At 66.2% G+C, this 112868-nt stretch carries 104 protein-coding genes and 3 pseudogenes; 58 read left to right on the top strand and 49 right to left on the bottom strand.

Features of this window, described 5'->3' with window-relative positions; genetic code table 11:
- The 4 genes and pseudogenes from QTI24_RS25455 to QTI24_RS25470 all read left to right on the top strand — a co-directional run.
- Positions 1 to 1438, top strand: a pseudogene (locus QTI24_RS25455) (YadA-like family protein); the annotation flags it as partial.
- Between the two features lie 88 nt (positions 1439 to 1526).
- Positions 1527 to 2360 carry an OmpA family protein gene (locus tag QTI24_RS25460; protein WP_286604179.1) on the top strand — a complete coding sequence of 278 codons (834 nt, stop codon included), beginning with the start codon at positions 1527 to 1529 and terminating at the stop codon, positions 2358 to 2360.
- 811 nt (positions 2361 to 3171) lie between these two features.
- Positions 3172 to 5499 carry a galactose oxidase-like domain-containing protein gene (locus QTI24_RS25465; RefSeq protein WP_286604181.1) on the top strand — a complete coding sequence of 776 codons (2328 nt, stop codon included), beginning with the start codon at positions 3172 to 3174 and terminating at the stop codon, positions 5497 to 5499.
- 265 nt (positions 5500 to 5764) lie between these two features.
- A complete protein-coding gene (locus QTI24_RS25470) occupies positions 5765 to 6394 on the top strand; it encodes a response regulator transcription factor (RefSeq protein ID WP_286604182.1) in 630 nt (209 codons plus the stop codon).
- Here QTI24_RS25470 and QTI24_RS25475 read toward each other — a convergent pair.
- Positions 6387 to 6809 (bottom strand): cyclophilin-like fold protein, encoded by a 423-nt coding sequence (locus QTI24_RS25475; RefSeq protein WP_286604183.1) that lies wholly within the window; start codon positions 6807 to 6809, stop codon positions 6387 to 6389. The genes QTI24_RS25470 and QTI24_RS25475 overlap by 8 nt on opposite strands.
- Before the next feature lie 487 nt (positions 6810 to 7296).
- Between QTI24_RS25475 and QTI24_RS25480 the strand changes: the two genes are divergently transcribed.
- A complete protein-coding gene (locus QTI24_RS25480; protein WP_286604184.1) occupies positions 7297 to 7560 on the top strand; it encodes a hypothetical protein in 264 nt (87 codons plus the stop codon).
- 56 nt (positions 7561 to 7616) lie between these two features.
- On the opposite strand, the gene aqpZ is transcribed toward QTI24_RS25480, so the two are convergent.
- Positions 7617 to 8363 carry an aquaporin Z gene (aqpZ, locus tag QTI24_RS25485; protein ID WP_286604187.1) on the bottom strand — a complete coding sequence of 249 codons (747 nt, stop codon included), beginning with the start codon at positions 8361 to 8363 and terminating at the stop codon, positions 7617 to 7619.
- 677 nt (positions 8364 to 9040) lie between these two features.
- Here aqpZ and QTI24_RS25490 point away from each other — a divergent pair.
- Positions 9041 to 9538, top strand: a complete 498-nt coding sequence (locus QTI24_RS25490) for a flavodoxin family protein (RefSeq protein ID WP_286604188.1) — start codon at positions 9041 to 9043, stop codon at positions 9536 to 9538.
- Between the two features lie 218 nt (positions 9539 to 9756).
- On the top strand, positions 9757 to 11361 hold the full coding sequence (locus QTI24_RS25495) for a mechanosensitive ion channel family protein (RefSeq protein WP_286604190.1): 1605 nt from the start codon (positions 9757 to 9759) through the stop codon (positions 11359 to 11361).
- Between the two features lie 26 nt (positions 11362 to 11387).
- On the opposite strand, the gene QTI24_RS25500 is transcribed toward QTI24_RS25495, so the two are convergent.
- Positions 11388 to 13001, bottom strand: a complete 1614-nt coding sequence (locus QTI24_RS25500) for a GMC family oxidoreductase (RefSeq protein ID WP_286604191.1) — start codon at positions 12999 to 13001, stop codon at positions 11388 to 11390.
- Positions 12998 to 14500, bottom strand: a complete 1503-nt coding sequence (locus tag QTI24_RS25505; RefSeq protein ID WP_286604192.1) for a coniferyl aldehyde dehydrogenase — start codon at positions 14498 to 14500, stop codon at positions 12998 to 13000. The genes QTI24_RS25500 and QTI24_RS25505 overlap by 4 nt, the downstream gene beginning before the upstream one ends.
- A gap of 152 nt (positions 14501 to 14652) precedes the next feature.
- Between QTI24_RS25505 and QTI24_RS25510 the strand changes: the two genes are divergently transcribed.
- Positions 14653 to 15723, top strand: coding sequence for an AraC family transcriptional regulator (locus QTI24_RS25510; protein WP_286604193.1), 1071 nt, complete (start codon positions 14653 to 14655; stop codon positions 15721 to 15723).
- 24 nt (positions 15724 to 15747) lie between these two features.
- On the opposite strand, the gene QTI24_RS25515 is transcribed toward QTI24_RS25510, so the two are convergent.
- Positions 15748 to 16560: a class I SAM-dependent methyltransferase gene (locus tag QTI24_RS25515; RefSeq protein ID WP_286604194.1), complete on the bottom strand. Its 813-nt coding sequence runs from the start codon at positions 16558 to 16560 to the stop codon at positions 15748 to 15750.
- A 207-nt stretch (positions 16561 to 16767) separates the two neighbouring features.
- Here QTI24_RS25515 and QTI24_RS25520 point away from each other — a divergent pair, with 207 nt between their 5' ends.
- Together QTI24_RS25520 and QTI24_RS25525 are read left to right on the top strand one after the other, a co-directional pair.
- Entirely contained in the window at positions 16768 to 17301 is a 534-nt protein-coding gene (locus QTI24_RS25520; protein ID WP_286604195.1) for an OsmC family protein, read from the top strand.
- A 10-nt stretch (positions 17302 to 17311) separates the two neighbouring features.
- Positions 17312 to 18280, top strand: coding sequence for an AraC family transcriptional regulator (locus QTI24_RS25525; protein WP_286604196.1), 969 nt, complete (start codon positions 17312 to 17314; stop codon positions 18278 to 18280).
- Positions 18281 to 18288: 8 nt separating this feature from the next.
- Here QTI24_RS25525 and QTI24_RS25530 read toward each other — a convergent pair whose 3' ends face one another.
- The gene (locus QTI24_RS25530) at positions 18289 to 18720 is read right to left on the bottom strand and encodes a hypothetical protein (RefSeq protein WP_286604197.1); all 432 of its coding nucleotides are present in this window, start codon (positions 18718 to 18720) and stop codon (positions 18289 to 18291) included.
- A gap of 111 nt (positions 18721 to 18831) precedes the next feature.
- Here QTI24_RS25530 and QTI24_RS25535 point away from each other — a divergent pair, with 111 nt between their 5' ends.
- Positions 18832 to 19281 (top strand): cysteine hydrolase family protein, encoded by a 450-nt coding sequence (locus tag QTI24_RS25535; protein WP_353506114.1) that lies wholly within the window; start codon positions 18832 to 18834, stop codon positions 19279 to 19281.
- Positions 19282 to 19395: 114 nt separating this feature from the next.
- Positions 19396 to 19923, top strand: a complete 528-nt coding sequence (locus QTI24_RS25540; RefSeq protein ID WP_286604198.1) for a GNAT family N-acetyltransferase — start codon at positions 19396 to 19398, stop codon at positions 19921 to 19923.
- Positions 19924 to 19944: 21 nt separating this feature from the next.
- Here the strand turns inward: QTI24_RS25540 and trxC are convergent, their stop codons facing one another.
- From trxC to QTI24_RS25600, 12 genes and pseudogenes are all read right to left on the bottom strand, one after another.
- Positions 19945 to 20388, bottom strand: a complete 444-nt coding sequence (gene trxC / locus QTI24_RS25545) for a thioredoxin TrxC (protein ID WP_286604199.1) — start codon at positions 20386 to 20388, stop codon at positions 19945 to 19947.
- 74 nt (positions 20389 to 20462) lie between these two features.
- Positions 20463 to 21299 (bottom strand): alpha/beta hydrolase, encoded by an 837-nt coding sequence (locus QTI24_RS25550; protein ID WP_286604200.1) that lies wholly within the window; start codon positions 21297 to 21299, stop codon positions 20463 to 20465.
- A gap of 86 nt (positions 21300 to 21385) precedes the next feature.
- Positions 21386 to 22396, bottom strand: coding sequence for a Bug family tripartite tricarboxylate transporter substrate binding protein (locus QTI24_RS25555; RefSeq protein WP_503011310.1), 1011 nt, complete (start codon positions 22394 to 22396; stop codon positions 21386 to 21388).
- Positions 22397 to 22423: 27 nt separating this feature from the next.
- A complete protein-coding gene (locus QTI24_RS25560) occupies positions 22424 to 23413 on the bottom strand; it encodes a hydroxymethylglutaryl-CoA lyase (protein ID WP_286604201.1) in 990 nt (329 codons plus the stop codon).
- On the bottom strand, positions 23410 to 24630 hold the full coding sequence (locus QTI24_RS25565) for a CaiB/BaiF CoA transferase family protein (protein ID WP_286604202.1): 1221 nt from the start codon (positions 24628 to 24630) through the stop codon (positions 23410 to 23412). The genes QTI24_RS25560 and QTI24_RS25565 overlap by 4 nt, the downstream gene beginning before the upstream one ends.
- Before the next feature lie 130 nt (positions 24631 to 24760).
- On the bottom strand, positions 24761 to 25663 hold the full coding sequence (locus QTI24_RS25570) for a LysR family transcriptional regulator (RefSeq protein WP_286604203.1): 903 nt from the start codon (positions 25661 to 25663) through the stop codon (positions 24761 to 24763).
- Positions 25660 to 26067, bottom strand: coding sequence for an SRPBCC family protein (locus QTI24_RS25575; protein WP_286604204.1), 408 nt, complete (start codon positions 26065 to 26067; stop codon positions 25660 to 25662). The genes QTI24_RS25570 and QTI24_RS25575 overlap by 4 nt, the downstream gene beginning before the upstream one ends.
- A 391-nt stretch (positions 26068 to 26458) precedes the next feature.
- Entirely contained in the window at positions 26459 to 26836 is a 378-nt protein-coding gene (locus QTI24_RS25580) for a hypothetical protein (protein ID WP_286604205.1), read from the bottom strand.
- Between the two features lie 277 nt (positions 26837 to 27113).
- Positions 27114 to 27455 (bottom strand): annotated as a pseudogene (locus QTI24_RS25585) (YciI family protein); the annotation flags it as partial.
- 11 nt (positions 27456 to 27466) lie between these two features.
- Positions 27467 to 28588 carry an adenylate/guanylate cyclase domain-containing protein gene (locus tag QTI24_RS25590; RefSeq protein ID WP_286604207.1) on the bottom strand — a complete coding sequence of 374 codons (1122 nt, stop codon included), beginning with the start codon at positions 28586 to 28588 and terminating at the stop codon, positions 27467 to 27469.
- A complete protein-coding gene (locus QTI24_RS25595; RefSeq protein ID WP_286604208.1) occupies positions 28585 to 28962 on the bottom strand; it encodes a response regulator in 378 nt (125 codons plus the stop codon). The genes QTI24_RS25590 and QTI24_RS25595 overlap by 4 nt, the downstream gene beginning before the upstream one ends.
- Positions 28963 to 29023: 61 nt before the next feature.
- On the bottom strand, positions 29024 to 31486 hold the full coding sequence (locus tag QTI24_RS25600; RefSeq protein ID WP_286604209.1) for a sensor histidine kinase: 2463 nt from the start codon (positions 31484 to 31486) through the stop codon (positions 29024 to 29026).
- 150 nt (positions 31487 to 31636) lie between these two features.
- On the opposite strand from QTI24_RS25600, the gene QTI24_RS25605 reads away from it, so the two are divergent.
- The 7 genes from QTI24_RS25605 (at position 31637) to QTI24_RS25635 (ending at position 39037) form a co-directional block, all read left to right on the top strand.
- Positions 31637 to 32617 carry an ABC transporter substrate-binding protein gene (locus QTI24_RS25605; RefSeq protein WP_286604210.1) on the top strand — a complete coding sequence of 327 codons (981 nt, stop codon included), beginning with the start codon at positions 31637 to 31639 and terminating at the stop codon, positions 32615 to 32617.
- 31 nt (positions 32618 to 32648) lie between these two features.
- A complete protein-coding gene (locus QTI24_RS25610; RefSeq protein ID WP_286604211.1) occupies positions 32649 to 33023 on the top strand; it encodes a hypothetical protein in 375 nt (124 codons plus the stop codon).
- A gap of 121 nt (positions 33024 to 33144) precedes the next feature.
- Entirely contained in the window at positions 33145 to 33480 is a 336-nt protein-coding gene (locus tag QTI24_RS25615; protein WP_286604212.1) for a hypothetical protein, read from the top strand.
- Positions 33477 to 34841 (top strand): TolC family protein, encoded by a 1365-nt coding sequence (locus QTI24_RS25620; RefSeq protein WP_286604213.1) that lies wholly within the window; start codon positions 33477 to 33479, stop codon positions 34839 to 34841. The genes QTI24_RS25615 and QTI24_RS25620 overlap by 4 nt, the downstream gene beginning before the upstream one ends.
- Before the next feature lie 4 nt (positions 34842 to 34845).
- Entirely contained in the window at positions 34846 to 36258 is a 1413-nt protein-coding gene (locus QTI24_RS25625; RefSeq protein WP_286604214.1) for a multicopper oxidase family protein, read from the top strand.
- 23 nt (positions 36259 to 36281) lie between these two features.
- Entirely contained in the window at positions 36282 to 36581 is a 300-nt protein-coding gene (locus QTI24_RS25630) for a copper-binding protein (RefSeq protein WP_286604216.1), read from the top strand.
- 74 nt (positions 36582 to 36655) lie between these two features.
- Positions 36656 to 39037 (top strand): fatty acid cis/trans isomerase, encoded by a 2382-nt coding sequence (locus QTI24_RS25635; RefSeq protein ID WP_286604218.1) that lies wholly within the window; start codon positions 36656 to 36658, stop codon positions 39035 to 39037.
- Between the two features lie 12 nt (positions 39038 to 39049).
- Here the strand turns inward: QTI24_RS25635 and cueR are convergent, their stop codons facing one another.
- Both cueR and QTI24_RS25645 read right to left on the bottom strand, forming a co-directional pair.
- Positions 39050 to 39445: a Cu(I)-responsive transcriptional regulator gene (gene cueR, locus QTI24_RS25640; RefSeq protein WP_286604219.1), complete on the bottom strand. Its 396-nt coding sequence runs from the start codon at positions 39443 to 39445 to the stop codon at positions 39050 to 39052.
- 17 nt (positions 39446 to 39462) lie between these two features.
- Entirely contained in the window at positions 39463 to 41700 is a 2238-nt protein-coding gene (locus QTI24_RS25645) for a heavy metal translocating P-type ATPase (protein WP_286604220.1), read from the bottom strand.
- A 208-nt stretch (positions 41701 to 41908) separates the two neighbouring features.
- On the opposite strand from QTI24_RS25645, the gene QTI24_RS25650 reads away from it, so the two are divergent.
- Positions 41909 to 42856: a JmjC domain-containing protein gene (locus QTI24_RS25650; protein ID WP_286604221.1), complete on the top strand. Its 948-nt coding sequence runs from the start codon at positions 41909 to 41911 to the stop codon at positions 42854 to 42856.
- Between the two features lie 8 nt (positions 42857 to 42864).
- Here the strand turns inward: QTI24_RS25650 and QTI24_RS25655 are convergent, their stop codons facing one another.
- Positions 42865 to 44139, bottom strand: a complete 1275-nt coding sequence (locus QTI24_RS25655; protein ID WP_286604223.1) for a c-type cytochrome — start codon at positions 44137 to 44139, stop codon at positions 42865 to 42867.
- 7 nt (positions 44140 to 44146) lie between these two features.
- Positions 44147 to 44884: a c-type cytochrome gene (locus tag QTI24_RS25660; protein WP_286604224.1), complete on the bottom strand. Its 738-nt coding sequence runs from the start codon at positions 44882 to 44884 to the stop codon at positions 44147 to 44149.
- A gap of 110 nt (positions 44885 to 44994) precedes the next feature.
- Between QTI24_RS25660 and QTI24_RS25665 the strand changes: the two genes are divergently transcribed.
- Positions 44995 to 45726, top strand: a complete 732-nt coding sequence (locus QTI24_RS25665) for a DUF1345 domain-containing protein (protein ID WP_286604225.1) — start codon at positions 44995 to 44997, stop codon at positions 45724 to 45726.
- On the opposite strand, the gene QTI24_RS25670 is transcribed toward QTI24_RS25665, so the two are convergent.
- From QTI24_RS25670 to QTI24_RS25680, 3 genes are read right to left on the bottom strand one after another with little or no spacing between them, the layout of a single operon-like run.
- Positions 45685 to 46602, bottom strand: coding sequence for a DMT family transporter (locus QTI24_RS25670; protein WP_286604326.1), 918 nt, complete (start codon positions 46600 to 46602; stop codon positions 45685 to 45687). The two genes, QTI24_RS25665 and QTI24_RS25670, sit on opposite strands and share 42 nt — an antisense overlap.
- Positions 46603 to 46652: 50 nt before the next feature.
- Positions 46653 to 47150, bottom strand: coding sequence for a methylated-DNA--[protein]-cysteine S-methyltransferase (locus QTI24_RS25675; RefSeq protein WP_286604226.1), 498 nt, complete (start codon positions 47148 to 47150; stop codon positions 46653 to 46655).
- Between the two features lie 5 nt (positions 47151 to 47155).
- Positions 47156 to 48724 carry a DNA-3-methyladenine glycosylase 2 family protein gene (locus tag QTI24_RS25680; protein WP_286604227.1) on the bottom strand — a complete coding sequence of 523 codons (1569 nt, stop codon included), beginning with the start codon at positions 48722 to 48724 and terminating at the stop codon, positions 47156 to 47158.
- A 112-nt stretch (positions 48725 to 48836) separates the two neighbouring features.
- On the opposite strand from QTI24_RS25680, the gene QTI24_RS25685 reads away from it, so the two are divergent.
- Both QTI24_RS25685 and QTI24_RS25690 read left to right on the top strand, forming a co-directional pair.
- Positions 48837 to 50219: a phosphomannomutase/phosphoglucomutase gene (locus QTI24_RS25685; RefSeq protein ID WP_286604228.1), complete on the top strand. Its 1383-nt coding sequence runs from the start codon at positions 48837 to 48839 to the stop codon at positions 50217 to 50219.
- A gap of 10 nt (positions 50220 to 50229) precedes the next feature.
- Positions 50230 to 51585, top strand: coding sequence for a 3-deoxy-D-manno-octulosonic acid transferase (locus QTI24_RS25690; protein WP_286604229.1), 1356 nt, complete (start codon positions 50230 to 50232; stop codon positions 51583 to 51585).
- A gap of 138 nt (positions 51586 to 51723) precedes the next feature.
- Here QTI24_RS25690 and QTI24_RS25695 read toward each other — a convergent pair whose 3' ends face one another.
- From QTI24_RS25695 to QTI24_RS25705, 3 genes are all read right to left on the bottom strand, one after another.
- Positions 51724 to 52740 carry an autotransporter outer membrane beta-barrel domain-containing protein gene (locus tag QTI24_RS25695; RefSeq protein ID WP_286604230.1) on the bottom strand — a complete coding sequence of 339 codons (1017 nt, stop codon included), beginning with the start codon at positions 52738 to 52740 and terminating at the stop codon, positions 51724 to 51726.
- A gap of 219 nt (positions 52741 to 52959) precedes the next feature.
- On the bottom strand, positions 52960 to 54828 hold the full coding sequence (locus tag QTI24_RS25700) for an alkyl/aryl-sulfatase (protein ID WP_286604231.1): 1869 nt from the start codon (positions 54826 to 54828) through the stop codon (positions 52960 to 52962).
- 3 nt (positions 54829 to 54831) lie between these two features.
- Positions 54832 to 55815, bottom strand: coding sequence for a Bug family tripartite tricarboxylate transporter substrate binding protein (locus QTI24_RS25705; RefSeq protein WP_286604233.1), 984 nt, complete (start codon positions 55813 to 55815; stop codon positions 54832 to 54834).
- Positions 55816 to 55947: 132 nt separating this feature from the next.
- On the opposite strand from QTI24_RS25705, the pseudogene QTI24_RS25710 reads away from it, so the two are divergent.
- Positions 55948 to 56040, top strand: a pseudogene (locus tag QTI24_RS25710) (helix-turn-helix domain-containing protein); the annotation flags it as partial.
- Between the two features lie 105 nt (positions 56041 to 56145).
- Entirely contained in the window at positions 56146 to 56874 is a 729-nt protein-coding gene (locus QTI24_RS25715) for a substrate-binding domain-containing protein (RefSeq protein WP_286604234.1), read from the top strand.
- On the opposite strand, the gene QTI24_RS25720 is transcribed toward QTI24_RS25715, so the two are convergent.
- The 6 genes from QTI24_RS25720 to QTI24_RS25745 form a co-directional block, all read right to left on the bottom strand.
- Positions 56804 to 58336: a TolC family outer membrane protein gene (locus QTI24_RS25720; RefSeq protein WP_286604235.1), complete on the bottom strand. Its 1533-nt coding sequence runs from the start codon at positions 58334 to 58336 to the stop codon at positions 56804 to 56806. The genes QTI24_RS25715 and QTI24_RS25720 overlap by 71 nt on opposite strands.
- A 157-nt stretch (positions 58337 to 58493) precedes the next feature.
- The gene (locus QTI24_RS25725; RefSeq protein ID WP_286604236.1) at positions 58494 to 58832 is read right to left on the bottom strand and encodes a rhodanese-like domain-containing protein; all 339 of its coding nucleotides are present in this window, start codon (positions 58830 to 58832) and stop codon (positions 58494 to 58496) included.
- 13 nt (positions 58833 to 58845) lie between these two features.
- Positions 58846 to 59532: a protein-L-isoaspartate O-methyltransferase family protein gene (locus tag QTI24_RS25730; protein WP_286604237.1), complete on the bottom strand. Its 687-nt coding sequence runs from the start codon at positions 59530 to 59532 to the stop codon at positions 58846 to 58848.
- Positions 59533 to 59552: 20 nt separating this feature from the next.
- Complete coding sequence (locus QTI24_RS25735; RefSeq protein ID WP_286604238.1) at positions 59553 to 62783, bottom strand: efflux RND transporter permease subunit; 3231 nt, start codon at positions 62781 to 62783, stop codon at positions 59553 to 59555.
- Positions 62784 to 62796: 13 nt separating this feature from the next.
- The gene (locus QTI24_RS25740) at positions 62797 to 63969 is read right to left on the bottom strand and encodes an efflux RND transporter periplasmic adaptor subunit (RefSeq protein ID WP_286604239.1); all 1173 of its coding nucleotides are present in this window, start codon (positions 63967 to 63969) and stop codon (positions 62797 to 62799) included.
- Complete coding sequence (locus tag QTI24_RS25745; protein ID WP_286604240.1) at positions 63966 to 64643, bottom strand: TetR/AcrR family transcriptional regulator; 678 nt, start codon at positions 64641 to 64643, stop codon at positions 63966 to 63968. Before QTI24_RS25745 ends, QTI24_RS25740 begins: the two co-directional genes overlap by 4 nt.
- Positions 64644 to 64741: 98 nt before the next feature.
- Here QTI24_RS25745 and msrA point away from each other — a divergent pair, with 98 nt between their 5' ends.
- The 5 genes from msrA (at position 64742) to QTI24_RS25770 (ending at position 69329) form a co-directional block, all read left to right on the top strand.
- Positions 64742 to 65293, top strand: a complete 552-nt coding sequence (gene msrA, locus QTI24_RS25750) for a peptide-methionine (S)-S-oxide reductase MsrA (protein WP_286604241.1) — start codon at positions 64742 to 64744, stop codon at positions 65291 to 65293.
- Positions 65294 to 65323: 30 nt separating this feature from the next.
- Positions 65324 to 65716, top strand: a complete 393-nt coding sequence (locus QTI24_RS25755) for a hypothetical protein (RefSeq protein ID WP_286604242.1) — start codon at positions 65324 to 65326, stop codon at positions 65714 to 65716.
- A 78-nt stretch (positions 65717 to 65794) separates the two neighbouring features.
- Entirely contained in the window at positions 65795 to 67897 is a 2103-nt protein-coding gene (locus tag QTI24_RS25760) for a TonB-dependent receptor (RefSeq protein WP_286604244.1), read from the top strand.
- A 125-nt stretch (positions 67898 to 68022) separates the two neighbouring features.
- Positions 68023 to 68331 (top strand): acylphosphatase, encoded by a 309-nt coding sequence (locus tag QTI24_RS25765; RefSeq protein WP_286604245.1) that lies wholly within the window; start codon positions 68023 to 68025, stop codon positions 68329 to 68331.
- A 47-nt stretch (positions 68332 to 68378) separates the two neighbouring features.
- Positions 68379 to 69329 carry an AEC family transporter gene (locus tag QTI24_RS25770; protein WP_286604246.1) on the top strand — a complete coding sequence of 317 codons (951 nt, stop codon included), beginning with the start codon at positions 68379 to 68381 and terminating at the stop codon, positions 69327 to 69329.
- A gap of 10 nt (positions 69330 to 69339) precedes the next feature.
- Here QTI24_RS25770 and pdxH read toward each other — a convergent pair whose 3' ends face one another.
- On the bottom strand, positions 69340 to 70008 hold the full coding sequence (gene pdxH / locus QTI24_RS25775; RefSeq protein ID WP_286604247.1) for a pyridoxamine 5'-phosphate oxidase: 669 nt from the start codon (positions 70006 to 70008) through the stop codon (positions 69340 to 69342).
- A gap of 23 nt (positions 70009 to 70031) precedes the next feature.
- Here pdxH and QTI24_RS25780 point away from each other — a divergent pair, with 23 nt between their 5' ends.
- A complete protein-coding gene (locus QTI24_RS25780; protein WP_286604248.1) occupies positions 70032 to 70607 on the top strand; it encodes a nucleotidyltransferase family protein in 576 nt (191 codons plus the stop codon).
- On the opposite strand, the gene QTI24_RS25785 is transcribed toward QTI24_RS25780, so the two are convergent.
- Positions 70594 to 71130, bottom strand: a complete 537-nt coding sequence (locus QTI24_RS25785) for a superoxide dismutase family protein (RefSeq protein ID WP_286604250.1) — start codon at positions 71128 to 71130, stop codon at positions 70594 to 70596. The genes QTI24_RS25780 and QTI24_RS25785 overlap by 14 nt on opposite strands.
- Before the next feature lie 2 nt (positions 71131 to 71132).
- Entirely contained in the window at positions 71133 to 71771 is a 639-nt protein-coding gene (locus QTI24_RS25790; protein ID WP_286604251.1) for a gamma-glutamylcyclotransferase, read from the bottom strand.
- A 147-nt stretch (positions 71772 to 71918) separates the two neighbouring features.
- Between QTI24_RS25790 and QTI24_RS25795 the strand changes: the two genes are divergently transcribed.
- The 4 genes from QTI24_RS25795 to QTI24_RS25810 all read left to right on the top strand — a co-directional run bounded on the left by QTI24_RS25795 (position 71919) and on the right by QTI24_RS25810 (position 75873).
- The gene (locus QTI24_RS25795) at positions 71919 to 72461 is read left to right on the top strand and encodes an OmpA family protein (protein WP_286604252.1); all 543 of its coding nucleotides are present in this window, start codon (positions 71919 to 71921) and stop codon (positions 72459 to 72461) included.
- Positions 72462 to 72680: 219 nt separating this feature from the next.
- Complete coding sequence (gene edd, locus QTI24_RS25800) at positions 72681 to 74519, top strand: phosphogluconate dehydratase (RefSeq protein WP_286604253.1); 1839 nt, start codon at positions 72681 to 72683, stop codon at positions 74517 to 74519.
- Positions 74510 to 75151, top strand: coding sequence for a bifunctional 4-hydroxy-2-oxoglutarate aldolase/2-dehydro-3-deoxy-phosphogluconate aldolase (gene eda / locus QTI24_RS25805; protein WP_286604254.1), 642 nt, complete (start codon positions 74510 to 74512; stop codon positions 75149 to 75151). The genes edd and eda overlap by 10 nt, the downstream gene beginning before the upstream one ends.
- Positions 75148 to 75873 carry a haloacid dehalogenase type II gene (locus QTI24_RS25810; RefSeq protein WP_286604255.1) on the top strand — a complete coding sequence of 242 codons (726 nt, stop codon included), beginning with the start codon at positions 75148 to 75150 and terminating at the stop codon, positions 75871 to 75873. The genes eda and QTI24_RS25810 overlap by 4 nt, the downstream gene beginning before the upstream one ends.
- 12 nt (positions 75874 to 75885) lie before the next feature.
- Here the strand turns inward: QTI24_RS25810 and gloA are convergent, their stop codons facing one another.
- From gloA to QTI24_RS25835, 5 genes are all read right to left on the bottom strand, one after another.
- A complete protein-coding gene (gloA, locus tag QTI24_RS25815) occupies positions 75886 to 76296 on the bottom strand; it encodes a lactoylglutathione lyase (RefSeq protein ID WP_286604256.1) in 411 nt (136 codons plus the stop codon).
- Between the two features lie 25 nt (positions 76297 to 76321).
- On the bottom strand, positions 76322 to 77023 hold the full coding sequence (locus QTI24_RS25820; RefSeq protein WP_286604258.1) for an ABC transporter ATP-binding protein: 702 nt from the start codon (positions 77021 to 77023) through the stop codon (positions 76322 to 76324).
- A complete protein-coding gene (locus QTI24_RS25825; protein ID WP_503011311.1) occupies positions 77020 to 78666 on the bottom strand; it encodes an ABC transporter permease in 1647 nt (548 codons plus the stop codon). Before QTI24_RS25825 ends, QTI24_RS25820 begins: the two co-directional genes overlap by 4 nt.
- Positions 78663 to 79718, bottom strand: coding sequence for a Fe(3+) ABC transporter substrate-binding protein (locus QTI24_RS25830; RefSeq protein WP_286604259.1), 1056 nt, complete (start codon positions 79716 to 79718; stop codon positions 78663 to 78665). Before QTI24_RS25830 ends, QTI24_RS25825 begins: the two co-directional genes overlap by 4 nt.
- A gap of 134 nt (positions 79719 to 79852) precedes the next feature.
- Positions 79853 to 80395, bottom strand: a complete 543-nt coding sequence (locus QTI24_RS25835) for a PaaI family thioesterase (RefSeq protein ID WP_286604260.1) — start codon at positions 80393 to 80395, stop codon at positions 79853 to 79855.
- Between the two features lie 52 nt (positions 80396 to 80447).
- Between QTI24_RS25835 and QTI24_RS25840 the strand changes: the two genes are divergently transcribed.
- The 5 genes from QTI24_RS25840 (at position 80448) to QTI24_RS25860 (ending at position 85519) form a co-directional block, all read left to right on the top strand.
- The gene (locus tag QTI24_RS25840) at positions 80448 to 80915 is read left to right on the top strand and encodes a MarR family winged helix-turn-helix transcriptional regulator (protein ID WP_286604262.1); all 468 of its coding nucleotides are present in this window, start codon (positions 80448 to 80450) and stop codon (positions 80913 to 80915) included.
- The gene (locus tag QTI24_RS25845) at positions 80908 to 82161 is read left to right on the top strand and encodes an MFS transporter (protein WP_286604263.1); all 1254 of its coding nucleotides are present in this window, start codon (positions 80908 to 80910) and stop codon (positions 82159 to 82161) included. The genes QTI24_RS25840 and QTI24_RS25845 overlap by 8 nt, the downstream gene beginning before the upstream one ends.
- On the top strand, positions 82158 to 83564 hold the full coding sequence (locus QTI24_RS25850) for an MATE family efflux transporter (protein WP_286604264.1): 1407 nt from the start codon (positions 82158 to 82160) through the stop codon (positions 83562 to 83564). Before QTI24_RS25845 ends, QTI24_RS25850 begins: the two co-directional genes overlap by 4 nt.
- Positions 83565 to 83590: 26 nt before the next feature.
- Complete coding sequence (locus QTI24_RS25855; RefSeq protein WP_286604265.1) at positions 83591 to 84292, top strand: SDR family oxidoreductase; 702 nt, start codon at positions 83591 to 83593, stop codon at positions 84290 to 84292.
- Positions 84293 to 84409: 117 nt separating this feature from the next.
- Positions 84410 to 85519 carry an ABC transporter substrate-binding protein gene (locus tag QTI24_RS25860; RefSeq protein ID WP_286604266.1) on the top strand — a complete coding sequence of 370 codons (1110 nt, stop codon included), beginning with the start codon at positions 84410 to 84412 and terminating at the stop codon, positions 85517 to 85519.
- A gap of 29 nt (positions 85520 to 85548) precedes the next feature.
- Here the strand turns inward: QTI24_RS25860 and QTI24_RS25865 are convergent, their stop codons facing one another.
- The 4 genes from QTI24_RS25865 to QTI24_RS25880 are packed head-to-tail and all read right to left on the bottom strand — an operon-like array spanning position 85549 to position 88261.
- Positions 85549 to 86289, bottom strand: a complete 741-nt coding sequence (locus tag QTI24_RS25865; RefSeq protein ID WP_286604267.1) for an aldolase — start codon at positions 86287 to 86289, stop codon at positions 85549 to 85551.
- 40 nt (positions 86290 to 86329) lie between these two features.
- On the bottom strand, positions 86330 to 86971 hold the full coding sequence (locus QTI24_RS25870) for a 2-dehydro-3-deoxy-6-phosphogalactonate aldolase (RefSeq protein ID WP_286604269.1): 642 nt from the start codon (positions 86969 to 86971) through the stop codon (positions 86330 to 86332).
- On the bottom strand, positions 86968 to 87864 hold the full coding sequence (locus tag QTI24_RS25875; RefSeq protein ID WP_286604270.1) for a 2-dehydro-3-deoxygalactonokinase: 897 nt from the start codon (positions 87862 to 87864) through the stop codon (positions 86968 to 86970). Before QTI24_RS25875 ends, QTI24_RS25870 begins: the two co-directional genes overlap by 4 nt.
- A gap of 1 nt (position 87865) precedes the next feature.
- Positions 87866 to 88261 (bottom strand): RidA family protein, encoded by a 396-nt coding sequence (locus QTI24_RS25880; RefSeq protein ID WP_286604271.1) that lies wholly within the window; start codon positions 88259 to 88261, stop codon positions 87866 to 87868.
- A gap of 112 nt (positions 88262 to 88373) precedes the next feature.
- On the opposite strand from QTI24_RS25880, the gene QTI24_RS25885 reads away from it, so the two are divergent.
- The 15 genes from QTI24_RS25885 to QTI24_RS25955 all read left to right on the top strand — a co-directional run bounded on the left by QTI24_RS25885 (position 88374) and on the right by QTI24_RS25955 (position 104701).
- Complete coding sequence (locus QTI24_RS25885; RefSeq protein WP_286604272.1) at positions 88374 to 89978, top strand: ABC transporter substrate-binding protein; 1605 nt, start codon at positions 88374 to 88376, stop codon at positions 89976 to 89978.
- An 18-nt stretch (positions 89979 to 89996) separates the two neighbouring features.
- Positions 89997 to 90947, top strand: a complete 951-nt coding sequence (locus tag QTI24_RS25890) for an ABC transporter permease (RefSeq protein ID WP_286604273.1) — start codon at positions 89997 to 89999, stop codon at positions 90945 to 90947.
- Positions 90944 to 91810, top strand: coding sequence for an ABC transporter permease (locus QTI24_RS25895; protein ID WP_286604274.1), 867 nt, complete (start codon positions 90944 to 90946; stop codon positions 91808 to 91810). Before QTI24_RS25890 ends, QTI24_RS25895 begins: the two co-directional genes overlap by 4 nt.
- Positions 91807 to 92850: an ABC transporter ATP-binding protein gene (locus QTI24_RS25900; RefSeq protein ID WP_286604275.1), complete on the top strand. Its 1044-nt coding sequence runs from the start codon at positions 91807 to 91809 to the stop codon at positions 92848 to 92850. Before QTI24_RS25895 ends, QTI24_RS25900 begins: the two co-directional genes overlap by 4 nt.
- Positions 92847 to 93836 carry an ABC transporter ATP-binding protein gene (locus QTI24_RS25905; RefSeq protein WP_286604276.1) on the top strand — a complete coding sequence of 330 codons (990 nt, stop codon included), beginning with the start codon at positions 92847 to 92849 and terminating at the stop codon, positions 93834 to 93836. The genes QTI24_RS25900 and QTI24_RS25905 overlap by 4 nt, the downstream gene beginning before the upstream one ends.
- A gap of 51 nt (positions 93837 to 93887) precedes the next feature.
- Entirely contained in the window at positions 93888 to 95159 is a 1272-nt protein-coding gene (locus QTI24_RS25910) for an amino acid deaminase (protein WP_286604277.1), read from the top strand.
- A gap of 8 nt (positions 95160 to 95167) precedes the next feature.
- Positions 95168 to 96070: a MurR/RpiR family transcriptional regulator gene (locus tag QTI24_RS25915; protein WP_286604278.1), complete on the top strand. Its 903-nt coding sequence runs from the start codon at positions 95168 to 95170 to the stop codon at positions 96068 to 96070.
- A complete protein-coding gene (locus QTI24_RS25920) occupies positions 96067 to 97563 on the top strand; it encodes an N-acyl-D-amino-acid deacylase family protein (protein WP_503011312.1) in 1497 nt (498 codons plus the stop codon). Before QTI24_RS25915 ends, QTI24_RS25920 begins: the two co-directional genes overlap by 4 nt.
- A gap of 165 nt (positions 97564 to 97728) precedes the next feature.
- Positions 97729 to 98706, top strand: coding sequence for a Bug family tripartite tricarboxylate transporter substrate binding protein (locus QTI24_RS25925; RefSeq protein WP_503011313.1), 978 nt, complete (start codon positions 97729 to 97731; stop codon positions 98704 to 98706).
- Entirely contained in the window at positions 98703 to 99662 is a 960-nt protein-coding gene (locus QTI24_RS25930) for a 2-hydroxyacid dehydrogenase (protein ID WP_286604279.1), read from the top strand. The genes QTI24_RS25925 and QTI24_RS25930 overlap by 4 nt, the downstream gene beginning before the upstream one ends.
- A gap of 9 nt (positions 99663 to 99671) precedes the next feature.
- Complete coding sequence (locus QTI24_RS25935) at positions 99672 to 100418, top strand: FadR/GntR family transcriptional regulator (RefSeq protein ID WP_286604280.1); 747 nt, start codon at positions 99672 to 99674, stop codon at positions 100416 to 100418.
- A 77-nt stretch (positions 100419 to 100495) separates the two neighbouring features.
- On the top strand, positions 100496 to 101872 hold the full coding sequence (locus QTI24_RS25940) for an ABC transporter substrate-binding protein (RefSeq protein ID WP_286604281.1): 1377 nt from the start codon (positions 100496 to 100498) through the stop codon (positions 101870 to 101872).
- A gap of 19 nt (positions 101873 to 101891) precedes the next feature.
- A complete protein-coding gene (locus tag QTI24_RS25945) occupies positions 101892 to 102767 on the top strand; it encodes a carbohydrate ABC transporter permease (protein WP_286604282.1) in 876 nt (291 codons plus the stop codon).
- A complete protein-coding gene (locus tag QTI24_RS25950; protein WP_286604283.1) occupies positions 102764 to 103615 on the top strand; it encodes a carbohydrate ABC transporter permease in 852 nt (283 codons plus the stop codon). Before QTI24_RS25945 ends, QTI24_RS25950 begins: the two co-directional genes overlap by 4 nt.
- 15 nt (positions 103616 to 103630) lie before the next feature.
- Positions 103631 to 104701, top strand: coding sequence for an ABC transporter ATP-binding protein (locus QTI24_RS25955; protein WP_286604284.1), 1071 nt, complete (start codon positions 103631 to 103633; stop codon positions 104699 to 104701).
- Positions 104702 to 104756: 55 nt separating this feature from the next.
- Here QTI24_RS25955 and QTI24_RS25960 read toward each other — a convergent pair whose 3' ends face one another.
- Positions 104757 to 106583: a DEAD/DEAH box helicase gene (locus QTI24_RS25960; protein WP_286604285.1), complete on the bottom strand. Its 1827-nt coding sequence runs from the start codon at positions 106581 to 106583 to the stop codon at positions 104757 to 104759.
- 282 nt (positions 106584 to 106865) lie between these two features.
- On the opposite strand from QTI24_RS25960, the gene ettA reads away from it, so the two are divergent.
- Both ettA and QTI24_RS25970 read left to right on the top strand, forming a co-directional pair.
- Complete coding sequence (ettA, locus tag QTI24_RS25965) at positions 106866 to 108527, top strand: energy-dependent translational throttle protein EttA (protein ID WP_286604286.1); 1662 nt, start codon at positions 106866 to 106868, stop codon at positions 108525 to 108527.
- Between the two features lie 90 nt (positions 108528 to 108617).
- A complete protein-coding gene (locus tag QTI24_RS25970; protein ID WP_286604288.1) occupies positions 108618 to 109919 on the top strand; it encodes a PQQ-dependent sugar dehydrogenase in 1302 nt (433 codons plus the stop codon).
- Positions 109920 to 109938: 19 nt separating this feature from the next.
- Here QTI24_RS25970 and QTI24_RS25975 read toward each other — a convergent pair whose 3' ends face one another.
- Positions 109939 to 111315: a TAXI family TRAP transporter solute-binding subunit gene (locus QTI24_RS25975; RefSeq protein WP_286604289.1), complete on the bottom strand. Its 1377-nt coding sequence runs from the start codon at positions 111313 to 111315 to the stop codon at positions 109939 to 109941.
- 291 nt (positions 111316 to 111606) lie between these two features.
- On the opposite strand from QTI24_RS25975, the gene QTI24_RS25980 reads away from it, so the two are divergent.
- Complete coding sequence (locus QTI24_RS25980) at positions 111607 to 111822, top strand: hypothetical protein (protein ID WP_286604291.1); 216 nt, start codon at positions 111607 to 111609, stop codon at positions 111820 to 111822.
- Here QTI24_RS25980 and QTI24_RS25985 read toward each other — a convergent pair.
- On the bottom strand, positions 111777 to 112817 hold the full coding sequence (locus tag QTI24_RS25985) for a P1 family peptidase (RefSeq protein ID WP_286604293.1): 1041 nt from the start codon (positions 112815 to 112817) through the stop codon (positions 111777 to 111779). The genes QTI24_RS25980 and QTI24_RS25985 overlap by 46 nt on opposite strands.
- Positions 112818 to 112868: the final 51 nt, after the last annotated feature.

Here is a 112868-nt window from a genome sequence, read left to right on the forward strand (position 1 = left end):
GGTCAACAACGAGGCGCACTACGACGGTCCGATCACGCAAGACACCCACATCGTCAACAAGCAGTACGTCGACCAGTCGGTCACCGAGGTCAGCACGATTGCCAACAAGGGCTGGAACATCAGCGCGCAGGGCGCCAACAGCACCAACGTGGCCCCGGGCGAGACGGTCGATCTGAAGAACACCGACGGCAACGTCGTGGTAAGCAAGAAGGCTGACAGCGACGACGTCACCTTCGACCTGGCCAAGGACATCAACGTCAACAGCGTGACGATGGGCAACACGGTGCTGAACCAGAACGGCCTGACGATCTTCAATGGCCCCAGCATTACGATCAACGGCATCAATGCTGGCGGCAGCAAGATCACAAACGTGGGAACGGGCACGGACCCGACCGATGCGGTGAACGTGGGCCAGCTCAAGGACACCGTGAAAGAGAGCACCCAGGACGCCGTGATGTACGACAACAGCACGCACACCTCGGTCACGCTGAACAAGGGCGGTTCTCCGACCACCATCACGAACGTCGCAAACGGTGTGAACGACTCAGATGCTGTGAACATGTCGCAGCTCAATGCGCTCGACAACCGCGTGACGAACGTCGAGGGAGATGTGAAGAACCTGGGCGACCAGATCAACAACATCAGCAACGGTGGTGGCATCAAGTACTTCCACGCCAACTCGACTGGCAACGACTCGTCCGCGACGGGTCAGGACGCGGTGGCCGTCGGCGTGGAGGCAGTGGCCAGCGGAGACAAGAGCATGGCCATGGGCGCCGGCTCGAGCGCCTCGGTGGCCAACTCGGTGGCGCTGGGCGCCGGTTCGGTGGCCAACAAGGCCGCCACTCCGGTGAACAACGCCCAGGTCGGCAACATGAACTACGGCGGCTTCGCCGGCAGCAAGCCGACGGGTGTGGTGAGCGTGGGTTCGGAGGGCGCCGAGCGCCAGATCACCAACGTGGCTGCAGGCCGGATCACGGCCGACAGCACCGATGCGGTGAACGGCAGCCAGCTGTACAGCGTGGCGGATGGTCTGAACAAGAAGATCGATAACTCGATCCAGTACGACACAAAGACGAATCCCGATGGCACCCAGAAGCCGGGGGACGGCAGCGACATCACGCTGAAGGGTGATGACGGCACGCAGATCCACAACGTGGCCGATGGCACCGCACCGAACGACGCTGCGACCGTGGGTCAGTTGGACAACGCTGTGGCTGGCATCAACAAGCAGATGCAGGGTCTGAGCGAGCGCGTCGAGACCGTCAACAAGGATGCCAATGCGGGAACCGCGGGTGCGATGGCGATGGCGGGCATGCCGCAAGCGACCATTCCGGGCAAGAGCATGGCGGCGGCCGGCGTTGCTGCCTACCAGGGCGAGGCCGCACTCGCGGTCGGGGTCTCCAAGCTGTCTGACAACGGCCGCTGGATCGTGAAGCTCAGCGGCACGGCCAACACCCGCGGCAAGGTCGGTGTGGCAGGCGGCGTCGGCTTCCACTGGTAAATCGAAAAGAAACTAAGGATTCGTCATGAAACTGCAATCGAAACTGATGGCCGTTGCGACCGCCGTGGTGCTCCTCGCGGGGCACGCCTACGGCGCGGAGCCGGCAAACGACAGCGTCACCTTCCCCGCGGTGACCAGCGCGTGGCTGGAGGGCGGCACGTTCGTCAACGTCGACAACCTGCGCCAGGTCGCGCCGGGTGTCAGCAAGGACCAGCTGTACAACCTGTTGGGGCGGCCTCATTTCTCGGAAGGCATGTTTGCCGTCAAGGAGTGGGACTATCTCTTCAACTTCCGCACGGGCAAGGGCAATGAGTTCGTCTCTTGCCAGTACAAGGTGCTCTTCGACGACAACTACAACGTCAAGAGCTCCCACTGGAAGGACCCGGCCTGCGCGGCCTACCTGGTGCCGCCGGCGCCGCCCAAGCCGGTCGTCGCGGTGGCTCCGGCCCCGGCGCCGGCTGCGGCGCCGCAACCCGCAAGGCGGATTGCACTGGGAGCCGACGGCCTGTTCCGCTTCGGCGGCGGCTCGCTGGCGGACTTGCAGCCCGAAGGCCGACGCAAGGTCCAGGCGCTCGCGACGGACATTCAGCGCGAAGTGAAGTCGATCAAGTCGATCGTGGTCACGGGCCACGCCGACCGCCTGGGCTCGCCGGCTCGCAACGAGGCCTTGTCTCAGCAACGCGCCGAGACGATTCGCCAACTGTTGGTGCAAGGCGGCATCGAGGGCGGCGTGATCCGCGCCGTGGGGGCTGGCCAGAGCCAGCCGCTCGTCGACTGCGCGGGTGCTCGCCAGTCGCCCGCGTTGGTGAGTTGCCTGCAGCCCAACCGCCGTGTCGAGGTCGATGTGATCGGAGAGTAAGCAACGCGCCTTGCGCGATCCTTCAAGGCGAAACGCCGTGCGATGGGGATTTCATCGCACGGCGTTTTTCATTCGGCTTTGTCGCCTGGCGCAGGTCGGCGTTGAGACCGACCTTCACTTCATAGCGGTCGTCGAATAGAGGTCGCTCACGGTCACGTTTTGAGAACTTTCACATTGGGTTGTCTGACGGTCCCGACAGACGCGTAGTGCACCGCGCGTCAAACTTTCGAGCTTCTCCAGGGCTTGATGCCTTTGACGGCAGCACTGCGCTCTCTTTCCGAATCCAGCACTTCTTCACCTAGGGTTGTTCGCCCCCCGGACGCCGGGTGCATCTCGCGCTCGAGGTCGTTTCGGGTCTGTACGCGCTGCCGGTCCCTCGCTATTTCCGCAAATACAACGACTCATGCCAAGATTTCCGCGCCACGTTTGCGCCATCGCCTCAGCCACTTTGCTCGCTTCGCTTCTGTCCGCCTGCGGTGGCGGTGATGCTCCTAGTGCCATTCCCGCCTCCACTCCTGGAGCCGGTTCCAGTCCCTCCACCGCCGAGAGCGATTCAAAAGCGGCTGAGACGACAACTGACGTATCGGACGGCGTGACAACCAACGTGGCGCCACCGGAGTCGACTGCGGCGTCTGAGCTTTACGACAAAGTCTCAGCCTGGGTTTCTCAAACCTTGTCGGCCGCGCCAGTTGAACCGGCAGTGGCGCCGAGTGCTCGCCAAATACAGGGGCGATCATCGATGGTCGACGCCCCCATTTTCAGCCCGGAAGCAAACACGATCGGAGCTTGGTCGGCCCCACAGAAATGGCCTTTGATTGCCATACACGCAGCGCTGCTGCCTGACGGCCGTGTCGCAACCTACGGCACCAACGCCGATGGTCAGCAGACCGGCAGGTTCATCTATGACATCTGGGACTCGGATGCGGCAAGCCTCGACAGCGGGCACATGACGCTCCCCAACACCACGAGCACCGACCTCTTCTGCAATGCCCAGACCCTGCTGCCGGGCATAGGTGAACTCTTTCTTGCCGGCGGCGACAACTTCGTCAACGGCAGGACGACCAATACGGGCAACAACAACTCGGTCATCCTGTCCGGCCGCACGAACTCGCTGCGCCAGGGCCCCAACATGAACCGCGCCCGCTGGTATGGCTCGGTGACGATCATGGCCGACTCGCGCACGTTCATCATGGGCGGCAGCGGCGGCACGGACCGGCCCGAGGTTCGCGAGAAGGAGGGCACCTTCACCCTCCTGAACTCCGCGGAAACCAATCAGTTCAGCTACTGGTACCCACGCAATTTCGTCGCACCGGACAACCGCATCTTCGGCTTTGACGTCAGCGGCCGCATCTATTTGATCGATCCGCGCGACGGCGGGTACATGCAGCGCCTCACGAACTTCTCGTCGGACTACATGGGCACGGGCTCCAGCGCCGTCATGTACGCGCCGGGCCAGATTCTCCAGGTCGGCGGAAATACCAATCGCGTGGCGAAGATCTCGATCAACCAGGCTGCTCCTCAGTTCGCCGAGACTGCCCGGACCTCGACCAACCGCTTCTGGGGGACTTCCACGGTTCTTCCGAATGGGCAGGTCTTGATGACGGGCGGCAGCGCCACCGACAACCAGCTCGTCGGCGTCAACAACACCGCCGAACTCTGGAATCCCTCCACGGGCCAGTGGACGCAGGGTGCCAGCGGAACGCACGCGCGCCTCTACCATTCCACCGCCCTGCTTCTGCCTGATGCATCGGTCCTGGTCGCCGGAGGCGGCGCACCTGGCCCGCTGATCAACACCAATGCCGAGCGCTACATGCCGCCCTACCTGTTCACCAGCAGCGGACAGCCGGCGCCACGGCCGCAGATCACCGCCGCGCCCGAGAACGGCACGCCGGGCGAAACGATGTCGATCGGCGTCTCGAGCCCAAGCACGATTTCCCAGGTGGTCCTGATCCGGACCGGTTCGGTGACGCACTCGTTGAACTTCGATCAGCGGCGCATGGTGCTGGCGCATCAGCAGACCGGCAACACCATCACGGCGCAGTTGCCGGCCAATGGCGCCACCCTGCCGCCCGGCTACTACATGCTGTTCGTGCTCGACGCCAACCGCGTACCTTCCATCGCCAAGATCGTCCAGATCGCCGAAGGGAAACCCGAGGCCATCGGCGTGGACTGGACCGGCACCATCGGCGGCGGTGGCGGTGGCACATTCAAGCTCGAATGCGGCACTGACGAGGCGCTTGTCGGCGTCTACGGCGGCGCCGGATCCGCGGTCGATCGGATTGGCGCTCAATGCGTGCGCGTCGACGCCGCCGGTCGCTGGATCGGTGAGCCATCGAATGGAAGTACCACCGGCGGCACGGGCGGAACCGACTACGCCAGGACATGTCCTCGCAACTATGGCGTCGTCGGCATGTCCGGGCGTTCGGGTAGCTATGTCGACAACCTGCAGCTGTCTTGCGGTCCGCTCGCGAGCATTCAGCGCACTTCCGGCGCACCGACCCAGTTGGCTGCGGTCGGCGGAACCGGCGGAGGCGCTCGCGCGCCGCGCATGTGCAGCTTCAACGGCGTGGCCCGAGCGCTCTATGGCAACTCCGGCCGCTATATCGACGCGGTCGGCCTGCTGTGCCGCAGCGACGACAAAGCGAACGCCTATCCATTCTTCAAGACGTCGAACACGATCGCCCAGGGAGGAAGCGGCGGCGCCGCCTTCGACCTCTCCTGCCAGAGCGATGAAGTCCTGGTCGGCATCAGCGGCCGCTCGGGAAGCTACATCAATCGGGTGAGCCCGCTTTGCGTCAAGGCCGACGCGGAAGGAAAGTGGATCTCTGATGTCGTCGCTCGCGGAGCCGTTGGCGGCACCGGTGGAGACGCCATGACGCAGCTCTGCCCCACGGGAGAAGCCGTCAGCGGGTTTGCAAGTCGAAGCGGGCTCTATATGGACAGGGTCGCACCGCTGTGCCAACCGCTGTCCAGTGCTGGCCAAGTGGCCGGCAACGTGACGACGCTGGCATCCGCGGGCGGTAACGGCGGCGGAGCCAATGCCAACGTCGTTTGCGCGTCGGGCCGTCCCGGCTATGGCATCTTTGGCCGCTCAGGTTCGTACGTGAATGCATTCGGCCTGACTTGCCGAGGCAATTGAAGTAGAAATTGGGCGGCGACAGAGATGTCCTCGGCCTCCTTGGGGCAATGCCGATGCAGGAAGTCGGACCACCTTGAGATCGAGAGCGAAGCCTGAGACCACGATGTTCCGGCAGCCCGAACGCCTGTTGGGAATCGCCTCTAGTGATCGACCTTTCGATGGCACCGGAAAGCACCCTAGAATGAATCAAGACTGATCGGTCCCAAGCGCTCATCGGCGCGCAAGGCCGATCTTTCAGTCCGGTGCTTTTGCCAGGAGGGAATCCATGCATTCAGTCGTCATCGTCGACGATCACCCCGCCATTCGACTGGCGGTGCGTGCGGCACTGGAGTCCAGCGGACGCTTCGAGGTGGTCGGCGAGGCAGACAGCGGTCCTGCCGCCTTGGAAATGATTCGCGAGCACGTGCCCGCCCTCGTGATTCTCGATCTGGATCTTCCTCAAATGAGCGGCCTGGAATTGGTCGATCGGCTCAAGGCCAGTGGTCTGGGCACCAAGTTGCTGGTGTTGTCGGGTCAGCAGGAGGCGATTTTTGCGACGCGTGCCATGCAGTCCGGCGCCAACGGCTTCCTGAGCAAGTCCGCGGACATGCACAAGTTGGTGGAGGCGGCGCAGTCCGTGATCGCGGGCTACAGCGTGTTTCCCAGTTCGGCGCTGGTCTCGTTGACCGGTCCGACGAGCATGGGTGCCGATGCAATGATCAAGAGCCTGTCGGACCGGGAACTGGCAGTGCTGCAGGACCTGGCGCGAGGCATGAGCAACAAGGAAATCGCCGACAAGCTGCTGATCAGCAACAAGACGGTGAGCACTTACAAGGTGCGGATCTTCGAGAAGCTCGGCATCTCCACCCTGGTGGAGTTGGTGGATTTTGCGCGGACTCAGGGTCTCGTCAGCTGATCCGGCCTCCCGCCGCATGCGTGCCGAGGTTAGTGGGACTCAGGGCATCAACCCACGCAGTAGTTGCCGTCGCTTCGATGGTCACCTCCAGCGGGCCGGGCACATCGAATTCCTCTGATCCGAAATCGAGCTTTCCAATCACGTGCATCGCCCCGCGGATCGTCTGCCCGTCTTGACGATAGAAGATCGCCACGTCGGGGCCGGGAGTCCAGCAGATGATGTCGCCAACCTCGTAGGCGTGCGTGCGCGTGCCCCTGCCCGAGATGGCTCGGGGGAGGGGGCCGAACTTCTCTCTCTTGAAAAGATCGTGCATCGTTATCGTCAGCGGCAGAATGGCAGCGAATTCCTGCGCCGCCTTGTTGGCCGCCAAGGTGGCCGAGATCACCTTGCCATTGAGTTTCAGATGGATCTTCATGACCGACATCTCAGGTGGAGCTCGGCGACGGGACTCGTGTCCAGAGTCGCTCGCCGAAGAAAAATCACCTCGAAAACGAGGAGGTTAGATCTGCAGGCGCTGGCCAGAAAGGCTCAATGCAGGCGCCAGCAGCAGAAGGCTTCGGATTCCAAAGCCGCCAAGAATCGCAGTATCGTCGCGGCCGTTACTGTGCTCCATCGGATCCTTCTGGGAAATTGATTGAATCTTCCGCGCCGTCGAAGCACGCTGATGTCTGGCGGCTCAGTAGGCAGGTTGGGACAAATCGACCTTCAGCTGCGGATTTCTCTTATAGACGCGCCGCCTCCGCCCTTGGGAGACTCGTCCCACAAAGCAGGCGGGCCAACAGGTCCGACGTGCTGTTGAAGGCGCCCGGAATCAGGGTTGCGCGAGGGTGAACTCAGCAAGGTCATCGACTGACACCGATGGGTTCGTTCTCAAGCCGTTTTCGTCAATTGAGATTGGGCCTATGAACCAGTACGCAGATGAGTCCCGAAAGATCAATGCCTCAGCAGAGATCAAGGTCCACCTTTCCTTCGCTTCGATCGAAATCAAGAGTTTCGCATCGGCTCAGTTCATCGCTGAATGCCTCATGGACAGTCATTGCCGGTTTGAGTTCACGCCGCTTGCCGGCGACATTTACGAATTCGAAGTCGACGCGAGCACGGCTGAATTCCTTGGAAGTCTGACTGAACATTTTCGAGACGAAGAGGAAGATGTTGCAGTCAGGTAAATCCGTGAGGCGACACGTCCGGCGTCAGCGTCATCCGGGCACGTCGGCTCTGGTGTTCAGCGTGCCGAGTCGAACGCCGGCGAGGCGACGCTTGCCTCGGCGGCAGGTGGCGGCGCCAGCAGCAGCTTGTAGATCAGCGCGCCAATGATTGCGCCCGCAATTGGCGCCACCCAGAACAGCCACAGCTGGTCCATCGCGATGGAGGGACCGAAGAGCGCTGGTCCGGTGCTGCGCGCCGGGTTGACCGAAGTGTTGGTCACGGGAATTGAGATCAGGTGGATCAACGTCAAGCAGAGGCCGATCGCGAGGCCGCCGAAGCCGGCGGCGCTGCCGCTGGAGGTGGCTCCCAGAATGACGATCAGGAAGACCGCTGTCAGCACGACCTCGATCAGCAACGCAGTCATCAGGCTGTAGCCGCCGGGCGAGTGCTGGCCGTATCCGTTGGTCGCGAATCCGCCGATTTCGGCGCCAGCCTTGCCGGTGGCGATCACGTAGAGCAGGAAGGCGGCAGCGATGGCGCCGAGCACCTGGGCGATGACATAGGCAGGCAGTTCGGCGGCACGGAAGCGCCCGCCCACCACGAGACCGATCGACACCGCAGGATTGAAGTGGCCGCCCGAGATCGGGCCGAGCGCGTAGGCGCCGGTGAGCACCGTGAGGCCAAAGGCCAGCGAGACGCCGACGAATCCGATGCCCAGGCCAGGGAAGGCGGCTGCCAGCACGGCACTGCCGCAACCGCCGAAAACGAGCCAGAACGTGCCGATGAATTCAGCCGATAGCTTCTTGAAAGTACTGTGTTCCATGGTTTCTTGAATATTCATGTGTGACGAGTAGGCTCGTCGACTGCGGCTGAGGGCCGGCCTTGGTCTTACCCAGTGAGCAAACGTGGCAACGATGCTTGCTTGGCATCGGCGAGTTTTGAGTTGCGACTGATGAGAGGGGCCGAGTCATCACCTTGCGGCGAGTTCCGGAAAATCCTCCATCGCGCGGACATAGTGGTCCAAGGCGGCCTCGCGCCGTCGGCGCCGGCGCAGCTCACGATGCAGGATCCTGGAGACCGAGCTGCTGGTGAACACGGCGCAGATGCAATCGAGAAGAACGAGAAAAAATGGCGTCTGAGCGCCCACCCACCTCAATAAGGGAGGAGACATGGAAGTAAAACCGATAAATGGTTGATGCGGCCGGAACCCGTTCAGGTTTCCTTGGGCCATTGGCGGAAAAGTTAAGTCCTGCAGGCCGTAGCGGCGATTGCCTTACGGGGGAGCTGAACGGCGATCACGGATAGTGAGCAGTCTCTGCTCCTATTGACGATCCATATTGGGCCATCGCAAGAGTCGATGGACCATCAGACGAGTCCGAATCTCGTGGAGATATTTCAGTTGGGCGCTGTCACTCACTCGAGCGCTGAGTCGAACTGCGGCCGGGCTCCTGCGGAGCCTGAACTCGCCGCAGACCCGGCAAGGCCGCTATGCTGGGCGGCATGACTCCCAAGACGCTGCTCGTGGTCTATCACACGATGACCGGCGGCACTGAGCAGATGGCACAGGCCGCCGTCGAAGGCGCGCGCGACGAACCCGGCGTGCGCGTGCGTCTGCTGCGCGCGCCGGAGACACAGCCCGACGATGTGTTGGGTGCCGACGGCTACATGTTCGCCACGCCCGAAAACCTCGCCGCGATGTCCGGACTGATGAAGGACTTCTTCGACCGCTGCTACTACGCTGCACTCGACCGCGTGAACGGCCGGCCCTACGCCACGCTGGTCTGCGCCGGCAGTGACGGCCAGAACGCCGTGCGGCAGATCGACCGCATCGCCACCGGCTGGCGACTGCGCAGCATCGCGCCGGCATTGATCGTGTGTACCCATGCGCAGACGCCCGAGGCCATCGCCCAGCCCAAGAAGATTGGAGCCGAAGACCTCGCGCAGTGCCGGGAGCTGGGCGCTGCGCTGGCGGCGGGGCTGGCGCTTGGCGTGTACTGACGCCTCCTGACGGGCGAGCGAAGGATGCTCGTGGCCGGCCGCTGCGGCTAGACGGTTCGCATGCCGCCTTGGCACGACACTCTCGGTCGTCATCAACTAGCGGCTGCGGATCCGGCCGGAAGCCGCGTCCTCTTCAGGAGGGGCTTCACCATCACCAAAGTGCACTTGCGCGGCCGTGGCGGATGTGCATCATCGGGCGTTTCACGAAAGCAACACACGTGAGCGTTCCTCGACTGGCCGAAAGCCTGGGGCGGTTCCTCGTTCTGTGGACCGTTGCAGTCGTGCTGATGCTGATCGGCGATGCCGCGCATTCCCAGGAAGACCATGCGCCCGGCGCACCGCTGGCCGTGGCGAATCGCCCCGTGTTCGTGTTCCGCGCGCCGGCGTTCGGGTTGACGCCGCAGCAGCGGGCGGCCCGCGCGGCGGAACGAATCGGCGATCTGCCGGCAGCCCGGCTCAGGTCACCGGTGGACGTCTCGAGTTTCACCCACGAAGGCGCGCAGGGCTATGCAGTGATGCTCGAAGGCGAAGCCCTGTTCTCTTTGTTCCCCGGTGACCTGGAGCCCGGCGACCCGCCCCTCCAACAGGTCACGGCGAACGCGGCTCGGCGGCTGCACGAGGCGCTCCTGGCACGTTGGGAGCAGGGGAGCGCACGGCAGTTCGGCGTCTCCGTCGCGTGGACGGCCCTCGCGACCTTCATCCTCGTGCTGGTGATCGTCGCGCTACAGCGCCTTGCGCACGCGGTCGCCGCGCGGACGCTGGAGTTCCGCGAGCGTGTAGCGCATCGCCCCTTGCTCGACTGGCGGCGGATTCTCGTGTCGATGCTCGTCCACGTGATCCACTGGATCAAGGTCGCGTTCGCGCTGGTGGCGGTCTACATCTGGCTTGCCTTTGCGCTGGCCCGCTTCCCCTACACCCAGCCCTGGGGCGAGACGCTGGGCAGTTCCATGGTCCGGCTGGTGGGCCGGATGCTGGTCAACGTGCTGCATGCGCTTCCCGATCTCGCGACGGTCGGCCTCATCTTCCTGCTCGCTCACTGGAGCGTGCGAGGCCTGCATGCGATGTTCGAGGCGGCGAGGGTGCGGGGTGTCACGTCGGCTGCACTGCAGGCCGACACCATCGGCGCTACGCGCCGGGTGAGCGCGGTGTTCGTATGGGTCTTCGCGTTGGTGGTCGCGTACCCGTTCGTTCCCGGGTCTCATTCGGACGCGTTCAAGGGCATCAGTGTCTTCTTCGGCGTGCTGGTGACCTTGGGTTCCTCGGGCCTGGTTTCCCAGATCATGGCGGGCTTCGTGCTGATTTACTCGCGTGCCCTGCGCGCGGGCGACTGGGTGCAGATCGGCGATGCGGAGGGCTACGTCGTGGACCTGGGCGCGCTCTCGACCAAGCTCCGGACTCGTCTGGACCAGGAAATCACCCTGCCCAATTCGGTGGTCATCGCCACGCGCATCGTCAACCAGAGCGACACGCGGAAGGCGCCCGGCGTGTCGCTGTCCAGTTCGGTGACGATCGGCTACGACGCGCCATGGCGCCAGGTCCACGCCATGCTCGAGATGGCCGCGAAGCGCACGCCGGACCTGCTCGAAACGCCCGAGCCGACCGTGCGGCAGATACGGCTGCTCGACTTCTACGTGGAGTACGAGCTCAACGTCTTCATGCGCGTCGGGGCGTTCAAGTTCGACGTGCTCTCGGCCCTGCACGCCAACATCCAGGACGTCTTCAATGAATACGGCGTGCAGATCATGTCGCCCAACTTCGTGACGCAGCCCGACGAGCCGGTCCTGGTGCCGAAAGACCGGTGGTACACGCCCCCCGCCGACTGATGGCCCGAAGGTCTCGGGGGGTGCGATCAGGCCCGCATGTCGGCGCGAATCATGTCCGCCGCCTTCTCGCCGATCATGATGGTCGGCGCGTTGGTGTTGCCGCCGCACAAGGTCGGCATGATGGATGCGTCGACCACGCGCAGACCCTCGACGCCGTGCACGCGAAGCCGCTCATCGACCACCGCGGCCGGATCGCTGGCCACGCCCATCTTGCAGGTGCCGACAGGGTGGTATTGCGTGTCGGCGCGATTGCGGATGTCCTCGGCAATGGCTGCGGAGTCGTTGCGATCGACCGGGTAGAGCATCTTGCCCCGGTAGGGATCGAAGGGGCTCGCCTCCAGAATGTCCATCTGAAGCTGCACGCCCTTCACCAGCAGGTCGAGGTCGCGCTGGTCGTCGAGGAACTTCGGGTCGATGAGCGGCGCCGCGCGCGGATCGCGGCTGGCCAGTCTCACGTTGCCGCGGCTGTGGGGGCGCAGCACCTCGATGTGGCAGGAGTAGCCGTGGCCGAGATGCACCTTGCGGCTGTGGTCGTCGACCAACGCCACCACGAAGACCATTTGCAGGTCCGGCACGCTCACGCTCGGTGACGAGCGCACGAACGCACCCGATTCGGCGTAATTGGTCGTGACGAGGCCCGTTCGATGCTTCTTCCACTCCGGGATGGCGCGCGCCACCTTCAGGCCGCCGCGCAGGGACAGCCCGACGGTCGGTGAATCGCTGCGCGCGCGATAGCTCTGCACGTGGTCGATGTGATCCTGCAGGTTCTCGCCGACGCCTTGCAGGTCGCCGATCACCGGAATGCCCATCCGCTGAAGCGCCGCGCCGGGGCCGATGCCCGACAGCATCAGGAGCTGGGGCGAGCCGAAGGCGCCGGAGGAGAGGATCACTTCGCGACGCGCGCGAACCTGCTTCTCGGCCCCGGCAGCCGTGTAGGTGACGCCGCACGCGCGGCGTCCTTCGAAATCGATGCGCGAGCTCAGCGCATTGGTTTTCACGCACAGGTTCGGGCGCGCGAGATGGGGCGTGATGTAACCCTTGGCAGCGCTGCAGCGCTCGCCGTTTTTCTGCGTCACCTGGTACATGAAGGAGCCGAACTGCTCGGCGCCGTTGTAGTCGGCCACGTTGGGCACGCCCTTCATCGCCGCTGCTCCCAGAAAGGCCTTGTTCAGCGCGCTGGGGCTGCGAAGCTCCGCGACGTTGAGCGGACCGCTGCTGCCGTGGTAGCTGCAGTTTCCGTGGGTCTCGTTGGCCTCTGCGCGCTTGAAGTAGGGCAGGACGTCTTCATACGACCAGCCCCGATTGCCGAGCGAGGCCCAGTGGTCGTAGTCCCAGCGGTTTCCACGGACGTACAGCATCGCGTTGGTCGAACTCGATCCGCCCAGCACCTTGCCGCGCGGCTGGTAGCCCCGGCGGCCGTTGAGCCCTTTCTGCGGCACGGTCTTGAACGCCCAGTTCTTGTACGGAATCGGCAGCATGGCCACGACGCCGGCCGGTGCGTGGATGAAGACGCTGCTGTCCGCGCTGCCGGCTTCCAGCAGGCAGACCGTCACCCGGGGGTCCTCGCTCAGGCGTGACGCCACGACGCAGCCGGCCGAGCCGCCACCCACGACGACGTAGTCGAATTCCTCGATGCTCATGCTGTCTCTTTGGAGTTGGATGGGGTGGCGTGTGGTGCCGCAAGCTGGGGGTCGCCATGGCGGAGGAAGAACTTCAGTGCAAGTCGCTGGACGAACGTTCCGTAGGGCGGGTAGAAGAGGTCGATGGGGAAGAAGCGCTGGCGCTGGAACACAGTCTTCGCATGCGAGAGTTCACGGAAGCCTTCCTCGCCGTGATAGGTGCCCATGCCCGAGTTGCCGATGCCGCCGAAGGGCGCATCGTGGTTCACCACCTGCCAGCCCCAGTCGTTGACTGCGACGCCGCCCGAGTGCGTGCGGCGCAGCAAGTGGTCGCGCTCGCCGCCATCGTGGCTGAAACAGTACAGGGCCAGCGGGCGAGGGCGCTCGTTGATGAAGGCAATGGCTTCGTCCATGGTGTCGTACGGCACGATGGGCAGGATGGGGCCGAAGAGTTCCTCCTGCATCACGCGCATGTCGGGCGTCATGCCCGTCACGATGTGCAGGGGCATCTGACGTCCTTTGCCGGCCGGCAGGGGGGCGCAGGGCTCGACCCTGGCGCCCTTGGCGCGTGCGTCGTCCAGCAGCGACTTCACGCGCTGGAATTGCCGGTCGTTGACGACGGCGGTGTAGTTCGCATTGCCGTCCGTGCGGTTGCCGTAGAAGCGATCAAAGGTGCGCCGCACGCCCGCGATGAAATCGTCGACGCGCTCGCGCGGCACCAGCGCGTAGTCGGGCGACACGCAGATCTGCCCGCAGTTGGCCGACTTGCCGTGCGTGATCCGCGTGGCCGCATCGCCGACGGGGTAGTTGCGCGTGACCACCGCCGGGGACTTGCCACCGAGTTCGAGCGTGACCGGCGTCAGGTTGTCCGCAGCGGTGCGCATCACGATGCGCCCCACGGCCGGCGAACCGGTGAACACGATGTGATTGAAGGGCAGCGAGGTGAAGACGTTGGGGTCGGTGAGTTCTTCGCCCACGACGGCCACCAGGTCCTCGGGGAAGACTTCCGCCAGCAGGGTCTTGAGCGCCGCGTTCGTCGCCGGCGTGACCTCGGGCATCTTGATCATCACGCGGTTGCCTGCGGTGATCGCCGCCGTGAGTGGCCCCAGGGCCAGGTAGATCGGGAAGTTCCACGGCACGATGACGCCGACCACGCCCTTGGGTTGGTAGCGCACCTCGACGCGGTTGCTGAGGAACAGCAGTTCGGTCGAGCGGCGGCTTCGCTTCATCCAGCGACGCACGTGCGAGATGGCGTGGTTGAGTTCCAGCATCGAACCCAGCATGTCGAGCATCTTCGACTCGGCTTCCGAGCGGTATCCGAAGTCGCTGCTCATGGCCTCGGCCAGCACGTCCTGGTGGCGCTGGACCTGGCGCTTCAACGCCTTGAGGCGCGCTTGCCGCTCATCGACGCTGGGGTAGGGCTGCTCGCTGAAAGCCGCTTGCTGCGCGGCAAAGATGCGCAGCACGCGTTCGTTCGCGGCGGCCGCGGCTGCATGCCGCATGTCTGTGGTGTCGTTCAAAACGTGTCTCCTTGTTTTTCGCGGAACGCCGAGGGGAGTGCCGCGCCTAGCCTTCGAATTTAGGGCTTCCCCTGAGCAACGCCTAGGTTCAAGTTCGACACATTGGGGTGAAAATCTGCCAAAACATCCGTCACTGACGGTTCCTCATCACCGTGTCCAAAGAAGCTCTCGCCAGCAAACCGGCTGCGCCGCGCATCGTGAGTCGCTACGGAAGCGACCTGGATGCGCCGACGCACAGCATGCTGGGGCTGGCGGCGCTGGTCGATGCGCTGGCGGCCCTCGGCGTCGGTGTGGACGCAATCTTCGAGGGAACTGGCATCGCCTCGGGCGCCATCGCCGATCCGGAGGCGCGCATCTCCCATCGGCAGAAGATCGCGCTGTTCGACAACGTGATGCGCCTGAGCCCGGAACCGGCGATCGGCCTGATCGCCGGGCGGCGCCAGCGCATCTCGGATTTCGGCGTCTTCGGCTATGCGGTCCTGACCAGCGCGACGCTGGCCGATGCCGTCACCTTCGGAATCCAGCACGTGCGGCTGGTCGGCCCCGTGCTCGAAAAGAGCTTTCGGGTCGAGGGCGAGGTGGCCATCTTCGAAGGGCACGACGTCATGGCGCTGGGCCCGCTGCTGCCCCTCGCATCGGAGTTCTGGTTCAGTTCGATCCACGCCTTGTTCTGCCGCGTTCTCGAGCGCCCCTACGAGAGTCGACGGCTCTTGCTGCCCTATCCGGCGCCGTCATACGCACGGCTTTACGAAGAGGTGTTGCTCTGCCCCGTGGAGTTCGACGCGGGCGTCATGCAATGGGAGTTCGACGCTGAGCTGCTGAACCTGCCGCTGCCCAATGCCAATCCCATCACGGCCGACGTGTGCGCGAGTTTCTGCGCCCGCATGCTGGAAGACATCGGCCAGGAGCATGCGCTGGTCAAGACCATCAAGGAGGCTTGCCTCAACCGGATGGACGACCTGCCGCGCGCAGAGCAGATGGCCGGGCAACTGCATCTGTCGACGCGCACGCTGCACCGCCGCCTCGTCGACGCCGGCACCAGCTACCAGGCCATCATCGATGGCATCCGCGAGCGGCTTGCCATCGAATTCCTCGAACGAACGGACCTGTCGGTTGACGAGATCGCCGAGCGCAGCGGGTTTTCCGACGTGTCGAATTTCCGCAAGGCGTTCAAGAAGTGGACCGGCCAGACGCCGGCCTACTTCCGCGATCGCGGACGTTGACGATTCCGACTCGCACCGGCTGGCTCAGCGCCGCGTGACCACCACTTCGAGATAGTCGCTGGGCACCACCAGCGATTCGGCGCCAGCGCGGTTCATGCGGTTCAGCAGGTCGGTCAGATCCTTCTCCAGCGCAGCTGCGCCGTCGGCGGGCAGCGCCGCGAAGGCCTTGTGGACCGGCCCGTACCAGTCGCGGAACACTTCGATGAAATGCGCCGCCGAGCGGTAGCGGAAGTTGAACTGGCGCGGTGTCACCGCGATGGCGGACGCATCGTCGCCGAAGAGTGAACGCAGGTGCGATTCCACGCCCCACAGCGAAGGCGGCTGAACCCCCGCCGGCGGCGGCAGGTGGCGCCCCAGGGTCTTGAACATCTGACCGACAAAGCCCTCGGGCGTCCAGTTCGCCAGGCCGATCCGGCCGCCGGAGCGGCACACCCGCGCCATTTCGGCGGCGGCCTTGGCCTGATCCGGCGAAAACATCACGCCGAATGTCGACAGCACGATGTCGAAGCTCGCCTTCTCGAAGGGCAGGGCTTCCGCATCGGCTTCCAGGAATGTCACCAGCAGGTGTTCCGCCTTCGCGCGCTCGGCGCCGCGTTCGAGCAGGCTGCCGACGTAGTCCGTCGAGGTCACGCGGGCGCCCCGGCGTGCCGCTGCCAGTGTGGCATTGCCGTTCCCGGCGGCGACATCGAGCACGCGCTCATCCCAGCGGATGTCGCAGGCTTCCGCCAACTGCTCGCCGACGAGTTGCAGCGTGGTGCCGATCACGGCGTAGTCTCCGCTGGCCCAGGCCGCCATCTGGCGGGTCTTCACGGCGCTGAAATCAATGGGTGCGTTCATCTCTCAAGGCTCCTTGTGGAATGAGGTTGCACTGTCGCGCGCAAGACGGCTCGGTGTCCTGACTGTGCGTCGGCTTTGCCTGTCCCATCGTCCGCGGGTGCTGCGCGAGCGTCTGCCCAGCCAACCGGCATAGGTCGTATCGCACGTTGGCGCGGAGGCCCGACGAGCCCAGAATGGCAGGCATCCACCCGGTATGGAGAGCAACCCATGGCAGCAGCAGACATCGCGGCGGCATGGCAGCGCGTGGAATCGGTGCTGCAGCGGCGTCCCGAAACCGGCCTTCACGACGACGCGCCGGCCACGGCGCGCTGGAGTGACGGCCTGCGGGTCGTCTCCAGCCATGCGAACGGCACGCAGGTCGAGACCGACATGCCCGCGGAACTCGGCGGCAGCGGCGACCGCGTCTCGCCGGGCTGGATGCTGCGCGCGGGCTGGGCGTCCTGCACGGCCACGTGCATCGCGATGGCCGCCGCAGCCCAAGAGATCGAGCTCACGTCGCTCGAGGTTCGCGCCAGCAGCCGCTCGGACCTGCGCGGCCTGCTCGGCATGGCCGGCCCCGATGACGCGCCGGTGTACGCCGGACCCTGCGACATGCAGATGCACGTACGGATCTCGGCCCGCGGCGTTTCGGCCGACCGGCTGCGAGCGCTGGTCGAGGAAAGCTACCGCAGCTCGCCGATGGCCTGCGCCGTGCAGGATGCCCTGCCGGTGGCCCTGCACATCGACGTCGACGCCGACTGAGGGCCGTGCCATGGATGCCTTGTCGGAAACCCTGCGCGTCGTGCGCCTGGTGGGCGCCATCTTCATCAACGCCCGGTTCACCGCGCCATGGTGCTACCAGTCCCCGCGTGCCGATACGGTCGCACCCGTGCTGGAACCCGGCGCCGAAAGGGTGGTGATCTTTCACCTGATCACCGAGGGAGAGTGCTACGTCGAGATGGCCAACGAGCCGCCTGTGCGCCTCGTGGCGGGCGATGCCATCGTCTTTCCGCAGGGCGACGCGCATCGCATGACTTCGCAGCCGGGCCTTCCGCCCGCGACGGGCGGACGGCTGGACCGGGTGCTCGCTCGCCGCCCGCGCCAGTTGGACTACGGTGGCGGCGGCCCCGCCACGCGGCTGGTGTGCGGTTACCTGGCTTGCGATGCCCGGCTGGCGGGGATGCTGCTGACTGGGCTTCCTTCACTCGTCAGGGTCAACGTGCGCGGATCTAATGCGGGTGCCTGGCTCGAAGCCTCGGTTCGCTACGCGTTGGCCGAAGCGCGCTCACCCCGGCCGGGCGGCGCTGGCGTGCTGTCCAAGCTGGCCGAAGTGCTCTTCATCGAAGTCCTGCGCCTCTACATGAACGAGCAGAGCGAAGGCCGAACCGGCTGGCTCGCAGGCGTGGGCGATCGCGTCGTCGGCGCCGCCTTGAAAGCGATGCACAAGGATCCCGCGCACGCCTGGACGCTGGACGAACTCGCGCGCACGGCGAGCAGCTCGCGGTCGGTGCTTGCCGAACGGTTCCAGCAGCTGGTTGGCAGCTCGCCGATGCAGTACCTGACGCAATGGCGCATGCTGCTGGCCGCCAATCTCCTGAGCCGCAGCAACGCGCCGCTGGCGAGCATCGCAGAAGACGTCGGCTACCAGACCGACACGGCTTTCAGCCGGGCCTTCCGCCGTGAGTACGGGGCGCCGCCGGCCGCGTGGCGCAGGAGCCAGTCGATGCGCGTGCAGGCCTGAGGCGGAGGCTAGCGCAGGAGGATCAAGCGCTTGCCCTCGGCGGCCGTCGTCTTCAATTTGCCGGTGGAAACCATCGCGCAGGTGTTTCCGGGCTCCACGGACGCGAACCGGTCGACGATCATGTGCTCCCGGGCCGGACCTTCCATCGGCTCCCGGACTTCGAGCCGGCCATCGAAGTTCACGAGCAGGGGTGCGGTCGGTGCGCTGTGCCAGTGCAGGTAGGCCCGTTCGAGTGCGAGGTAGTCGCCTGTCATCGCCACGGGCCACCGCTTGCCGCTGGCGCAATCGGTGAAGTGCGCGGAATCGGCGAAGTAGACGAACTCGCCGCGCCAGTGCACGGGTTGCGCGTGAAGGATCGCCGTCAGAGCCGCCAGGAACACGCCGGCCATCCATTTCGCGGTCGGGGTGGGTCTACGGCTGCGGTGCGCGGTGATGTGCATTCATCGATCCTTCCGTGCGACGATGTTCATCGCCTGAGCGCGTCATCATGGCAGATGGTCTTGGGTTCAGCCAACGAATCGCGCTGGAGCATCTCGGTCAGAATCCGGGCCATGAAGAAGACAGCATTGCTCGTGATCGATGTCCAACAGGGCCTGTGCGAAGGCGAGCATGACGCCTTCGAGTCACAGCAGGTCATCGGCCGGATTAATCGCGTGTCCGACAAGGCGCGTGCGGCAGGTGCGCTGGTGGTGTTCATCCAGCACGAGTCGAAGTCGGGCTACCTCGAGTTCGAAACGGACGCGTGGCAGCTTGCCCGTGGTCTCCATGTCGAGCCGACGGACCTGCGCATCCGCAAGACGACGCCGGACTCGTTTCATCGCACGGAGCTGGAGCGCTTGCTCAACCACCACGCGATCACGGATCTCGTCATTTGCGGGATGCACACGGAATTCTGTGTGGACACCACCACGCGCAGGGCGCTGGCGCTGGGCTTCCCGGTCGTCCTCGCGAGGACGCGCACACCACCGAAGGCAACCGGCACCTGTCTCCCATCCAGGTGATCCGGCATCACAACGAGACGCTCACGAACATCAGCAGCTTCGGCCCGAGGGTGCGCGCAATCCCGACCGATGATCTGCGATTCGGGGTCTGGCAACACTCATCCGGAGGCGACCATGCAGGTACGTGACGCGGAAGCGGGCGACATCGATGGCATCGTCGCCATCTACAACGACGCGGTGCTCCACACCACCGCGATCTGGAACGAAAAGACTGTCGACGCGGCCAACCGCGCGGCCTGGCTGGCGGACCGGCAGCGGGCGGGCTACCCGGTGCTCGTGGCGATCGACGACCGTGGCGCCGTCGCCGGCTATGCGTCATTCGGAGACTGGCGCGCTTTCGATGGCTACCGCCACACGGTGGAGCATTCCGTGTATGTCCGCCAGGACGTCCGCGGGGCGGGCATCGGCAAGACGCTGATGGTCGCCCTGATCGATCGCGCCCGCCGCATCGGCAAGCATGTGCTGGTCGCGGGCATCGACGCGAAGAATGCCGGCTCCATCGAGATGCACAAGAAGCTCGGCTTCGAAGAGGTCGGTCTTCTGAAGGAGGTCGGCACCAAGTTCGGCGCCTGGCTCGATCTGGCTTTTCTTCAGCTCAAGATCGACTCGCGCGCCGATCCTGACGCGCTGCCCACCCCGTAGTCGAACGCCCGGGCCGTCGATCTATCGCGAGTGCGCCTGGACCCATCGGACGATGTCCGCGGCGCCCATCGCGCCGGCCTGACGCGCCACTTCCCGACCGCCCTTGAAAAGCGCCAGTGTCGGGATGCTCCGGATATTGAAGCGCGCGCCGAGGGCCGGGACCGCCTCGGTGTCGACCTTCGCGAGCCGCACATGGGGCTCCAGTTGCGCCGCCGCCTGCTCGAAGCCCGGCGCCATCTGACGGCACGGTCCGCACCAGGGCGCCCAGAAATCGACCAGCACCGGAAGCTCGTTGCGTGTGACGTGACGATCGAAGGAGGCTTCGTCCAGCGCGGTCGAACGACCGGTGAACAGAGGCTGATGACAGTTGCCGCAATCCGGCGCGCTACTGAGCTGCGCCTTGCGCACGCGGTTGGTGGTATGGCAGTGCGGGCACACGATGTGCAGCGATTCGGTCTCGGTCATGGGTACTCCGTCGGTGTTGCTCGCCAAGGACGGAATCTACGGGCGCATGCGGAAAATTCAAGGTGATCGGGCGGTCATGCGGCCTTCGGCTCAGGCAGGACCGATGTCAACGCGAAGTCGACGAGATGAAGCCAGGTCGGCTCGAGACCCATGATGCTGTGGTGGTCGGAGCCAGGGATCGTCTGCACGGCGATGGGCGTGGGCCACGCTGCAATGAGCTTCTCCGATCGCTCCGGCAGCACGACGTCGTCCGACTCGGCCAACAGGACCTGGGTCTTCGCGGCGACTTCCCGGCTATGAGCGAGGGAATTGAATTGGTGCCGCAGCAGGAGGGAGAGCGGAACCAGCGGAAAGCGCCTCTTCGCCACTTCCAGCATCGAGTCGTACGGCGTGACCAGCTGGAGGCTCGAGAACTCCTGCCGCGCGACGAGCTGGATGGCCACGCCAGTTCCCAGGCTACGACCGACGACGTGCAGGCGCGCGTTGGGCAAGGCCTGGCGCAGGTGATTGGCAAACTGGCTGGCGTCCTTGACGGAGGCGATCTCGGAAGGGTGACCTTGGGAGTCGGCGACACCTCTGTAGTTGATCGCGGCGAATCCGAAGCCTTCCGGAAGCCAGTGCAGCGCCTGGGCCGTGGCGCGGACGTCCTCGCCCCGGCCCGCGAAATAGATGAACAGGTCCCGTAGCGCCTCCTCGCCGTGCGGGTGATAGACATACCCGCGGACCATCCCGCCCGGCACGGTGTGGGAGTAGGTGGAAAAGTCGTCGGACAGGTGAACGACGGGGTGCCGCTTGCGGGCGTCGAAGAGGATGTGTCCCTGGCGTAGGGCAAGCAGAGCCCAGTAGGTTGCGATGCTGCCAAGCGCGGCTGCTGAGGCCGACAGTGCGATGCGGGCGGCTTTGGATGACAAGGCTCGGCTCCTGGGAACTGGAAAGAAACACGGTGAAGAGTTTCGCCGTTTCCTTCCCATCGCGCCTGCGCTCCCTCAGGCCGCGCTCATTCCGCCTGGATTCGCGCCGCCTTGACCACATCCCCCCAGCGCGCCAATTCGGCCTTGCTGTAGTCGCCGAGCTTCTTCGGGTCCATGTAGTCGGCCGAGGCGCCCTGTTCAGCCGCCTTCTGCTGGAACGCCGGCGTCGCCGTGATCTTGGCGATCTCGCTGCTCAGGCGATCGACCACGGCCTGCGGCGTCTTGGCCGGCGCGAACACGGCGAACCATGAGGTGGCGTCGAGCTTGGGCATGCCGGCCTCGGCGGCGGTCGGCACGTTGGACAGCGAAGTGAGACGCGTCTTGCCGGTGACCGCCAACGCACGGAGCTTGCCTGCCTGGATGTGCTGCATGAAGGGCGGCGGCGTGCCGAAGGTCATGTCGACCTGGCCGCCGAGCAGGTCTTGCAGCGCCGGACCCGTGCCCTTGTACGGCACGTGCGTGAGTTGGATGCCGGCCTGCTGTTCGAGCATGGCACCCGTCACATGCTGGAGCGAGCCATTGCCCGACGACGCATAGGTCAACTTGCCCGGGTTGGCCTTGGCGTAGGCGATCAACTCGGCGAGGTTCTTCACGGGCACGCCCTCGCGCACCACGATGACTTGCGGCGCGCTCAGCACGTTGGCGACGGGACGAAAGTCTTCCGCTGACCATTGCGGCTTCTGCTGGCTCACGTGCGGCGTGATCACGTGGTAGCCCGAGTACTGCATCAGGAGCGTGTAGCCGCCCGGGTCGGCACGCTTCACCGCGATCGCGGCAATCGCACCGTTGCCGCCGCCCTTGTTGTCGACGATCACCGACTGGCCAAGCGCCTTGCCCAGCGGATCGGCAAGCATGCGCGCCGAGATGTCCGTCGTGCCGCCGGGCGCGGTGGGGACGATCATCGTGATCGGGCGGCTTGGATACGGCCCGTCCTGGGCGATGGCCAGCCCGGCGCCGACCATGCCGGACGCCGCGATCAAGACGGCCAGTGTGCGGCGTGTGAATGGCGTTGCGGATGGGGATTGGTGAAATGTCATGGTTGTCTCTCTCGGTTGTTGGAAATCTCAGATGGCGCGCGCCATCGCACGTTCACGGATGGCGGCGAAGTCGGCAGGCACCGGGTGCAGGTCGAGCCGGCGTCCTGCCTTGACGATCTGGCTCGGAATGTCGTGGCCGATCAGCGGCGGCAGGCGCCGTGAAGCTTCGACCAGCAACGCGAGATCGACGCCGGTGCGATAGCCCATCAATTCGAGCGCATGAACGATCTCCTCGCTGCAGACGTTGCCGGTCGCGCCGGGGGCGTAAGGGCAGCCGCCGATGCCGCCGAGCGATGCGTCGAAGCGGTCGGCACCGGCATCGATGGCCGCCAGGACGTTCGCCAGGCCCATGCCACGCGTGTTGTGGAAGTGCAGCGTGAGCTCCGTGCCCGGCCAGCGATCGCGGAAGGCCGCCGTGAGCGCGGCGACCTGCCCCGGATAGGCCATCCCCGTCGTGTCGCAGAGTGTGACGCCGCGCGCGCCCAGGCCTTCGATGAAGCGTGCGCACCAGTCGAGCACGGTGGCCACGGGCACATCTCCCTCCATCGGGCAACCGAACGAGCACGAGAGCGAAACGTTGACCGGCACCTTGACCTGCCGAGCCAGCGCGTTGACTTCCGACAGCGCTGCGAAGGACTGCTGGCGCGTCATGCGCAGGTTGGCGAGGTTGTGGGTTTCGCTGGCCGACATCACGAGGTTGAGCTCATCGGCGTTCGCGTCGATGGCGCGCTCGGCGCCGCGCACGTTGGGCACCAGCGCGCTATAGACCACGTCGGGCCGGCGCTCGATTTCGCGCAGCACGATCTCGGCATCGCGCAAGGCCGGGATGGCCTTGGGCGACACGAAGGCAGTCACCTCGATCTTCGCCATGCCGGCACGCGACAGGGTATTGACCAGTGCGATCTTGTCCTCGGTCGGAACAAAGGCCTCTTCGACCTGCAGGCCGTCGCGCGTGCCGACCTCCTGCATGTGAATGCGCCGCCCGGCGCCGTTCCAGAGCGTGTCATTGCGATTCATGCGACCACCTTCCTGCCGCGCAGGGCGGCGATGTCTTGAGTTGAAAAGCCGATTTCATCGAGCACCGCGTCGGTGTCGTCGCCCAGGCGCGGCGCCGAAGAGCGCACCGTGCCCGGCGTGCCGAGCAGCTTGGGCACCACGCCAGGCACGTCGACCACGTGGCCGTCACGCGTGGTTTGCTGGAGGATCATGTCGCGCGCCCGGTAGTGCGGGTCTTCGTCGATGTCCTTGGCGGTGTAGACCTTGCCGGCCGGCACCCGGGCCTCGCCAAGCACGGCGAGCACCGCGGCGACCGGGCGTGTCTGCGTCCACGCCTCGATCGCCTCGTCGAGTTCTGCGACGCGGGCCACCCGGCCGGCGTTGTTGGCGAGTTCGGTGTCGGCGCCCAGGTCGTCGCGGCCGATCACCTGCATCAGTCGCTTGAAGATGCTGTCGCCGTTGCCCGCGATGAGCACGTAGCCGTCGCTGCACCGGTAGGCGTTGGAGGGCGCGATGCCCGGCAGCGCACTGCCGGCCGCCTCGCGCACAGCACCGAAAGCGCTGTACTCGGGCAGCAGGCTCTCCATGACGTTGAACACCGCCTCGTGCAGCGCCACGTCGATCACCTGACCCTGGCCGCCGTTGACCTTGCGGTGATACAGCGCGGTGAGGATGCCGATGGTGCCGTGCAGCGCGGCCAGCGTGTCGCCGATCGAGATGCCGCAGCGCACCGGCACGCGGCCCGGTTCGCCGGTCAAGTGGCGCAGGCCGCCCATCGCCTCGCCGATGGCGCCGAAGCCCGGCAGGTCGCGGTAGGGGCCGGTCTGGCCGTAGCCCGAGATGCGCAGCATCACCAGGCCGGGGTTCTGCTTGGAGAGCACGTCGTAGCCCATGCCCCAGCCTTCCAGCGTGCCCGGGCGGAAGTTCTCGATCAGCACATCGGCCTCGGCGATCAGCTTGCGGGCGATCTCCTGTCCTTCGGCGCTGCGCAGGTCCAGCGCGATCGAGCGCTTGTTGCGCGACTGCACCTGCCACCACACCGATGTGCCTTCCTTGATGAGGCGCCAGTTGCGCAGCGGATCGCCCGTGCCCGGCGCCTCGATCTTGATCACGTCGGCGCCGAATTCGCCGAGCGTCTTGCCGGCGAAGGGGCCGGCGATCAGTTGGCCCATCTCGATGACGCGCAAGCCCTTCAGGGCGGCGGGCGTCAGGGGGCTGGATGCGGTTTCATCGTTCATGCTTGTCTCCAAGGGGTGCATGAATTCTGGAATCGCAGCCTCGCCAGGGGAACGACAAAGGCACTGAGCCAGCTTTCGTGGATCGCGAAAGCTGGCACGGGTTTCCCCGAAGGAATGTCCCGTGGCGCGGCTAGTGCCCCGCGGGATCGCAGAGGTGGTCGATCAGCAGGCGCACGTGCCGGGGCACTGCGCTCGCGTCCCGCAGGCCGATCAGGAGTCGGCGCGCCGCCCACGAATCCTGCAACGCGATCTGCTTCAGGTTCATCGAGCGCAGGTGAGGCCGGACTGCATCTCGCGGCAGCACTGCAACGCCCAGGCCGGCTGCCACCATCTGGCACATCGCGTCGAAGCTGCGGACCTGCAGGCGCATCTTCAGGCTGCGGCCGAGCGCCTTGGTCTCGGCCTGCAGGCGCTTGGCCAGCGAGGTGCTCTTGGGCAGGCTGACGAAGTCGTAGTCGATGGCCTCCTCGAAGCGTACTGTGCGGCGGCGCGCCAGTGGATGGCCCTGCGGCACCACGAGGACCAGGCGGTCTTCGCGGTAGTTCATCTGGTGCAGGCCCAGCGCGGGCGTGCGGTCGGCGAAGATGCCGATGTCGGCTCGGCCATCGAGCACTGCCAACACCACTTCGCCGCTGTCCTCTTCCTCGAGTTCGATGCGTATGCCAGCATTCGCACGGACGAAGGACGAAATGTCCGCCGGCAGGAACTGCGTCACCGCCGACGTATTGGCCCACAGCCGCACGACACCCACCAGGCCGGTCGCATGGTCCGACAGGTCCGCGGCCAGTTGATCGACGTCACTGAGGATGCGTTGCGCATGCACCTGCAGCGCCTGGCCGGCCACGGTCAGGGTGATCCCGCGCGAATGGCGTTCCAGCAATGTGGCGCCCACGGCCGCCTCGAGATCGGTGATGCGCTTGCTGGCGGCGCCGACGGCCAGGTGCGCCAGTTCGGCGCCCTTGCTGATGCTGCCGCTGCGCGCGACCTGGCTGAACAGCGACAGCGAAAACAGATCGAGCCGATGAAGGTTCACGGCAATTCGAGCAGGCGCTTCAACGCCGCGAGGTCGCGGCGCACATGCGCCACGTCAGCGTCGAAGCTCTCCTGGCTCACGCCCGCCGATCGAAGCACGACGAAGGTCAGCAGGCTTCCGTCGCCACAGGGCGTGACCCGGAACGCGTTGTGGGCGCGGACTCCGTCCGGGAGCGTGACGTCGTGATCGAGAACGCCGAACGGATTGACAGGCGCCATCTCCACCTTGACCTGGCCCATCGGCGAGTCGGCGAACCATGCCCCGTCCCGCTGCTGGATGCCCGCGGCGAGACCGGACGCCCACAGCGGCAGGTTCTCCATTTGCCGGCTGAAGTCATAGACGACCTTCGCCGGTACGCCGACTGTCTCGCTGACGACCAATGCCTCTTGAATTGCTGCGGTCACGCCTTGCCTTTCGCGTCTTGAATGGGCCGCATGCTGCCACAGCCCAGGGGCGGGAGTGCCCCTTGGTGCAATAGCCCCGCTCGAAGGCTGCGCAGCGGTCGGATTCGTTGGTGCGGGACGCGCCTGGGGCAAGAGCACGAGCTTCAGCGAGGGGAGAACGTCATCAGCCGCGGAGTGGGCTTTCGCTACCAGATCGCGCGGCGCCTCGGCATGTGGGTCGGGCTCGACTATGCGAAGGGCCGGAGGGCGGAACCTGATACATCCAGGTGGGCAGCGCCTGGCGCTAGCTGAAATCGTCGATCTCGAACAACGGCCGAAGCTCGATCTCGAAGTGTCGGCCATTTCATCTGTCTCAAACTGACCACTGGGGGACCTTCCGGTGCCCGCCCCTCTACCGGCAGACGAACTGTTCCGAACTGACCTCACCGGACGTCATCGAGCCTGTAGCAAACGCCCGAAGAGAAGCGCCGTCGCGGCGCACAAACAGTTCCCCGCCCAGCACGGCGTCAAGCCCACTGGGCGGGCCAGCAGACTTGACCATGCGAACCGCACGAAACGCCCCGAGTGCCTTGCTCTCAGCAAGAACTCGATACGCCCACTCATCGTTCGACGCATTGGAGGCGCGAACCGTGATGCCGTCGCCGCTGCGCACAATTTCAATCTGCCGGGAGCCGAACAGCTTGCCGACCTCGCTGTTGCAAACGAGCGTTTGCGCAGAAGCCGAAGCGACCAGAGTGACGGCCAGAGAGGCGATGATCGGTTTCTTCATGTCGTCATTCTCGCCCGCGCAGCTAGACAACGACCACTGGCAGAATCCGCGCCAGTCGGCCACCTGAGGCCGACACATCGAGGGTCATATGACGGATGCAGTTTGGGGGGTCATCGGCGCTCTGCTGGGATCAATTCCCTCCGTAGGGATCAAGGTGCCGGGCGCACTTCTGACCAAGGGTCGGCCTGAGTTCGATTCAGGGCCGACCGCGAGTTCGACGGATGTTTGGTGGAAGTGTGGAACGGTCCCCACCGCATCAGCCCTCTCTCCCTGTGTAGTCCAGTAGTTGCCGAATCTCGATCTCGGAGTCGCCGTGCATGGGATTGGGACATCGCCTGACCCATTCGACGGCCTCATCCATGGACTTGACTTGCCACAGCCAGAACCCGGCGATGAGTTCCTTGGTCTCCGCGAAGGGGCCGTCGATCACGGCCCGCTCGTTGCCCGAGAAGCGCACCCGTTTGCCTCGCGCGCTCGGGTGCAGGCCTTCGCCAGCCAGCAGCACGCCCGCCCTGACGAGTTCCTCGTTGAACTTGCCCATGGCCGCCAGCAGGTCCGTGCCGGGCATTTCGCCGGCTTCCGATTCCCTGGTCGCCTTGACCATCACCATCACACGCATGGCATTTCTCCTCAGGACACGCAAACCACTCGCCAAGCCGGCACCTTGCGCTGGAACCCCTTGAGTTCCAGTTCACCGGCCTCCTGGATCGACCACGCGGCATCCGGCGTTCCATCCTGCAGTGCACCATGAACGCGCTGGGAGATCAGGATCTCGCCACCCGCCGCCTCCCCGCAAAGCCGGGCAGCCAGGTTGGTGACCGTGCCGATGGCGCCGTAGTCGATGCGCGCGTCGAAGCCGATGCCGCCTAGCGTCGCGAAGCCTTGCGCAATGCCGATGCCCATGTGCAGGTCGTAGCCGCGGCGGCGCCATTGCCCGCTGAGGGCGGCCATCTCCCCCTGCATCTGGACGGCCATGCGCAAGGCACGCGCCGGTGCGTCGGCCACGGGTTGCGGATCGTTGAAGAAGATCATCATGCCGTCGCCAGAGAAGCGCTCCAGCGTGCCCTCGTGGGCCAGCACCAGCCGCCCCATCGCAGCGTGGTATTGCGCCAGCACGGCCATCACTTCTTCAGGCTCCGCGGTCTCGGTGAAGGCGGTGAAGCCGCGCAGGTCGAGAAAGACGACGGTGATCTCGCGCCGATGGCTTCGCAGCGGATCGTCGGCGCCACCCGCAAGAATGGCCTCGGCCAGTTGGGGGGAGAAGAAGCGCTTGAGCTGGCCGATGCGTTCGAGCTGCTGCACGCTCTCCTGCACGCGTCGCTCCAGCGTGGCGTTCCACGCCTGCAGTTCGGCGCGCTGGCGCTGCACTTCGTCGTACAGCGTCTTCACCCGCAGCAATGAACGCACGCGCGCCATCAACTCGGCCTGGTTGATGGGCTTGCTCAGGAAGTCGTCGGCGCCTGCGTTCAGCCCCTTCACGCGCTCCTGCTCGGGGTCGAGCGCGGTCACCAGCACCACCGGAAGCACGGCGCAGGCCGGGTCGGCGCGGATGGCGCGGCACACGTCGTAGCCGTTCATGCCCGGCATCATCACGTCGAGCAGCACCAGGTCGGGCGGGTCGGCGGCGATGCTCGCCAGGGCCTCTTCGCCGGACGCGGCGGTGCTCGTCCGATAGCCGCGCGCACTCAGCAGGTCCGACAGCAGCCGGAGGTTTTGCGCGACGTCGTCGACGACCAGGATGTGCTCGCTCATTTCGAACGTCCCTCGCTCAGCAGGCGATCCACGACTTCGAGAAAGGGCTTGAGCGACACGGGCTTGGTCAGGAAGGCGTCGAAGCCGGAGTTGACGATGTTGTGCTGGGCGTCCGGCATGACCGAAGCCGAGATCGCGATGACCGGCGTGGCGTCCAGCTCGGGCTGCTCGCGAATCTGGCGCAGGGCGGCGATGCCGTCGATGCCGGGCAGCAGGATGTCCATCAGGATCAGGTCCGGCTGATGCAGCATCGCGAGGCGCACGCCCTGTTCCCCGGTCTTGGCCTCCAGCGTGACGTGGCCCTTGTGCTGGAGGATGTCGCGGGCGAGCTTCATGTTCTTCTCGTTGTCCTCGACGATCAGGATGGTGCTCATTGGGTAACCTCCGTGCTTCGCACCGCGGTGCGAGCTTGCTTGGAGCGGTCCGGCGCTGCGCTCATGCAAGGGCCTCCAGAGTCAGCAGCGGCAGAAGAAAAGTGAAGGTCGCGCCTTCGCCGAGGCGGCTTTCGACGCCCAGCGTTCCGCCATGCAACTCGACGAAGCGCTTGGCCAGTGACAGGCCGAGTCCGGTGCCCTCGGCCTTGCGCAGGTAGTCGCCGCCCGCCTGCCGGAATTCGTCGAACACCAGTGCCTGGTCTTCGGGCGCGATGCCCACGCCGGTGTCGGCCACGCTCACCTCGGCCATCGGCTTGCCGGCCTTCTCGACGCGCCGCGCGCTCAGTCGCACGCGGCCCCCGGCCGGCGTGAACTTCACCGCGTTGGACAGCAGGTTCACCACCACCTGCTTGACCTTGCGGGCATCCGCCACCCACTCGTTCAACCCTTCGCCCACCTCCAGCGACATCGACAAGCCGTTGCGCTGCGCCCGCTCGCGCACGAGGGTGAGCGCGTTGTCCAGCAACAGGCCGAGGTCGAAGCAACTCGAGTCCAGCTCCATCCGGCCCGCCTCGATCTTCGACAGGTCCAGCACGTCATTGATGAGCGTCAGCAGATGCTGGCCGGAGGAGTGGATGTCTTGCAGGTATTCCATCTGCTTGTCGTTGACCTCGCCGAACATCCGCTCAGTCAGCACCTCGGAGAAACCGATGATGGCGTTCAGCGGTGTGCGCAACTCGTGCGACATGTTCGCCAGGAACTCCGACTTGTGGTGGTTGGCGACTTCGAGCTGCCGGCTCTTGTCCTCGATCTCCTGGAAGAGCCGCGCGTTCTGGATCGCGATCACGGCCTGGTCCGCAAAGGTCTCGACGAGGCGGACTTCGGCGTTCGAGAAGGGGTGCACCTCCTTGCGAAGCACGGCGATGATGCCGACCGACGCGCCCTCGCGGACCATGGGCACGGCCAGCACGGTCCGGAATCCGAGGCGCGTCTGCGCCTCGCGCGAATCCGGGTACTTCGAATCGATCAGCTTCGCGATGTCCTCGACGTGGACCGTCCGGCGCTCGACGAAGGCGCGGCCGATCACCGTCGCGCTGCTCAGTGGCAGCTCGTCGCGGCCCAGTTCGGCGCCGGTCTCGATCTGGTAGCCGGTCATGGCCCGCAGGTGATCGCCTTCCGGCAGCCAGACACGGCTGCCATGCGCGCGGCACAGCCGCACCGAGCGTTCGGCCACCGCCTGCAGCACCGGTTGCAGATCGGTCGGCGAGCGGCTCAGCACGCGAAGGATCTCCGCCGTCGCGGTCTGGAATTCGAGCGCAGCGGTCAGCTCGGCGGTGCGCAGTTCCACCTTGCGTTCGAGCCCGCCGTACAACTCGCGAAGCTGCGCCGACATGCGGTTGAACTGGTGGGCCAGGCCTTCCAGCTCGTCGCCCGTTTTGACGACGATCTCCTGCTTCAGATCGCCTTCGCCGATGCGCCGCGCGCCCCGGGCGAGCGTGCGGATCGGCTGCACCATGCTGCGTGCCAACACCGACGCCGCCAGTGCCGAGATCAACAGGCCGGCCAGCAGCAGCACCGCGGCGCGCAGAAAGGATGCGTTGAGCTTTGCGTACACCTCGGCAATCGGCTGTTCGACGAAGACTTTCCAGCCCAGCGACTTGATCGGTGCCATCGAGGTCAGCACGGTGGCGCCATGGAGGTCGCGCGACACCATTGCCTGGTCCTCGACGGCGCCATCGGCTGCCGCGGCCTGCACATGCGGGAGCGATGCCACGCTGGTCTTGCGCAGGACCAGTCCGATGTCCGGGTCCGCCACCAGCAGCCCGTTGCTGTCGACGACGTAGGCCTTGCCCTTCTGGCCGATCTGGATGCGCGACACCACCTCCCAGATGAACTTGAGGTTGAGCTCGGCGATGGTGACGGGGCCCTTCTCGCCGCCCGAGCGGATCGCCACCGTCATATAGGGTTCGGTGTCGCGGTTGAAGTAGACCGGGCCGAACCACGCAGCATCGGGCACGGCGTTGCGGAAGGCTTCTTCAGCCGACCGATTCTTGCCGGACCCCATGACGTCCATGCCCAGCCGGGATACCGCGATCTGCTCTCGGCCCGTGCGGTCGAGCTGGGCGATGTCGGTCACCTCCGGGGCCTGGCGCAGCAGACGCCAGAATTCCGTCCGCCGCGATTCCAGGTCGGAGGCGTCCAACTGGGCGAGGGATGCATAGGTCAATTGCTGGGAGACCTGCTGGACGTACTGCTCGATGCGCAAGGCCGCACTGACCGCCTTCTCATGCTGGAAGCTGGCGAGCGACGTCTTGTTCTCCTGGTAGGAGAAGTAGAGCCCGATCGCGCTGGAGGCCAGCAGCACGCTCGTCACAAGCGAGAGGATGAGCAGCAGGTACTTGCGAAACAGGCGTCCACGGTGAACCTCCCGCGTCGCCTGCGACAGCACCGCGAAGCGTCGCCCACCGGCCGGCGGCGCGAGATCGCCCGAGAGCGAAGCGGGAGACGAATCCGGGGGCGTCATGAACCCTCCATTGGACATCGCCATTCGCATGATGGGAAGACCGGCCGCTTAGGCCTATTGGCCGACCCGATACCGCGCATGCACACCGGCGCTGGGCCGGAAGCAGCGCAAAATCGGTCCCTGCGGCTGCCGGCAACAAGGAGGACTTCGATGCGCAGCAAGATCGTGGGGCTTCTCCTGGGCGCCGTGCTGATGGCCGGCTGCCCGGCGCTTGCCCAGCAGCCGAAGAAAATTCCGCACCTGGGCTACCTGGCGGCCGTCTCGGCCTCCGCAGACGCGCCGCGCCTGGAAGCGTTCAAGAAGGGCCTCCGCGATCTCGGCTATGTCGAAGGGCAGACCATCCGCATCGACTACCGTCACGAAAGCCAGGATCTGCAACGGCTCCCCATGCTGGCCGAGGAACTGGTGCGCATGGACATCGACGTGCTCGTCACGGTGACCACCAATGCCGCGCAGGCGGCCAAGAAGACAACTTCGACGGTGCCCATCGTCTTCATGGGTGTCACCGATCCGGTCACCACCGGGCTGGCCGAAAGCCTGGCGCGGCCCGGCGGGAACAGCACGGGCGTCACCAACGTGGCGGCCATCCTCACCGGGAAGCGGCTGGAACTCCTCAAGGAAACGGACCCCAAGGCCGTCCGCGTGGCGGTGCTGTGGGATCCGCAAGCGCCTGGCTCCATCCCGCAGTGGGAGGCCAGCCAGGTGCCGGCGGAGAAGCTGGGGCTCCAGCTCTATTCGATGGAAGCCAGCAGCGCAGACAGGTATGCACAGGCGTTCAAGGATGCCGTCAAGGCGCGCGCCACGGCCGTGTGGGTGACGCTGAATCCGGTCGCGAATTCCAACCAGAAGCTGATTGCGGAATTGGCCATCGAAAACGGATTGCCGACCATCTGCGCCCGGGGCGACTACGCGGAAAACGGGTGCCTGATGGCCTATGGGCCCGGCTACGGCAACGAGGGCAAGGACGGCGCCCGCTATGTCGACCGGATCCTGAAAGGCGCCAAGCCCGCCGACCTTCCGATCGAACAGCCGACGAAGTTCGAGTTGCTGATCAACCTCAACACGGCCAAGCGACTCGGCTTCACGATTCCGCGTTCGGTGATGAACCGGGCGGACAAGGTGATTCAGTGATCGGGCTTTGAGCGGCCGATAGAATCACCGGATGTCCCGCGTTCGCGTGTTCCTGCTGTGGCTGGTGATGCTCGCCGTACCCTTCCAGGGGTATGCGGCGGCGTCGATGGCGCTCTGCGGAACACCGGAGCCCGCCATGAAGACGGCGATGGCGTCGCATGACCATGCGGCGCACCATCACGATGCCGCATCGCATGCCGATGACGACAGCCGCGCGAACACCTCCCACGCGCATGCCGACACATCGCACAAGTGTTCCACCTGCGTCTCGTGCCATGCCGTCGCCTTGACGAGCGACACGCAGGTCGCGCCGGCCCACGTCTTGCCGCAAGCCGATCTGGCCGAGCCGGCCAGCGCGAAGGCGACGTTCGCGTCTCGCGTTCCCGACAAACCACCTCGCGCCTAGTCGCGTCACACCACCGGCCGCCCTGGCTGCCGGCGTGCCTTGACGCGCCATGTATCGCTCGCGCGTCCGCCCCCTGGAGGGTTGCTGACGTCGCTCCGTTCATGAACATCGCGAGGATTCCATGTCTTCTTCATTGCCAGCCCGCTGGCTGGCCGCATTGCCTGCATTGGCGGCGTGCGCCGCCGTGGCGCAGACGCCTTCGACGCCTGCTTCGACAGGAGCAGGCGCCACGCCGCCTGCCTTGACATACCGCTCGGCGCTGGATGGCTATCGGCCGTTCGCCGACGACAAACCCATCCCCTGGAGAGAGGCGAACGACACCGTCCACGGCAGGGGCGGTTGGCGCGCCTATGCCAAGGAGGCGCAGGGTTCAGGAGACGTGGCAGCGCCGTCGAACGATGCCCATCCGCAGGAGGGGCATGGGCATGCCATGTCGGCGCACAAGGAGCATCCGTGATGCGCGCCGTGACGCTGAGCGCAATGGCTGCCGCAGCGCTCCTGCTCACCGGCTGCGCCTCGGTCGGCATCGATGAGGTGCTCGAGGAGACGAACGCCAGCACATCGCAGTTCACCGATGGCAAGCTGGAACTCAGCCGCACCGACGAACAGCGCGAGGCCCGTGCGGCGCTGACAGACGATCTGCTGACGCGTCCGCTTTCTGAAAGCGATGCGGTCCGGGTCGCGCTCGCCAACAGTCCAGCCGTCCAGGCGATGCTTGCGCAAAGCTGGGCGGGCATGGCTGCAGCCAATCAGAGCGGAAGGCTCCCGAATCCGCTCTTCAAGTTCGAGCGTCTCCGGCTCGGCGATGAGCTCGAACTGGGACGCCTGCTGTCCTTCGGCCTGGCGGATCTGATCCTGTTGCCTCAGCGCATGGCGCTCTCGAAGAGCCGGTCGGCGCAGGTCAAGGTGCAGCTGGCCTCCACGGTCGTCGACCAGGTGACGCAGGTGCGCCAGGCCTGGGTGCGCGCGGTCGCGGCGCAGCAATCGCTTCAGTACGCCGTGCAGGTGAACGAGGCCGCGCAAGCCAGCGCCGAACTGGCCCGGCGCATGCAGCAGGTCGGGAACTTCAGCAAGCTCCAGCGCGCGCGGCAACAGGTCTTTCACGCGGACGCGACGACGCGGCTGGCGTCCGCGCAGCACGCGACGGCGGCTGCGCGCGAGGATCTCGTTCGCATGCTCGGCCTGGACGACGCGCAGGCCGCGAAGCTGACGCTGCCGGACCGCTTGCCCGACCTGCCCAAGGCGCCGCGCGAAGCCGACGAAGTGGCAGGTGCGGCGAACGATCAGCGGCTCGATGTCCGACTCGCGCGCGCGCAACTCGACGTGGCTGGCAAGACCCAGGGACTGAACCTCCTGCCCACCTTCATCGACATCGAAGCCGGCGCGCGGCATGACACGGTCTTCGCGAGCGGAGGCAGAGTCAATCGCAACGGCTACGAGCTCGACGTCCGACTGCCGCTCTTCGACTGGGGCACTGCGCAGCGCGATGCGATGAATGCGCAGGCGCTCGCCGCCGCCTACCGCTACGACGCGACCGTGCGCGGCGCCAACTCGCAGCTGCGCGAAGGCTACTCCGCGTACCGCACCGCCTACGACATCGCGCGGCACTACCGGGACGAGATCGTGCCGCTGCGCCAGACCATGGCCGAGGAAAACATGCTTCGCTACAACGGCATGCTGATCGGCGTCTTCGAACTGCTCGCGGAGACGCGCGAGCAGATCACGAGCGTGATGGCCGCCATCGACGCTCAGCAACAGTTCTGGCTTGCCGATGCCGCGCTGGCCGCGTCGGTCATCGGAAAGCCCACTTCCCCTTGAAACCATGACGCACAGACGCAATTTCCTGAGCGCTGCCGGCGCCATCACCGGCGCGATCGCAGCCGCATCGGTGTCCAGGGTGGCGATGGCCGCCTTGCCTGAGCCGGTGCTGCAGACCAGGCCCGATACCATGCCGCCGCTTTCGCCATCCAGCGGCCGGCCCTACAACCCCGTCGTCACGCTCAACGGCTGGACGTTGCCATGGCGAATGAACAGTGGCGTCAAGGAGTTCCATCTCGTCGCCGAGCCGGTGGTGCGCGAGATGGCGCCGGGGTTCAAGGCGCACTTGTGGGGCTACAACGGCCAGTCGCCCGGGCCGACCATCGAAGTGGTCGAAGGTGACCGCGTGCGTATCTTCGTCAGCAACAAGCTGCCCGAGCGCACCAGCATCCATTGGCACGGCCAACGCTTGCCCAACGGCATGGATGGTGTCTCGGGCCTCACGCAGCCGGCCATCGCGCCGGGGAAGACCTTCGTCTATGAATTCACGGCGCGCCGGCCGGGCACCTTCATGTACCACCCGCACGCGGATGAGATGGCGCAGATGGCCATGGGGATGATGGGTTTCTGGGTCACGCACCCGAAGGCGGCGCATCCGCTGATCGACGAGGTCGATCGCGATTTCGTCTTTCTGCTCAACGCCTACGACATCGAGCCCGGCAGCGCGACGCCGAAGATCATGACCATGCTGGACTTCAACCTGTGGTCCTGGAACAGCCGCATCTTCCCGGGCATCGATTCGCTGAACGTGCGGCACAACGACAAGGTCCGCATCCGCTTCGGAAATCTCACGATGACGAACCATCCGATGCATCTGCACGGACACGAGTTCGTTGTGACAGGCACCGACGGCGGCCCGAAGCCGAAGGGCGCGCGTTGGCCCGAGGTGACGACCGACGTCGGTGTCGGCCAGATGCGGCAGATCGAGTTCGTCGCGGACGAGGAGGGCGACTGGGCCTTCCATTGCCACAAGAGCCACCACACGATGAACGCGATGGGCCACGACGTGCCCACCATGATCGGCGTCGACCACAGCGATGTGGTCGGCAAGATCACCAGGCTCATCCCCGACTACATGGTGATGGGTGAACGCGGCATGGGCGACATGAGCGAGATGGCAATGCCCTTGCCCGACAACACGGCGCCGATGATGAGCGGCGAAGGCCCGTTCGGCTCGGTCGAGATGGGCGGCATGTTCAGCGTCGTCAAGGTCCGAAAGGGACAGAAGGCAGGCGACTATTCGAACCCCGGCTGGTTCAGGCAGCCGCCGGGCACGGTCGCTCGTGAGTTGACCGAACCGGTTGCCAAGGCGCCGCGTGCGCGCGGTGCGGGGCCATCGGTCATGCCGTCGCAGAACATGCCGGCCGCCAACGTCGAAGTGCAGGTCCGCAAGCCGCGCGGGCATGCAGGTCATTGACTCAACATACAAAGGAATCTCAGATGCTCGGTTTCAGAAATTCACTGCTGGCGGGCGTTGTCGCACTCGCCGGCCTGGCGCATGCGCAATCCGCCACCGACGAACTCAGCAACGGCGAGGTGCGCAAGGTCGACAAGGAGAACGCCAGGATCACGTTGAAGCACGGGCCCTTGAACAACCTCGAGATGCCCGGCATGACGATGGTGTTCAAGGTCAGCGACAACGCGCTGCTCGACACGGTGCAGACGGGCGACAAGGTCCGTTTCAGGGCCGAGATGGTGGACGGGAAGATCGTGGTGACCAAGCTGGAGGCAACGCGGTGAGCGTGGGTTGTACGCCAATGAATTGAGCGTTCACGGCGGCAGGGTGGCCGATTTCTTTGGAGTCGGTACAGTGCGTGATCCACCCCCCGCAATCGAAGGCCGTTCGCATGCGTCGTGTCGCGTCATTGATCACCATCGTCATCCTGATCGCTGCCTGTACCACGATCGCGACCCGCCGCTTCGACGACTTGTTCGGGCCAGCGGATCCCCAGCGCTTCGACCATCCCCTTGCGCCGCCGCCGGGGCAGTCGTATGCGCAGACCATCCAGCCCATCCTCGACCGTCGCTGCGTCGTATGCCACGCCTGTTACGACGGGCCTTGCCAACTCAAGACCACCAGTTGGGAAGGGCTGGCGCGAGGCGCGAACAAGACGCCCGTGTACGACGCGAGCCGGCTGCTGGCGGCGACGCCGTCGCGTCTGTTCGTCGACGCCGACAAGCCATCGGAGTGGCGCGAGCGCGACTTCTTTCCGGTGCTCAACGAGCATGCGCCCACGCCGGAGGCCAACCGGACCGCTGGCCTGATGCACCGCTTGCTCGTGCTCAAGCAGCAGCATCCGCATCCGACGGAAGGCGTCGTCGAGGGCGGACTGGATTTCTCCATCGACCGATCGGCGATGTGCCCTGCCGGCGCGGAGATCGACCGCTACGAACGCGCAACGCCCCAAGGCGGCATGCCCTTCGGCCTGCCGGGACTGAGCGCAGCCGAGCACGGCGTCCTCGCGCGATGGCTGGAGCAGGGTGCGCCTTACGAGGGCCCGGCCGCGCCGACGCCGCTGGCAACGCAGCGCATGGCCCAGTGGGAGCGCTTCTTCAATGGCGATTCCCCGAAGGAAAGGCTCTTCAGCCGCTACGCCTACGAGCATCTGTTCCTCGCGCACCTGTACTTCGACGACGATCCGCAGCGCCAGTACTTCAAGCTGGTGCGCTCGGCCACGCCGCCCGGCCAGCCGCTGCAGTTGATCGCGAGCCGCCGTCCGGTCGACGATCCCGGCGTGGAGCGCGTGTACTACCGGCTCGTGCCCGAGCGCGAGTCCATCGTCGCCAAGACACACATGCCCTATGCCCTGGGCGCACAACGGATGGCGCGCTGGCGGGCACTGTTCATCGATGCGCCCTATGCGGTAGAGCGTCTGCCCGGCTACAGCGCGGACACGGCCGCCAATCCTTTTTCGACCTTTGAAGCCTTGCCGGTCAGCGCGCGCTATCGCTTCATGCTCGACGAGGCCGAGTTCACGATCATGGGTTTCATCAAGGGGCCGGTGTGTCGCGGCCAGATGGCGCTCGATGTCATCGAGGACCACTTCTGGGTCGTGTTTCTCGCCCCGACCAACGATTTCGACGCCGCGCAATCGAAGCTGCTGGCGCGTGATGCCAACCTGCTGCGCCTGCCGACGGGCAGCAGTGACACCGGAGTCCTGATCCCCTGGCTGACCTACGCAAATCTCGAGAACGAGTACTTGAAGGCCAAGTCGGATTTCCTCGCGCAGTCGTTGCAGAGTCCCGGCAGCCTGAACCTGCGCCTGATCTGGGATGGCGAAGGGAGCAACCGCAACGCCGCCCTCACGGTCTTCCGGCACTTCGACAGCGCCAGCGTCGTGAAGGGCATGGTGGGCGAGTCGCCCAAGTCGGCGTGGGTCATCGGCTACCCGCTGCTGGAACGCATTCACTACCTGCTGGTCGCGAACTACGACGTCTACGGCAACGTCGGACACCAGCTCAACTCGCGGCTCTACATGGACTTTCTGCGCATGGAGGGCGAGTTCAATTTCATCACGCTGCTGCCCAAGGCGCAGCGAGTGGCGACGCGTGACCAGTGGTATCGCGGCGAAAGCCTTGCCACGCGCGAGCAGGTCTATGGCGGTCCGTCGACGACGCTGCCCGTGGAAAGCGGCATACGCTTCACGACGGCCGACCCGAAGCGGGAGCTGCTGGGCATGATGAAAACGAAGCTCGCACCGGTGCTGGACACACGGTTCGACATCGATCGTCACGTGGCGCCGCCACTGAGAGCGCCACTGCATGAACTGGAAAGCGTGCGAGGCTCGGCCTTGCAATGGCTGCCTGAAAGCGCACTGCTGGTGGTCGACGCACCCAACGGCGACAAGCTCACCTTCAGCCTGTTGCGCAATACGGCGCACGCCAGTGTGTCGCACCTGCTTGGCGAACGTCGCGAACTGAGGCCTGATGAAGATTCGCTGACGGTTGTCCCTGGCGTGATCGGCAGCTATCCCAATGCCTTCTACCGAGCGACGGCAGCCGAGCTGCCCACGATGACCGCAGCCATCCGCCAGCTTCGCTCCGAAGCCGACTACGCGGCCTTCTCGAGGCGCTGGGCCGTGCGGCGCACCAATCCCGATTTCTGGGCCTTCAGCGATGCTCTGGTCGATCGCTACCAAAAGGATCAGACCCTCGAAGCTGGCATCCTCGACTACAACCGCTTCGAAAACCGATAGTCGACGAGAGCCTCATTCCGCCAGCTCGTCGAGGATGGGGCAATCGGGGCGGTGGTCGCCGTGGCAGCACTGCGCCAGCCGCTCCAGCGTGCGCTTCATCGCGGTCATCTCTTCGATGCGCCGATGCAGGTCGTCCGCATGTGCGAGGGCGATGCGCTTCACGTCTGCGCTCGCTCGCCGCTTGTTCTGCCAGAGCTTCAGCAGTTCCGCGATCTCCGCCATGCTGAAGCCCAGGTCGCGCGCACGGCGGATGAAGCGCAGCGTGTGCACGTTGCTGTCGGTGTACTGGCGGTAGCCCGCATCGGTGCGGGCCACGTCCGGCAACAGGCCGAGGGATTCGTAGTGCCGCACCATCTTGGCGGAGACGCCCGATCGCGCGGCGGCCTCGCCGATGTTGAAAGGTTCCATGCCTGCTCCTGCCTCGCTCATTGCGCGTTTCCCTTCCAGCGCCGCAGCAGCAGCGCATTGCCGACCACACTCACGCTGCTGAACGCCATCGCCGCACCGGCGATCACCGGGCTCAGCATGCCGAAGGCCGCAAGCGGGATGCCGACCACGTTGTAGGCAAAGGCCCAGAACAGGTTCTGGCGGATCTTCGCGTAGGTGCGGCGCGAGATGTCGATGGCGTCGCTCACCAGCGCGGGGTCGCCGCGCATGAGCGTGATGCCGGCCGCATGCATCGCGACGTCGGTGCCGGTGGACATCGCGATGCCGACGTCGGCCGCGGCCAATGCCGGTGCGTCGTTGATGCCGTCGCCCACCATAGCGACGCGGTCTCCGTCGGACTTCAGTTGCGCGATGATCGTCGCCTTGTCCTCGGGCAGCACCTCGGCGCGGACCGTATCGATCTTCAGGGCGCGTGCCACCGCCTCTGCGCTGCCGCGGTTGTCGCCGGACACGAGCGCCGTCCGGATGCCTTGCGCATGCAGCTGGCGGATGGCCGCCGCCGCGCTGGCCTTGGGCGTGTCGCCGAACGCCAGCAGACCGATGAGGGTGGGGCGATCGGTCACGTCCGCCAGCCACGAGACGGTGCGGCCCTCCGACTGCAATTGCGTGGCGCGTGCATCGAGCTTGCCGAGCGGCACCGCGAGTTCGCGCATGAAGCGCGTGCTGCCCAGGCGCAGTTCGCGCCCATCGACGATGGCCGACATGCCGCGTCCGGCCACGGCTCGCACGCCGCCCGCGCGCGGGATTTCGACGTTCGCCTTCTTCGCCGCCGCCAGGACGGCACGGGCCAGCGGATGCTCGCTGCCCGACTGGATCGCCGCGCTCGCCCGCAGCAGCGCGGCAATGTCGCCGTCCACTGCTTCGAACGCCACCAGCTCCGGGCGGCCTTCGGTCAGCGTGCCGGTCTTGTCGAAAGCGACGATCTTCACGCTGTGCGCGATCTCGAGTGCCTCTGCATCCTTGATCAGGACGCCATGACGCGCGGCGACGCCCGTGCCGGCCATGATCGCGGTCGGCGTCGCCAGGCCCAGCGCGCAGGGGCAGGCGATCACGAGCACGGCGACGGCATTCAGGATCGCCGTTTCCCAGTTGCCCGTGACGAGCCCCCAACCCAGGAAAGTCAGCAGTGCAATGCCGATGACCACCGGCACGAACACATTGCTCACGCGATCGACCAGGCGCTGGATCGGCGCCTTCTTTGCCTGCGCGGATTCCACCAGCCTCACGATGCGCGCCAGCGTCGATTCCGCGCCCACGGCAGTCGTGCGAACCACGAGCAGGCCCTGGCCGTTGACCGACCCGCCCGTTACCGCATCGGTTACCTGCTTGGCGACGGGGAGGCTCTCGCCGGTGATGAGCGATTCGTCGACTTCGCTGGCGCCCTCGACCACGGCGCCATCGACGGGCAGGCGTTCGCCGGGCCGGATGACGACGAGGTCGTCGATCCTGACCTGCGCCAGCGCCACGTCCTGGTCGATGCCGTTGCGGCGAACGCGCGCGCGCTCGGGCCGCAATGCATTCAATGCGCGGATGGCTTCGGTGGTCTGCCGCTTGGCCCGGGTTTCGAGCCACTTGCCCAGCAGCACCAGCGTGATGACCACCGCCGAGGCCTCGAAGTACAGGTGCGGCATGCCGCCGTGGCCGGCGTGCGTGAGGAGCAGGTAGACGCTGAGGCCGTAGGCGGCCGTCGTGCCGAGGGCCACGAGCAGGTCCATGTTGCCGGCACGGGCCTTCAGGGCCTTCCAGCCCGAGCGATAGAAGCGCGCGCCCAGCCAGAACTGCACGGGCGTGGCCAGTGCCAGTTGAAGCCAGCCGTCGATCATCCATTCCTTGCCGAAGAGAAGCCCGAGCATGGGCAGCACCAGCGGTGCCGAGAGAATCGCGGCCGCGATGACAGGCCATGCATCGTTCCGGCGGCGCGGTCGTGCGACCGGCGCTCCGGCCGATGACGCGGTCTGTTCTTCCGGAGCGTCTTCGCCCACGCTGTAGCCGGCCTTCTCGATGGCGGCGCGCAACGTGCCGAGCGAGACCGAGCCATCGGTCTGCACGCTGGCCGCCTCGGTGGCGAGGTTGACGCTGGCCTCCGTGACGCCGGGAATGCCGGCCAACGACCGTTCGACCCGCGCCACGCACGACGCGCAGGTCATGCCTTCGATCGGAAGCGACCATTCCTTCAGGTCGCGCGAACCGGGCGAGAGCGCCAGGCTGCTGTTCATTCGGTATCTCCTGTCCTTCAAGCCATATTTGCGGCGGATGCAGGAAGTATCAACCTTGACATCATGGGAGGGTCAAGCCGCTGCTTGATCTCTGCCTTTCGATCTATCTCGACGGAAACTAGTAATTTGGTGTTACCTCCGTTATGCTTTTCGCACAACTTCTCAAAGAACCATAGGAGGAACTATGGGCGCAAGCGAGATCGAGAGAATGGCGACCTTGACGCCGGACTGCCGCCTGTGGGTGGACGATCCGGCGGGCTTTACCACGCACAAGGTGGGCCGGCTTCACCACAACTATCACGAGCATCCGCTGTTCCAGCTGCCCGAACTCGAGGCCCTGGCCAAGGAACTCGCTCCGATGAAGCAGTGCCGCTTCGTCCGCCCCGGCATCACGCAGGCCTCGGGATTCGCGCACGACAGCCAGCACCCGGACGGGCGCAGCATCGAGGAGGTCTTCCGGCGCATCGAAGAACCCGGCTCCTGGCTTGCGCTCTACAACGTCGAGGCCATTCCGCGCTACCGGGCCCTGCTCGAAAACATCCTGGACAACGTGCGCGGGACCATCGAGCGCGAGCAGCCGGACATCTTCATGGTGACGGGGTTCATCTTCATTTCCGCGCCGCCCTCGGTGACGCCGTTTCACATCGACCGCGAGAACAATTTCTGGCTGCAGTTGCGCGGACGCAAGGTGATGAATGTCTGGGACCACACCGACCGGGTGGTGGTGCCCGCCGACGCGGTAGAGGACTTCATCGTCACGCACTCGCTGCGCAAGGTGCGCCTGAAGGAAGAGTTCAAGGCGCGCAGCCATGAGTTCGAGACGCGTCCGGGCGACGGTGTGTACTTCCCGAGCACCTCGCCGCACATGACCCGGTCCGACCCCGACTGGACGGTGCCTGGGGATCGCGTGGCGATCTCGATCGGCGTGAACTTCTACACCTCCGTCACGCGCAGGGTGGCGCGCGTGTACCAACTCAACCGGGTGCTGCGCCGCTGCGGCCTGTCGCCGGCGGCTCCCGGTGAATCGCTCTCGGCGGACGCCTTCAAGGCGCCGGTCGGCGAGTTCATCGGCGCGGCGCGCTCTTCGCTGGCCCGGCTGATCGGGCCCTTGCGACGCATGCAGCGCGCGGGGACCGCACCTCCGGGTTCTTACTGAGGAAGGGGCTAGCGGCGCAGCATGTCGCGCGGCGTGACCGGCGGCGCATCGTTGCCCCAGGAGCCGCGGACATAGGTCAGCACGGCGGCGACATCGGTGTCGTCCAGCACGTAGCGGAAGGGCGGCATGCCATAGGGGCGGGGGTTGCCTCCGGTGGAGGGGAGGAAGCCGCCGTGCCGCACGATCTGGATCAGATTGACCGCCGAGTCCATGAGCACGGCGCGATTGCCCGCGAGCGGCGGGTAGGCACCCTCGGCCCCCTGGCCCTGGTCGCCGTGGCAATAGGCGCACCGCTGGTCGAAGATCTTCGCGCCGCGCTCCATCACGCGCACGTCACGGCGTGACGTCGTCGACGTGGCAGCCGGGGCTGCGGATGCAGTGTTGGGCAAGCTCTTCAGATAGACGCCCATCGCACGCAGGTCGGCCTCGTCCAGATGCTGCGTGCTGCCGAACACCACATCTGCCATCGGGCCCATGACCGCGCCGCGCGCCGAGCGGCCGTTCTTGAGCAGTTCCGCCACGTCCTTTGGATCCCAGTCGGCGACGCCGGCCTCGCGCTTCGAGGTCAACGAAGGCGCATACCAGTTCTCGACCGCAATGAGCCCGCCCGAAAGCCCCAGCTTTTCCTGCGTGGCACCGAGCACGTTGCGCGTACCGTGGCAGGCAATGCAGTGCCCGAGGCCGTCGATGAGGTAGGCGCCGCGGTTCCATTCGGCGGGCTTGGCCGGATCGGCGACGTAGGTGCCCGGCTTGAAAGAGAGCGCTCGCCAAACGGCCAGCGCCGGCTGGGTGTCGTAGGGGAAGCGCAGCTTGTGCGCGAGATTCGGCGTGGGCGCGGGCGGGATGCTCTGGAGGTAGGCAAAGATCGCGTCCGAATCCTCGCGCGTCACGCGCGTGAAGTTCGGGTACGGAAAGGCGGGGTAGAGCAGCCGCCCGTCCTTCGATCGCCCGTTGTGCATGGCGCGCCAGAAGTGCCCCGACGTCCAGCCGCCGATGCCGGCGTTCGGGTCGGGCGTGAGGTTGCTGGCGAAGATCGTGCCGAAGGGGGTCTCGATGCCCACACCGCCCGCATAGGGCGCACCACCGCGCGCCGTGTGGCAGCCCGCGCAATTGCCGGCGAGCGCGAGGTAGCGGCCGCGTTCGATCTGGGCCGGCGTGGGGCTGAACGCAACGGGCGGATCGGGCAGTTTGTCTTCGCCGCGCATATTGAGCGCGACGATGGCCAGGCCCGCCAGCACCGCCAGGGAGGCAAGAAAAGTCAGCAGGTAGAGCAGGCGTCGCATGGCGGGATCAGGGGGTGTTCAGCGCGCTGCACGCCATCGGCACCGGGCTGGGCGCGTGGGCCGCGGGCTTGGGATTCGCGGGCACGGGCTGCAGCACCAGCCAACTCGTCACGGCATTGATGTCGGCCGTCGTGAGCTTGCGGCCCACCTGCGCCATGCAGTCGGGTTCGAGCGCATGGCGGTCATTGGTGACCCAGGCGCCGAGTTGCGACGACAGATAGAGGCGCGGCAGGCCGAGCAGCCCCGGAATGCCGGGCAACACGCCGGTCAGCGCCTGTCCGTGGCATTGTGCGCAGGACGGAATGCCGCGCCCCGGGTCGCCGTCGAACACCAGTGCCTTGCCACGCGCGAGCATCTGAGGCGTTGCATCGGTGGTGGTGGGCGGGCGCGGATAGGGCAGGTCGATGCCGCCGAAGTAGTCCGCGATTTCGCGCAGGTACGCGTCTGACAGGTGCTGCACCATGTGGGTCATGTCGGAGTTGAAGCGGCGGCCATCGCGATAGCTCAGCAACTGGTTGAAGAGATAGGCCGCAGGCTTGCCCGACAACCGCGGAAAGTAGGCCGCCTCCGTGCTCGAGCCTTCGCGGCCGTGACACGCGATGCAGGCGGCCACGCGCTGCTCGATGGTGTCTGGAACTCGCCCTGGTGGTGGCGCGGCATGGCTGGGCTGCCAAATGCAGGCGGCGAGCGCGGTGGCGCCCAGGACGCTATGCAGAAGGGACTGCAACTGGCGTGGGATGTTCATGCGAGGCTCATTGGTTTTCGTGACTGTCTACCATTGCTCTGCAAAAGAACAGTCTCAGTGTCGCGCCAATCGACAGGATCAGTTGTAGGCGGCAGACGCTACAGTGCCGCATGCACAAGCAATTCGTCATGATGTCCGGATGGCAGCGGCTCCTTTGCGCTGCCATCGTCGGCATCCTGGCGGGCCTCGGCCTGAGTCTGACGGGCCTCGCTCCGGCGCCTTGCGGGCTTCTCGGTTGGTGCACCGGGGCAGCGGTGTACCTGGTACCCGCATGGTGGCTGGCCGAGACCTCGGACGCCGACCGCACTCGATCGCGAGCCCAGTCGATGGATCCGCCCAGGGCGTGGCTACTCGTCGTCATGCTGGTCGCGGTCTCCGTGAGCATGGCGGTGATCCTGACATTGCTGAGGAAGGTGCCGACCTTGCACGGAATGGAGCGCATCGGCCTCATCACGCTCGGACTGGCCGCGCTGGCGAGCTCATGGCTGATGATTCACACGATCTACGCCTTTCACTATGCGCACCGCTACTACCAGGCGGAAATCGATCCGGGGGAGCACGGTCCCGGCCTGGACTTTCCGGGCAAGCTGGACCCGGACTACTTCGACTTCCTGTACTACTCCTTCGTGGTCGGCATGACCTCGCAGGTGTCGGACGTACAGGTCACCTCGCGCGACATGCGGCGCATCACGCTCGTGCACGGCGTGGTGTCTTTCGCCTTCAACATGCTGGTGTTGGCGCTGTCGATCAACGTGGTCGCCACGCTGATCCAGAATTCGGCGAACGAGGACTCCGTTTCCTCAACTGCCGCGGCGACCCAGCTTGACAAGCCCGGTCGATAGCGCGACGCCGCAGACGATCACCACCGCGCAGATCAGCATCCATTGCGTGATCTCCTCGCCGAGAAACACGGCGCCATAGAACAGCGCGAACACCGGCACCAGGAAGGTGACCGTCAGCGCGCGCGCCGGCCCCGCGGCCTCGATCAGCCGGAAGAACAGGATGTAGGCCAGCCCCGTGCAGGCCGTGCCCACGGCGATGAGCGCGAGCCACGCGTGCAGGCTCGGCATCTGCGCCGGCCAGAGCCAGAAGGCCGGCACGGCGAGGGCGAGGGTGGCGCCGATCTGGCTGCCCGTCGCGGTTGCCAATGCGGGAACGCCGACAAGATGCTTGCGCGTCAGGCTTGCCGAAAACGCATAGCAGATGCACGCGGCGAGACAGGAGGCGATGGCCCAGCGCGCTGCGCCTTCGTCCGCGCCCGAATGAAAGCCCGCGCTGCGCCCCGCGAGCATCGCAACGCCGGCAAAGCCGATCACCAGACCGAGGATGCGCGAGCGATCGGGACGGTCGCCGAACCACGCCCATGCGACCAGTGCGCCGAACATCGGCACCGTGGCATTGATCACCGCCGCAAGACCGCTGTTGATGGTCAGTAGTGCGAACGCGAAGAAAGCAAAGGGCAGGCCGGAGTTGAGCACGCCGATGCCGAGCGCAGGTTTCCAGTGCTGCTTGAAGCTGGACCATTGTCCGCGCACGAGAAGCAGGGGAAACAGGAACAGCATCGCGATCCCCACGCGCACGGCCGCTGTCGGGAGTGCGCCGAACTCCGCGGCGCCGATCCGCATGAACAGGAAGGACGCGCCCCATAGCGCGCCAAGCAGCACGAGGTCTACCAGCCATCGGCGGCTCGCGGGCTGGGCGGTCTTTGCCTTCGGCATCGGCCCCGCCGGCTTGGGCGCGCTGACGCTCACCGTGCATTCGCCTTCGCTCACAGTGCGCCTTCCAGTTCGAGCAGTGCGGTCTTGCGATCGAGCCCGCCCGCATAGCCGGTGAGCGAACCGTCGGAGCCCAGCACGCGGTGGCAAGGCACGATCACGCTGATCGGGTTGCGGCCCACGGCCGCACCCACGGCGCGCACGGCTGCCGGGTTGCCGACACCCGCGCTGAGTGCGCCATAGCTGGTCGTCCGGCCCGCCGGGATGGCGAGCAGCGCCTGCCATACCGATTGCTGGAAGGCCGTGCCGTGGGAGAGGTCCAGGGTCAGGTCGAAGTGCTTGCGGCGCCCGGCGAAGTAGTCAACGAGCTGAACGGCCGCTTCCAGAAGCACGGGATGGCTGGCATCCGCCTGCCAGCCGGTCATGTCGGGCCAGTGGCGTTGCTGGTCGAACCACGCGCCGGCCAAGCCCTTGTCGGTCGCGGCCAGAGTAATGCCGCCGAGCGAGGTCTCGATGTGGGTGCTGTAGATGATGGCGTTCTTGAATTTCATGGCAGTCAGGCTGTGACGCTGGAAGATGTCGTCGGTGAAGCGGTCGTTGCGTCGACCGTGTGGGTGTTCAGTGGTGCGGGGCTGTGCCAGGCGCGCAGCACGGCATAGCCGCGCCATGGCCGCCAGGCGAGCGAGGCCTCCGCCGCCGCCCGGGCCGTCGTGACGCCGAGTGCCTTTTGCAGCGCCACGTCGCCGGCCGGAAAGGCATCGGGCCATCGGAGGGCGCGCATTGCGATGTATTGCGCCGTCCAATCGCCGATCCCGGGCAGCGCCTGCAGCGCGGCGAGGGTGGCGGGCACATCCGCGCCGGCGTGCAGCGCCAGGCGGCCGTCGATCACTTCGCGTGCCACCGCGAGCAGGGCCGCCTGCCGCTGGCGCACGATGCCGAGCTGGCCGAGCGCATCGCCGCTCGCGCCGGCGATGGCGGCGGGCGTCGGGAACAAGCGGTCGAGTCCCTCGATTGGCGTGGCAATCGGCTCGCCGAAAGCCTGCACCAACCGGGTGCCCAGCGTGCGGGCTGCCGCGACGGTGATCTGCTGGCCGAGCACGGCACGCACCGCGAGTTCGAAGCCGTCGACCGTGCCCGGCACGCGCAAGCCATCGCCGAACGGAAAGCTCGCATGCAGTGCGCTGTTGATGGCCATCGGCTCGGCGTCGAGATCGAGCATGGCGCGCACCCGGCTGATCACGGTCGGCAGCACGGCAGCGAGCGAATCGCCGACGCGCAGCAGGACCTGCTCGCGCTGCGGATCGAAGCGCAGCTGCAGCCAGCCTTCGAGCGTGCGCCCGCCTTGCGTCACGCGAAGCGTTCGGGAGAACTGCCGTGCGCCGCCCGGGCGGTCGCCGTCGCTCAGCGCCTCGACGCCGCGCAACGCGCGCCGCCCAAAGAAGTCCAGCATGGCATCGCTGTCGTAGGGCGGGCGGAAGCCCAGCCGCACGGTCACCGACGCATCTTCGCGCTCACCGGCCGTCGCGCCCGCACGGCGCAGCGCACTGGGGTTGAGGCCGTAGTGCGTGAGGAAGGCGGCGTTGAAACGCCGGACGCTCGCAAACCCGCTGGCCAGCGCCACCTGAGTCATCGGCAGCCGCGTGTCGGCGATCAGTTGTTTGGCCGCCAGCAGGCGGCGCGTCTGCAGGTATTGCAGGGGCGACACGCCGAACTGAGTCTCGAAGATGCGGCGCAAATGTCGGTCACTGACGCCCAGCCGGGCGGCGATGCGGGCCGCACCGGGACCGTCTTCCGCCCAGGCATCGGGTTCGTCGATCAGGCGCGCGGCTTGCAAGGCAAGAATGCGTGATGCGTCTTCGGTCGACCAACTGGCGGCGCGGGGCGCCAGTTCGGGGCGGCAGCGCAGGCAAGGGCGGAATCCGGCCGCCTCGGCCTGTGCCGCGTGGCGGAAAAAGCAGCAGTTCTCGCGCCGCGGCAGCTTGACGCGGCAGACCGGACGGCAGTAGACGCCCGTCGAGGTCACGCCGGTGAAGAACGAGCCGTCGAAACGTGCGTCATGGGCTTTCATGGCCAGGTAGCAGGCGTCGCTCTCGAGTCCGGCGGTAGAGGCTGGGGTGGGGGACATGAAAGGATGATACGGCTGGCTACGGGCAGGAGTAGCCATTTCCGGACATCTGGCCCAGGAGGGCCATGCCTACAATGGTCCTCATTTTCTTGAACTTTCAGGGGTAGATTTCATGCAACTCAGCGCATCGATCTTCAAGGCCTACGATATCCGCGGCGTGGTGCCCACCACGCTGGACGCGGAAGTCGCCGAGGCACTCGGCAAGGCCTTCGGCAGCGCCGCGCGCGCGGCCGGGGAGAAGTCGGTGGCGGTGGGGCGCGATGGGCGGCTTTCGGGCCCGGCGCTGGTCGAGGCGCTGATCAAGGGACTGGTCGCCACCGGGATCGAGGTGATCGACGTCGGTGCGGTCACGACGCCGATGCTCTATTTCGCGGCCCACACGCTGGCCACGAGCGGCATCCAGGTCACCGGCAGCCACAACCCGAAGGACTACAACGGCTTCAAGATGGTGCTGGCCGGCCGCGCGATCTACGGCGAAGAGATCCAGGGCCTGCGCAAGGTGATGGAAGCCGACAGCGCCAAGCTGGCCCCCGGTGGCAGCGTTCGCAAGGTCGACGTGACCGAGGCCTACACGCAGCGCATCGTCGGCGACATCAAGCTCGCGCGCCCGCTCAGGATCGTGGTCGATTCGGGCAACGGCATTGCCGGCGCATCGGCGCCGGCCATCCTGCGCGCGATCGGCTGCGAAGTCACTGAACTCTTCAGCGAGGTGGATGGCGACTTTCCCAATCACCACCCCGATCCGAGCAAGCCCGAGAACCTCAAGGATCTGATCGCCGCATTGCAGGCGGGTGACGCCGAACTCGGTCTCGCCTTCGACGGCGACGGCGACCGGCTGGGCATCGTCACCAAGAATGGCAACAACATCTACCCGGACCGCCAGATGATGCTGTTCGCGCAGGACGTGCTGTCGCGCGTGCCGGGCGGCACCATCGTTTACGACGTGAAGTGCTCGCAACGTCTGGGCCCGGCCATTGAGGCGGCCGGCGGCAAGCCGCTGATCTTCAAGACGGGTCACTCGCTGATCAAGGCCAAGATGAAGGAGATCGATTCACCCCTCGGCGGCGAGATGAGCGGCCACATCTTCTTCAAGGAACGCTGGTTCGGGTTCGACGACGGCACTTATGCCGGGTGCCGCCTGCTCGAGATCCTGAGCAAGAGCCCGAATGCCAGCGATGTGCTCAATGCGTTGCCGACCAGCTTCTCGACCCCCGAACTCAACGTCAAGTGCGCCGAGGGCGAGCCGCACACGGTCGTCGACCAGCTCGTCAGCACCGCGAAGTTCGATGCGCCGGCCAAGGTGTCGACCATCGACGGCGTGCGGGTCGACTGGCCCGATGGCTTCGGGCTGATCCGTGCATCGAACACCACGCCGGTGCTGGTGCTGCGCTTCGAGGGCCAGACCGAGGCCGCGCTTCATCGCATCGAAGGCGAGATGCTTGCGCTGCTCAGGAGCGCCAAGCCGGACGCCACCCTCGCCGAAGCCGCCCACTGATTCCCTGAGCGTGCGTTCGTTGCTGCTGCGCCTCTACGGCGCTTTCACCACCCTGGCCCAGCCGCTGGTCCGCCGCAAGCTCAGGCGGCGCGCAGTGGCCGAACCCGGCTATGCGCATGCGGTCGAGGAGCGCTTCGGCCACTACGACGATGCGGTCAACGGTACCGGCTGGTGCTGGATCCACGCCGTTTCGCTCGGCGAGGCGCGTGCTGCCGGCATCCTGATCGAAGAGTTGCGCCGCCAGTACCCCGATATCCCGATCCTGCTCACCAACGGCACGGCCACGGGTCGCGAAGAGGGCGCCAAACTGCTCCAGCCCGGCGATCTGCAGGTGTGGCAGCCGTGGGACGCGCCCGAACCCGTGGCGCGCTTTCTCGATCGCTTTCGTCCCCGCATCGGCGTGTTGATGGAAACCGAGGTCTGGCCCGAGATGACGGCCGCCTGCGCCGAACGCGGCATTCCGCTGGTGCTGGCCAATGCTCGGCTGAACGAGAACTCGTTGGCCGGCGCCGAGCGCCTCGGCTGGCTCGCGCGACCTGCCTACTCGTCGCTCGCGGCCGTGTGGGCGCAGACCGAGGCCGATTCGCACCGGCTGGTCTCGCTCGGCGCCAAGGTCGCCGGTGTCTTCGGCAATCTCAAATTCGATGCCACGCCGGATGCGCGCCAGCTGGCGACAGCGGCCAAGCTCCGCGGCCAGTTGCCGCGTCCGGTCGTCGTCTTCGCAAGCTCGCGCGACGGCGAGGAGCAGCAATTGCTCGACGTGCTGAAGCGTTTCGGCGCGCTGGCTCCAGTGCCGCCCACGCAGGAGGCGATCCAGTCGATTGCGAAGCGCGTGCACGACGTGCAATGGATGATCGTCCCTCGCCATCCCCAGCGCTTCGACGAGGTCGCCGCGCTGGTCGAGGCCAACGGCTTCGCCGTCGCGCGCCGCAGCGCCGCCGGCGCACCGACCGAAGCCGAGATCTGGCTCGGCGATTCGCTCGGCGAGATGGCCCTCTACTACGGCCTGGCCGATGCAGCGCTTTTGGGCGGCAGCTTCGAACCCCTCGGTGGCCAGAACCTGATCGAGGCGGCTGCATGCGGCTGCCCGGTGATCATGGGCCCTTCCACCTTCAACTTCGCCGAAGCCGCAGAACTCTCGCTGGCCGCCGGTGCCTCGCTGCGCGTCCCCGACATGGAGCACGCGGTTACCGCAGCCCTCAAGCTTGTCGAGAAAACCGAGCGCCGCGAAGCCATGGCCCAGGCCGCACTCGCTTTCGCATCCATGAATCGCGGCGCCGCCGAGCGCACTGCTGCGGCCCTGCTGGCGATCGCGGAACACGCCTCCCCAGCGGCCGAGGAACGCCCCGAACCCCACCTCGAATAGGGCGAAGTTCCAAGGCTGGCGCAGCCAGGCCCATTCCAGAAACACCGCGGATCCGGCTTTGCCGGTCCGCCGGTGTTGCCCCCGGCAGGGGGTAGGCGTAGCGACACGAAGTGCGCGAAGCCTGGGGGCGAGCACCGCTCACCAAGCGTATTTCATGCCCCCCCGAACTGTCCACGCCTGGTAGGACTGATTGCCCCATTGCCATCCCAGGTCGCCCCAGCCCGCCCAGCCCGGTCCGATGTCGACGCTGACGCCGGCCTTCAACTCATAGCGATTGCCCGGGTACAGGTCGCGCACCGAATACGGGTTGACCACGATTTCCGCGCCAGCGTTGTCGTACCACCAGTTGAATGCGGCATACGGGCGAACGCGCCAGCCCGAATCCTGGGTCCAGACACTGCGCAGCCTCACACCCAGCCTCGACGCGAACGCGCCGTGGGCACCTTCGGCGCTGGTTCCGGCGGGATCGACGGCCGTGTACGGACTGGATGAACGGTTGCGGAAATAGATGATCTGGCCCTGCGGCTCGACCACCCAGTTGCTGGTCTCGCCCAGCCGCATGGCATAGCCGGTTTCGGCCGACAGCATGCCGACCTGCGAGTCGTAACTCGCGCCGTTCGGCAAGCCTGGCTGGATCTGGTTGTTGAACTTGGAGTACTGCCCCCACACGTCCGCATACCAGCCGAGCCGGGTGCGATCGTTCTGGTACCAGGTGCCGTACATGCCGACCCCGCTGCCCGACGTGTCGCCGCGAGCCAGGAACGGCGTGCCGAGGGCTTGGGCATCCGTGCGCGCGCCGGCATAGCCGGCCATGGCGCCCAGATGAAGACGGTCGGTGCCACCGAACAGCGAAAACTTCGCGACGTCCCCGCCGCCCTGCATCATCCATGCGTTGCTGCTCGTATCGAGGCCGCCGCCACGAAACCAGACAGTGCGCGGGTTGTCCGGCGAGGAATCTCCCAAACGATCCTGAAGGCTGTGCACGAACAGAAGGCTGGACAGGCGTTGATCGCCCAGGTACGCGCCGGCTTGCGGCCCGGAGATGGCGCCGAAGCTGGCGCCGGCGGGGCAGAGGCCCGTTGCGCCGACCGCCGCCGGCGTGCATTGCGCGTAAACGCCGAAATGGACCACGAAGAGGGCGGCAACGGCCGCCAATTGCGCGCCCGTTCGGACAAGACACCCGTGCGGCCTGTCGGCACGCCGGTGAAGCGAAGTGCCCGTGCCGGGCACTTGAGGAGACGCACATCGCATGGCCGAACCCTCCTTCGGACAAGCCCGGCGCTCAGGGAAGCCGGGCAACCCGAGGCCATTGTGCGCGGGTCTGCGGCAGTCGTCACTTACCGAAAGGCGGATTGCAGCGATTCGTGAATTGGTTCATGGTTCCACGATGTTGAACATGGGATCGAACTCGTCCAGCATCGAAAGCAAGGCGTGCACTTGTGACACGTCGCCGCCCACGGCCACGTCGCCCGCCTCGATGCCGCTCGCAATGGCCGCGGCAATGCCGTCCTCGTGCGCCAGCAGGCTCGCCAGGCGGTCGCGGCTCACTGCGATCGTCGCGTCGGCTGTGGCGTTGAGGCTCGATGGGCGATAGGTCAGGGCTGCATTGCCGAGCGTCAGGGTCCAGTGCTCGCCGGCGTCGACGATGTGCCAGGCGATGCTCAGGGCGTTCCCGCTGGCGCGCCCGGCCACCAGTCGGATCGCCAGGCAGTCGAGGAACATCTCCATCGGCACTGCCTTCAGCAGGTCGTAGCTCATGCTGCGGCGCTTGGCCGCGGGGACGCCCTGGCGCAACTCCCGCGCCGCCAACAGATACGCGTTGCGCCAGGTGGCTGATTCGGCGGCGAAGCCGAGTTGTTCCAGCGCCGCGGCGCACAGCACACGCGCCGCCTGGTTGCGGGGCTCCGCGAACACGAGGTGGCTCGTGACTTCAGCCACCCAGCGATGCTCGCCGCGTTCGAAATCGGCCTGTGCCTTCTCAAGCATGGCCTCGGCACCGCCCATGTAGGCCACGTAGCGCGTGCCGGCCTCGACCGGTGGCAGCGTATGCAGCCGCGACGGGTTGCCGTCGTACCAGCCGAGGTAGTGCTGCACCACGGCCTTGACGTTGTGCACGAGCGTCCCGTAGTAGCCCTGGGCATGCGTGATGTCGACCAGTTCGGGCGGCAGGCGCAGTTCCTCCGCGATCTCCACGGCCGTCTGGCCCTTGTTCATGAGGCGCACGGTCTGGTCGTGCACGTACTTGTAGAGGTCGCGTTGCTGTGCGATGAAGCGCGTGAGCGTCTCCTGGCCCCAGGTGGGCCAGTTGTGCTGGGCGAACACGACGTCCGAATGTGGCGCGAATTCGTGCAGGGCCTCGTCGAGGTAGCGCGACCAGAGCCGCGCATCGCGCACTTGGGCGCCGCGCAGCGGACACAGGTTGTGCATGGTGTGCTGGCCCAGCTCCGCGAGATTCAGCGCGCGCAACTGCGGGAAGAAGAAGAACATCTCCGACGGCGCTTCGCTTTCCGGCGCCAGCGCGAAGACGATCTCGACACCGTCGATCACGTGGTTCTCGCGCTCCTTCTCGATGGTGCGCGTCGGCGGAATCAGGGTCACGGTGCCGTGCGGAAGGTTCTTGCCCAGGCCGCAATCGACCTGCGCACACACCCCGCGCTTGAGCGTCTGGCCGAACTGGAACTGCGAGCGGCGCGACATGGCATTGCCCGCGATCATGTTCTCGGCCACCGTGTGCCAGAGAAAACCCGCTGGCGCGATGATCGGCACGCCCTGGCGGATCGCCTCCTGCTCGTCGATCACGCCGCGCACGCCGCCGAAGTGGTCGACGTGGCTGTGGCTGTAGATCACGGCGGTGACCGGTCGGTCGCCGCGCTGCTCGCGATACAGCTTGAGCGCCGCCGCGGCGGTTTCCGCGCAGGTCAGAGGGTCGATGATGATCACGCCGCGCTCGCCCTCTACCAGCGTCATGTTCGCGAGGTCGAAGCCACGCACCTGGTAGATGCGCTCCGTTACCTCGAACAGGCCATGCGTCATGTTGCGCCGTGCCTGCGCCCACAGGCCGGGGTGGACGGTCGGCGCGGGTCGCTCGTCTTCCAGGAATTCGTAGCCGGCCATGGTCCAGACCACTCGGCCGGTCTCGTCACGGATCTCGGCGTTCGGCCACGTGGCGATGAAGCCGCGGGTCGTGGGATCGTCGTTCTCGACTTCGAAGTCGGATGTCATCAGTGTGTTGCGCATCGTCATGGGTCAGTCCAGCTTGGCTCCGGAAACTTTCACCAGCTTTTCCCAGACGGGCCAGTCGGCGTTGTAGTTCTGGCGGAATTGATCGGCGGTGGTCCCCATCGGCACCATGCCCAGCACCTCGAATCGCTTGACGAGTTCTGGCGATGCGACGGCTTGCTGCGTCGCTTGCTGAAGCCGTGCGACGACGGCCTTCGGCGTGCCCTGCGGCACCGCCAGCGCAAGCCAGCCGGACATCCTGTATTCGGGATCGGCAAAGCCGGCTTCGGCGAAGGTCGGCACGTTGGGCAGGAGCGGCATGCGCTGCTCGCCTGTGATGGCGATGGCGCGCAGCTTGCCGCCATCGAGGTAGGCCTTGGCGGACACGACGCTGCCGAAGGTGAAGCTCAGCTGCCCGCCGACGAGATCCTGCAGCATCGGTGCCTCTCCCTTGTACGCAACGTGCGTGATGCTGGCCTTCCACGACTGCGCCATGTGCGCGCACGCAAGGTGCGGATACGAGCCCGCACCCCACGAGCCGCAGTTGCCGCCAGCGGCCGAGGCGCGCATCTCGCGCTGCAGGTCGGCCACGTTCTGGACGCGCGACGTGGCGGGCACGAGCAGCATCAGCGGCGCGGTCGCGATCTGCGTGACCAAGCCCAGCTCCTTGCGCGGGTCGTAGGGGAGCTTTTCGTAGAGGAACTGGTTGGTCAGCAGCGACTGCGTGAGCCCGACCATCACCGTGTAGCCGTCCGGCGCGGCCTTGGCGACCGCGTTCGTGCCGAGGATGCCGCCGGCGCCGGGTCTGTTGTCGACGATCACAGGCTGGCCGAGCTGCCGCGTCATCTGCTCCGCCAGGGAGCGCGCGACCACGTCGGTGCCGCCGCCGGCCGCGTAGGGCACCACGACCGTCACGGCCTTGCGCGGAAAGTCGTCCGCTTGGGCAGGTCCTTGCAAAGCCAGGCCCGCCAGCAGAGCGCCGGCCAGCTGCCACGTGATTGCCGTCTTCATCGGCTGTCTCCTTCGTTGGTTGAATGCCTTTGATTCTGGGTAACACTCAAACTAATAGCCAATGCAAAATACAGCGTTAAGTTTTAACTGGGGTGCAAAATTCAACTCCGCCAGCTTCGCCATCTGATCGCGCTGTCCGAGCAGGGCAGCTTCGGCCGGGCCGCCGAGGCGGTACACCTCTCGCAACCAGCCCTGTCGCGCAGCATCGAGAACCTGGAAGGGGACCTGAAGGCGCGTCTCGTCGACCGGGCCTATGGCCAGGTTCGCTTCACCGCCGCGGGCGAACTGGTGCTGGCGCGGGCACGCGAACTCATCGCCGATGCGGAGCAGGTGCAACGCGATGTGTTGCTGCTCCAGGGACTTTCCACCGGCAGCCTTCAGGTCGGGCTCGGACCTTTCGCTGCGGGCATGCTGGGTCGGCCGGCTCTGTCGTTGATGACGCAGCGCTACCCGCAACTGGCGGTTCGCATCGAGGTGGCGGACCCGAACACCTTGAGCGAAAAGCTGCATCGACGGCAGCTCGATCTGTTTGTTGCCGACACGCGAGACCTGAAGAAGCAGCCGGGGCTGCAATTCAAGCGCCTGCCCAACGTGTCGGTGTCCTTCTTCGTTTGCGCCGATCACCCTCTGCTGAACCTGGGGGAGGTGACGCTGGACCAGGCCATGGATTACCCGGTCGCCAGCCCGAACCTGCCGCTCGGCGTGGCCGCGCATTTCGAGAAGCAGGTGAAGCGGACGGACCGCCCCGTCTTCAACGTCGTGTGCGACGACCTGGGAACGCTGCGGCATCTGGCACTGACCGCCAATGCCGTGATCCTCGCGCCCGATTCGGTGGGCCTGAACCACGGGACCGAATCGCTGCTGCGCCTGCCGATCAAGCGGCTGATGCGCATGCAGACGCACTACAGCATCGTGATGCTCGCGAACCGGACCATGTCGCCGGCCGCATTGGCCTTTTCAGGCCTGGTCCACGAGATGATGGATCCGGCTAGCGCGAAGGCGGCACGACGATCACCGGCGGCGGCGGCGGCACGGGCATCGTCGGCGGCTGCGGATTGAAGGGCGGTGTCGTCACGGGCGGAACCACGAAGACCGGATTGGCGGGCACCGGCACCGGGCTTTGCGTGGCCGCCGAAGGCTGATTGGGCGAAGCCGCGCTGTCGACGCTCGCACGGCCGTTGGTGGCCAGCGTGTTGTTGATGTTGGTGAGGTCGTCCGCAGTTAGCGTGCCGTTGGCCTGGCGCAGCTTGAGGTTGCCCACCAGCACGTTGTAGCGTGCCACCGCGAGGTCGCGCTTCGTCTGGAAGAGCTGGCTCTGCGAGTTGAGCACGTCGATGTTGATGCGCACGCCGACCTGGTAGCCCAGCCGGTTGGCGTCCAATGCGCTCTGACTGGAGGCCTCGGCGGCTTCGAGCGCCTTGACCTGTCCTGCGCCCGAGATGAGCCCCAGGTAGGCCGTGCGCGTGGCCTGGGAGACGCTGCGGCGCGTCGATTCGAGGATCTGGCGCTGCTGCTCCTCGAGTGCCAGCGTTTCCTTGACGCGGTTCTCGGTCGCGAAGCCCGCGAACAGCGGCAGGTTGAACACCACGCCGATGCTTGCGGCCCGCACGTTCACACGGCCGGTGCTGGTGCTGGTGCTGGTGCCCTGGGGGTTGTTCGTGGCGTTGTAGCCGAGCTGCGCGTCGAGCGTGGGCTTGTGGCCGGCCTGGGCCTTGTCCACTTCGAGCTTGGCCACCTCGAGGCCGAGCTTCGCCTGCGTGAGGGCGGGGTGTACGTCTTCGGCCTGTTGCACCCAGGCGTTCATGTCGGCCGGCACCGTGGGCAGCACCACGGGCGCGGCCAAGGGCGTCGGATTCGCGCCGGGGCGGCCGACCAACTGGTCGAGCGCGATCTTCCGGACCTGCAGGTCGTTCTCGGCCGTGATCTCCTGGGCGATCACGAGGTCGTAGCGCGCCTGCGCTTCGCGCGAATCGGTGATGGTCGTCGTGCCGACCTCGAAATTGCGCTTGGCCGAGGCGAGCTGTTCGGCCACCGCGATCTTCTGCGCACGCACCAGCGCGAGGCTGTCCTGCGCCGAGAGCACGTCGAAGTAGGCCTGGCTCACGCGCACGACCAGGTCCTGCTCGGCGATGGTGAGCGTGGCCTGGGCAATATCGACCTGGCGCTTGCTCTGCTCGTAGACCGCCCAGTTCGCAGGCCTGTACAGGGGCTGCGTCGCATTGATGCCGGCGGACTGGTTCGGAAAGCCACGATTGACGGTCAGGTTGTCGGTCGACAGTTCCTGCTGGGTGGCTGCAGCGTTGGCCGACAACCCCACCGACGGCAGGATGCCCGCCTTGGCCTGCGCCGCGCGAGCCAGGCTCGCGTCGTACTGCGCGCGTGCGCCTTGGTAGGTGGCGTCGTAGCCGCGCGCCGAGTCATACAGTTCGATCAGGCTCTGGCCGTGAGCCGGCAGTGCAATCGCCGCTGCGAACACGGTCGCGAGCGCTGCCGAAAGGGGAAGAGGCCTGGGAACGGGCATGAAACGTCCTTGAAGAAAGCAGTAGCTAGGTCAGAAGGCTTCGCCTACAAGACAGCGAAATCCAGAAACACCGCGGATCTGGCTCCGCCAGGCCGCCGGTGTTGCCCCCGGCAGGGGGTGGGCGGCCACGCGAAGTGGGCAAGCCTGGGGGCGAGCATCAGTATCTGGGGACGGAAGGGTCGTGCTGGGCGGACCAGGCATCGATGCCGCCCGCGATGTTCGCCACCTCGTCGAACCCGTTCTGGGCAAGGAAGGCGGCCACGCGCTGGCTGCGTGCACCGTGATGGCAGAGGCAGGCGATGCGCTGATGGGTGTCGAGTTCGGCGACGCGAGCCGGAATCTCGTTCATCGGGATGGTCGCCAGCGTGAAGCCCTGGGGCACCACGCACGCGGTCTGCAGTTCCCAGGGCTCGCGCACATCGAGGACCACCGGCGTTGCGCCCGGGTTCCGGGAGAACCAGTCGGCCAACTCGGCCGGGCGGATTTGATCGATCATGAAATGGTACGGATCAGAAGTTGAAGCGCGAAGGCGCTGGGAAGTTGAGCAAGCGCGGTGCCACGATGTCCCAGGGCTGCACCGTGTCCCACTTGCCTTCGCTGCTGCGGGTGACGAAGTGGGCGCGCATCATCGGTTCGTCGCCGACGATGGCCGCCAGACGGCCGCCCAGCTTGAGCGAGCCCAGCAGACCCTGGGGAATGCGTGCGACCGAGCCGCTCAGAACGATGACGTCGAAGGTCGGCCCGCTGGGCAGCGGCTGGGATCCATCGGCGTTGCGCACCTCGACGTTCATCACGCCGTTGCGGCGAAGGGTCTCGGCGGCGCTCGCGGCCAACGCCGGGTCGATTTCGAGCGTCAGCACCTGCGCTGCGCGGTGCGCGAGCAGTGCGGCCATGAAGCCGGAGCCGGTGCCGATCTCGAGCACCGATTCGTGCTTCTGGACGTGCAGGTCCTGCAGCATCCGCGCTTCCACCTTGGGCGAAAGCATGCATTGGCCGGGTTCCTTCGGGGTGGCCGCGCCTTCCAGCGGAATCTCCATGTCGAAGAAGGCCAGCGCGCGGTGGGCCGGGGGCACGTAGTCCTCACGGCGAATGTTGTTGAGGAGGTCGAGGATCTCGAGGTCGAGCACATCCCAGGGGCGGATCTGCTGTTCGATCATGTTGAAGCGCAGGCGCTCCAGGGTGGGAGTGGGGTTCATGTGATTCTTCCTAGTGGGACTCAGGACAAACCTTCAATTTTAGGCGCCGGTTCCGTGGGCTCTGCGGTGGCGGCCGATGCCGGCGCGCGGTTCCAGCGGCGTCGGGCCCAGTTCGCCAGGTCGTCCATGTAGCAATAAACGACCGGCACCACCACCAGCGTCAGCAGCGACGAGGTGATCACGCCGCCGATCACGGCCTGGCCCATGGGCGCGCGCTGCTCCGACCCCTCGGTGATCGCGAAGGCCAGCGGCACCATGCCGAAGATCATCGCCAGCGTCGTCATGAGGATGGGCCTCAGCCGCACGCGCGCGGCGAGCAGGAGCGCCTCGGCGCGCGGCAGGCCCGGCACCGCGCTGCCGTCGGCCGCCACGCCGGGCTCGCGCGAACGGATGGCGAAATCCACCAGCAGGATGGCGTTCTTGGTGACCAGCCCCATCAGCATCACCACGCCGATGATCGAGAACATCGACAGCGTCGAGCCGAACACCAGCAGCGCCAGCACCACGCCGATCAGCGTCAACGGCAGCGCCGTCATCAGCGCCAGCGGCTGCAGGAAGCTCTTGAACTGGCTGGCCAGGATCATGTAGATGAAGATGATCGCCAGCGCCAACGCGGACACGGCATAGCCGAAGGATTCCTGCATGTTCTTGGTCGAGCCGCTGAACTGCCAGCCATAGCCCGGCGGGAACGCGATGCCCGCCAGCGCCTTGCGGATGTCGGCCGAGACCTCGCCCGCCGAGCGTCCGTCGACGTTGGCGTTGATGCTGACCTCGCGCGCGAGGGCGCGGCGGTTGATCTGGTTGGGGCCGGTGGATTCGCGCACTTCGGCCACCTGCGACAGCCGAACGATGCGGCTCGATCCGTCCGCATTGGCGCCTACGGCCGTGCTGACGAAGGGCAGGCGAGCGAGGTCGGCCGGCGAGTTGCGCACTTCGGGCGCGAGCCGCACGTTGACGTCGTAGGTCTGGTCGTCGGGTGCGCGCCAGTTGCCCACCGTGGTGCCGGCCACCAGGGTGCGCAGGGCCGTCGCGATGGGCGTCACGCCCAGGCCGAGGTCCGAGGCCGCATCGCGCCGAACGACGATGCTCACCGTGGGCTTGTTCGGCTTCTGGCTCGAATCGAGATCGACGAGGCCGGGGATCGGGCGGATCGCCTCCATCACCTTGGAGGTGAGCCGTTCGAGCTCCTTCAGGTCGGGTCCTTGCAGCGAGAACTCGATGGGCTTGTTGCCGCCCACGGAGTCGCGCAGGCCGACGTGCGTGACGGTGATGCCCGGCACCGAACGCAGCCGCTCGCGCAGCACCGTCGACATCTGGTCGACGCTGCGGCCGCGCGCCTTGCGGTCGACCAGTCGCACGTAGATGCTCGCGTAGATCTTGCCCTGCGCATCGCCGGTGTTGATGGTGGTGAGCGTGTAGCGAACCTCCGGCATCTCGCGCAGCACGGCCTCGACCTGTCGGGCCTTGGCTTCGGTGACTTCGAGCGAGGAGCCCACCGGCGTGTAGAAGCTGATGGCCGTTTCGGAATAGTCCGCCTTGGGCACGAACTCCGTGCCGAGCAGCGGCACCATGAAGATGCTCGCGATGAAGATGCCCAGTGCCGCAGCCAGGGTTGCCAGCTTGTGCACCAGCGCCCAGCGCAAGATGGACTGGTAACCCTCGGCCAGACGCTCGGTCGCATTGTCGAACCAGCCGGTCACTCGCCCGATGGTCTTGTCGTAGAAGGTGACGGGCGCCTCGCGTTTGCCATGCTTGTCGATCGCGGGGTCGTGCCAGATGCTGGAGAGCATCGGGTCGAGCGTGAAACTCACGAACATCGAGATCAGCACGGCGGCCACGATCGTGATGCCGAACTCGTGGAAGAACTTGCCGATGATGCCTTCCATGAAACCGATCGGCAGGAACACCGCGACGATCGACAGCGTGGTCGCGAGCACCGCGAGCCCGATCTCCTGCGTGCCGTCGAGCGATGCCTGGTAGGGGCCCTTGCCCATCTGCACGTGGCGCACGATGTTCTCGCGCACCACGATCGCGTCATCGATCAGCAGGCCCACGCACAGCGACAGCGCCATCAGCGTGATCATGTTGATCGTGAAGCCGAACATCGCCATGAACCAGAAGGTGCCGATCAGCGCGATCGGCAAGGTGAGGCCGGTGATGACGGTGGAGCGCCACGAGTTCAGGAACAGGAACACGATCAGCACCGTGAGCAGCGCGCCTTCGATGAGGGTGCGGCGCACGTTCTCGACCGCCACGCGGATCGGCCGCGAGGCGTCGGCGATGGGCTCGAGGCGCACGCCGGGCGGCAGTTGCGGCTTGATCTCGGCGATCGCCTTCGTGAGGCCGTCGACCACCTGGATGGTGTTCTCGTCCTGCGCCTTCTGCACCGACAGCAGCAGCGTGCGCTGGCCGTTATAGAGGGCGAGGCTGTCGAGTTCCTGGGCACCGTCGCTCACCGTCGCGACCTGGTCGACGCGAATCGGCGCTCCGCCCTTGCGCGTGACGATGATCCGGCCGAAGTCCTCGGGCCGTTCCATGCGCGCGTCGATCTGCACCACGCGGTCCTGTTCGAGCGAGCGCACCGAGCCAACCGGCAGCGCCTGGTTTTCGCTGCGCACCGCGTCGACCACTTGGCTCGCGCTCACGCCGAAGGCCTCCATGGCCTGCGGGTTCAGGTAGATGTTGATCTCGCGCTTGGTGCCGCCCACCAGCGTGACGGAGCCGACGCCGCGCACGTTTTCGAGCCGCTTCTTCAGCACCTGGTCGGCCCAGTTGGTGAGTTCGACGGCACTCGGCTGCCTGTCCTTGTCGCCCTCCGGCAGCACGGCAACCGACCAGACCGCACGCGAAGCCGGGTCGAAGCGCAGCACGCGCGGCTCCTTCACTTCGTCGCGAAACAGCGGCCGCACGGCAGCGACCTTCTCGCGCACGTCGTCGGCGGCCTTGCGGCCGTCCACGTAGAGCTGGAATTCGATGATGACGACCGACTGGCCCTCGTAGCTGCGCGAGGTGAGGGCGTTGATGCCGGCGATCGAGTTGACGCCTTCCTCGATCTTCTTGGTCACCTCGCTCTCGACGATCTCGGGCGAGGCGCCGGGGTATTCGGTGATGACCACCACGACCGGGAAGTCGATGTTCGGAAACTGGTCGACCTGCAGCCGCTGGTACGAGAACATGCCGAGCACGACCAGCGCGAGCATCAGCATCGTCGCGAAGACGGGATTCTTGAGACTGACGCGGGTGAACCACATGGCGATGCGTCGCTCAGGGCGCGGTGCGAGCGGCAGGAGCTGCGACCGGCGCCAGGCGCACGACCGTGCCGTCGCGCAGCGGACCGACGGTGCCGGTCACGGCGACCGCGCCCTCATCGAGGCCGCGGACCGCGATCATCGTCTGGCCGTCGACCTGGCCGCGCAGGCCGGTCTCGACCTGGCGGTGGGCGATGCGTCCCTCGATCACCAACTGGACGTAGGGCACGGGCTTGTCGGTGCGCACTGCCGACAAGGGCAGGGCGAGCGTCTCGGTACGGCCCACGTCGATGCTGCCCTGCGCGAACAGGCCTTGGCGGAAGCCCGTGCTGCGGTCCAGCTTCAGATAGACCAGCACGCTGCGGCTGCCCGCCTGGGCGCTCGGATTGACGCGAACCACGGTGGCGCCGACGCTGCGTTCGCCGCTCTTCGGGTCGACCGCGTTGCTGCCTTCGATCTGCAAGGTCGCCCGCTGGCCCACGCGCACCGCCACCGAGTCGGCGGCGGCAACGGTGGCCTCGACCTCGATGCGGCTCAGATCCACGACTTCGATCACCTTGGTATCGATGCCGACGCGCTCGCCCGATTGCGCGAACCGCTGCGACACCTGCCCGGTGATGGGGCTCCTGAGCACCGTGTCGTCGAGCGACTTGCGCGCCATCTCGACCGCGGCCAGTGCGGCGCGGTGGGTCGACAGGGCCGAGTTGAGATTCGACTGCGAGGTCTCCAGCGCGGTCCTGGAGATGAAGCCCTGGTCGACCAGCGCTTTGTTGTTGTCGAAGGTGCGTTGGGCCACCTCGGCCTGCGCGCGGGCGGAATCGGCCTGCTCCTGCGCCTGGCGCACGCGCGACTGGTATTCGATTGGATCGATGCGCGCGATGACCTGTCCGGCGGTGACGTTGTCGCCCTCGCGCACCGTGAGGCCGATCAGTTCGCCCGCGACACGGGCCTTGACCTGCGCCGAGTCCACCGCCTTGAGCGTGCCGGACACCGACAGCGTCTCGGCCAACTCGCGCCGCTTGACTCGCACCACGTCGGCGGATGAAAGCTCCACCACTGTCTCCGCGACCGTGCCGCCGGCCGCGACGGCGGCCTGATGCGCCTTGCGCGCACCCACGGCGCGGAGCACCCCGCCGATGACGAGGATCAGGACCAGGGCCGCGATGACCCACTTCAATGTTCTTTTCATTCAGACGCTCTCGGCGGCACGCAGAGTCCGTGAAGCACGGTCTCCGTCTGGATCGCCAGGTATTTCTCGGGGTCGATTTCCGTTTCGCCATCGACGCAGATGGCTGCCGCATGCTTGATGAGCATTAGGAAGATCATCGGCGCGATGACGGTGTAGATCGCGTGGTCGACGTCGATCGGCGCGAACTCGCCGCGATCGACACCGCGTTGCAGGATGCGCCGCAGCAGTTCATGCCCCGGCCGCACCACCTCGCGCCGATAGAACTCGGCCAGCTCGGGGAAGTTCCGCCCCTCGCTCATCATCAGCTTGGTCAAGCCGGATGCCTTGGTGGAACCGACTCTCTCCCACCACACGCGCATGCAATAGCGCAGCATGTCGGAGGTGCTGCCTTCGTACTCGTCGAATTCCTTGTTCCACTCGGTGAAGCGACCGGCGAGGTTCTCGTTGACCACGGCCTTGAACAGTTCTTCCTTGCTCGGGAAATAGAGGAAGAGGGTGCCCTTGGAGACACCGGCCCGGGCGGCCACTTCTTCGGAGCGGGTCGCGGCGAAGCCCTTTTCGACGAAGAGATCCAGCGCCGCTTCCAGCAACTCGCCCGGACGGGCTTCCTTGCGACGCTCCCGCTTGGTTCGCACGGAGCAAAGCTTGTCGCTGAGGAATCGGGGGGCGGGCATGGCGGTTAATGACTGGCGGGTTAGTAATGTAGTGAGCGGCCGGGATCGCGTCAAGCCGCGACAATGCAAGGTTCGCCCATTTCAATGACGGAGTTCACATGTCGACGCCATCACCGCAAACCGAAACCATCGTGCTGGGCGGCGGCTGCTTCTGGTGCACCGAGGCGGTGTTCGACCGGGTGCAGGGTGTGGTGGATGTCGAATCCGGCTACAGCAACGGACAGGTGATGAATCCGAGCTACGAGCAGGTCTGCACCGGGCGCACGGGGCATGCGGAAGTCGTCAAGGTGGAATTCGACCCGACACAGATCACGCTGCGCGAGATCCTGGAGATCTTCTTCGTCGTGCACGACCCGACCACGCTCAACCGCCAGGGCAACGACGTCGGCACGCAGTACCGCAGCGGCATCTACTACGGCAACGACGAGCAGAAGCGCGTGGTGGAAGAGGTCATCCGCGAGATCGGCGACAGCAAGACCTACCGGTCGCCGATCGTCACGGAGGTCAAGCCGCTCGACAACTACTCGACGGCAGAGGCCTACCACCAGGACTACTTCCTGAACAACCCCAACCAGGGCTATTGCGCCTTCGTGGTCGGGCCCAAGGTCGAGAAGTTCCAGAAGACTTTTGCGGCACGCGTCAAATCCTGAGGGGCCCGAGGCCCGGTATCCTTCCCGCCCATGCGTTTCGCCACAAGCCGTCACAGAACCCGCGCCATCGTGTGCGTGCTGGCGTTCGCCTTGTGGCTCGCGACGACACTCGGCTTCATGCACCGCACGGTGCATGGCCCCCTGACCCCGAGCGCACCAGCTGCGTCCGCGCACGCCGGCGATTCGGTGAAGCCCGCGGGCGCGAGCCATTCGCAAAGCGGTCTCCTTGAGTTGTTCGGTGCTCACACCGACGCCGATTGCCGCCTGTACGACCAGCTTTCCCACGGCTCGGCCGTACTCTGCGTGCCGCCGGTCATCCTGCCGGTCATGCTGCCGGCGGCTACCTTCGCCTGGCTCGAGGGCGAGGCACTCGCCCGATGGGTCGCGCTCTTCGACGCGCGCGGCCCGCCTTCCACTCGCTGAATCCCCTTTGCCTGCCGGCTGCTGCATCCGCCTTGCGGATGGCGGCCGGTCGTCCATCGATTCAACGAGTGTTCCCAGATGCCATTCTTTTTCCGTCGCAGCGCCGTGGGCGTTGCCGTGCTTTCCCTTGTCTCCTGCGCCGCCTGGGCTCAATCCGACGCGGATGCTTCCGCTGCGACGCTGCGTGAGGTCACCGTCACCGGCAATCCGCTCGGCGCCACAGACACGATTTCGCCGACCACTTCGCTGTCCAGGGACGCGTTGCTCCTCAAGTCCCAGTCCACCCTCGGCGAAACGCTGAACGGCGTGCCGGGCGTGAGCAGCACCTACTTCGGTCCGAATGCCAGCCGGCCCACCATCCGCGGCCAGGACGGCGACCGCATTCGCATCCTGCAGAACGGCGGCTCCGCACCCGACGCTTCGGCGCTGAGCTACGACCATGCGGTGCCTGTGGACGTGCTCGTCACCGATCGTCTCGAAGTGCTGCGGGGGCCGTCGGCGCTCCAGTACGGCGGCAGCGCGGTCGGCGGCGTGGTCAACGTGATCGACAACCGCATTCCGACTGAGCCGATCGAAGGCTTCGGCGGCCGGGCCGACGTGGGCTTCGCGACCGGCAATCGCGAAAAGGCTGGCGGCGTGGTGCTCGAAGGCGGCAACAACCGCTATGCCCTGCACGTGGACGCATTCAGCCGCAACTCGGACGACGTCAGGGTGCCGCTCGCCATCCCCTGTGCCAATCCGCAGCGGCCCGGCATCGCCTACAAGCTGTGCAATTCGGCCAACCAGGCGGACGGGGGCGCGCTCGGCGGCACGATGTTCTTCGACAAGGGCTGGCTCGGTGCCTCGGTGAGCACCTACCGCAGCGACTACGGCACCGTGGCCGAAGACGACGTCACCATCCGCATGAACTCCGACCGCTATGCGCTGGAGGGCGAATGGCAGCCGGGTGGTTTCTTCACCAATGTCCACGCCAAGCTGAGCCGCACCGAATACCGCCACACCGAGTACGAAGGGCCGCTGCCCGGAACGGTGTTCACCAACGACAGCAACGCCTTCCGCCTCGAAGCGCGTCACCAGCGCATCGGCAATCTCGATGGCCTCATCGGCTTCACGAGCGACAACGGCCGCTTCTCGGCATCGGGAGAGGAGGCGTTCGCGCCGAACAGCCGGACGCGGTCGAACGCGCTGTTCCTGAACGAAGACCTGGGCACCTCATGGGGCCGCCTGAACTTCGGCGCGCGGACCGAGCAGGTCAAGGTTCAGTCGTTCGGCGATCCCGAGAACCCGGAGCTCACACGATTCTTCGTCGGCGAGCGCAACTTCACGCCGAGCAGTGCGGCCTTCGGCGCGCTGGTCGACCTGACGCCGCAATGGCAGCTCACTTCGAACCTGGCCTACACCGAGCGGGCGCCCAAGGACTACGAACTGTTCGCCAACGGCCCGCACGTCGCGACGGCCGCGTGGGAACTCGGCGATCCGGACCTGAAGAAGGAAAAATCGACCGGCTTCGAACTGGGCGCCCAATGGAAGGACGGACCCAATACCGCCCGGGTCAATGCTTACGTGACGCGCTTCAGCAACTACATCGGCCTCACGGCAACGGGCCGCGAGCGCAGTGCGGATGGCGAAGTCAATCCGCCTCCCGTCGACACACCCGAAGGATTGCTGTTCCCCGAGACCTTCGCCGAATACGTGTATCGGGGCGTGCCCGCACGCTTCACCGGCATCGAGGCCAACGGCAACCTGCGGCTGCTCGGCACCGGCGGCTTCTCGCGCCTGGACGACGCGGCCACGCTGGACCTCGAGTGGCGAGGCGACCTGGTGCGGGCCACCAACACTAACACCAACCTGCCGCTGCCGCGCATCGCGCCAGCACGAGTGGGTGCCACCCTGGCCTACGGCGACGGCCCTTGGACGGCGCGCGTGGGCTTCGACCACTACGCGGCGCAGGACCGGGTGCCGCCCTTCGGCGATATCCCGACCGATGCCTACACGATGTGGAACGCAGCGCTCACCTACAAGATGCGCGTGCAGCGTGCCAACCTCACCTGGTATGCGCGCATCGACAACATCACCGACCAGCTCGCCTACAGCGCGACTTCGATCCTGACAACGACCGTGTACCCCAACGCGCCGTTGCCGGGGCGGTCGCTGAAATTGGGGTTGCGGGCGACCTTTTAGCCGCAAACGTTAAGTATTCCGTCTCCAGAGGGAAAGTACTCTTTTCGCAGGGGATCCAGGGGCGCGACGATGAAGGCAACTTGAATCCGGCGAAACGCAAGGCGTGGAACTGATGGAGATGGCTCATGCGCACTGAGCAGCATATTGATTCGGTGGAGAGCCGGCTCGCGAGGATCCGCGGGATCGTGCAAGGCGTCGGCTTCCGGGAAGCCTGTATTGGTCAGGCGCGTGCACTGGGGGTCACGGGCTGGGTTCGCAACCGCACGGACGGCTCGGTCGAATTGATGGTGCAGGGCTCGCCCGAGCAACTTGCGCAGATGTGCGCCTGGCTGCGCAACGGCGTGCCATCGGCGGTGGTCGACACCCTCGAAGTGAACGCGCTGCGGTCCCCGGTCGATCGCCTCGACCAGTTCGAACGCCTGCCCACGGTGTAGCCAGGGCGCGGCGCGGTCGAGGTGCACGCCCATGTATCCTCGCCGCGGTGAATGCGTCCGTCCTTTCCTCGCTCCTGCCCGTTGTTCTTCTCATCGCCGCGGGCTACCTTGCGGGGCGTCGCGGGTGGGTCGGCGGCAAGGCGGTGAGGGACCTGTCGAACCTGATCTTCCTGCTGCTCGCGCCTGCGCTCCTGTTCCGGGCGATGAGCACGGTGCGCGTCGAGCAACTGAGCCTGCGGCCTGTCGCCGCCTACTTCATCGCGGCGGGCATCATCTTCGCGGGCACGCTGGTTTGGCGGGGCTTCAACCGGACGGCGGCTGTGCTCGCGCTGGCCAACACTTACAGCAACACCGTGATGATCGGCATCGCGCTGATCGGCCTGGCCTACGGGCCCGAAGGCATGGTCGTGCTGCTCACGCTGATCTCGCTGCATTCGCTGGTGCTGCTGACCAGTGCGACGGTGGTCCTCGAATTGGCCGTGGCGCACGAGCACGCGTCGACGAGCGGGGAGGAGCGCCGCTCGATGATTCGCACCGTGGGCCGGGCGCTCTACAACGCGATCATTCACCCGGTGCCGCTGCCGATCATCGCGGGCCTTCTGTTTGCACAGACGGGCATCCAGATGCCCGAGGCCATCGACAAGCCGATCGCGCTGCTCGGCGGCGCCTTCAGCCCGGTGGCGCTGGTCATGGTCGGCATCACGCTCGCGTTGACGCGGGTCGGCGGGCACTGGCAAGGCGCACTGGTGCAGGCGCTGATCAAGAACCTCGTGCATCCGCTGCTGACGGTCGGTATCGGCCTGGCGCTGGGTCTGCGTGGCTTGCCGCTCACGGTCATGGTCGTGGCTGCCGCACTGCCCATGGGCGCGAATGTGTTCCTGTTCTCGCAGCGCTACCGCACGGCGGAAGAACTCGTGACTGCAAGCGTGGTGGTGTCCACCGGGATGGCACTCGTCACGCTGTCGGGCGTGATGGCGCTCGCGAATCGATTCCTGTAGATCCCTGCAGTCAAGGCGCGAGGCGCTCGCGAACCCATGCGCCATCTTCCTGGCGATAGCGAAGGCGGTCGTGCAACCGGCTCTTGCGCCCCTGCCAGAACTCCCAACGGTCGGGCATCAGGCGGAAGCCGCCCCAATGCGGTGGACGCGGCGGTGAGAGCAGATGTCTTGCCGCCTGCACAGCGGCGTTCTTCACCAGCACGTCGCGACCGCTGATCACTTCGCTCTGCGGACTGGCCCAGGCGCCGATGCGCGAGTCGAGCGGGCGGCTCGCGAAGTAGGCATCGCTCTCGGCATCGCTGACTCTTTCGACGCGGCCTTCGATGCGCACCACGCGCTCCAGCTCGACCCAGTGGAACTGGAGCGCGGCCCAGGGATTGCCTGCCAGATCCTGGCCCTTGCGGCTCTGGTAGTTGGTGTACCAGACGATGCCGCGCGCGTCGTAGCCCTTGATCAGCACGATGCGGGTGGAGGGACGCAGGTCGCCGCCGACGGTGGCCAACGTCATTGCGTTGGGTTCGGGCAGTTGCGCGTCGATCGCCTCGGCGAGCCAGCGCTCGAATTGCTGCACCGGGTCGCCCGCGCTGCTGGTTTCGTCAAGCTCGGCGCGCTCGTAGCTCTTGCGGAGGGCGGCCAGCGACTCGTTGGGGGAACTCATCATGGCGCCATTGTTGCGCATGCGAAGCAGGGATACTGCGCGCCATGAGCACTGCGTCCATGTCTTCATCGCCCATCGTCATCGTGCTCGCCTCGGGTCGCGGCGAGCGTTTCACGGCCGCGGGGGGCGTGGGCTACAAGCTGCATGCGCCGCTGGCGGGCTCCACGGTGCTGGCGCACACGCTCGCCGCCGTTCGCGCAAGCGGGCTGCCATGGCATCTGGAGGATGTGGGCCATCCGGGGATGGGTGACTCCATCGCCGCCGCCGTGCGCGCCACGGCCGACGCGGCGGCGTGGCTGATTCTTCCGGCGGACCTGCCCCTGGTGCTGCCGGCCACCTTGCAAGCCGTTGCGCGGGCGCTGTCGGGTCCGGCTCGCGCGGCCCAGCCGCACTACCGCGGCGGACGCGGCCATCCCGTCGGCTTTGCGGCGATCTGCGGGCCGCAGCTGGCAGCGCTGTCCGGCAATCTGGGCGCGGCGCCCATCCTTCGGGCGCTGAGGGATGCGCAGCAAGTGGCCGAGGTCGAAGTCGACGACGTCGGCATCGTGACCGACATCGACACCCCCGAAGAGCTCGCGCGCGCCGAAGCGCTTCTGCTGGATCGCCTCAGCCGCGCGTGATCACCGCGCAAGCGATGCGCGGGCCGGAGTTGCCGGCGGGCTGCGAGGTGAAGTCGTCGCGGTCGCGGTGCACCACCAGCGCGCGGCCGACGACGTTGTTATTGGCGCCTTCAGTCAGCGAGATGGAATGCACGTCGACACTGAAGCGCGCGACGCCGCTCGAATCGGCGACCAGGCTGGGAAGCTCGCCCGCATGGCTGCCCGGCGCGGCGAACTTGCCGTGCGTGCCGCCGCCAGGATTGAAGTGACCGCCCGAGGCATTGCCGTTGTCACCGCAGTCGCCCTTTTCGTGGATGTGGAAGCCGTGTTCGGTACCCGGCGCGAAGCCGCGTAACTCGCCTTCGACGCGCACGCCATGTTCCAGCGGCTTGAAAGTCACCTTGCCCATGGTCGGATTCGGCGACATCGCGCCGGTCGGCGCCAGGTTGGCCATGGCGCCCGCGCCGGTCCCCATGGTGCCGCACGCGGCGAGAACACTGGCCGCGAAAAGGACTGCAACAGGGGCGATGAAGCGACGGGACATGGCTACTCCTCGGGGGTTGATTCGGGTTTGGAAGGGGACGGGGAAGGGTACACCGGAGCATGGAGCGCTGCGCTGTCGGCCTGCGCCGACAACCGCGCTTCCGCGAGCTTCACGAGCCGCGACAGCGCGGCGTCGTGAATGGAGTGACGGCGGAGCTCCAGCAAGGTTTGCTGCGCGTAGTCCAGTGAGGTGCCGTAACGGCCCACCGCGCTCTCGAAAATCCGGCGATAGCGCTCATCGCTCAATTCGCCGGTGAAGTTCGGGCTTCGCCGCGACAGCGTGAAGGCGAGCGCACGCACGGTGGAATGCGGCGTCACGCATTCGAGCCACTTGGGGTCGTAGACGCCGGTGGGCATCTCCCGCAGCCAGAGCCGGCCGAGGGTTTCGAGACCGTCCGCCGCGGGCACGCGGAAGACCATGCCCCGGCAGCTGCCACCCGACAGCAGCCCGAACACGAGCCCCGGATTCTCGACCGTGCCGCGATTGACACGGCTCCACATCTTGAGTGCGCGATGCCAGCCATGGACGCGTGCGGGATGCCGCTCGACAAATCCGAAGTCCGGCCGCCAGATCAGGGAGCCGTAGCCGAAAAGCCAGAGATCCTCGTGCCCACCCCATTCCTCGATCACGCGGTCGAGCATCGGCTTGGGGTCGCGCAGGGGTTGGGGCAGAGGGTCCAGGCCAGGCGGGCCGGGGTCGCCGGAGCGCGAAAGGTCGGCGCCTACAATTTGGCGGTCATGGTTCACCGCACCATTATTTACCGACCACTTGACTACGGAGATCGCCCCATGTCCGCCACCGTTGATGACGAGAGCCAGCAGAACTTCATCCTCGCCTTCCTCCTCGGCCTGATCGCTCTCGTGATCTTCTTCGTGATCGGCATAGTGCTGTATCACAAGAACCACGTGGCGGGCGCGCCAGCCCAACCGGTGGCCGCTGTAGCGGCGCCGACCACCACCATCGCCGTCGTGACGGAAACCGTCACGGTCGTGATTCCCGACGGCGCGAGCATTCGTGTCGTGGGCGGCATCGTGAATTTCTACTTCGCTACCGCGAGCGCCGACTTGGCACCCGGTGCCGCCGAGGCGCTGGCCGCGGTGATCAAGGGCGTCGAGAGCGGCCGCAAGGCGGTGGTATCGGGCTACCACGACACAACCGGCGATGCAGCAGTCAACGAAGAACTCGCCAAGAAGCGCGCCGAAACGGTGCGCGACGTGTTGAACGGACTCGGCGTTCCGGCTGACAAGATCGAATTGCAGAAGCCAGCAGTTGCCACCGGTTCGGGCACCAACGCCGAAGCGCGCCGGGTCGAGGTCAAGCTGGTGGATTGAGCTCGCCCCCAGGCTGCGCGCACTTCGTGTCGCTTCGCCCACCCCCTGCCGGGGGCATTACCAGTGCCCGGCAAAGCCGGTTCCACGGTATTCCTGCAGCGAGAGGCTCGACAAGCCCGAGGGTGAACGCAAAGCCCTCGGGCTTTTTCATTCCGGCTTGATACCATGCACTTCCGAGCCGTTGCCACATGGCGGCTTTCCGGCTGAGCGACCCATCCCATGACTACAAATCCCACAGTCCGCGATGTCACCGAACGCATCCGCGAGCGCAGCCGCTCGTTGCGCAGCGCCTACCTCCAGCGCCTGGCCGAAATCCGCAACCGCGACCGCGGCTCCGACCGCATGGGCTGCGCCAACGTGGCGCACGCGGTGGCGGGCATTCCCGCCAACGACAAATTCAGGGTGGTGAGCGAGCGCGCGCCCAATATCGGCGTCGTCACTGCCTACAACGACATGCTCTCGGCCCACGCGCCGTACCAGGGCTATCCGGACATCGTCAAGCACGAGGCGCGCCGCCTCGGCGCCACTGCTCAGGTGGCCGGCGGCGTCCCGGCCATGTGCGACGGTGTCACGCAGGGCACGCCCGGCATGGAACTGAGCCTCTTCAGCCGCGACGTGATCGCGATGAGCACCGCGGTGGCGCTCACGCACGACATGTTCGACGCCGCCTTGCTGCTTGGCGTGTGCGACAAGATCGTGCCGGGGCTGCTCATTGGCGCGTTGCACTTCGGTCACTTGCCGACCGTCTTCGTGCCCGCCGGGCCGATGCCTTCGGGCCTGTCCAACAGCGCCAAGTCCAAGGTGCGCGAGCAGGCAGCCCAGGGCCTAGTGGGCCGGCAGGGCCTGCTCGATGCCGAGATGCAGGCCTATCACGGGCAGGGCACCTGCACCTTCTATGGCACGGCGAACAGCAACCAGATGCTGCTCGAAGCCATGGGCCTGCATGTGCCGGGCACGGCCTTCATCCAGCCCGGCGATTCGATGCGCGAGGCGCTCACGCGCGAGGCGGTGCGCACCGTGCTGGGCCGCGCCGGCGAAGCTTCCTTTGCGGTGCCGCCGATCGGCGAAATGGTCGACGAGCGCGTCATCGTCAACGCCATGGCCGCGCTGCTCGCGACGGGGGGCTCGACCAATCACCTCATCCACTGGGTCGCCGTGGCGCGCGCCGCGGGCATCCTCATCGACTGGAACGATTTTTCGGAGTTGTCGGAGGTCGTGCCTCTGCTGACGCGGGTCTATCCCAACGGCAGCGCCGACGTCAACGAATTCCAGGCCGCGGGCGGACCGGGTTTCGTGATCGGTGAACTGCTCGACGCGGGCCTGATGCACGCTGACGTGCTTAGCGTGCGCGCGGGCGGCATTCGTGAATTCGCGAACATCCCGACCCTGCAGGGTGCACCGTCCGATGAACACGTACTCAAGTGGCACGCCGCCGCGCCGTCGAAGAACGATGCCGTCGCGCGGCCGGTGTCGGCGCCTTTCAGCGCCAGCGGGGGGCTGAAGCTGCTGAACGGCAATCTCGGCCGCAGCGTGATCAAGGTGTCTTCGGTGCCCGACGACCGGCACGTGATCGAGGCTCCGGCCCGGGTGTTCGAATCGCAGGCTGCTCTGCAGCAGGCCTTCAACGCCGGCGAGCTGGAACGCGACGTCGTCTGCGTGGTGCGCTGGCAGGGGCCGCAGGCCAACGGCATGCCCGAACTGCACAAGCTCACGCCGCCGCTGTCGGTGCTGCAGGGCAAGGGCTTTCGAGTGGCGCTGGTCACCGACGGCCGCATGAGCGGTGCCTCGGGCAAGGTTCCGGCCGCGATCCACGTCTCGCCCGAAGCCGCGGCAGGAGGGCCGTTGGCGAAGGTGCGCGACGGCGACCTGATCCGTCTCGATTCGATCGCCGGCACACTCACCGTGCTGCTGCCGGACGACGAGTGGGCTGCGCGCGAGACCGCGACGCTGCCCGAAGAACTGCGCACCGCCAACGGTCACGGCCTCGGCCGCGACCTGTTTGCCGGCATGCGCCGCAATGCATTGACTGCCGAAGAAGGAGCCTGCACATGGCTGTGAAAGATTCAATCTCCGCGCTCGACGTGATGCGCGACGCCCCGGTCATCCCGGTCATCGTGCTGCACGACGTGAAGGACGCGGTGCCGCTCGCACGCGCTTTGGTCGCCGGTGGCATCCGCATGCTCGAGGTCACGCTGCGCACGCGCGAGGCGCTCGAATGCATCGAAGCCATCGCCAAGGAAGTGCCCGAAGCCGTGGCCGGCGCCGGCACGATCCGCAGCGCGGCCGATGCGCAGGCTTCGGCGCTGGCCGGCGCGAAGTTCGGCGTCAGTCCGGGCTACACGCGCGCCGTCGGCAAGGCATGCCATGACCTCGGCTTGCCGCTGCTGCCGGGCGTCGCGACGGGCAGCGAAATCATGATGGCCCAGGAAGACGGCCTCACCGAACTCAAGTTCTTTCCGGCCGTGCAGGCGGGCGGGCTCGCGATGCTCAAGGCCTGGCAAGGGCCGTTCGGCGACGTGAAGTTCTGCCCCACGGGGGGCGTCCACGCGGGCAACGCGCACGAGTTCCTGGCGCTGTCCAACGTCGCCTGTGTGGGCGGCTCGTGGATCGTGCCGACCGATGCCATCGCCGCCGGCGACTGGGCACGCATCGAGGCGCTCGCGCGAGAGGCGAGCCAGCTCGCGCGATGAGTGAGGTGCTTGACGGCAGCGACCTCAAGGTCATTGCCTTCGACGTCTTCGGCACGGTGGTCGACTGGTATTCCGGCATCGCCGCCGAGGCCGAACGCATCCTGCCCGGCATCGAGGGCGGCGCCTTCGCGCTGGCCTGGCGTGCGGGCTACCAACCCGCGATGAGGAGCGTGATGGAGCGCCTGGCGGCGGGCGAGGGAGGCTTCACGCTGCTCGATGAACTGCACATGGGCATCCTCGAAGGCGTGCTGCGCGACTTCGGCGTGAGTGAGCTGGATTCGGTGCGCAAGCGCGAGCTCAACAAGGCGTGGCACCGTCTGCCGGCCTGGCCCGATGCGGTCGCGGGACTGGCGCGGCTCAAGAGCAGGTACATCATCTGCACGCTGTCGAACGGCAACATCGGTTTGCTGACCGAGATGGCGAAGCGGGCCGGCTTGCCCTGGGATTGCGTGCTCTCGGCGGAAGTGTTCAAGGCCTACAAGCCCGATCCGCGCACCTACCTCGGCGTCGCCGCGGTGTTCGACGTGACGCCGAATCAGGTGATGCTCGCGGCGGCCCATCATGACGACCTTGCGGCGGCGCGCACGTGCGGCCTGCGCACCGGGTACATCGAGCGTCCGAACGAGTTCGGTCCGGCGCGGCCGAAGGATGTTTCGCCGCATTCCGACAACACGCTGCATGCGCGCGACATCGGCGCGCTGGCGGATTTGCTGGGTTGTTGAGCCGGCGCTCGTTCAGCGCAGTCCGCCGCCAGCTGCCCCTTCGGCACGCTGAATCAATTCGATCTTGTACCCATCCGGATCCGTCACGAAGGCGATCACGGTGGTGCCGCCCTTTACCGGCCCGGGCTCGCGCGTGACGTTGCCGCCCGCCGCCTTGATCTTCTCGCAGGCCGCATAGGCATCGGGCACGCCCAGCGCGATGTGGCCGTAGGCCGTGCCCATCTCGTAACTCTCTGTGCCCCAGTTGTAGGTCAGCTCGATCTCTGCCTGCGCCGGGTTGCCTTCGTAGCCGACGAAGGCCAGGCTGTACTTGTATTCGGGGTTTTCGGAGGTGCGCAGCAGTTGCATGCCCAGCACCTGGGTGTAGAAGTCGATCGAGCGCTGGAGATTGCCAACGCGCAGCATGGTGTGAAGAAGTCGCATCTCGTGGGTCGCGAAGAGTTGTCGTTCATCGATTGTCGCGCGTCGGGCGCGGGCTCGCCGCCCAGCGCAGCAGGCGTCCGTTGTGCATGACGCCGATCTGGTCGGCCATGGTGTGCGCTTCGGCTTCATTGTGGGTGACCAGCACCGCGGTCTGCCCGGCGGTCTTGAGGATGTCGCGCACTTCGGCCGTCAGCCGTTCGCGCGTGGCCGCGTCCAGATTCGAAAAGGGTTCGTCGAGCAATAGCAGCGCGGGTTCGGGTGCGAGCGCGCGAGCCAGTGCGACGCGCTGCTGCTGGCCGCCCGAGAGTTCGTGCGGATGGCGCTCGCCGGCGTCGGCCAGTCCGACGAGCGCGAGCATGGCTGCGACGCGCGCCCTTTGTGCCTCGCGTGCCCATCGCTTCAGGCCGAAGGCAACGTTCTGTGCCGCGGTGAGATGCGGGAACAGGGCGTATTCCTGGAACATCATCCCGACCCGGCGCCGCTCGGGCTGCACGTGCGTCGCGACCGAGGACAGCACGCTGTCGCCGAGCCGGATCGTGCCGGCGCGAACCGGCTCGAATCCGGCGATGGCGCGCAGCACGGTGGTCTTGCCGCAGCCGGAAGGGCCGAGCAGGCAGCCGATCGCACCGGCGTCGAGCGAAAGGGAGAAGCTGTCGACGACCGTGAGGTCGCCTCGCGTGCCTTCGTAGGCCAGGCGCACGTCGTCGAGTTGAAGGGTGGCGCTCATCGGGCGGCCTCCGCCTGCACGCTCAGTCCATTGCGTGCGAGCAGCATGACCGGCAACAGTCCGACAACGACGATCGCGAGCGCGGCCATCGCGCCTTCTTCGTACGTGCCGCGCGCGGCTTCCGCGTAGAGCAAGGTTGCGAGCGTGTCGAAATTCGCGGGTCGCAGGAGCAGAGTCGCGGGCAGTTCCTTCATTGCGTCGACGAAGACGAGCAATGAAGCCGCGGCGATGGCCGGCCGCAGCAGCGGCAGGTGCACGCGCCGCAGGGTGCCGCTTGCGGTCTCGCCCAGCAGGCGCGAGGCTTGTTCGAGGGCTGGCGGAATGCGCGCCAGGCCCGCTTCGATGCCACCGACGGGCATGGCCAGAAAGCGGATCGCGCAGGCCACGACGAGCACGATGCCCGCGCTCATCAACGGCAGGCCCGGGTGGCCGATCAGCGACCCCAGTGCGCCATCGAAGGCGAGTGCCGGCGTCAGAAGACCGATCGCAAGCACGGTGCCCGGCAGGGCGTAACCCAGCACTGCGGCACGCGCCTGCCAGCGGGCGCCGTTGCCCATCGAGCCCTGGTTGCGGACCGCCCACGCCACCACGAGGCCGGCAGCGACCGTGACCGCTGTCACGCCTGCTGCCAGCCCGATCGTGTTGCCCAGGCTCGCAACCAATCCCGAAGAGATACCGGTGCCCAGACGCAGCCGCTTGATCGTTTCCCAGACCAGGTAGAGCGCGGGCGCGACGAATCCCAGCAGGACAGGAAGCGCGGCCGCAAAGGTGGCCAGCCACGCTGCCGCGCCGTGCAGGCGACGCGGCCGGATCGCGCGCATGCGCTGCGCCGAACCGAAGCGCTGGTGTCGCCGGCCATTGCGTTCGAGCAGCACCAGCGCCACGACCACGAACAGCATCGCGCAGGCGATCTGTGCCGCGCCGGCCAGATCGGAGCGCGTGATCCACGTCGTGTAGACCGCGACGGTGAGCGTCTGGATGCCGAGGAATTCGGAGGCGCCGATGTCGTTGAGCGTCTCGAGCAACGCGAGGCTCAGGCCCACGGCCAGCGCGGGCCGCGCCAATGGCAACGCGACGCGGAAGAAGGCGGCGGCGCGGGTCGCGCCGAGCGTGCGCGCCGCTTCCATCAGGTGGGCCGGTTGGGTCATGAACATGGCGCGCGCCGTCATGTAGACGTACGGATAGAGGACGAAACCGAGCACGAAGATCGCACCAGGCATCGAGCGCAAGTCGGGCAGGCGGAACTGGCGAGGGCTGTCGAAGCCCAGCGCCCAGCGGATTGCGCCCTGGACCGGGCCGATCGGGTGCAGCAGATCGAGGTAGGCGAAGGCGACGATGTACGTCGGCATCGCCAGCGGAAGCAGCAAGGCCCAGTGCAGCACCTTGCGACCCGGAAAGTCACAGGCCGTGACCAGCCAGGCGCAGCCGGTGCCGATGATGAGAACCAGCGCGCCGACGCCGGCCAGCAACAACGCCGTGTTGAGCGCGGCCTGCGGAAGCACGTGACGGGCGAGATGCGACCAATGCGCCAGGCCCGAACCGACGGCAAGCCATGCGAGGCTCAGCACCGGCGCGAGGACGCCCAGCGCAATGGCAACCGACGCGATCCGCCAGGCGGCGCCGACAGATCGCAGATGCGTCACTGGTCGAACGCGACCTTGTCCACCAGCGCGCTGGCCTGCTTGCGGTATTTGGCGATCTCGGCCACCGGCAGCGGATCGACCTTCAGTTCACCGATGCTGGACGAGATGATCGAATCCAGCGCTACACCTTTGCGAACGGGGTATTCGTAGTTGATCTCGGCATACAGCGCCTGGGCCGGCTCCGACACCAGGAACTCGAGCAGCTTGACCGCATTGGCCCGCTGCGGCGCGTTCTTCGCGACCGCGGCGCCACTGATGTTCACGTGCGTACCGCCGCTTTTCGCGTTGGCGAAAGTCGGCTTGATCACCTTGATCGCGTCGCCCCACTTGCGCGCGTCGGAGCCTTCCTTGGAGCCCTTCATCTGGCCCACGTAGTAGGAATTCGCGAGGCCGACGTCGCAGATGCCACCGAGGATGTCGCGCGCCACGTCGCGGTCGCCGCCCGTGGCCTTGCGGGCCAGATTGGCCTTCACGCCACGCAGCCATTGCTCGGTCTTGGCTTCGCCGTCGTGCGCGATCATCGCGGAGACCAGCGCCGTGTTGTAGGGGTGCTGGCCTGCGCGGATGCAGACCTTGCCTTTGTACTTGGGATTCGCGAGGTCTTCGTAGCGGAACGAGGTCAACGGCATGTTCTTGTCGGCATACAGCACGCGTGCGCGCATCGACAGCGCGTACCACTGGCCGTCGGCGCCGCGCAGGTTGGACGGAACGGCCGCGTCCAGCGCCGCCGATTTCACGGGCTGCGTGACGCCGCCGTCGACGAGGTCCATCAGATTGCCGATGTCGACCGTCATCAGCACGTCGGCGGGCGAACGGGCGCCCTCGGCCTTGACTCTTTCGAGCAGGCCGTCCTTTACGAACACGGTGTTGACCTTGATTCCGCTCTGCGCGCTGAACGCCGAGATCAGCGGTTGGATCAGGCCTGGTTCGCGGGTGGTGTACAGGGTGAGTTCATCAGCCGCGTGAGCGGGCGTGGCCGTAGCCAGCAAGGCGGCGGCAATGCAGCTCAGCGCGCTGACCGCAAGGGCAGGCGCGCGAAGGCGTTGGGTCATGAGATGTCTCCCGGGACAGTGAGATGAGAAGCATCGGCGCGGACTGCTGCCGATGCGAATAATTATCACTGTCGCAGGCGTCGGCCCGCCTTATGCACCTACAGGGCAGGGGGGCCATTGGTCGCGTGTCAGCCTCAGCGGCCCGGCATCTCGAATACCAGGCACGTCGTCGTGGCGTGGGCGTACAAAGTGCCGTCCGCACCAACCAGCCGTGCCTCGGCGGTGGCCAGTTGCCGTCCGCAATGGATGACCTTGCCTTCGGCGCGCACGCGCTGGACCTTGGGGGTGAGGCCCTTCACCAGATTCACGCCCAGCTCGGCCGTGGTGTAGGCGCGGCCGACCGGCATCATGGTGTGGACGGCGCAGCCGAGCGCGGAATCGAGCAGGGTGGCGAACCAGCCACCGTGGATGCCGCCCATTGGATTCAGGTGCTCGGCGCGCGGCGTGCCCTGGAACACCGCCTTTCCGAGGCCGACTTCGATCAGCTGGAAGTGCAGCGTCTTGGCGATGGCCGCATAAGGAATCTCCGCGCGCAGCATCGCCTGCATCATTTCCAGGCCGGTCTTGCCGGCGATCTGTTCGGGGCGGGCGACGCCAGGGCCGGGCCCTGCGTTGAGGCGCTCGTTGATGGCGTCTTCTTCAGCGATCCAGGAGGCCAGTTGATCCGTCGATGTCATTCAATTCCCATAAGAAGTTGCATATGCAATGATTGTAGCTACAATCATCGGCATGGACGCTATCGCAAAGCCGCAAGGCTGTACCAATTTCCGGCTGCGGCGCCTGATGCGCCAGCTTGCCCGCCACTACGACGCGGAGGTCGCCAAGAGCGGGCTCAAGACCACGCAGTACTCGCTGCTGTCGCACGTCCTTCATCTGGGGCCGCTGCGGCCGGTGGATCTGGCGCAGGCCATGGGGATCGAGGCCTCGACGCTGACACGCAACCTCAAGCCCATGGTTGCCGCGGGCTGGCTCACGCAGAGCGACGGCCCCGATGCGCGAAGCCGCCTGATCGCCATCACGGACGAGGGCCGGAAGAAGCGCACGGAGGCGCAGCGCCACTGGCGCACCGCGCAGGAAAAACTCAATGAAATGCTCGGCGTCGAGCGCGTCATCGCATTGCACACGCTCGTCGACGAGAGCATGGAGTTGCTGCAGGCGACGGGTGATGCCACCGGATATGGAGTGTTCGATGAATGACAAGACATCTGCGGGCACGACGCCCCTTGCGCGTTATGCCGTGTGGCTGGTGCTGCTGGCTGCGGCCGGCACCTTCGCGCTGACCATGGGCGTGCGGCAGACGATGGGGCTGTTCCTTTCGTCGCTCAACACGTCGACCGGGCTCGGCATCGGCAGCATCAGCCTGGCATTCGCGTTCGGCCAGTTGTGGTGGGGGCTGACGCAACCCTTCGCCGGTGCGGTGGCTGATCGCATCGGCACGGGCCGCGTGATCTTCATCGGTGTGCTGCTGGTGGCGCTCGGCACCTTCATCACGCCCTTGATGACGTCGACCGCGGGGCTGATCTTCGCCATTGGCGTGCTGGCAGCGGGCGGCGCAGGCATGGCAGGCCCCTCTGTCCTGATGGCCGCGACCACACGCCTCGTGCCGGCAAACAAGCGCGGCCTGGCCACCGGCGTCGTGAACGCGGGTGGCTCCTTCGGCCAGTTCGCCATGGCGCCGATCGCGATCGGCCTGATGGCGTCCGTCGGCTGGGCGAGCGCGATGCAGTGGCTGGCCGTGCTGATCTTGCTGGCACTGCCGGCGGTGTTCGTGCTGAAGGGCAATTCGAACCAGCTGGCGGCGCAGTCCGCGGCGGCCAGCGGCGCGAAGCCGCTCACGGCGCGCCAGGCGATCAGCCAGGCCATCGGCACTCCGAGCTATCGCTACCTGAGCCTCGGATTCCTCGTGTGCGGCTTTCACGTCGCCTTCCTCGCAACCCACCTTCCCGGCGTGGTTGCGGCCTGCGGACTGCCCCCGGAGATCGGTGGCTGGGCGCTGGGGATGATCGGCCTCTTCAACATCGTCGGCAGCCTGCTCATGGGCTGGGCGGTCGGCCGCTGGCGCATGAAGTCGCTGCTGGCGCTGGTGTATGCGACGCGCGGCATCGCGGTGCTGATCTTCCTGCTCGCACCGAAGACGCCGGCCGTCATGTTGATCTTCGCGGCAGTGATGGGTGTGACCTTCCTTTCGACCGTGCCCCCGACGGCGGGCCTGGTCGCCAAGATGTTCGGCCCCGCCAACATGGCCATGCTGTTCGGCATCGTGATGCTGGCGCACCAGATCGGCGGCTTCCTCGGCGCCTTCCTCGGCGGCTACGTGTTCCAGGCGACGGGCAGCTACGACATCGTCTGGTACATCGATATCGCGCTGGCCGCTGGTGCCGCCTTGATCAATCTGCCGATTCGCGAAGCGCGGCCGGCCCTGATGGCCAAGGTGGCGGCGTGAGCGGCGGCGTGGACCCGCGCACGCGGCGCCTGCTCGAAGCGCCGATCGTTCCAACGCTGCTGCGCCTTGCGGCACCCAACGTGCTGGTGATGGTGGCTCAGGCTTCGGTCGGCCTGATCGAAACCTACTTCGTCGGCAAGCTGGGCACCGATGCGCTGGCAGGCATGGCGCTGGTGTTCCCGATCGTCATGCTGATGCAGATGACGTCAGCGGGCGCAATGGGCGGCGGCATCGCATCGTCGATCGCCCGCGCGCTCGGTGCACGCCGCCGCGACGATGCGGACTCGCTGGTGTTCCATGCGATCGCCATCGCCATCGGGTTCGGGCTGCTCTTCATGTTCGCGCTGCTGGTCGGCGGGCGCTGGCTCTATGCGCTCATGGGCGGAACCGGCGCGTCGCTGAATGCCGCGTTGACTTACTCGCACGTGGTGTTTGCGGGCGCTGTGCTGGTGTGGATCTTCAACTCGCTGGCCGCGGTCATTCGAGGCACCGGCAATATGGCCGTGCCGGCGAACGTGACCGTGGCGGGGGTGGTCGTCCTTATTCCGCTGTCTCCACTGCTGATCTTCGGCTGGGGACCGATTCCGGGCCTCGGGATCGCGGGCGGTGCCGTTGCGCTGTTGGTCTACTACCTGGGCGGATCGATCGCGCTGTGGATCTACCTTCGGTCCGAGCGCAGCCTGCTGAAGCCGTCCTGGGCCAAGGCGCGCTTTCGCTGGCCGCTGTTCAGCGACATCCTGCGCATCGGCCTCGTCGGCTCCGTGTCTACGGTCGCGACCAATCTGTCGATCGGCATTGCGACGGCCTTGTCGGGCCACTTCGGCCCGGGCGCGATCGCGGGCTACGGCACGGCGTCGCGGCTCGAATACCTGCTCGTCCCGCTGGTGTTCGGCTTGGGCGCGCCCCTGGTCGCGATGGTCGGCACCTGCATCGGCGCGGGGCAGCGGGAGCGCGCCTTGCGTGCGACGTGGGCCGGTGCCGCCATCGCCTTCGCGCTCTCGGGGACGATCGGTCTCGTGGCGGCGCTGTTTCCGCGACCCTGGCTGATGTTGTTCGGCAGCGATCCGGCGATGCTCGAAGCGGGTTCGCAGTATCTGCGGGCGGTGGGGCCGTTCTATGGCTTCTTCGGGCTCGGACTGGTGCTGTATTTCGCGTCGCAGGGCGCAGGCCGACTGCTGTGGCCGGTGATGGGCAACATCGCCCGCCTGATCGTCGCCGGGGTCGGCGGCTGGCTCGCCTTGCGTTGGGGTGGCGAGCTCGTGCATGTGTTCTTTGCGCAAGGTGTGGCGCTGGTGGTGTATGGCGTCGTCATCGCTTCGGCCATCGCTGGCGGCGCGTGGTTCGGACGAGTGGGCTGGCCGCGCACGACGGCCAGCTTGCTGCGTCGTTTTCAACCCTCCTGATTTCTCCAGACATCCGAAAGGTCACCATGAAAGTTAAAGACTCCGTCGTATTCATCACCGGTGCCAACCGTGGCTTGGGCCTCGCCTTTGCAAAGGCCGCGGTCGCGGCCGGCGCAAGGAAGGTCTACGCGGCAGCGCGCGATCCGAAGAGCATCACGCTGGCCGGGGTGCATCCCATTGCGCTGGACGTGACGCAGCCCGAACAGGCGGAGGCAGCAGCCCGCGAGTGTGGCGACGTGACGCTGTTGATCAACAACGCGGGCATCTCGCGTGGCGTGAATCTGCTCGACACGCCGGATGCCTTCGATCTGGCGCGGGCGGAGTTGGAAACCAACTTCTTCGGGCCGTGGGCCGTCAGCCGGGCCTTTGCGCCTGTGTTGAAGGCGAACGGCGGCGGCGCGATCGTGAATGTGCTGTCGATCCTGAGCTGGCTCAGTCTGCCGGGCGCTGCAAGCTACAGCGCATCGAAATCGGCGGCATGGTCGTTGAGCAACGGCTTGCGCAATGCGTTGCGCGAACAGGGCACGCAGGTCCTCAGCTTGCACGTTGCGTTCATGGACACCGACATGACGAGCAAGGTGCCCGGTCCCAAGGCCTCGCCGGATGACGTGGTGGCCCAGACGCTTGCGGCGCTGGAAGCAGGGCAGTTCGAAGTGTTGGCCGATGCATTGACGCGGCAGGTGAAACAGGGACTTTCGGCTGACACGCCGCCTTACGCGGCCAACTAAAGCGCATGGTTGTGAGCCTTTTCGGGGGTTTCCACGGAGAGGGCCTGCGTCGAGCTTGTTTACAAATCGGAACACTTTTTCCGGGCGTTCTCTGCGCCCTCTCTCGAAAGGTTCCTGATGAAAAACGTGCGCTTGCTCTGCGCTGCTGGTTTGTTGGCGTTCGGCGCGGTCAATGCGGCCGCACAGATCCTGATCGGCCAGACCGCTGGCATGACCGGCTCGGTCGCTGCTAGCGTGAACGAGACCATTGGCGGCGCCAAGCTGGTGATCGATGCCGTCAATGCCCAAGGCGGCGTCCATGGCGAGAAGATCGAGATCCTGCGCATGGATGACGCCTTCGACGTCAAGCGCGCGAGCGAGAACGCACGGGTGCTGATCGAGGAGAAGAAGGTGGTCGCGCTCTTCATGAGCCGCGGCACGCCGCATTCGCAGGCCATCATTCCCTGGCTCGACAAGTACGACGTGGCGCTCATCGGCCCTTCGACGGGCGCGATGGTGCTGCACAAGCCGGTGCAGAAGAACGTGTTCAACGTGCGGTCCACCTACCAGCGCGAGGCAGAGAAGGCGGTGCAGCACCTGCTCACCATCGGCATGACGCGGATCGGCGTGGTGTACGTGACCGACTCCTTCGGCCAGGATGCCCTGGAAGGCGCAATGGCCGGCTTCAAGAAGGCAGGCGCCACGCCGGCAGCGCTGGCACCGGCCGATCGCGAGAAGCCCGACTACGCCTCGATCGTGCCGAAGCTCACCGCCGCCAACGCGCAGGCGGTGGTGTGGATCGGCTCGGGCCTTGCGGTGGTCGACGGTGTGAAGGCGCTGCGTGCGGCCGGTTCCGCAGCGCAGGTCGTCACCTTGTCGAACAACGCCTCGTCCGGCTTCATCAAGCAACTGGGCGAGGCGAGCAGCAGCGTGATCGTGACGCAGGTGTTCCCGAACGAACGCTCCATCGGTCAGCCGATGGTCAAGGAGGCACTGAGCCTGGCGCGCGCCAAGGGCCAGAACGAACTCTCGCCCGCTGCGCTCGAAGGCTTCGCCTCGGCCAAGGTGCTGGTCGAGGCGCTTCGCCGCGCGGGGCCGAAGCCGACCCGGGCCCGAGTCGTGGCGGCCCTGGACACCATCCGCAACTACGATCTTGGCGGGCTCGAGGTCAGCTATTCGCCCACCGACCATTCGGGCATCGACTTCGCCGATCTCTCGATCATCAGCGACGGCAAGTTCAAGCGCTGAGGCCTCCGCGCCCCGGCGCGGCCTGGCGTCTAGCGTCTCGCCGGCGAAGGCAGCAAGCGGCGCAGCGCTTCGAAGAACAGATCGGACTGCTCCCGCTCTCCCTGTATCTGCGCCGCCACGTGCGCGGCAAGCGCCGCATCGACCGGCACCAGCGGTCGCCCGGTCGATTGCGCGATCACCTGGTGAAGACACGCGCGCTCGAGGTAGTAGAGATCGTCGTACGCGTGCGCGATGCGCCCACCCGCCACGATCACGCCATGGTTCGCCAGGAAGGCCACGTCCTTGCCCGCCATGGCGTTCGCGATGCGCTCGCCCTCCCGGTCATCGAGGGCCAGGCCGTTGTAGCTGGCGTCGATCGCGATGCGGTTTATGTAGCGCATCGCGTTCTGGCTCAGCGTCGGGTCGAGCGCGCGGTCGGCGGTCAGCGTGAGCGCCGTGGCATAGGGCATGTGGCAATGCAGCACGACGGCGTGGCCGGTGATGCGATGCACCGCGCCATGGATGAAGAGGGCGGTGGGTTCGACCCGATGCCGCCCCGCGAGCACTTCGCCGTGCACGTCGATCAGCACGATGTCGTCGGGGCCGATCTCGCTCCAGTGCAGGCCGCGCGGATTGATCAGGTAGCGGTCCTGCACGCCCGGCAAGGCCACGCTGAAATGGTTGCACACGCCTTCGGACAAGCCGTGATGCGCGGCTGCACGCAGCGCGAGCGCAAGGTCCTGGCGCAAGGTGCGGACGGCGGGGCTGGCGTAGTCGGAGTCAGCAGGCATGGCGTGTCGATGAAAGGGGTTGGGTGGACGAAGGCCGCGATCAGGCGCGCCGCGTGCCGGCGAAGGCCGCGACGAAACGCAGCGCGTCTTCTCGCACGGCGGCTGCGGTCTTTCCGGGCTTGTACAGCGCCGATCCGATGCCGAATCCCGTGGAACCGGCTGCGCGCCATTCGTCCATGTTGTCGGGCGTGATGCCGCCGACCGGCATCAGCTGGGTGCCCTTGGGCAGCACGGCCAGCAGCGCCTTCACGACGGCGGGCGAAGCCAACTCCGCCGGAAACAGCTTGAGCCCCGTGGCGCCCGCGGCCAATGCGCCAAAGGCCTCGGTCGGCGTCATCACGCCCGGCAAGCTCACGAGGCCGAGGCGGGCTGCTTCCGCGATCACCTCGGCGTTGAAGTTCGGCGCGACGATGAGTTCGCCGCCCGCGGCATGCACCTCGCGGACCTGCTGGGCGCTCAGCACCGTCCCCGCGCCGACGAGCGCATCCGGAAAGCGATGGCGCATCAGCGCGATGCTGTCGAGCGGTTGCGGCGAGTTGAGGGGCACTTCGAGCAGGCGGAAGCCTGCTTCGACGATCGCGTCGCCTATCGCGGGTGCCTCGGCCGGCGTCAGGCCGCGCAGGATCGCAACGAGCGGCAACTGGCGCATTGCGCCGGAGAATTTGTCGACAGGCGTGGTCATTGTTTTCTGTGGCCCAGTGAGTGGAGTGCGTGCAGGCCGGCCCAGGTGGCTTCGGCGCCGAGCGACCTGGCCGTGGTGCCCGAGGCCTGCAGGGCCAGCATGTAGCGCTGGGTGAGTGCAGACGTGCCGATCAGCACGACCTCGGCGGCGGCGTGGACCGACTGCGTGCGCAGTTCCTCGCCGATCAGGATGCCGGAGAGATAGCTCGACAACTCGCGCGCCGGCATGCGGTCGAACAACGAGAGCGTTCGCGCACCGAAGGCATTGTGCAGAAGGCCCTGTCCGTTGTCGGCCTGCGTGACGCCTTGCAAAAAGGCGGCTTCGTCCAGAGGTGCAGAGGTGTCGATGGTGCGCGAGAGGATCGAGTGCTGGCTCAGCACCGCGTAAAACTCGCCGGTCATGAAGGTGCGGAAACCCGTCACCATCCCTTTCTTCACGCGGGCCCATTTGTTGTGCGTGCCGGGCAACACGAACAGTCCATCGTGGATGCCGGTGAGTGCCATCGCGCCGAAGATCTGGACCTCCTCGCCGCGCATCACGTCGGGCACGCCGTCGTGCGTGTCGCTCAGGCCCGGCACGATCGAGATTCGGCCCGGCTCGATCTCGAGGATCTTGTTGCGCACTTCGACCAGTCCCGCGGGGCACGCGCAGTAGGGCGCCTCGACCCAGCCCTGCTTGCTGCCGGCCATGCCCGAGATAAGGCAACGCATGCCTTGAGCGTGCATCCATTCGCCGAAGTGCGTTTCGAACACTTCGGTGAAGCCGCCGTGCTTCACGGTGAGGATGCCGCGCGAATGGCTCTGTTCTTCCAGCACCCGCCCATCGGGGTCGAGCAGCGCACCGCGCAGCGAACTCGTGCCCCAATCGACGGCGACCAGGCGGGTGTGGCTCATGTCAGTCGGCTCTCGGCTTGTACGCGGTCACGTCGATCTCGACCTTGGCGTCGATCATCAGCCGCGATTCGACGGTCGAGCGTGCGGGCCGGTGGTCGCCCAGGCACTCCATGTAGACGCGGTTGAAGCTGCCGAAATCGCGTGCGTCATTGAGCCACACGCTGACTTTCGCGATGTCGGCCAGCGTGCAGTCGGCCAGTGCCAGAGCCTGCTCTATGCGCTTGAACACCTGGCGCGTCTGCGCCTCGATGCCGCCGACGATGACCTGGCCCTGATCGTCGGTCGGGACTTGGCCGGAGACGAAAACGAAATCGCCCGCGCGGGTGGCGGGCGAGAGGGGGCGTGCCTGCCGATCGGAGGCAATCGGTGACTGGCCGAGCATTTCAACTTTGGACATGGCGATGAATTTGTAATGAAATTACATTTAATGGAAGGGTAAACCCCTGTTTGACGTGGAAAATCGCTAGAAATACGATCTGCGATGTAATGTTATTACTCATGGAGCCGCGATGCAAACAACCGCCATCACTGTACCGACATCTGGTTTTTCTCAACTGAACCCGGTGCGCGCATCGCGATGGCGAACCGTCGCCGGTGCGCTCGCCGCAACCGTCGCATTCGGCTTGCTGCCTGCCGCTGCATTCGCCGAACCTGCCAAGGGCGGCGCCGCCAACCTGGCGATGGTCGGCGAGCCGCAGGGTCTGGACCCGATGATCAGCACCGCAGACCTCGTGGGCACGATCATGCAGCACGTCTACGAACCGCTCTATACCTTCGATGCCAACTGGAACGTGGCACCGATGCTGGCGGAGGGCATGCCGGTGGTCTCCAAGGACGGCCTGACCTACACCATCGCGATCCGCAAGGGCGTGAAGCTCCACAACGGCCGCGACCTGAATGCCGATGACGTCGTGGCTTCGCTGCAGCGCTGGATGGAACTCTCGCCGCGCGGCAAGTCCGTGGGCAAGGAAGTCGCGTCGCTCACGGCCAAGGGGCCGCTCAGCGTCGAGCTCAAGCTCAAGAGCCCGTATGCGCCGCTGCTCGCCCAACTCGCGCTGCCCAGCGGCATGGCCGCGATCCTGGCCAAGGAAAGCATCGCGCCGCAGCTGAAGGAATTCATCGGCACCGGCCCCTACAAGTTCAAGGAACGCCGCCCCGACCAGTTCACCGTGCTCGTGCGCCACGACGGCTACACCGCGCGCAAGGAAGCGCCCAGCGGCTACGCCGGCCGTCGCGAAGCCCTGCTCGACGAGCTGCGCTTCGTGCCCGTGCCCAATGCGAACACGCGCGTCGAAGGCTCGCTCTCTGGCCAGTTCCAGTATGCGGACCTGCTCCCGGTCGAGGCCGTGGGACGCATCGAGAAGGGCGCGCCCGCTGTCGTGCCGATCGTGACGAAGAACTTCGGCTTCCCCTACATCGTGTTCAACACCAAGGAAGGCGTGCTGGCCTCGCAGCCGTTGCGCCGCGCGGTGCAGACGGCGGTCGGGCAGGGTGAGCTGATGGCCGCCGGCTTCGGCGACAACCGCTTCTTCGTGGTCGAGCCCAACTTCTTCCCGAAGGGCACGCCTTACTACTCGGCTGCCGGCACCAACGCCTACAACACGCGCAACCCGCAAACGGCCAAGGACCTTGCTGCGAAGGCCGGCTACAACGGCCAGCCGGTGCGCATCATGGCGAGCCGCCAGTACGAGTTCCACTACAACATGGCGCTCGTGATGTCCGAGCAGCTCAAGAAGGCCGGCTTCAAGACCGATCTGCAGGTGGTCGACTGGGCCACGCTGGTGCAGCGCCGCAACGATGCAAAGCTGTGGGACGTGTACTTCACGCACTCGGGTCTCTTCCCGGAGCCGATGCTCTCGCCGCCGCAACTGGGCGACGGCGCCCCGGGCTGGTGGGAAACACCGTCCAAGAAGGCGACGCTGACCGCCTTCAACCAGGAAACCGACAACGCCAAGCGTGGCGCACTGTGGGGCCAGGTGCAGCAGACCGTGTATGACGAAGTGCCCTTCATCGAAGTCGGCAAGTTCAACAGCCTGTCCGCGCGCTCGGCCAAGCTGGAGGGCTACACACCCGCGATCTGGCCGTTCTTCTGGAACACCGGCCTCGCCAAGTAAGCCCGGCGAACCCTACCCATGTTGCGCTTCTTGCTTACCCGCCTGGCGGGGGCGGTGGTGGTGCTCGCCATCGTCGCGGTGCTGGTCTTTGCGCTGACGCGCCTCGCTTCTGGCGACCCGGTCGCGCTGCTGCTCGGCGACCAGGCGACCACCGAGGACATCGCCCAGGCCCGCATCCAGTACGGACTCGACAAGCCCTTGCCGACCCAATTCGTGCTGTGGGTCGGCGAGCTGCTGCAGGGCAACCTGGGGCAATCGCTGTTCCTTCAGCGTCCGGTGGCGCAGGCGCTGATGGAGCGCGCCGAGCCGACGATGTTCCTCGCGTTGTTCGCCGTCAGCATCGCCGCGCTCATCGGCATCCCCGCCGGCATGGCGGCGGCCATCTGGCACGGCAGCGCGGCGGACCAGGCCGTGAGCGGCGTGGCCATGCTCGGCGCCAGCATTCCGAGCTTCTGGCTCGGGCTGATCCTGATCCAGTTCTTCGCGGTCAAGCTCGGGTGGTTTCCGACCTCGGGCTATGGCGACCCCAGCGCTTCGCTGCATGAGCGGCTGCACCACCTGCTGCTGCCCGCGCTGGTGCTGGGCCTGCTGAACTCGGCGCTGATCATCCGCTTCACGCGCGCCTCCATGCTCGACATCCTTGGCGAGGATTACGTGCGCACCGCACGCGCCAAGGGCCTGCCGGAGCGCGTGATCATGGTCAAGCACGTCTTGCGCAATGCGCTGGTGCCGATCGTGACAGTGCTAGGCCTCACGCTCGCGCTGATGATCGGCGGCACGGTGGTGACGGAAACCGTCTTCAATCTGCCCGGCGTCGGCAACCTGGTGGTGCGCGCGGTGCTGCGGCGCGACTACCCGGTGATCCAGGGCACGCTGCTGGTCATCGCCGCGATCTACGTGTTCATCAATCTCGGCGTCGACTTCATCTACACGCTGGTCGATCCGCGCATCCGGCTGGAGTCCAAATGAAAGCGGCCGTCTTCTCTTTTTTCGGTGGCGCGATGCCGATCGCGCGCCGCCTGTTCTCGCGCAAGGTCGTGCTGGCCGCGGCGCTGGTGCTGCTGCTGGTGGTGGGCGTCGCGGTGATCTACCCGTGGATCTCGGATGCCGACCCGGGCGCCATCGAGATCAGCAACCGCCTGCATGCGCCCTCGTGGACGCACTGGGCCGGCACCGACGAACTCGGCCGTGACGTGATGCTGCGCATCGTGCACGGCGCACGCTACTCGTTGATGATCGGCTTCGTCACCGCGGCGGGCGCCGTGCTCTTCGGCACGCTGATGGGCATGCTGGCCGGCTTCTTCCGCAAGCTGGACGCCCCGCTGATGCGCGTGGTCGACGCGATGATGTCCTTCCCCGACATCCTGCTCGGCATCGCGCTGGTGTCGATCCTCGGCGTGTCGCTGTGGAACGTGATGCTGGCGCTGGTCATCGTCTACACACCGCGCGTGGCACGCGTGGTGCGCGCCACCACGCTCGTCCTGCGCGAGCTGCTCTTCGTCGACGCTGCACGCGCGCTCGGCGTGCGCACGCCGCGCATCCTGCGCAAGCACATCCTGCCGAACCTGATGTCGCCGATCCTCGTGCAGGTGACCTTCATCTTCGCGTACGCGATCCTGGCCGAAGCCGGTCTTTCATTCCTCGGCGTCGGCGTGCCGCCGGACATTCCGACCTGGGGCACCATGATCGCCGGCAGCCTCGAATATGCCGACAAGGCTTTCTGGACGATCTTCTGTCCGGGCCTCGCCATCGTGCTGACCGCGCTCTCGCTGCAGATGTTGGGCGATGGCGTTCGCGACCTGCTCGATCCCAAACTGAGGAAGGCCGCATGAACATCCACACTGCAACGATCCCGCGTCTGGAGGTGCAAGGGTTGTCCACTTCCTTTGCCACCGAGACTGGCCGAATCCAGAGCGTGGCCGATGTGTCGTTCGCGATCCGGCCCGGAGAAACGCTCGCACTCGTGGGCGAATCGGGTTCGGGCAAGTCCGTCACCAGCCTGACGTTGATGGGCCTGCACGCGAGGACATCGCACGCACAGGTGCAGGGCGAGGCGTGGTTCGTGCGCCGTGACGGTCGCAGGGTGAACCTGCTCGAGATGCCCGAGGCCGAGAAGCGCGCACTGCGTGGAAACGAGCTGGGCATGATCTTCCAGGAGCCCATGACCAGCCTCAACCCGGTGCTGACCATCGGCGAGCAGATCGCGGAGTCGGTGCGGCTGCACCTCAAGATGGATCGCAAAGCTGGCTTCGCCCACGCGCAGCGCATGCTGGAACTGGTGGAGATCCCGGCCGCGGCGCAGCGGGTCCATGAGTATCCGCACCAGTTGTCCGGCGGCATGCGCCAGCGCGTGATGATCGCGCTCGCCATGGCCTGCAATCCGACATTGCTGATCGCCGACGAGCCGACCACCGCGCTCGACGTCACCATCCAGGCGCAGATCCTCGCGCTGATGGGCCGGCTGCAAAAGGAAACCGGCATGAGCATGCTGTTCGTCACGCACAACCTCGGCGTGGTGGCGCAGTACGCGGATGCGGTCGCCGTGATGTATGCGGGCCGCATCGTTGAATCAGCGCCCGTGCACGATCTCTTTGCGCGGCCGGAGCATCCCTATACGCGTGGTCTGCTGGCCTGCCTGCCGGGCGTCGCGCGACGTCGTGGCGCACCCCTCGCGATGGCCGGCAAGCGGCCGCAATTGGTAGCGATTCCAGGCCAGGTTTCGAGCCCGCTCGCGCCGCCTCCGGGCTGCGCCTTCGCGCCACGTTGCACATTCCGCCGCGGGCCCTGCGACGCTCAGATGCCTTTGCTCGAATCGGCAGGAGGCCAGCGTATGGTGCGCTGCATCGGTTTCATCGAGGAGAAGGCCGCATGACGACTTCGACGTTGGCGAGCGACAACCTGCTCGAGATCCGCAACCTGCGCAAGTACTTCGGCAAGGGCAGCCACCCGGTGCGCGCGGTGGACGACGTGAGCTTCACCATCCGCAAGGGCGAGACCCTCGGCCTGGTCGGCGAATCGGGCTCGGGCAAGAGCACCATCGGGCGCCTGCTCACGCGGCTGGTCGATCCGACCGACGGCCAGATGCTGTACCAGCCGCAGGGGTCGGATGCAGCGCCTCAGGATCTGGCGGGGTTGTCGCAGTCGCAGTTCCGGCCGCTGCGTTCCAAGGTGCAGATCATTTTTCAGGACCCCTACGCCAGCCTGAATCCGCGCATGCGGATCCGCGACGTGCTGGCGGAGGCGCTCGACACCCACGGCCTTGCCAAGGGTGCGGCGCGCAAGCCGCGCATCCAGGAGTTGCTGCAGCAGGTCGGCCTGCGCCGCGAGCATGCCGATCGCTTTCCGCACGAATTCTCTGGCGGGCAGCGCCAGCGCATCGGCATCGCCCGTGCGCTGGCGGTGGAGCCGCAGTTCATCGTGGCCGACGAGCCCCTGTCGGCACTGGACGTGTCGATTCAGGCGCAGGTGGTCAACCTGCTGGGCGAACTGAAGGAACAACTGGGCCTGACGCTGCTCTTCATCTCGCACGATCTCGACGTGGTGGAGTACCTGTGCGATCGCGTCGTGGTGCTGTACCTCGGCCGCGTGATGGAGATCGCGCCGACCCACTCGCTCTACACGCAACCGCAGCATCCGTACACTCGCGCGCTGCTGGCCGCGGCACCCATTCCCGACCCCGCACAGAGGCGCGTGGTGCCGCTGCTGCAGGGCGACCTGCCCAGCCCGGCGAACCCGCCTTCTGGCTGCGTCTTTCGCACCCGCTGCCCGCTCGCGGAGGAGCGCTGCGCCAGCGCCGACATGCAACTTCGCGAAGTGCAGCCCGGGCACTGGCATGCCTGCTGGCGAAACGACCTTTGATCTTTGCGCGACCGTGGCCCATCATCAAGAACATCCAACCGAGGGATACACATGACAGAAGAGTTCATCCTGGACCACCGCAGCAAGAGCTATCCGCTCGAGGCCGCACCATGCCGCGCGGCTGACATTGGCCAGAAGGGATGGAACGTGCTGGCGGACGACCTGTCGTATCCGCTGGCCGTCATTCGCCGCTCGGCGCTCGCTCACAACATCGCGTGGATGCAGGACTACGCGCGGCGAAAGGGCGTGACGCTGGCGCCGCACGGCAAGACCACCATGTCGCCCGAACTCTTTGCGCAGCAGCTGGCCGGCGGCGCTTGGGGCCTGACCTTCGCGACCATCTACCAGCTCGCGGTGGGCGTGGAGGCAGGCACCCGTCGCGCCATCATCGCCAATCAGGTGATGTGCGATGCCGACCTCGACGGGCTGGACATGCTGCTGGCCGGGCACAACGACCTGCGCGTGTGGTTCCTGGTCGATTCGCTGGCGCAACTGGCGCTGGTCGAAGACTGGGCGCAGCGCCGGCAGTGCAAACGCTGCTTCGACGTGCTGATCGAGATCGGCATACCCGGCCAGCGAACCGGCTGTCGCACGCTGGAAGAAGCGCTCACGCTGGCCGCCGCCGTCTCGCGCTCGAAGGTGGTCCAACTTGGCGGCATCGAATGCTACGAAGGCGGTCTGGCGCGTTGCGACAGTGAGCATGACGCGCGCGAGGTCACTGCGCTGGTCAACCGTGTGCTCGAGGTCGCACGCGCCTGCGATGCCGAGAACCTCTTCTGCGACGACACCGTGATGCTGACGGCCGGTGGGTCGGCGGTGTTCGACCTCGTCGTGCCGCTGCTTCGCGCGCAAGGCCTCTCGCGGCCGGTGCGGGGTGTGCTGCGGTCGGGCTGCTACGTCACGCACGACAACGGCAACTACGCGCGCTTCCTGAAGCAGGTCGAGCAGCGCGAAGGGCTGGACGAGTCCCTGCGCGCAGCGCTGGAAGTCTGGGCGATGGTGCAGTCGGTACCGGAGCCGGGCTTGGCGCTGTTGACGTGCGGCCGCCGGGACATCTCCTACGACCTCGAAATGCCGATCCCGGTGCGCCACGCGCCGCGGGGCGAACGCACGGCCGCCGCTGTGCCTGCGGGCTGGACGATCAGTGCCCTCAACGACCAACATGCCTATCTGCGCTTCGACCCCGCCGGCCCGGTGCCGCAGGTCGGCGACCGCGTCGCGCTGGGCATCTCGCACCCTTGCACCACTTTCGACAAGTGGCGCTGGCTCGCGCTGGTCGAGGACGACGGGGCCGTGACCGGCGCCATCAGCACGCGCTTCTGAGGCTTTCGATGAACGACTCCGCAGCCCATCTCCTGCAGCGCTTGCGCGAGCGCATGGCCGAATTACCGGCCGCGCAGCGCAGCGTCGTGCAATGCGTGCTCGAAGACCCGCGCGCCGCCGTCGCCGCCACCGTGGAGCAACTTGCGCAGCAAGCCGGTGTCTCGATGCCGACCATCGTTCGGACCTGCCGCAGCTTCGGCTTCGAGTCAGTGCGCGAATTCATGCTGGCGCTGGCACAGGATCTCGCGGTCACTGGCTCGTACCTGCACCGCAGCGTCCTCGCGGAAGACAGCGCGGGCGACGTCGCCAGCAAGATCATCCATGCGGCCGTGTCGTCGCTGACCGAACTGGGCCGTCGCATCGACGTCGCCGTGGTCGACGAAGTCGCGACACGGTTGGCCGCCGCGCGGCGCATCGATTGCTATTCGGTGGGGGCGGCGTCGACCTTCATGGCGAGCGAACTGCAGAGCCGCCTGTTCAGGCTCGGGTGCACGTCCAACGCCATCTTCGATGCGCACCAGCAACTGGTCTCGGCCAGCACGCTGGGACCCGACGGCGTGGCCTTCGTCATCTCGCACGTGGGGCGGATGCCCTACACGCTGGAGGCGGCGCGCTTCGCCCGCTCGCAAGGTGCCACGGTGGTGGCCCTCACGCAACCCGATACGCAGTTGGCCGAAATCGCGGACCTCGTGCTGGCCGTGTCGGTCCCGCAGGATGCGGTGATGCGCGTCGGCACCGAGGCCTACCTCGCGCACCTCGTGGTGATCGAGGTCCTGATGGTGCGGCTTGCGCAGAAGCTCGGGCCGGTCGCAACGCGTGGGCTGCAGCAGTTCAAGCAACTGCTGCACAAGCACGGCTTCGACAGCGCCGAGTATTCGGGGGCCACGGAGACCAACGACGAGAGGCCATGACCATGCAAGACACTCAGTCCACGCTGCTCAAGGGCGGCCAGATCGTCGACGGCAGCGACAGCCCGGGCTGGCTCGGTGACGTACTGCTGGTCGGCGAGCGCATTGCTTCCGTTGCGGCGCCCGGCGCAACGCCGCCCGAATTGCTGGCGAGCCTTCGCGAACGCGGCACCGTGCAGGAGATCGATTGCACAGGTTTGGTCATCGCGCCCGGCTTCATCGACGTGCACACGCACGACGACGCCGCTGCCATCGAGAAGGCCGACATGCTGCCCAAGCTGTCCCAGGGCGTGACCACGGTGATCGTCGGCAACTGCGGCATCTCGCTCGCGCCGGTGGTGACGGATGCACCGCCGGCGCCGCTCTCGCTGCTGGGGCGTGGTCAGTTTCGCCACGCCACCATGCGCGCCTATGCCGATGCGGTGAATGCGGCGCGGCCCGGCGTCAACGTCGCGGCACTGCTCGGGCACACAGCGCTGCGCATGCGTCACATGCCCGTGCTGGACCGCGCTGCCAACGAGGCCGAGCGCGCTGCGATGGCCGCCGACATGCAGGAGGCCATGGATGCGGGCGCGCTGGGCTTGTCCTCGGGCGTGTTCTACGAGGAAGCCTACGCGGCTGATGTCGATGAACTCGTCGCAGTGGCCAGTGTGGCCGCGCGCAATGGCGGCGTGTATGCCACCCACATTCGAGACGAACTGGCCGGCATTCTTCCGGCCCTGCAGGAAGCCGCGCTGACTGCTCGCCAGTCCGGCCTCCCGCTCGTCATCTCGCACCACAAGTGCGCTGGCCCGGACAACTGGGGCCGCACGCGCGAGACCCTGCCGCTCATCGAAGAACTGGCGCGCAGCCAGGAGATCGGCATGGACGTGTACCCGTACACCGCCGGCTCCACCGTGCTGCGCGAGGATCTTGTCGACGGCATCATCGACATCCTCATCACCGGCAGCCAGCCCCATCCCGAGGTAGGCGGGCGTTACCTCGCAGACATCGCGGCGGAGTGGGGCATATCGCAAAAGGAAGCCGCGGTGCGCCTGAAGCCCGGCAACGCCTGTTACTTCCAGATGCGTGAGGACGACGTGCAGCGCGTGATGACGCACCCGCTCTCGATGATCGGCTCGGATGGCCTGCCGCACGACGAGAGGCCGCATCCGCGGCTGTGGGGCGCCTTTCCGCGTGTGCTTGCGAGCTATTGGCGCGAGAAGGGATTGCTGCGGCTCGAACAGGCGATCCACAAGATGACGGGCATGTCGGCGGCGCGCTTTCGCATTGGCGAACGAGGGCTGATCAAGGCCGGCTACATGGCCGACGTGGTGCTGTTCGATCCGCTGCGCGTCAAGGATGGCGCGACCTTCGAGCAGCCGCGGCAGTTGAGCGAAGGGATCGAACGCGTATGGGTCAACGGTGTGTTGAGCTACACCGCCGAAGGCCGCGAGACAGGGGCACGCGCGGGTCGCTTCGTGGTGCGTGCGAAGGTGCCGGCGCTGCAGGGCTGATTGCGCAGCGCGCGAAAGCCCCCCTGTTTTGCGCCGCCCTGACCATCAGGGTTTGTCCTGCCGGGCATCGAATTCAATCATCATATGATTTGAATCGGCAGCGCTGCAGACTGGCGTTGTTGAGTGGAGATTCAACCTCGATGCCGGTTTAGCAGGAGACATTCCATGCCCCATTCGATGAACGCGAGGCGCCGGCGCATGCTGCAGGGCCTGGGTGCCGCGGCAATGCTGCCAGTGGCTTTCTCGGTGAGAGCCAATGACTTCCCGACCAAGCCCGTGGAGCTCGTGGTGCCTGCATCGGCCGGTGGCGGCACGGATGCACTGGCACGCGCGTTCTCGGAAGCCGTCAAGAAGCACTTTCCGCAGCCCATGGTCGTGAACGACAAGCCGGGCGCCAGCGGCGTGGTCGGCATGAGTGATGTGCTCAACGGCAAGCCCGACGGCTACAAGGTGAGCGTGGTGATCGCGGAGCTCGTGATCCTTCCGCACCTCGGTCTTTCGAAGTTCACCTACGCGGACTTCCAGCCGGTTGCGCGCCTCAACGCCGACCCGTCAGCCATCACCGTGCGCACCGAGGCGCCATGGAACACCATCGAGGAATTCCTGGCCGCGGCCAAGGCCAAGCCCGGCGAGATGAAGGTCGGCAACTCCGGCAATGGTTCGATCTGGCACCTTGCTGCCGCGGGCCTGGAAGACAAGACCGGGGTCAAGTTCAACCATGTGCCCTACCAGGGCGCGGCGCCCGGTGTGGTGGCACTGCTCGGCGGCCACATCGATGCGGTCGCGGTGAGCCCCGGTGAGGTGGCGGCGCACGTGCAAGGCGGCAAGCTGAAGATGCTCGCCGTCATGTCCGACCAGCGACTGAAGGCCTTCGTCAAGGTGCCGACCTTGAAGGAACGCAACATCGACCTGTCGATCGGCACGTGGCGCGGCCTTGCCGTGCACAAGGCCACGCCGCCCGACATCGTGACGACGCTGCGCACGGCCGCACGCAAGGCGGCCGAAGAGCCCATGCTTCGCGAACAGCTCGAGAAGCTCAACCTCGGCTTCGCGTACCTCGATGCCGAGGCCTTCGGGCAGGCCATGCAGCGCGACCACGAATACTTCAAGCAACTCGTGCAGAAGCTGGGGATCAAGGCATGAGCCAAACCAACACCGCCGAGCGGCCCGAGCTCCTGGTCGTCGCGCCACTGATGCCCTTTCTCATGGAAGCGCTGTGCCGCGAATACACCATTCATGACCGCATCCATGTGAGCGATCCTGCTGCGTTTGGCGGCGTCGCGCCGCGCATCCGCGGCGTGGTCGCCAACGGCGAGGCCAAGGTGCCTCGCGAGTTGATCGCGCAATTGCCGGCGCTCGAAGTGATCTCGGTGTTCGGCGTGGGCTACGACGGCGTCGATGTCGCCGCCGCGCACGAGCGCGGTGTTCCTGTGACGAACACGCCCGAAGTGCTGAACGACGACGTGGCGGACCTCGCCATCGGACTCATGATTGCGGTGGCACGGCGTATTCCGCAGGCCGATCGCTTCGTGCGTGCGAACGAGTGGCCAAACGGCCCGATCGCGCTGAGCCGCAAGGTCACGGGTGGTCGGCTCGGCGTGGTCGGCATGGGCCGTATCGGCCAGGCGATCGCGCATCGCGCTGCGGCCTTCAACATGGAGATTGCCTATACGGCACGCTCCCCGCGCCCGAACCTCAACTACACCTACTACCCCGATGCGGCCTCACTGGCGGCAGTCGTCGACTTCCTGATCGTGATCACGCCTGGCGGCGCGGGCACGCGCGGAATGATCGACGCTCGCGTGCTCAAGGCCCTCGGGCCCGACGGCTACCTCATCAACGTGGCGCGCGGCAGCGTCGTCGATCAACCGGCGCTGATCGATGCGTTGCGCAACGGCGTCATCGCCGGTGCCGGACTCGACGTCTTCGTGAACGAGCCCAACGTCCCCGAGGAACTGCGCGCCATGCCCAACGTGGTGCTGACCCCGCACATCGGAAGCGGAACGAAGCAGACGCGCGAAGCCATGGGCCAATTGACCTTCGACAATTTGCGCGCGCACTTTTCGGGCAAGCCCCTGCTCACGCCAGTGGACGCCTGAAGGCGCTGCATGACGAAGAACATCCACGGCCGAACGCTCGACCTGCTGGGGGAGGCGATCGTGTCGCACCGCTATGCCATCGGCATGCCGATGCCGGCAGAGCCCCTGCTGTGCGAGGAGTTCGGTGTCAGCCGGACGGTCGTGCGCGAGGCGGTGAAGTCGCTGGTCGCCAAGGGGTTGATCATCACGGGCCCCAAGGTCGGCACCCGTGTGCTGCCGGATGACCGGTGGAACTGGTTCGACCCCGACGTCATCACCTGGCAGGCCCGCGCCGGCCTCACGCCCGAGTTCCTTCGAGACCTGCAGGACTTGCGTCGTGCGGTCGAGCCCGCCGCCGTCAGGCTCGCCGCAGAGCGCGCGACCGCGGAGGACATCGAGGAGATCGAGGCGGCCTACGCCGGCATGAAGCACGCCGTGGAGTTTGGCGGCGACTACGTGACCTTCGACCTGCGCTTTCATCATGGCTTGTTGCGCGCCGCGCGCAACCGCATGCTCGCGCAGATGAGCAAGGCGCTGCACGCCTTGCTGCGAACCAGCTTCGAGATTTCCACCGTCAAGAAGGACGGCCCCGCGCAGTCGCTGCCCATGCACCGCGCTGTGCTCGACGCGGTGATCGCGCACAACCCGGCGCGGGCCGAGCGGGCCATCATCAAGCTCATCGATGGTGCGCGAGAGGACATCGAGGAGGTGATCGGTTCGCGCCGTCGCCTGCCGCGACTCAGCCGTCCACCGCCGCGTCTCAAGGCCGCGGCTTGACCGCGCCTGGCTATCCCGTTCCCAACCCTCCGCTCGGTCATCGAGCAATCCCGTCGCAGAAAAAAGGAGACAGAAGCATGAAACTCAAAGCACTCGTGATACCGACGTTGATGGCCCTCGGCCTCGCCGTCGCCGGCCAGGCTTCGGCACAGGAGAAGCTCACCGTCTGGTGGGTCAAGGGCTTCTACAAGGCGGAGGACGAAGCCTTGTTCGCGGCCATCAAGAAGTTCGAGGAGAAGCACAAGGGCGTCAAGGTCGAACTGTCGCAGTATCCGGTGCAGGACATGATCCCCAAGACCGTCTCGGCGCTCGATTCGGGCAGTCCGCCCGACGTGGCCTATGCCGACGTCTACGACTTCCAGGTCACGGGCAAGTGGGCCTTCGACGGCAAGCTGGAGGACATCAGCAGCGTGATCGGGCCGATGGCGTCGCGCTTCGCGCCCAACACGGTCGAGACCACGTTCCTCTACAACGACCAGACGAAATCGAAGGCCTACTACGCCTTCCCGATCAAGCAGCAGACGATGCACATCAACTACTGGATGGACATGCTGGCCGAGGCGGGATTCAAGGAGTCGGACATTCCGACCACGTGGAAGGAATACTGGTCGTTCTGGTGCGAGAAGGTGCAACCTGCCAGCCGTCAGAAGAGCGGCAAGCGCACCTTCGGCATGGGCATGCCGATGGGCGTGGATTCGAGCGACTCGTTCTATTCGTTCCTGACCTTTGCAGATGCGTACAACGTCAAGATGGTCAGCGATAGCGGCAAGCTGCTGGTCGACGACCCCGCCGTTCGTGCAGGCCTGATCGGCGCCATGACCGACTACGTCACGCCCTACCAGAAGGGCTGCACGCCGCCGTCGTCCACGAGCTGGAAGGATCCGGACAACAACGTCGCCTTCCATAACAAGACGACCGTGATGACGCATAACGCGACCATCTCGCTGCCGGCCAAGTGGCTCGACGATTCGAATAACGCCTCGCTCACGCCCGAGCAGCGCGAGGAAGCCAAGAAGAACTACTTCGAACGCATCCGCACGGCGGGCTTCCCGTCCAAGCCTGACGGCAGCAAGATGGTTTACCGCACGGCCGTGAAAACGGGCGTGGTGTTCAAGGACGGCAAGAACAAGCAGCGCGCGAAGGAGTTCGTGACTTTCCTGATGCAGGAGGAAAACCTCACGCCTTACGTCGAGGGTTCGCTTGGCCGCTGGTTCCCGGTGACCAAGGCGGGGCAGGCGAGCCCGTTCTGGCAGGCCGATTCACATCGCAAGTCGGTGTTCAACCAGTACGCGGCCGGCACGGTGACCTTCGAATTCACGAAGAACTACCGCTTCACCATCCTCAACAACGAAAACGTGTGGGCCAAGGCGATGAACCGCGTCGTGAGCGACAAGGTGCCGGTGGACAAGGCGGTCGACGAGATGATCGAGCGCATCAAGACGGTCGCACGTTGACCTGACGCGGCAGCCGACCATGAGTTCCACCGCAAGCGCCGTGACCGCGGCCGGCGCCGCCCCGACACCCGCCATCAAGCTCGGACGCTGGCAGTTCTGGGGACGACTGATGGTCGTTCCCTATCTGCTGGTGTTCGTGATCTTCGTGCTCTACCCGGTGTGCTACGGCCTCTGGCTGGCACGCCATCCGCAAAGCTACGTGCACCTGGTGGCCGATCCGATCTTCTTCAGGTCGGTCATCAACACGATCATCTTTCTCGTCGTCGCCATCAATGTGAAGATGCTGGTGGCGCTGGTGCTCTCGGGCTTCTTCGTGCAGTCGCGCTGGTGGATCAAGATCCTCGCGGGGATCTTCATCCTGCCGTGGGCGGTGCCGTCGATCCCGACCATCCTGTCGGTGCGCTTCATGCTCAACCCCGAGTGGGGCGTGATCAACAGCACCATCTTTCACCTGACCGGGCTCGATGGTCCGAACTGGCTCAACGACCCGACGCTGGCGCTGAGCTTCGCGATGCTGATGCACATCTGGAAGTCGCTGCCGTTCTGGACGCTGATCCTGGTGGCCGGCCGGCTGTCTATCCCGACCGAGCAGTACGAGGCCGCGTCCGTCGATGGGGCGAGCTCGTGGCAGAAGTTCAAGTTCATCAGCTGGCCGGCGCTGCGCACGCTGTACGTCACGTCGCTGATCCTGTCGATGATCTGGACGCTCGGTGACTTCAACAGCGTCTATCTGTTGACCGGTGGTGGCCCGGCCGACCTGACGCACGTGCTCGCGACGCTGGGCATCCGGTACTTGCGGCTCGACCAGGTCGATCTGTCGATGGCGTCGATCGTGGTGGCGTTGCCACTCATCTTGCCCCTCGTGTACTTCATGATGAAGAGGCTCTCGAAATGAAGCGCTGGACCTTGAAGTCCGTCGGCAACGAGGCCAAGCTCCTGCTGATCGGCATCCCCGTGCTGCTGTGGACGATCATCCCCGTCTATCACATGGTGTTGTTCGCGATCTCGCCGCGCGGCGAAGCGACGAGCGGGCGCCTGTGGCCCAAGTCGCCGACGCTGGACAATTTCAGCACCGTCTTCCATCAGAGGCACTTCTATCTCGACCACTTCTGGGTGCAGCTAGGCAACTCGGTGCTGATCGCCGTCGCGGTCGGGGCGATCACTTTGTTCGTCGCGACCACGGCAGCTTTCGCGATCAGCCGCCTGCGCCTGCGGGGAGGCCGCACCGTGATGAACATGGCGCTCTTCACCTACTTCATCCCCGCGGCCTTCCTCGCGGTGCCGATGTACAAGACCATGGGCAACTATGGACTGCTCAACAGCCAGTGGTCGCTGATCCTCGCGATGGTGACCATCGCGTCTCCGTACTGCATCTGGGTGCTCAAGCAGGCTTCGGACAAGCTCCCGTATGAACTCGACGAAGCTGCGCGCATGGATGGCGCGTCGCCGCTGCAACTGTTCCGCCTGGTGTACCTGCCGCTGATGGTGCCCTCGCTGGTCGCGGTCGGCACCTATGCGCTGCTGCTGGCGTGGAACGAATACCTCTATGCCTTCCTGCTGCTGTCGAATGACCGCAGCGTGACGCTCGCGGTGGCGCTCGGCAATTTCCTCGCGGCAGACGATTCGCCATGGGAACTGCTCATGGCCACGGGCCTGATCTATGCGCTGCCGCCCGCGGCGATCTACTACACCTTCAAGCGCTACATGGTCGGTGGCATCACCGCCGGCGCGGTCAAGAGCTAAGGGAGAAAGAACAAAATGGCTTCAGTCACTTTTCAGAACGTCCAGAAGTCCTACGGCAAGACGCAGATCATCGAGCGGCTCGGCTTCGAGATCGAGGACGGCGAATTCGTCGTGCTGGTCGGGCCCTCGGGCTGCGGCAAGTCCACGTTGCTGCGCATGCTCGCGGGCCTGGAGGACATCACCGGCGGCGAGATCATGATCGACGGCCGTGTGGTCAACGAACTCGAATCGAAGGACCGCGACATCGCGATGGTGTTCCAGAGCTACGCGCTCTATCCGCACATGACGGTGGGCGAGAACATGGGCTTCAGCCTCCGCCTGCGCAATGCCGACAAAGGCGTGACGGAGAAGCGAGTGGCGGACGCGGCGAAGATCCTCAATCTCGACAAGCTGCTCGGACGCTATCCGCGCGAACTCTCCGGCGGGCAGCGTCAGCGTGTCGCGATGGGGCGGGCCATCGTGCGTGACCCCAAGGTGTTCCTCTTCGACGAGCCCCTTTCGAATCTGGATGCGAAGTTGCGTGTCGCAATGCGCGCGGAGATCAAGGCGCTGCACCAACGCCTGAAGACCACCACGGTGTACGTCACGCACGACCAGATCGAGGCCATGACCATGGCCGACCGTATCGTGGTCATGCACGACGGCGCGGTCGAGCAGATCGGCACGCCGCTGGAACTCTATGACCGGCCGGACAACCTGTTCGTTGCCCAATTCATCGGCTCACCGTCGATGAACGTGATCGAGGGATCGGTGAAGCGGAGCAACGGAAGCTGCGCCGTCGAGGCCCAGGGCGCACTGTGGCCTGTGCCGGCCGGCACGGCCGTGGCGGAGGGGAAGGCAGTGCACTACGGTGTTCGACCGGGCGACATCACGTTGTCGGATGCCGCCAATGGCGTACCGGCCAAGGTCATCGTGGTCGAGCCGACGGGCGCGGAGACGGAACTGCTGGTCGAGGTCGGGGAAGCCCAGATCACGCTCGCGGTGCACGGGCGGGTGGACGCGCAGCCCGACCAGATGGTCGGGCTCGTGATTGCCAGTGAGAGCGTGCATTTGTTCGACCGACAAAGTGGCCAGCGGTTGAGCTGATCGAAAAAGAAAAAAGGGCGCCGAAGCGCCCTTTGTTTGCCGGATGGTCGTGTTCTCAGCGACCGAACGAGCGGCCACCGCCGCCACCGTATCCGCCACCGCCGCCGCCGCCACCGTAGCCGCCGCCGGAGCGACCGCCACCCGAACGGCCACCACCGCCACCGCCGGAACGGTTACCGCCGTAGCCACCGCCGCCGCCACTGCGACGACCGCGACCGCTGCCGAGGCTGTCGACGCTAGTGCGCAACGGATCGGGCTGGCCCGCACCGCCTGCCACCGCTTCAGCGCGCAGGTGCGCGACTGCATCGGCTTGCGTCGGGCTGTGGCTGTTGCCGTGATGACGCGGCTGGCGCTCTTCGTGCGGCAGGTGGTCGTGATGATGGTGATGCACCGGTGCATGGTGCGGCGCCCGCGCCGGTCCTTGCGATCCGCGTGCCGGACCCTGGCCGCGACCACCCTGGCCACGCTGGCCCTGGCCGCCGCCATTGGCACTGCGACCTGCCGGTGCGCCCTGGCCCTGGCCGTTGCCACCGCGACGCTGGCCGCCGCCGTTGCCGCCATTTCCACCGCCGCCACCAGCGCGTTCGCCTTGGCCGGCCTTGTTCTCGCGGATGCGCTGCATCATTTCCTGGCGCGCGGCCTTGGCTGCGGCCTGCATCACGTCACGGCTCGGCGGACGACCGGCGCCGCCCCAAATGGTCTGGCGGCCCATAGCGATGGGCTCGGCGCGTTCGCCTTCCTCGGGGCCGAAGCCGTCGATGGTCTTGACAGGGATCTGCTGCTTGGTGAAGCGCTCGATCTCCTGCATGAAGCCTTCCTCATCCAGGCAGACCAGGCTCACGGCCTCGCCGCTCGCGCCGGCCCGACCGGTGCGGCCGATGCGGTGCACGTAGTCTTCGCTGACGTTCGGGATCTCGTAGTTCACGACGTGCGGCAACTCGTCGATGTCGATGCCGCGTGCGGCGATGTCGGTCGCGACCAGCGCGCGGATATCACCGCTCTTGAAGCCGGCCAGCGCCTGCGTCCGGGCGCTCTGGCTCTTGTTGCCGTGCAGCGCCATCGCTTCGATGCCGTTCTTGGTCAGGAACTCGGCCACGCTGTTGGCGCCGAACTTGGTGCGGGTGAACACCAGCACCTGGCTCCAGTTGTGCTCGTTGATGATGTGCGCGAGCAGTGCCTTCTTCTTGCCGCGGCCGACCGGGTGGATCACCTGCGAGATGCGCTGCACCGTGGTGTTGCGCGGCGTGACCTGGATGCTTTGCGGATTCTTCAGCAGCGTGGCCGCGAGATCGCGGATCTCGTCGCTGAAGGTGGCCGAGAACAGCAGGCTCTGCTTTTCCTTCGGCACCAGCGCGAGAATCTTCTTCACGTCGTGGATGAAGCCCATGTCAAGCATGCGGTCGGCTTCGTCGAGCACCAGCATCTGCACGGTGGAGAGGTCGAGCATGCCTTGCTGCTGCAGGTCGAGCAGGCGGCCGGGCGTGGCCACGAGGATGTCGACGCCGCTCTTGAGTTTGCTGATCTGCGGATTCATGCCGACGCCGCCGAAGATCACGGTCGATGTCAGTTGCAGGTACTTGCCGTAGGTGCGGACCGATTCCTCGACCTGGGCCGCGAGTTCGCGCGTGGGGGTCAGCACCAGGGCGCGAACGCCGGTGCCGCCGAACTTGTTGGTGGCGCTGCGGCTCATGGTGAGCTTGTGCAGCAGCGGGAGGGTGAAGGCAGCGGTCTTGCCGGTGCCGGTCTGGGCGCCGCCCAGAAGGTCGTGGCCGTCGAGCACGGCCGGAATGGCCTGGGCCTGGATCGGCGTGGGAGTTTCGTAGCCCTGCTCATGCACGGCCTTCAAGATGGCCGGGGCCAGCTTCAGTTCATCAAAGTTCATTGAGTTCAATAAGCGCCCTACACGGCGCAGTGGTATCCACCCGCTCGGGCGTCAAGTTGGACGTCGAGCCAGTAAGGGCGGATGAGGTCAGGAGTGGGAGCCGGAAGGCCCGCCCCTGTCGAGGGAATTGGCCTTCTTCGTCCCCGGCGGAGAGCCGGCGTTGCGGGCAACTGGACCCGGCAACAGACGATATTGTCGCATGAGTCGATAATCCACGGTTTGCCGCGTCCGGTTCCGGGCGTTTGCGCAACCCCTCCCACCTCTCTGAACGCAAGCAATCTGATGGCCCAGTACGTCTACACCATGAACAAGGTCAGCAAGACCGTGCCGCCCAAGCGGCAGATCTTGAAGGACATTTCGCTCTCCTTTTTCCCGGGCGCCAAGATCGGCGTGCTGGGCCTGAATGGTTCCGGCAAGTCGTCGCTGCTGAAGATCATGGCCGGCATCGACAAGGAAATCGAAGGCGAGGCGCTGCCAATGCCCGGTCTCACGATCGGCTACCTGGAGCAGGAGCCCAAGCTGAACGCGGCGCACACGGTGCGTGAATCCGTCGAGGAGGCGATGGGTGCGGTCTACGCGGCCAAGGCACGCCTCGAAGAGGTGTACGTGGCCTACGGCGCCGAAGACGCCGACTTCGATGCGCTCGCGGCCGAGCAGGCCGAGCTCGAAGCCATCATCGCCACCGCCGGCACCGACTCCGAGCATCAGCTCGAAATCGCCGCCGATGCGCTGCGCCTGCCGCCGTGGGAAGCCAACATCGGCGTTCTGTCGGGCGGCGAAAAGCGCCGTGTCGCGCTGTGCCGCCTGCTGTTGAGCAAGCCCGACATGCTGCTGCTCGACGAACCGACCAACCACCTGGACGCCGAATCGGTCGAATGGCTCGAAGTGTTCCTGCAGCGCTTTCCGGGCACCGTGGTGGCCATCACCCACGATCGCTATTTCCTCGACAACGCCGCCGAGTGGATTCTCGAACTGGACCGCGGCCGCGGCATTCCATGGAAGGGCAACTACAGCACCTGGCTCGAGCAGAAGGGCGAACGCCTGGCGCAGGAGCAGAAGAGCGAGGAAGCCCACGCCAAGGCCCTGAAGAAGGAACTCGAATGGTCACGCCAGAACCCCAAGGCGCGTCAGGCCAAGAGCAAGTCGCGCCTGGCCCGCTTCGAGGAACTGAGCGATTTCGAATACCAGAGGCGCAACGAAACGCAGGAAATCTTCATCCCCGTGGCGGAGCGCCTGGGCAACCAGGTGTTCGAATTCAAGAACGTCAGCAAGTCCTTCGGCGACCGGTTGCTGATCGACAACCTCAGCTTCGAGGTCCCCGCGGGCGCGATCGTCGGCATCATCGGCCCGAACGGCGCCGGCAAGTCGACGCTGTTCAAGCTCATCGCCGGCAAGGAGAAGCCGGACAGCGGTGACGTGGTGGTCGGCCAGACGGTCAAGATGGCCTTCGTCGACCAGACCCGCGACGCGCTCGCGAATGAGAAGACCGTGTGGGAAGACATCTCGAACGGCCTCGACATCATCAACGTGGGCAAGTTCCAGATGGCGAGCCGGGCCTATGCCGGACGCTTCAACTTCAACGGCGCCGACCAGCAGAAGAAGGTCGGCACGCTGTCCGGTGGTGAACGCGGCCGCCTGCACCTCGCCAAGACCCTCATCGCGGGCGGCAACGTGCTGATGCTCGACGAACCGTCGAACGACCTGGACGTCGAAACGCTGCGTGCGCTGGAAGACGCGCTGCTCGAGTTCGCGGGCTCCGTGCTGGTCATCAGCCATGACCGCTGGTTCCTCGACCGTATCGCGACGCACATCCTGGCGGCCGAAGGTGACAGCCAGTGGACCTTTTTCAACGGCAACTACCAGGAGTACGAAGCCGACAAGAAGAAGCGCCTGGGCGAAGAGGGCGCCAAGCCGCACCGGATGCGTTTCAAGGCGCTGAAGTAACAGAGGGCTAATCCGGGCGCCGCAAGGTGCCTGGGCGGAGCAAACTCCGGCCCATTCCAGTTCGGCGCGGTAGCGCCAGAAGGAGCGGGCATGAAAGTGACGATTCGATGCTTTGCGGCGGCGCTGGCGCTTCTCGCGGGGTGCGGAGGGGGTGGTGGTGGCGCCAACATGTCGGTCGCCGCATTGGGTGTCGGCGCCACCGCGACGGTCCCGACGCCTGCGCTTCCCCCGGCCCAGCCGAACGCGGGCAGTCCCGCGCAGCCTGCGGGGGGCGCTCCCGTGGCGCCGATGACCGTCAAGGTCACCGAGGTGGCGACGGGCCTTGATACCCCATGGGGCCTAGCCTTCCTTCCCGACGGCCGGATGCTCATCACGCAGCGCGGCGGCCAGTTGAGGTTGCGCAATGCCGACGGTTCCCCCGTCAACGGCGGCGCCGATCAGATCAGCGGCGTTCCGGCTGTGGCGGCGATCGGGCAGGGCGGCTTGCTCGACGTCGCCGTCGATCCTGCCTTTGCCGGCAATCGCCGCATCTACATCAGCTACTCCGAGCGGGATGGGTCGAATCCCAACCTCAACGGCACCGCCGTCGCGCGTGCCGAACTCGATGCGAACAACCGCAGCCTCGCCAATCTCGTGGTCATCTACCGGCAATCGCCCAAGGTGGACAGCACGGCGCATTTCGGTTCGCGCCTGGTGTTCGACCGCAACGGCTTTCTCTTCGTCACGCTGGGCGATCGGCTGCTGGACACGCAGCGGGGCTTTGCGCAGGACCTCACGCGCGGCAACGGCAAGGTCGTGCGTATCACCACCGACGGCGCCCCGGCATCGGGCAATCCGTTCGCGGCTACGGCGGGGGCGCAGCCGCACATCTGGAGCTACGGCCATCGCAATCCGCAGGGCGCGGCGCTGCATCCGGTGACGGGTGAGCTCTGGACCAGCGAGCACGGCCCGCAAGGCGGCGACGAGGTCAACCTGACCCTCGCCGGCCGGAACTACGGCTGGCCGGTCATCAGCTACGGGCAGGAATACGGCACGCTCACACAGGTCGGTGAAGGCACGGCCAAGGCGGGCATGGAGCAGCCGCTGACGTACTGGGAAAAGATAGACGGCTCCGCCTGGACGCCCGGAACGGCGAAGTCATCGATCGCGCCGAGTGGCATGGCCTTCTATACGGCCGACAAGCTGCCGGCCTGGACGGGCAATCTGTTCGTCGGTGCGCTCGCCGGCACGGCGTTGTGGCGGCTCACCCTCGACGGCAACACGGTGACGTCGCGTGAACGGCTTCTCGCCGATCGCGGCGAGCGCATCCGCGATGTACGGCAAGGTCCGGACGGATGGCTGTACCTGCTGACGGACAGCAGCAATGGGAAGCTGCTTCGTCTAGAGAGGTGAAGCTCGCCCCCACTTGGGGTCAGGCGGAGCGCGGCGCAACAGCCAGCGATGTGCCTTCGTCGTCTTGCGGCGATCTCGCCAGGATGCGCTTGCGGACTGCGTAGATGTTGTTGCGCAGCGCATAGAGCTCGTCCGCGTAGGACAGCGGCACCGCCACCTTGTTGACCACCCGGTCCAGATCGTCCAGCTCCTTGAGCAACGCCTCGGTCGTGCCTTTTCCGGATTCGAGCCGCGACTCGACATCGCGCAAGCGCGCATACCAACGGAAAACGCGGCGGCGCACCCGGAACTGATAGAGCGGGGGCACCACGCGGCTCAAGGGCAGCATCAACACCAGCAAGCCGCCCAGCACCAGCCACATCCGCTCGACCAGATTGCTGGCCCAGAAGGGGAGATAGCGCTGCCAGAACGGCGGCGTTCCGTTGATCGCGCGATCGCCCTCGGGGCTCACCGGCAGTTCGCTGGTGCGGGTGTTGGGGAAGTCGCGTGCACGGTTGAACCAGCCCGCGCCGCCGTGCAGGGTCTGCGCGCTTTGCGCGAACAGTTGCCGCAGCGCAGGATGCGTCTCCTCGCGCGCCAGCAACGACGTGGTCGCGGCAAGCAGCGACACGTCTTGCGACGGCAGATCGGACGCCAGGTCAACCACGCCGCGAGGCAAGGTCACAGGTTGCAGGAAGGCGAAGCGGCGCGAATAGGCATCGCTTTGCGCGAAATCCATCAGTTGGATGTCCGGCGCACGCAGCAGCCGCTGCACGAGCGGCGATTGGGGCGCCGAGGCCAGCACGATCACATCGAGCAGGCCGGCCTGCAGCGCCTCGGTGGCGGGCGTCTGTTCGAGGTTCGACAGCTCCAGGGTCGCCGAGTCCATGTGGTTGGCGCGGAACATCCTGTCCATGATGTCGGGCACGCCGCTGCCGGGCTTGTCGACATTGATGCGCAGCCCCTTGAGTTGCGTGAGCGATGTGAGCGTCGCGGTCTTGCGGTCGATCTTGCGCGCCGCGTCGGTGCGATAGAAGAACCAGAGTGGCTCGAAGAACAGGCTGCCGAGCGAGGTGAGGCCGGCCTCCTCATCCTTCACGGGATCGGCACTGCCGCCGCGCACGAACGCCACGTCGGCCCCACCGTTGCGCAGCAACTGCAGGTTGTCCAGGGAGCCGTCGGTCGGCTTGAGCACGACCTCGATGCCGTCGGTCTTCAACGCCGCAGCGTAGCGCTTGCCGAACTCTGCGTTGGCGCTGCCGGCGGGCCCGGTGGCGAGCGTCACTTGCTTGGGCGGTTGGGGCTGGAGCCACCAGTAGGCTGCGACCAGCAGTCCGATGACGAGGAAGATCACCGGTCCGGCGGAAGCGATCAAGTCACGGATGGAAAGAAGGAAAAGGCGTATGGCTTGAGGCATGCGGTGACGTGGAACGGGCTCTTGATCTTGTTTGCGAGTGGCGCGGCAGCGGCATTTTCATTTGCTTTTGAGCTGACCCTCGTTACAAAGCGCTTGCGAATGAGGTGTGGGCAAAGGCCCTAGCAAGGCTTTGCGCAGGAGTCAATACACCCGGCCGGTTATTGATGAAGGCCTCTGGGGCGCGCCCAATAGCGAACACGGCACAGCTCCATCCCGACTGACTCTCGCTCGACCCTCTGCCCGACCATGACGAACCTCAAGACCCGACTGGCCTTCCTGGGAAAGCTCCTCATGGCACTGCTTGCCCTGGCAGTGCTGCTGCTGATTGCCGGCCATCACCTGTTCTCGATCATCTCGCCGCTGAAACTGCTTCTGTACGCGGGCTTCGGCACCTTGCTGCTGATTGCCGTCGTTGCCGTCTCGGCGATGCTGGGCGCCCGCTGGGACCAACGGACTATGCCTCACGGCGGGGGCCTCGGGCCCAGATCCGCCGCGGAGGGAAAGTAGCTCTCGCCGATGCGGACTGAGCTCGCTGCGCGCACGGCGCGCAGCGTCGCGATCGCCACGACTTCGGCCGCCATCGTGCCCAACACCGTCATGCCCGGCGCATCGCCTTCGAGCGGCACGCGCCCGGTGGCGAGCGCAAAGAGCGTGTCACCGTCACTCATGGTGTGAACTGGATTGATGGCGCGTGCGAGACCGTCGTGCGCGACGCTGGCCAGCCGGTTGGCCTGCACTTTGGTGAGCACGGCATCGGTCGCGACCACGCCCAGCGTGGTGTTGGTTCCGGCCAGCAGCGGCTTGGGCAACTCCCCGCGAAGCAGTGCGCGGCGCGTGTCGAGCAAGGCCCTGCCGTCCTCGGTTCGGGCGCCGGCGATGACTTGCGCGGTGTCGGGGTCGATCACGTCGCCCAGCGCATTGCAGGCGATCAGCGCACCGACGGTGACCCCATTGACGGTGACCGATGCCGTGCCGATGCCACCCTTCATCGCCCGATGTACGCCAAACAGCTTGCCGACCAGCGCGCCGCTGCCTGCGCCCACGTTGCCTTCGGCCGGCGCTGCGGAAGATGCGGCTTCGCAGGCCGCATAGCCGGCGGCGGCATCAGGCCGGATGCGGGCGTCGCCGACCGGCAGGTCGAACAGCACGGCGGCTGGCACGATCGGTAGCGTGCCGTAGCGAACGTCCAGGCCGATGCCACGCTCCTCCAGCCAGCGCGTCGCGCCGTCGGCCGCCGCCAGGCCCCAGGCGCTGCCGCCCGCGAGCACCACCGCATGCACCTGCTGGACGAGGTTGCCGGGCGCAAGCAGATCGGTCTCGCGCGTGCCGGGCGCGGCACCGCGCACGTCGACGCCGGCAACCGCACCGCCGCGCGTGAGGACCACGGTGCAGCCGGTGGGGCGGCGAGGATCGCTGTAATGGCCGACTTCGATGCCGGCGACATCGGTGATGGCGCCCGCTCGCGCGGTGGCGGGGGTGCCGGGAAGAGGCTGATCGGACATCGAATGATTATGGCGGGCCGTTGCGCTTCGATCGCTGAGATGCCACGATCG

The organism is Variovorax sp. J22P240 (assembly GCF_030316855.1).
GTDB lineage: Bacteria > Pseudomonadota > Gammaproteobacteria > Burkholderiales > Burkholderiaceae_C > Variovorax.

Excerpts from the sequence above, each read along its gene's own strand:
- QTI24_RS25460 (WP_286604179.1), top strand. The coding sequence starts at position 1,527 with ATGAAACTGCAATCGAAACTGATGGCCGTTGCGACCGCCGTGGTGCTC.
- QTI24_RS25470 (WP_286604182.1), top strand. The coding sequence starts at position 5,765 with ATGCATTCAGTCGTCATCGTCGACGATCACCCCGCCATTCGACTGGCG.
- QTI24_RS25475 (WP_286604183.1), bottom strand. The coding sequence starts at position 6,809 with ATGAAGATCCATCTGAAACTCAATGGCAAGGTGATCTCGGCCACCTTG.
- QTI24_RS25480 (WP_286604184.1), top strand. The coding sequence starts at position 7,297 with ATGAACCAGTACGCAGATGAGTCCCGAAAGATCAATGCCTCAGCAGAG.
- aqpZ (WP_286604187.1), bottom strand. The coding sequence starts at position 8,363 with ATGGAACACAGTACTTTCAAGAAGCTATCGGCTGAATTCATCGGCACG.
- QTI24_RS25490 (WP_286604188.1), top strand. The coding sequence starts at position 9,041 with ATGACTCCCAAGACGCTGCTCGTGGTCTATCACACGATGACCGGCGGC.
- QTI24_RS25500 (WP_286604191.1), bottom strand. The coding sequence starts at position 13,001 with ATGAGCATCGAGGAATTCGACTACGTCGTCGTGGGTGGCGGCTCGGCC.
- QTI24_RS25515 (WP_286604194.1), bottom strand. The coding sequence starts at position 16,560 with ATGAACGCACCCATTGATTTCAGCGCCGTGAAGACCCGCCAGATGGCG.
- QTI24_RS25520 (WP_286604195.1), top strand. The coding sequence starts at position 16,768 with ATGGCAGCAGCAGACATCGCGGCGGCATGGCAGCGCGTGGAATCGGTG.
- QTI24_RS25525 (WP_286604196.1), top strand. The coding sequence starts at position 17,312 with ATGGATGCCTTGTCGGAAACCCTGCGCGTCGTGCGCCTGGTGGGCGCC.
- QTI24_RS25530 (WP_286604197.1), bottom strand. The coding sequence starts at position 18,720 with ATGCACATCACCGCGCACCGCAGCCGTAGACCCACCCCGACCGCGAAA.
- QTI24_RS25535 (WP_353506114.1), top strand. The coding sequence starts at position 18,832 with ATGAAGAAGACAGCATTGCTCGTGATCGATGTCCAACAGGGCCTGTGC.
- QTI24_RS25540 (WP_286604198.1), top strand. The coding sequence starts at position 19,396 with ATGCAGGTACGTGACGCGGAAGCGGGCGACATCGATGGCATCGTCGCC.
- trxC (WP_286604199.1), bottom strand. The coding sequence starts at position 20,388 with ATGACCGAGACCGAATCGCTGCACATCGTGTGCCCGCACTGCCATACC.
- QTI24_RS25555 (WP_503011310.1), bottom strand. The coding sequence starts at position 22,396 with ATGACATTTCACCAATCCCCATCCGCAACGCCATTCACACGCCGCACA.
- QTI24_RS25560 (WP_286604201.1), bottom strand. The coding sequence starts at position 23,413 with ATGAATCGCAATGACACGCTCTGGAACGGCGCCGGGCGGCGCATTCAC.
- QTI24_RS25565 (WP_286604202.1), bottom strand. The coding sequence starts at position 24,630 with ATGAACGATGAAACCGCATCCAGCCCCCTGACGCCCGCCGCCCTGAAG.
- QTI24_RS25580 (WP_286604205.1), bottom strand. The coding sequence starts at position 26,836 with ATGAAGAAACCGATCATCGCCTCTCTGGCCGTCACTCTGGTCGCTTCG.
- QTI24_RS25590 (WP_286604207.1), bottom strand. The coding sequence starts at position 28,588 with ATGAGCGAGCACATCCTGGTCGTCGACGACGTCGCGCAAAACCTCCGG.
- QTI24_RS25595 (WP_286604208.1), bottom strand. The coding sequence starts at position 28,962 with ATGAGCACCATCCTGATCGTCGAGGACAACGAGAAGAACATGAAGCTC.
- QTI24_RS25600 (WP_286604209.1), bottom strand. The coding sequence starts at position 31,486 with ATGACGCCCCCGGATTCGTCTCCCGCTTCGCTCTCGGGCGATCTCGCG.
- QTI24_RS25605 (WP_286604210.1), top strand. The coding sequence starts at position 31,637 with ATGCGCAGCAAGATCGTGGGGCTTCTCCTGGGCGCCGTGCTGATGGCC.
- QTI24_RS25610 (WP_286604211.1), top strand. The coding sequence starts at position 32,649 with ATGTCCCGCGTTCGCGTGTTCCTGCTGTGGCTGGTGATGCTCGCCGTA.
- QTI24_RS25615 (WP_286604212.1), top strand. The coding sequence starts at position 33,145 with ATGTCTTCTTCATTGCCAGCCCGCTGGCTGGCCGCATTGCCTGCATTG.
- QTI24_RS25625 (WP_286604214.1), top strand. The coding sequence starts at position 34,846 with ATGACGCACAGACGCAATTTCCTGAGCGCTGCCGGCGCCATCACCGGC.
- QTI24_RS25630 (WP_286604216.1), top strand. The coding sequence starts at position 36,282 with ATGCTCGGTTTCAGAAATTCACTGCTGGCGGGCGTTGTCGCACTCGCC.
- cueR (WP_286604219.1), bottom strand. The coding sequence starts at position 39,445 with ATGGAACCTTTCAACATCGGCGAGGCCGCCGCGCGATCGGGCGTCTCC.
- QTI24_RS25645 (WP_286604220.1), bottom strand. The coding sequence starts at position 41,700 with ATGAACAGCAGCCTGGCGCTCTCGCCCGGTTCGCGCGACCTGAAGGAA.
- QTI24_RS25650 (WP_286604221.1), top strand. The coding sequence starts at position 41,909 with ATGGCGACCTTGACGCCGGACTGCCGCCTGTGGGTGGACGATCCGGCG.
- QTI24_RS25655 (WP_286604223.1), bottom strand. The coding sequence starts at position 44,139 with ATGCGACGCCTGCTCTACCTGCTGACTTTTCTTGCCTCCCTGGCGGTG.
- QTI24_RS25660 (WP_286604224.1), bottom strand. The coding sequence starts at position 44,884 with ATGAACATCCCACGCCAGTTGCAGTCCCTTCTGCATAGCGTCCTGGGC.
- QTI24_RS25665 (WP_286604225.1), top strand. The coding sequence starts at position 44,995 with ATGCACAAGCAATTCGTCATGATGTCCGGATGGCAGCGGCTCCTTTGC.
- QTI24_RS25670 (WP_286604326.1), bottom strand. The coding sequence starts at position 46,602 with ATGCCGAAGGCAAAGACCGCCCAGCCCGCGAGCCGCCGATGGCTGGTA.
- QTI24_RS25675 (WP_286604226.1), bottom strand. The coding sequence starts at position 47,150 with ATGAAATTCAAGAACGCCATCATCTACAGCACCCACATCGAGACCTCG.
- QTI24_RS25680 (WP_286604227.1), bottom strand. The coding sequence starts at position 48,724 with ATGTCCCCCACCCCAGCCTCTACCGCCGGACTCGAGAGCGACGCCTGC.
- QTI24_RS25685 (WP_286604228.1), top strand. The coding sequence starts at position 48,837 with ATGCAACTCAGCGCATCGATCTTCAAGGCCTACGATATCCGCGGCGTG.
- QTI24_RS25700 (WP_286604231.1), bottom strand. The coding sequence starts at position 54,828 with ATGACGATGCGCAACACACTGATGACATCCGACTTCGAAGTCGAGAAC.
- QTI24_RS25705 (WP_286604233.1), bottom strand. The coding sequence starts at position 55,815 with ATGAAGACGGCAATCACGTGGCAGCTGGCCGGCGCTCTGCTGGCGGGC.
- QTI24_RS25720 (WP_286604235.1), bottom strand. The coding sequence starts at position 58,336 with ATGCCCGTTCCCAGGCCTCTTCCCCTTTCGGCAGCGCTCGCGACCGTG.
- QTI24_RS25725 (WP_286604236.1), bottom strand. The coding sequence starts at position 58,832 with ATGATCGATCAAATCCGCCCGGCCGAGTTGGCCGACTGGTTCTCCCGG.
- QTI24_RS25730 (WP_286604237.1), bottom strand. The coding sequence starts at position 59,532 with ATGAACCCCACTCCCACCCTGGAGCGCCTGCGCTTCAACATGATCGAA.
- QTI24_RS25735 (WP_286604238.1), bottom strand. The coding sequence starts at position 62,783 with ATGTGGTTCACCCGCGTCAGTCTCAAGAATCCCGTCTTCGCGACGATG.
- QTI24_RS25740 (WP_286604239.1), bottom strand. The coding sequence starts at position 63,969 with ATGAAAAGAACATTGAAGTGGGTCATCGCGGCCCTGGTCCTGATCCTC.
- QTI24_RS25745 (WP_286604240.1), bottom strand. The coding sequence starts at position 64,643 with ATGCCCGCCCCCCGATTCCTCAGCGACAAGCTTTGCTCCGTGCGAACC.
- msrA (WP_286604241.1), top strand. The coding sequence starts at position 64,742 with ATGTCGACGCCATCACCGCAAACCGAAACCATCGTGCTGGGCGGCGGC.
- QTI24_RS25755 (WP_286604242.1), top strand. The coding sequence starts at position 65,324 with ATGCGTTTCGCCACAAGCCGTCACAGAACCCGCGCCATCGTGTGCGTG.
- QTI24_RS25760 (WP_286604244.1), top strand. The coding sequence starts at position 65,795 with ATGCCATTCTTTTTCCGTCGCAGCGCCGTGGGCGTTGCCGTGCTTTCC.
- QTI24_RS25765 (WP_286604245.1), top strand. The coding sequence starts at position 68,023 with ATGCGCACTGAGCAGCATATTGATTCGGTGGAGAGCCGGCTCGCGAGG.
- pdxH (WP_286604247.1), bottom strand. The coding sequence starts at position 70,008 with ATGCGCAACAATGGCGCCATGATGAGTTCCCCCAACGAGTCGCTGGCC.
- QTI24_RS25780 (WP_286604248.1), top strand. The coding sequence starts at position 70,032 with ATGAGCACTGCGTCCATGTCTTCATCGCCCATCGTCATCGTGCTCGCC.
- QTI24_RS25785 (WP_286604250.1), bottom strand. The coding sequence starts at position 71,130 with ATGTCCCGTCGCTTCATCGCCCCTGTTGCAGTCCTTTTCGCGGCCAGT.
- QTI24_RS25790 (WP_286604251.1), bottom strand. The coding sequence starts at position 71,771 with ATGCTCGACCGCGTGATCGAGGAATGGGGTGGGCACGAGGATCTCTGG.
- QTI24_RS25795 (WP_286604252.1), top strand. The coding sequence starts at position 71,919 with ATGTCCGCCACCGTTGATGACGAGAGCCAGCAGAACTTCATCCTCGCC.
- edd (WP_286604253.1), top strand. The coding sequence starts at position 72,681 with ATGACTACAAATCCCACAGTCCGCGATGTCACCGAACGCATCCGCGAG.
- eda (WP_286604254.1), top strand. The coding sequence starts at position 74,510 with ATGGCTGTGAAAGATTCAATCTCCGCGCTCGACGTGATGCGCGACGCC.
- QTI24_RS25810 (WP_286604255.1), top strand. The coding sequence starts at position 75,148 with ATGAGTGAGGTGCTTGACGGCAGCGACCTCAAGGTCATTGCCTTCGAC.
- gloA (WP_286604256.1), bottom strand. The coding sequence starts at position 76,296 with ATGCGACTTCTTCACACCATGCTGCGCGTTGGCAATCTCCAGCGCTCG.
- QTI24_RS25820 (WP_286604258.1), bottom strand. The coding sequence starts at position 77,023 with ATGAGCGCCACCCTTCAACTCGACGACGTGCGCCTGGCCTACGAAGGC.
- QTI24_RS25830 (WP_286604259.1), bottom strand. The coding sequence starts at position 79,718 with ATGACCCAACGCCTTCGCGCGCCTGCCCTTGCGGTCAGCGCGCTGAGC.
- QTI24_RS25835 (WP_286604260.1), bottom strand. The coding sequence starts at position 80,395 with ATGACATCGACGGATCAACTGGCCTCCTGGATCGCTGAAGAAGACGCC.
- QTI24_RS25840 (WP_286604262.1), top strand. The coding sequence starts at position 80,448 with ATGGACGCTATCGCAAAGCCGCAAGGCTGTACCAATTTCCGGCTGCGG.
- QTI24_RS25845 (WP_286604263.1), top strand. The coding sequence starts at position 80,908 with ATGAATGACAAGACATCTGCGGGCACGACGCCCCTTGCGCGTTATGCC.
- QTI24_RS25855 (WP_286604265.1), top strand. The coding sequence starts at position 83,591 with ATGAAAGTTAAAGACTCCGTCGTATTCATCACCGGTGCCAACCGTGGC.
- QTI24_RS25860 (WP_286604266.1), top strand. The coding sequence starts at position 84,410 with ATGAAAAACGTGCGCTTGCTCTGCGCTGCTGGTTTGTTGGCGTTCGGC.
- QTI24_RS25865 (WP_286604267.1), bottom strand. The coding sequence starts at position 86,289 with ATGCCTGCTGACTCCGACTACGCCAGCCCCGCCGTCCGCACCTTGCGC.
- QTI24_RS25870 (WP_286604269.1), bottom strand. The coding sequence starts at position 86,971 with ATGACCACGCCTGTCGACAAATTCTCCGGCGCAATGCGCCAGTTGCCG.
- QTI24_RS25875 (WP_286604270.1), bottom strand. The coding sequence starts at position 87,864 with ATGAGCCACACCCGCCTGGTCGCCGTCGATTGGGGCACGAGTTCGCTG.
- QTI24_RS25880 (WP_286604271.1), bottom strand. The coding sequence starts at position 88,261 with ATGTCCAAAGTTGAAATGCTCGGCCAGTCACCGATTGCCTCCGATCGG.
- QTI24_RS25885 (WP_286604272.1), top strand. The coding sequence starts at position 88,374 with ATGCAAACAACCGCCATCACTGTACCGACATCTGGTTTTTCTCAACTG.
- QTI24_RS25890 (WP_286604273.1), top strand. The coding sequence starts at position 89,997 with ATGTTGCGCTTCTTGCTTACCCGCCTGGCGGGGGCGGTGGTGGTGCTC.
- QTI24_RS25895 (WP_286604274.1), top strand. The coding sequence starts at position 90,944 with ATGAAAGCGGCCGTCTTCTCTTTTTTCGGTGGCGCGATGCCGATCGCG.
- QTI24_RS25900 (WP_286604275.1), top strand. The coding sequence starts at position 91,807 with ATGAACATCCACACTGCAACGATCCCGCGTCTGGAGGTGCAAGGGTTG.
- QTI24_RS25905 (WP_286604276.1), top strand. The coding sequence starts at position 92,847 with ATGACGACTTCGACGTTGGCGAGCGACAACCTGCTCGAGATCCGCAAC.
- QTI24_RS25910 (WP_286604277.1), top strand. The coding sequence starts at position 93,888 with ATGACAGAAGAGTTCATCCTGGACCACCGCAGCAAGAGCTATCCGCTC.
- QTI24_RS25915 (WP_286604278.1), top strand. The coding sequence starts at position 95,168 with ATGAACGACTCCGCAGCCCATCTCCTGCAGCGCTTGCGCGAGCGCATG.
- QTI24_RS25920 (WP_503011312.1), top strand. The coding sequence starts at position 96,067 with ATGACCATGCAAGACACTCAGTCCACGCTGCTCAAGGGCGGCCAGATC.
- QTI24_RS25925 (WP_503011313.1), top strand. The coding sequence starts at position 97,729 with ATGCCCCATTCGATGAACGCGAGGCGCCGGCGCATGCTGCAGGGCCTG.
- QTI24_RS25930 (WP_286604279.1), top strand. The coding sequence starts at position 98,703 with ATGAGCCAAACCAACACCGCCGAGCGGCCCGAGCTCCTGGTCGTCGCG.
- QTI24_RS25935 (WP_286604280.1), top strand. The coding sequence starts at position 99,672 with ATGACGAAGAACATCCACGGCCGAACGCTCGACCTGCTGGGGGAGGCG.
- QTI24_RS25940 (WP_286604281.1), top strand. The coding sequence starts at position 100,496 with ATGAAACTCAAAGCACTCGTGATACCGACGTTGATGGCCCTCGGCCTC.
- QTI24_RS25945 (WP_286604282.1), top strand. The coding sequence starts at position 101,892 with ATGAGTTCCACCGCAAGCGCCGTGACCGCGGCCGGCGCCGCCCCGACA.
- QTI24_RS25950 (WP_286604283.1), top strand. The coding sequence starts at position 102,764 with ATGAAGCGCTGGACCTTGAAGTCCGTCGGCAACGAGGCCAAGCTCCTG.
- QTI24_RS25955 (WP_286604284.1), top strand. The coding sequence starts at position 103,631 with ATGGCTTCAGTCACTTTTCAGAACGTCCAGAAGTCCTACGGCAAGACG.
- QTI24_RS25960 (WP_286604285.1), bottom strand. The coding sequence starts at position 106,583 with ATGAACTTTGATGAACTGAAGCTGGCCCCGGCCATCTTGAAGGCCGTG.
- ettA (WP_286604286.1), top strand. The coding sequence starts at position 106,866 with ATGGCCCAGTACGTCTACACCATGAACAAGGTCAGCAAGACCGTGCCG.
- QTI24_RS25970 (WP_286604288.1), top strand. The coding sequence starts at position 108,618 with ATGAAAGTGACGATTCGATGCTTTGCGGCGGCGCTGGCGCTTCTCGCG.
- QTI24_RS25975 (WP_286604289.1), bottom strand. The coding sequence starts at position 111,315 with ATGCCTCAAGCCATACGCCTTTTCCTTCTTTCCATCCGTGACTTGATC.
- QTI24_RS25980 (WP_286604291.1), top strand. The coding sequence starts at position 111,607 with ATGGCACTGCTTGCCCTGGCAGTGCTGCTGCTGATTGCCGGCCATCAC.
- QTI24_RS25985 (WP_286604293.1), bottom strand. The coding sequence starts at position 112,817 with ATGTCCGATCAGCCTCTTCCCGGCACCCCCGCCACCGCGCGAGCGGGC.